The sequence below is a fragment of the Nocardia sp. NPDC055321 genome (assembly GCF_053645575.1).
The window spans coordinates 56,852-172,194 of sequence record NZ_JBSHMS010000002.1; the positions used below are offsets into that span (position 1 = coordinate 56,852).

Sequence of the window (115,343 nt, forward strand, 5' to 3'; positions counted from 1 at the left end):
AGCGCGCCAGCGTGATTCGCGGCGAACCCGAGTTGCTCGCGGAGGTGCAGCGGCTGGCCAACACCGCCTTCGATCAGGATCGGGTGCGCATCGGCGTGCAGCGCCAGGGCAGGCTGTACTTCGACGACGGCCTGCCGCCGAATCCGAACGCGTTCGTCTTCCCCTTGACGGTCAAGGGAATTCAGACCGGGGTACTCGAACTGGCGCGCGCGGGGAACGGCGTGCCCGGGCAGCTCGGGCCCGCCGAGCACGCGGTGGCGCGCTCGTTCGCCAGCCAGACCTCGGTGACCCTGGAGAACGCCAGGCTCTACCAACAGTTGGACGGGCTGTTCCGGTCCTACATGTCACCGCAGGTCGCCACCGCGCTGCTGGCCGATCCCGCCCAGGCCGGCCTGGGCGGGGAGGTGCACGAGGTGAGCGTGCTCATGGCGGATCTGCGCGGCTACACCCCGTTCGCCGAACAGGCGGGCCCGGTGCGGGTCATGCGGATGCTCAACACCTACTACGGCGCCATCGTGCCGGAGATCCTGGCCGAGGGCGGGACCGTCGTGCAGTTCGTGGGCGACGCGGTCATGGCCATCTTCAACGCGCCGGTGCGCCAGCACGATCACGCGCTGCGGGCCGCGCGGGCCGGGCTCGCCCTGCAGCGCGCGACCGCGGCGGTGCGCGATCGCACCGAGGGCGCCAACGGCCGCGGCCCGGCCGGCACGGGGGCCGCGTGGCCGATGTTCCGGGTGGGCGTGAACACCGGTCCCGCCATCGTCGGGAACGTGGGCGCGCGCGAGATGCGGAACTTCACCGCCATCGGCGACACCACCAATCTCGCTGCGCGCCTGGAGGGTCTGGCCGAACCGGGAACCGTGGTGGTGGGCCCGCTCACCCGCGAGCGGCTGGGCGATCGCGCGCGGGTGCACTGCCTGGGCGATTTCGACATCAAGGGCAAGAGTCTGCCGGTGACGGCGTATCGGCTGGAGGGACTGCTGTGAGACCCGAGGGATCCGGCGCGCGCGCGGGTAACCCGTCCGCGCGCGCGATCGCCGCCGCTCCGAGGAGGTGCCCGCGGTGCTGAATTTCCCCCTGCTGGACGGGCTTTCGGCGCTGGAACAGCGGGAGTTCATCGCCGCCTGCACCCCGCGCAGGTTCCGGCGGCGCGACATCGTCTGCCACGAGGGCGATCCCGGCGACTGCGTGCACCTGATCACCGCGGGCAGGCTCATCGTGCGGGTCACCACCCCGCTCGGGCACACCGCGACCCTGACCATCCTCGGCCCCGGCGACATGTTCGGCGAGCAGGCGCTGCTGAGCCCGGACGCCCGGCGCACGGCCACCATCGTGGCCGTCACCGACGCCGCCACCCTGACCCTGAACCGCTCCCAGCTCGAAGGTCTGCGCCTGCGGCATCCGCAGGTGGAGCGCTTTCTGACCACCTCCCTCGCCGCCCAGGTGCGGCGCCTGTCCGCGTCGGTGCTGGAGGCGCTGTACCTGCCCGTGGAAACGCGCGTGCTGCGCAGGCTCGCGCACCTCGCGCGGGTCTACGCCGACGTCCCGGGCCGGCCCCCGCTGATCAATCTCACCCAGGAGGACCTGGCGTCCATGGCGGGCACCACCCGGGCCACCGCGAACAAGGTGCTGCGCGAACTCGAGGATCAGGGCGTGGTGCGACTGAGCCGGGGCGCGGTGACCGTGCTGGACCCGGCGCTGCTGGACAAGCGGGCCCGCTAGGGCGCGGGCACACGCGCGGCTAAGAGCCGAAAGACTCTAGTGGAAAGTTTCATTCGGGAGGATCCTCGCAATGGAACGGCGCGCCCGGCGACCCATACTCGACCCCCACCAGCGCATTTCTCCCCGGTTCGCGCATTCGCCACACCAAAATAGTTAAACCGTATAGGGTTTCGGGTGGCCGATGCTCGTGGCCAAGCCTCTTCCACCCGGTATTCAGCTACCAAAGGGGGCCGCACGATGTCCGGTTTCAGAAACGGCAGCGATGGCGAACGGGAACTCCAGGAGCGCTACGGAACGCAGGATCGGGCGGCTCGTTTCTACGCCGACCAGATGCGACATCGGCTCAACGAGAACATGATCGAATTCATCGGCCGGATGGATATGGCCTTCATCGCGACGGCCGACAAACACGGCGAGTGCGACAACAGCTTTCGCGCCGGAAAACCCGGTTTCCTGCACGTCGTCGACGACGGCACCATCGCCTATCCCGAATATCGCGGCAACGGCGTGCTGGCCAGTCTCGGAAACATGCTGGAGAACCCGCACATCGGCATCCTCCTGATCGATTTCACGCACGACCTCATCGGCCTGCACATCAACGGGACGGCCCGCATCGTCGACGACGCCCTCATGCGCCGCTGCGTGCCCGGCCTGCCCCCGGACGAGCGCGGCCGCCGCCCCGAGCGCTGGGTCGTGGTCGACGTGCAGGAGTGCTACATCCACTGCCGCAAGCACATCCCGCACCTGGTTCCCGCGCAGCGCGAGTCCCGGCAGTGGGGCACCGACAACGTCCGGGCCAAGGGCGGCGACTACTTCCACGCCAAGGCCGACGCCGAGCGGGACGCGCTGGTGGATCACTGATCTCGCGGCCCGCCCGGGCCGCGCTCAGCTGATCTTGAAGATCACCGCGCGCTGCACGATGAAGTTGATCACGGTGGCGGTGCCCTGGGCGATGACGAAGGCCAGCAGCACGGTGATGTTCAGGTCGTTCCCGAACACGGACCACATCAGCTCGGGGAACTTCTCTTCGGCCAGGGCATTGATCCCGACCTGTGCGGCGAAGGTCACGCCGTAGAGCGCGATCACCGCGAGGAAGCGCTTGCGGCTCGGCGGCGCCTGGAAGGTCCAGCGGCGGTTGATCAGATAGGCCGTCGTCGTGCCCGCGATGAAACTCAGCCCCTTGGCGACATCGCGGTGCAGGCCGACGACATTCCAGAGCAGCAGGTACAGACCGAAGTCCACGATCGCGGAGAGCCCGCCCGTCACGCCGAAGCGGATGATCTGGGTCTTCAGATCGACGTCCGTGCCACCCGGCTCATCGACCAGGGGCAGCTCGGGCGGCAGGGGCAGGCGGGGTTCGGCGGTCACATCGCAGAGCGTAATGCGGCCGGGAGAGGACACGAGCCGCGAACTGGTTATACCTGTAGCCTCTATCCCGATGTCCACGAAAGCTCAGACCACCACCAAGGACGCCGCCGGCAGCAGCTCGGCGAGCGCGGGTGCGGACGCAGCGTCGAGCGGTTCGTTCGAACTGCCGACGCGCACCCGTCGCCTGACCGGTTGGGGTCGCACCGCAGCCACCACATCGGAAGTTCTCTCCACGAGCGACCCTGAGCTGATCGCCCAGGCGGTCGCCATGGTCGCGGAGGACAACGACTCCAAGCCGGCGCACCTGCGCCGCGGCGTCATCGCGCGCGGCCTCGGCCGCTCGTACGGCGACCACGCGCAGAACTCCGGCGGGCTCGTCATCGATATGCCGGCGCTGAACCGCATCCACCGCATCGACCGCGATTCGCGCCTGGTCGACGTGGACGGCGGTGTCAGCCTGGACCAGCTCATGAAGGCGGCGCTGCCGTTCGGGCTGTGGGTCCCGGTCCTACCCGGTACCCGCCAGGTCACCATCGGCGGCGCCATCGCCTCCGATATCCACGGCAAGAACCATCACAGCGAGGGTTCTTTCGGCAACCACGTCCGGTCCATCGACCTGCTGACCGCCGACGGCAAGGTCTCCACCATCGGCCCCAAGAAGAACGCCAAGCTCTTCTGGGCGACCGTGGGCGGCAACGGCCTGACCGGCATCATCCTGCGCGCCACCATCGAGATGGTGCCCACGGAGACGGCCTATTTCATCAACGACGGCGTGAAGACCACCACGCTGGACGAGACGATCGCCGCGCACAGCGACGGCAGCGAGGCCAACTACACCTATTCGAGCGCCTGGTTCGACGCGATGAACCCGGCGCCGAAACTGGGGCGCGCCTGCATCACTCGCGGCCGGCTGGCCAAGCTGGACGAACTGCCCGCGAAGAAGCAGCGCAATCCGCTCAAGTTCGACGCCCCGCAGCTGCTGACGGTGCCGAACATCTTCCCGAGTTTCACCGCGAACAAGCTGACCCTCGGTTCGGTCGGCGAGGCGTACTACGCCATGGGCGGCAACTACACCGGCAAGATCCAGAACCTGACGCAGTTCTACCACCCGCTCGACATGATCGCGGAGTGGAATCGGGCGTACGGTCCGGCGGGATTCCTGCAGTACCAGTTCGTGGTGCCGACCGAGGCGGTCGAGGAATTCAAGAAGATCATCATCGATATCCAGGCGTCCGGGCACTACACCGCCCTGAACGTTTTCAAGCTGTTCGGCCCGGGTAATCCGGCGCCGTTGAGCTTCCCGATGCCGGGCTGGAACATCTGCGTGGACTTCCCGATTCGGCCGGGCCTCAACGAGCTCGTCACCGATCTGGACCGTCGCGTCATGGAATTCGGCGGCCGGCTCTACACCGCGAAGGACTCGCGCACCACCGCCGAGACCTTCCACACGATGTACCCCCGGATCGACGAGTGGATCAAGATCCGCCGAAGCGTCGATCCCACAGGCGTTTTCATGTCCGATATGGCACGAAGGCTGGAGCTTCAGTGATCAACGCGGTAGGCAATCCGCAGTCCATTCTGCTTCTCGGCGGTACCTCGGAGATCGGTCTGGCGATCGTCTCGGAGTACCTGAAGAAGGGGCCCGCCCGCATCATCCTGGCGGCGCTGCCGGGCGACCCGCTGCGCGAGGACTCCGTGCGCCAGATGAAGGACGCCGGTGCGAGCGAGGTGCAGGTCATCGACTTCGACGCCCTCGACACCGACAGCCACCCGGCCGTGATCGACGCGGCCTGGGCGTCCGGTGACGTGGACGTGGCGATCGTCGCGTTCGGCATCGACGGCGACGGCGAGGTCTTCTGGCAGGACCAGCGCAAGGCCGTCACCATGGTCGAGATCAACTACACCGCGGCGGTGTCCGTCGGCGTGCTGCTCGGCGCGAAGATGAAGGCGCAGGGCTACGGCCGCATCCTGGCCATGTCCTCGGTCGCCGGTGAGCGCGTGCGCCGCTTCAACTTCGTCTACGGCTCCACCAAGGCCGGTCTCGACGGCTTCTACCTGGGCCTGGGCGAGGCGCTCGCGAAGTTCGGCCCGCGCGTGACGGTCATCCGCCCCGGCATGGTGCGCACCAAACTCTCCGCGCACGCCAAGGAGAACGGGCTCACGGTCAACAAGGAGGACGTCGCCGTCCTCGCGGTCGCGGCCTCGGAGAAGGGTAGGGAAATCGTCTGGGCCCCGGGCACTTTCCGGTACGTCATGATGATCCTGCGCCACATCCCGCGCCCGATCTTCCGCAAGCTGCCGATCTAGGCGCACGCGCACCGGCACGAACGGACAACCGCCGCACCTGCACTCGAAGGTGCGGCGGTGTCGTTTCACCGGGCGGGCACGCGAGCCCCGGTGACCATTAGGCTGACGCGCGGCGGCCGGTTGGGCGCCGGGCACGGTGACGAGGATCCGGAGGCGGAGTGCGAAACATCGAGCGACTGGCTGCTCACGGCACGCGGGTGCCCGACGCGAGTGGGGCGCGCCGATGAGCGCCGCCGAACCGGACGCCGCACCCGCCACGACCGCACCGGCAGCCCCCACGACCGCGCCGGCCCCCGGCCGCGGCACGGTCCTGACGCGGCTCGTCGGCAGCGCCCTCGGCGAGGCGATCCTGGCGATCGTCGTCGCGGGCGTCGTCGCCGGGATCGGCCTGTTCGCCTTCGGGCGGGTGCAGTGGCCCGCGTTCAACTCCTCCAACGTGACCCGGGCGCTGACCACCGTCGGGCAGGTGGCCGCGATAACCCTGCTGGTGATCGCGGTCGCGCTGATCCGCGCGCACCGCCGCCCACTGCTCGCGAAAGTGCTGTCCTGGACCGGGCTTTCGGCTTTCGTCACGGTCACCCTCGGCATGCCGCTGGCCGCGACCAAGCTGTACCTGTTCGGGCTCTCGGTCGATCAGGAGTTCCGCACCCAGTACCTGACGCGGCTGACCGACGCTGCGGCCCTGCGGGATATGAATTACGCCGACCTGCCGCCGTTCTATCCCGGCGGCTGGTTCTGGGTCGGCGGGCGCTTCGCGAACCTGACCGGCATGGACGGCTGGGCCGCGTTCAAGCCCTTCGCCATCATCGGGCTCGCTGTCGCGGCGGTGCTCGCACTCGTGCTGTGGTCCAAGCTGATTCGCGCGGACTGGGCGGTGCCGGTCGCGACCGCGGTCACCGCCATGACCCTGGCCTACGGCTCGCCCGAGGCCTACAGCGCGGTGCTCATCCTGCTGTTCGTGCCGGTGCTCGTGCTCGCGTGGGGCGCGCTGTACCGCCCGGCGGAACCGGCCGCGGCGACCGCGGGCGGCTGGGGCGCGGTCATCGGCACCGGGCTGTTCCTGGGGCTCGCGGCCACCTTCTACACCCTCTACCTGGGTGTGGCCGCCTTCGCCGTGACGCTGATGGCGCTGATCGCCATGGGCCTGGCCCTGCGCGAGCGCAAGGCCGGACTGCGGGCGGCGCGACGGCTGCCGCGGGAGAACCCGGTGCCCGGGGTGTGGCGGACGCTCACGCCGATCCTGGTCCGGCTGGTGACGATCGCCGTCATCGCGGGTCTGCTCGCGCTGACGGTATGGCTGCCGTTCCTGCTCGACTTCCTGACCGGCAAGGTCTCCAGCGCCGGCGGCAGCGCCCTGCACTATCTGCCCGAGTCCGGCGCGGAACTGCCGCTGCCCATGTTCGAACTGTCCCTGCGCGGCGGTTTCTGCCTGCTCGGCGTCGTCTGGCTGGTGCTGCGCGCCGGCAGTTCGCGCCGCGCCCAGGGCCTGGGCATCGGCGTGGTGGCCGTGTACCTGTGGTGCCTGCTGTCCATGGCGGCCACCGCCGCGGGCACCACCCTGCTGGCCTTCCGCCTCGAACCGATCCTGCTCGCCCTGCTGGCCGCGGCCGGATCCTTCGGTTTCGTCGAGGGCGTCCGGGCGCTCTACCAGGTGCTGAACGAGCCCGCCCGGCTGCGACCGGCCGCCGCCGCGGTCGCCGTGCTCGGCGCGGTGGCCTTCGCCCAGCAGATCCCGCACGTGCTGGACGTGGAGATCACCACCGCCTACACCGACACCGACGGCGACGGCGTGCGCGCGGACAAGCGGCCGCCGTCCGCGGTCTCGCACTACGCGGCGGTGGACGCGGCGCTGCGCGAGCAGACCGGCCGCGCCCGCGACGAGAGCGTGCTGCTCACCGCGGACACGAGTTTCCTGGCCATCTACCCGTACTGGGGCTTCCAGGCGCTCACCTCGCACTACGCGAATCCGCTCGCGGACTTCCCGGCGCGCGCGGCCGAGATCAAGCGCTGGAGCACGCTGGGCTCGGCGCCGGAGCTGATCGCCGCGCTGGAAGTTTGCCCGTGGCGCGCACCGGACGCGTTCCTGTTCCGGCGCGCGGGCGACGAGTACACCCTGCGCCTGTCCGAGGACGTCTATCCGAACGATCCGAACGTCAAGCGGTACACCGTCGCGTTCCCCCGGACGCTGTTCGCGGACCCGCACTTCCGGGTCACCGATATCGGGCCTTTCACCCTCGTGGTGCGCCAATCCTGAGCGAACGGCCGAAATGTGGTGTAGCTCACGGCGAATCTCGATAAGAGGACGAGACAAGGCTCACTTATCCACAAAACCATGTCCGAATCTGGGGATACCGCCTCGTTTCTGTGGATAACTCATCCACTTGCCAGCGCAATCTCAGCCGAGCCCGGTAGCGTGAGCCGCTGATTGTGAAGGCAAGAGGAGTTTGCGCGTGGCACAGGGGTGGGCGAAGAGCCGAGCATCCGACGAGGAATCCGCAGTGGCAGTTCTGGATCGGCCCGCGCCGCGGCCGGTTCACCCGGAACTAACCCGGCCGCAGCGGGTCCTTCGCCGAATCCGGCTGGCGCGCACCGATCTGGTCGTCGCCACCGGTTATCTGGCGCTGTCGATCTTCGTGCTCGCCGGGCAGTGGCAGCACCCCCACAACGGCTACCTGATCAAGAGTGGTCAGGACCAGACCATGTGGGAGTGGTTCTTCGCGGTCACCGCGCACAAGATCTCGAACTTCGAGAATCCGCTCAGCACGCTGCTGCAGAACTATCCCGACGGCGTGAACATGATGGCCAACACCGCCATGTTCGGCGTCGGCGTCCCGCTGACGCCCGTCACCCTGCTGTTCGGGCCGACCGTCACCTTCGTCCTGGTGCTCACGCTCGGCCTGTTCGGCACCGCCTTCGCTTGGTACTGGCTGTTCTCGCGCGAGCTGGTGAGCTCCAAAGCCGCTGCGGCCGTTGGCGGTTTGTTCTGCGGCTTCGCCCCCGCCATGATCTCGCACGCCAACGCGCACCCGAACTTCGTGGTGCTCGCGCTGCTGCCGCTCATCGCACTGCACATCATCAAAATGGCTCGCCGCGCGAACAATTCGCTCGAGGCCCGCAAGGCGCGACGCCTGCGCGACGCGTTCGTGCTCGGCCTGCTGGTCGCCCTGCAGATCGCGCTCGGCGAGGAGCCGCTGCTCATCTTCGCCTTGGCCTTCGGCGTTTTCGCGCTCGTGTACTACCTGCACACCCCGCGCGCGATGCTGCGCGTCCTGCGCTCGATCACCCCGACCGTGCTGCTGGCGGCCCTGATCACGGTGGCGCTCACCGAGATTCCGCTGTGGTGGCAGTTCTTCGGCCCGCAGTCGTATCGGATGATCGACCACGGTCCCATGGGCAACGACCTCAAGGCGCTGTTCCAGTTCCCGTCCGAATCCCTGGGCGGCATGGTCATGCCCGGGCAGAACGTGAGCATCAACCCCACCGAGGAGAACTCGTACTTCGGCTGGCCGCTGCTGCTGGTGATCACCGTGGCGGCCGTGCTGATGTGGCGCGAGCGCACGGTGCGGGCCGCGACCGCCGTCATCCTCGGATTCACCGCGCTCTCGCTGGGCTCGACCCTGATGTTCGGTAAGCACGACACCGGCTTCGCGCTGCCGTGGAAGTTCTTCGAGCGGGTCCCGCTGCTGAACTCGGTGCTGGAATCGCGTTTCACCATCGCCGCCGTGCCGGCGATCGCGCTGATCCTGACCTTCGCCACCCAGCGCGCCCTGGACTACTGGAAGATCTCGGTCACCGACTGGCGGCCGCTGGCCTGGTTCGGCGCGCTGGCGTTCGCGCTGGTGCCACTCGCCCCGACCATCCTCCCGGTGGTGGAGCGCTCCCCCACCCCCGGCTTCTTCGCCGACGGCACCGTGCGCCAGTACGTTTCGGACGGTTCGGTGGTCATCGCGCCGCCGCCCACCCCGCCGGACGCCCGCGCCCTGCGCTGGCAGGCCGACGCCGACTTCACCTTCCCGCTGGCGGGCGGCTATTTCGTCGGGCCGACCGGGGTGGACAAGAAGGGCCGCTACGGTCCGGACGACCGGCCCACCGCCAGCCTGCTGATGCAGGCCCAGAAGACCAACCGGGTACCGGTCATCGACCAGGCCGTGCGCGATCAGGCCCTGGCGGACCTGCGCTACTGGCAGGCCGACGTCGTGGTGCTGCCGCCCACCGAGAACAGCGACGCCCTGCGCTACACCGTCGATCAGCTGCTGGGCTTCCCGGCGCAGCGGGTGGACGGGGTCTGGCTGTGGGACGTGCGCGGACTCGTCTGACCTTCCTCCTCGCGTCGCGTCCGGGCGAGGCGCGCGGACCCCGGACAATCCGGGGCTCGCGCGGGCGATCGTTCGCGAAGACAATCACCACGACCGTGTATCACTCGCGCCCGGTACCGTGAGCGGCTGATCTCGAACGTGATTGTCAGAGGAGCTTGGACGCGTGGCACTGGGGTGGGCGACCGATCGGACCGTGAAAACCCGACCGGCGGTGGAGGATTCAACGCGCGACGCACCGGCGGATCCGCCCGGGCGAAGACGGCCGTCGCTCGCGCGGCGGCTGCGCGCCGCGCGCGCGGACGCCGCGATCGGGCTGGGATATCTGGCGCTGGCGGTGTTCGTGGTGGGCGACCTGTGGCGGAACACGGGCACCGGCTACCTGACCAAGAGTGATCAGGATCAGATCCTCTACGAGTGGTTCTACGCCCTCGGGGCGCACAACATCACCGACGGCGCGAGTCCGTTCTTCACGACGCTGCAGAACTATCCCGACGGCGTGAACCTCATGGCCAACACGCTCATGTACGGGTTCGGCGTGCCGTTCGCGCCGGTCACCCTGCTGTTCGGGCCGACGGTCACCTTCGTGCTCGCGCTCACCCTCGGCCTGTCCGGCACGGCGTTCGCCTGGTACTGGGTCTTCTCGCGCGAACTGGTGAGCTCCAAGGCCGCCGCGGCCATCGGCGGCGCGTTCTGCGGCTTCGGGCCCGCGATGATCTCGCACACCAACGGCCACCCGAATTTCGTGTTCCTGGTGCTGCTTCCGTTCATCGCGCAGCGCGTCATCAAGATGGCCCGGCCGGCACAGGACGCCCCGGAGGCGGGCAGCGAGCGACGGCCGCGCGACTCCATCGTGCTGGGATTGCTCGTCGCCCTGCAGCTTTCGCTCGGCGAGGAGCCGCTGCTCATCTTCGCGCTGACCTTCGCGGTCTTCGGCCTGGTCTACCTGCGCACCCGCGCGGCCATCGTCCGGACGGTGCGGGTCATCGCACCGCCGGTGGGGCTCGCCGCGCTGATCACGTTGACGCTCACCGCGATTCCGCTCGGCTGGCAGTTCTTCGGACCGCAGTCGTACCGGTTCGTGGGCCTGGGCCGCGTGGGCAACGACATCCTGGCGCCGTTCCAGTTCTCCGCGGAATCGGCCGGCGCCGCCCTGTCGATCGGCCCGGACGTGGAAATCAATCCGACCGAACACAATTCGTACTTCGGCTGGCCGCTGATCCTGGTGCTGCTCGTGGCCACGGCGCTGCTGTGGCGCGAACGGATCGTGCGGGCCTGCCTGGTCGTCGCCGTGGTGTTCAGCGCGCTGTCGATGGGCATCGTGCTGTCCTTCGCGGGCAACTACACGGTCATTCCCATGCCGTGGATCCTGTTCGGCTGGATTCCGCCGGTGAACGGGATCATCGAATCGCGTTTCGCCATGGCGGCCGTCCCCGCCATGGCCGTCGTCATGACCCTGGCCAGCCAGCGCGCGATCGACCACTGGCGCGCCGGCGGAACCCGGTGGCAGCCGATCGCCTGGTTCGCCGCGCTGGCGTGCGCGCTCGCGCCGATCGCGCCGACCATGCTGCCGGTGTCCGAGCGAACCCCGACGCCGGTCTTCTTCACCGACGGCACGGTGGACCGGTACCTGTCCGGCGGCGGCGTGATGTCGGTGCCGCCCGCCACCGCGATCGACACCCCCGCCCTGCAGTGGCAGGTCGACTCCGACTTCGCGTTCCCGCTCATCGGCGGCTACTTCGTCGGACCGGACGGCGCGGACGGGCGATCCCGGTACGGCGCCGACGAGCGGCCCACCTCGCGCCTGCTCACCCGCCTGGATCAACTCGAGAAGGTGCTGGGGTCGACGACCGTCCCGGTCATCGAGCAGGCCGATCGCGATCAGGCCGTCATCGACCTGCGGTACTGGGAAACCGATGTGCTGGTGATGGATCTGAACGAGGACAGCGCCACCCTGCGCGCCACCGTCGATCAGCTGCTCGGCTTCCCCGCCCGGCAGGTGGGCGGGGTCTGGCTCTGGGACGTGCGCCACCTCCGCTGATCCGCCCGCGCGGGCCGCGAAATCCGCACCGCCGGAGCGCGGGACGGCGGCCCGCGCACGGCGGGCGGACCGCCGGACCCCGTGATCGCTAGCATCGGGGATCGTGCGCGAAGACACCCGAGCGTTTCATCGCATCCGCCTCATCGCCGTGGTCTCCGGACTGCTGGGATTCCTGCTGGCGGTGCTGACCCCGATCCTGCCCGTGAAACAGGATCGGCCGACCCTGAATTGGCCACAGGGTGACGCGGTGAACGTGGCGGCGCCGCTGGTGTCGTACACCCCGCTCACGCTCGACGTGACCATCGGCTGCGAGGTGCTGCGCGAACGGCCCACCGGGACACTGTTCTCGACCGTCCCGGTGGAATCCGGGAAGGCCGTCGACAAGGGCCTGGTCGTACGCGTGGACGCTCCCGCGGCCACCGCCGAGGCGAACCCCGCGGTTCCGGCCGATCGCACGATTTCTGTTCTGCTGCGCAACATTCCGCTGCTGTCCGCCCCCGTCGACGAGATCCAGAACTGCGGGGCGCTGACCCTGCACTCGGACGCGACCGAGACCCGCGCCGAGTTCGCCGGCGCCGCGCGCGCGGACGGAACCCCGTTCGCGGGCAAGGTCACCGGAGACATCCGGCCGCAGGTGGTCGGCATGTTCACCGATCTGCCGAAGGACCGGCTCGGCGCGTCGACCGCGCACGCGGAGATCGACGCGCGCTTCAGCAGCAGCCCGAGCTGGGTCAAGCGCGTCGCCATCGCGGGCGCGGTCCTGTTCACGCTGATCGCCCTCGTCGCGCTGCACCTGCTCGACACCCGCGACGGCCGCAAGCCGCGCCGCTTCCTGCCCGCGCACTGGTGGCGTTTCCGGCTCGCGGACGGCGTGGTGCTGGGCACGCTGGTGCTCTGGCACATCATCGGGGCCAACACCTCCGACGACGGCTACATCCTGAACATGGCTCGGGCCTCGAAGGTTTCGGGCTACATGGCGAACTACTACCGCTGGTTCGGCGTCGCGGAGGCCCCCTTCGGCTGGCCGTACGAGGTACTGGTGTGGATGTCGCGCATCAGCGACTCCAGCCCGTGGATGCGACTGCCGTCGCTGCTCGCCGGAATCGTGTGCTGGCTGGTCATCAGTCGCGAGGTGCTGCCGCGTCTGGGCGCGCGGGTGCGCCGCGACAACGTCGCGGTGTGGACCGCCGGGCTGGTGTTCCTGGCCGCCTGGATGCCGTACGACAACGGCCTGCGCCCCGAACCGCTCATCGCCGCGGGCGCGCTGCTGACCTGGTGCTCCATGGAACGCGCCATCGCCACCGGCAGGCTGCTGCCCGCCGCGGTCGGCGTGCTCATCGCCGCGTTCTCGCTCGCCGCCGGGCCGACCGGACTGATCTGCCTGGCCGCGCTGGTCGCCGGATCGCGGCCGGTGCTGCAGATCATCATCAAGCAGGCCAAGGGCACGGGCCCCGCGCTGCTGCGCTACGCCGCCCTGCTCGCACCCGGCATCGCGGCCGGAACCCTGGTCCTGGTGGTCGTTTTCGCGGATCAGACGCTCGCCTCGGTCATGGAGGCCACCCGCGTCCGCACCGCCATCGGCCCCAACGTGGCGTGGTTCGACGAACGCACGCGCTGGGATTCGCTGCTCATGCTCTCCCCCGACGGCTCGCTGGCCCGGCGCTTCGGCATTCTCGCCATGCTGCTGAGCCTGGGCGTGTGCGTGATGGTCATGCTGCGCAAGAACGGCCGTATCCCGGGCACCTCGCGCGGGCCGTCCGCGCGCGTGCTCGGCATCGTGTTCATGTCGCTGTTCTTCATGATGTTCACCCCGACCAAGTGGACACACCACTTCGGCGTGTACGCCGGGCTGGCGGGTTCGGTGGCGGCGCTGGCCGCGGTCGCCGTCGGCGTCAACGGGATTCGCTCGCCGCGCAATCGCACGCTGTTCACCGCGGCGGTGTTCTTCCTGCTCGCCATGACCTTCACCGGGCCCAACGGCTGGTGGTACGTCTCGAGTTACGGCGTCCCGTGGTTCGACAAGGCCCCGCTCCTCGCGGGCAAGGGCTTCTCCACCCTGTTCCTGGGCCTGGCGATCCTGTGCCTGCTCATCGCCGCCTTCCAGCACTACCGCGAGCCGTACACGACGCCGAAACCGGTGCGCGGCTTCGACAAGTTCGCGAGCATGCCGCTCACCATCGCCGCGGCCGTCCTGGTGCTGTTCGAGGTCGCCTCGCTGGCCAAGGCCGCAGTCACCCAGTACCCGGCGTACTCGGTCGCCAAGTCCAATATCCGGGCCCTGGGCGGTGATTCGTGCGGGCTGGCCAACGACGTGCTGGTCGAGACGAACACGCGGGACTCACTGCTGCGCCCCTGGACCGGCTCGGTCGCGGACGGATTGACCGCGGGGAACACCGCGGACGCGGCGAACACCGGATTCACCCCCAACGGCGTGGCCACCGACCTCACCGCCGACGCCGAGGAGACCGTCACCGGCGGCGCCAACTCGGTGGACAAGGACTCGGACAACAAGACCACCAACACCACCGGCGCGGGCACCGGCGGCGGCACCAGCGCCGAGACCGGCGTCAACGGCAGCACCGTCACCCTGCCGTTCGACCTCGACCCCGCCACCACCCCCGTGCTCGGCAGCTACAGCGACGGCGACCAGGCCGTCGCCAAGCTGACCACCGGCTGGTACCGCCTGGACCTGTCCGGCGAGATGCGCGCGGACCCGGCCTACCGGGTGCTCGCGATCACCGCCGCCGGCCGCATCAGGTCCGTCAACAAGGACGGCGTGGAGACCTACGGCCAGGACCTGTTCCTGGAGTACGGCACCCGCGCCGCCGACGGCAGCGTGACCGACACCGGCCGCCTGCGGCCCATCGACATCGGCCCCGCCCCGTCGTGGCGCAACCTGCGCGTGCCGCTGGATCAGATTCCGGTGGGCGCCAACGCCGTTCGCCTGGTAGCCAACGACGTGGACATCACCGAGCGGCAGTGGCTGGCCGTCACCCCGCCCCGCCTGCCGAAGCTGGAGACGCTGAACTCCGTTGTCGGCGAACAGGCCCCGGTCCTGGAGGACTGGCACGTCGGCCTGGCCTTCCCCTGCCAGCGCCCCTTCGACCACCACGACGGCGTGGCCGAGGTACCCGAATGGCGCATCCTGCCCGACCGCACCGGCTCGGACGCCTCCAACGCCTGGCAGGACGACATCGGCGGCGGCCCCCTCGGCTGGACCGGCCTGCTGCTGCGCGCGGAGACGATCCCGTCCTACCTGAACGACGACTGGTCCCGCGACTGGGGCTCCCTGGAGCGGTTCACCCCCTACGTCCCGGACGCGGTCCCGGCCGAGCTGCAGGTGGTCGTCGAAACCCGCACGGGCTTCGCAAAAGACGCACCGATCCGAGCGAAGTAGCCACGACAGATACCACCGCCCTCACCCGCCGACCCGAGCGTCGGCGGGTGGGTACCATCAGCAACCGTGCCCGACGCCTCCGCTGTCCTGAGCAAACCCGCTACGCCGCCGACGCCCGCGGCTACGCCGCGCGACTATCGCACCGCGAAGCTGATCGCGATCGTCGCGGGCGTGCTGGGAGCGCTGTTCGCGCTCGCGACCCCGTTCCTGCCGGTGAAACAGACGGTCGCGACGGTGCAGTGGCCGCAGCGCGGAACACTGGAGAGCATCGACGCCGCGCTCATGTCGCAGGTGCCGCTGGAACTGACGGCCACCATTCCCTGTGCGGCGGTGAACCAGCTCGATCCGCGCGGCGGCATCCTGCTGGCAACCGCGCCGCCGCAGGGTAGCGGAGCGGACCTGCAGGGCTTGTTCGTCCGCGTGTCCGGCGAGAGCGTGGACGTGCTGGACCGCAACGCGGTCGTGGCAACCGCCCAGCGGTCGGAAATGGCGGACTGCACGCAGATCGTCATCACCTCCGACAACACCCGGACCTTCGCCGCGTTCGAGGGCCTGACCCGCACCGCGGAACGGGTCACCGCGAACGGCGGGCGCGAGAGCGTCACCGTCCCGGTCGAGGGCAGTCTGCTCGGCGACCTGCGCCCGCAGGTGGTCGGCGTCTTCACCGACATGAAGGGTGATGTGCCGCAGGGCCTTTCCTTCTCCATGACGGTGGACTCGCGGTTCTCCTCCACCCCGACCCTGCTCAAGCTGGCCGCCATCGTCGCGGCCGTGCTGCTGACCCTGCTGTCGCTGGGCGCGCTCGCCGCGCTGGACACCAGCGACGGCCGCGGGCACCGGCGCATCTTCCCCCGGCACTGGCTGAAGCCGACCTGGGCGGACGGCGGCATCATCGGCACGCTGCTGCTGTGGCATTTCGTGGGCGCCAACACCTCCGACGACGGCTACATCATGACCATGGTCCGGGCGGCCCCGCACGCCGGCTACATGGCCAACTACTTCCGCTGGTTCGGCGTCCCCGAGGCCCCGTTCGGCTGGTACTACTACGTCATCCAGGCCTTCTCCGAGATCTCCACGGCCAGCCCGGTCGTGCGCATCCCGGCGCTGCTGTGCGGCATCCTGTGCTGGCTGGTGATCAGCCGCGAGGTGGTCCCGCGCCTGGGCCGCGGCGTGGCGACCTCCAAGGTCGCGCTGTGGACCGGCGGCCTGGTCTTCCTGGCGTTCTGGCTGCCCTACTGCAACGGCCTGCGCTCGGAGCCGATCGTCGCGCTCGGCGCCCTGCTGACCTGGGTCTCCATCGAACGCGCCATCGCCACCGCGCGCCTGCTGCCCGCCGCGATCGCGGTGCTGGTCGCGGCGTTCACCCTGGCCGCCGCGCCGACCGGCCTCATGTGCGTGGCCGCGCTGCTCGCCGGCATCCGGCCGCTGGTCCGCATCGTGGTGCGCAGGCACGAGCAGTTCGGCACCACCGCGCTGCTGGCGCCCATCGCCGCCTCCGGATTACTGGTCCTGGTGGTCGTTTTCGGCGACCAGACCTTCTCCGGGATCATGGAGGCCAACCGCGTCCGGCAGGCGATCGGGCCGAATCTGGCCTGGTACGAAGACTATCTGCGCTACTACTACCTGTTCGTGGAGACCGTCGACGGCTCGCTCGCGCGCCGCTTCGCCTTCCTGCTCATGATCCTGTGCCTGATCACCACCATGCTGGTGCTGCTGCGCAGGCGGCAGGTGCCGGGCATCGCCTCCGCGCCGACCTGGCGGCTCATGGGCGTGGTCTTCGGAACCATCTTCTTCATGATGTTCAACCCGACCAAGTGGACGCACCACTTCGGCGCGTACGCGGGCATCGCGGGTTCGCTGGCGGCGGTGACGGCGGTCGCGGTGTCGGCCACCGCGCTGCGCTCGCGCAAGAACCGCTCGGTGTTCCTGGCCGGGTTGCTGTTCACCCTGGCCGTGGCGTTCTCCGGCATCAACGGCTACTGGTACGTCTCCAGCTACGGCGTGCCCTGGTACGACAAGCGGGTGTCGCTCAGCGGCTACCAGTCCAACACCCTCATGCTCATGCTGTTCGGCCTGGCCCTGGCCGTGGTGGCGTGGCAGTCGCTGCGCGAGGGCTACGCCAAGCCGATGGCGAACGGAAAGACCGCGCGCGGCAGGCGGATTCGGCGCTTCGCCGCGATCCCGCTGACCGTCATCGCGGCGCTCATGGTGGCGTTCGAGGTGCTGTCGCTGGTCAAGGGCGCGGTGTCGCAGTACCCCGCGTATTCGCTCGCGCGCTCGAACTTCGACGCGGTGGGCGGCAATTCGTGCGGCCTGGCCAACGACGTGCTGGTGGAGACCGACGTCAACGGCGGCAACCTGACCCCGATCATCGATCCGGCCAACCCGCCGGTGAACAACGACCCGCTCGCCGGGGCGAACCCGATCGGCTTCTCCCCCAACGGCATTCCGGAGAAGATCAGCGCGGACAACGTCGAGGTGAAGCCGGGCACCGGCAACACCGACACCCAGACCATCGGCCCCGCCTTCGAGGAGGGCGAGAGCGCGGGCACCGCCGGCGGCAAGGGCGCCGAGGGCGTCAACGGCAGCACCGCCGCGCTGCCGTTCGGCCTGGACCCCGCCACCACCCCGGTGATGGGCAGCTACCAGGACGGCGTGCAGCAGCCCGCCGAGATGAAGTCCAGCTGGTACCAGCTGCCCGCGCGCTCGGATGACACTCCGCTGGTGGTGATTTCGGCCGCCGGTCGCATCCTGTCCTTCGACGACACCGGCAACATGACCTACGGGCAGTCGCTGGTGGTCGAGTACGGCCATCGCGAGGCCGACGGCACCGTCACCGAACTCGGCTCCTACCTGCCGCGCGACATCGGGCCGGCCCCGTCGTGGCGCAACCTGCGGGTGCCGTTCTCGGCGCTGCCCGAGAACGCGGACGCCGTGCGCATCAACGCCAAGGACCCGATCCTGATCGGCGATCAGTGGCTGGCGTTCACCGCGCCGCGCGTGCCCAAGCTGCAGACGCTCAACAGCTACATCGGCTCCACCCAGCCGGTGCTGCTGGACTGGGCGGTGGGCCTGCAGTTCCCGTGCCAGCGCCCGTTCGATCACCGCTACGGCGTGGCCGAGATGCCGAACTTCCGCATCCTGCCCGACCGCCCGCTGGCCATCAGCTCCACCAACACCTGGCAGGCGGCCGAGAACGGCGGCCCGCTCGGCTTCACCGAGATGCTGGCCAAGTCCAAGACCATCCCGACCTATCTGAACGACGATTGGGATCGGGACTGGGGTTCGCTGGAACAGTACGACCAGTACTACCCGGCCCAGCCCGCCGAGATCGAGACCTCGACGGCGACCAGGTCCGGCTTCTGGTCCCCGGGACAGCTCCGGGTCTCCTGACCCGCCGCGCCGACCACCCGACCGGCGCGCCGACCCGGCGAACGGCCGCCCGCAGCACGCGGGCGGCCGTTCTCGTTTCACCCGTCCCGGCGCCCGTTTCACCCGTCCTCACCGGGGAAACCCACCCGTTGTGAGTAAGGGTGGAACCTACCGGGAAGATATAGCCATGGTGAATATTCAACTCGGCGATGTAGCGACCTGGTACGACGTACACGGTGACGGCGAACCGGTGGTCCTGCTGCACGGCGGGTTCGTGGATTCACGCATGTTCGCCCCCGCCATGCCCGCGCTGGTCGGCCGCTTCCGCGTGTACACCACCGACCGCCGCGGCCACGGCCACACCCCCGACGTCGACGGCCCGCTCACCTACGACGTGATGGCGGAGGATCTGGTCGCCTTCCTGGAGAAGGTGGTCGGCGAGCCCGCGCACCTGGTCGGGCACAGCGACGGCGCGATCGTCGCGCTGCTGGTCGCGCTGCGCCGCCCGGATCTGGTCCGCAAGCTGGTGCTGATCAGCGGCAACTTCCACCACATCGGCGTATTGCCCGGTGTCATGGACGGATTCGAGGATCCGGACACGCAGAAGTACCTGGCCGGACGCTACGGCGAGGTGTCACCGCACGGCGAAGGCCACTTCCCCGTCGTGGCCCGCAAGATGCTCGACATGGGCCGCACCGGGCCGACCCTGTCCCCCGAGGAGCTGCGCGACATCCCGCACCGCACCCTGGTCATGTCCGGCGACGACGACGCCGTCGCGCTGGAGCACACCATCGCCCTGTACCGGGCCATCCCCGATTCCGAACTCTCCATCACCCCCGCGACCTCGCACCTGCTGGTCATGGAGAAGCCGGCGCAGGTGTACGCGGAGATCGCCGAGTTCCTCGGCCAGGACCGGGCCCCGACGCGGCAGCCGATCCGCCGCGCGGAACCGGCGCATCGGTAGGTCTCACCCGCCGCGCGACGGCGCGGGCGCTGCTCTCGTCCGGGCGCGGTCTCGACCTCGGCCCGGCCCCATCCGGGTTCAGCCCGGGATGTGGGCCACCCATTCGTAGACCGGGAGGCTGCCCTCTGGGGTGTCCTCCCAGCGCGGGGTCACCTTGAACCGCTCGTAGCCGCCGCCGAACGCCACCCGCAACTCGATTCCCGGCGGCGTAATGGGGACGATGCGATGATCGAGCCCGTCAGGTCCGCCTTCGAGCAATGCCTTAGGTGAGCTACTCATAGCTGAAGGCTCTCACATGCGAGTCAACCGACCAATCGATTCGACGCAATCGGCGAGCCGCAAATCGGACACATCTCGCACCCCCGCGCGACCCGGATCCGCTCGGATCCGGGCGCCGCGGTCACCGCGTCAGAGCGGAAGAAGGTGGTGTTTGCGCGGGTTTCGAGCGATCTTCTTGTCGCGCAACAGCTGCAACGCCTTACGGATTTCCAGCCGGGTGGTGGCCGGGTCGATGACGGCGTCGATGTAGCCGCGCTCGGCCGCGACCCACGGCGTGGCGATGGTGGCGTTGTAGAAGGCGATCATCTGCCGGCGCATGGCGGCGCGCTGATCCTCGGGCGCGGCCTCCAGCGACTTGGCCCCGATCAGGCTGACCGCGCTCTCGGCGCCCATGACCGCGATGCGGGCGGTCGGCCAGGCCAGGTTCACGTCCGCTCCGAGCTGCTTGGAACCCATGACCGCGTACCCGCCGCCGTAGGACTTGCGGATCACCACCGTCACCTTCGGCACCGTCGCCTCGACGAACGCGAAGATGAAGCGGCCGCCGCGTTTGATGACGCCGATCTTCTCCTGCTCGACGCCGGGCAGGAAGCCCGGGGTGTCGACGACGAAGACCAGCGGGATCTCGTACGCGTCGCAGAGCCGGACGAAGTGCGCGGCCTTGTCCGAGGCCCGCGCGTCGAGGGCGCCGGCGTAGACCAGGGGCTGATTGGCGACGACGCCGATGCTGCGCCCGTCGACACGGGCGAAGCCGCAGATGACATTTCGGCCCGCGGAGTCGCCGAACTCGTGGAACTCACCGTCGTCGAAGATGCGGATCAGGACGTCGTACATGTCGTAGCCGGCGTTGTCGGCGTCCGGGACGATGCCGTTGAGTTCCCGATCGGAGTCCGTGATGTCCGGCTCCAGACCGGGATTCACGATCGGCGGCAACTCCTGGCAGCTCGACGGCAGATACCCCAGGTACTGGCGCACCCATTCGAACGCGGCCAGTTCGTCCTTGGCGACGTGGTGGATGTTGCCGTAGTCGGCCTGGCTGCGCGCGCCGCCCAGTTCCTCGAGGCTCACGTCCTCACCGGTGACCTCGCGAATCACCTTGGGGCCGGTGACGAACATGTAGGCGGCCTCGGTGGCGACCACGACATCGGTGTTGATCGGCGCGTAGACCGCGCCGCCGGCGCAACTGCCCAGGATCATGGAGATCTGCGGAACCAAGCCGGACAACGGTTCCTGCCGCCTGCCCAGTTCTGCGTACCAGGCCAGCGAGGTCACCGCCTCCTGCACGCGCGCGCCGCCGGAGTCGTTGATGCCGACCACCGGGCAACCCACCTTGGCGGCGAATTCCATGATGCCCGCGACCTTCCGGCCGAACATCTCCCCGACCGAACCGCCGTAGACGGTCTGGTCGTGGGAGAACACCGCCACCGGCCGGCCCTCGACGAGGCCGTGACCGGTGACGACGCCGTCGCCGTAGAGTGCGTCCTTTTCGCCCGGATTGCGAACCAGCGCACCGATTTCCACGAAGGTACCGGGATCCAGGAGCATGTTGATCCGGTCGCGAGCGGAAGGAATGTGCTTGCGCTCGCGCTTGGCGATTCCCGCTGCACCCGCCGGTTCCCTCGCGACTTCCAACTTCCGTCGCAGGTCAGCGAGTTTCTCGGCGGTAGTGCTCACAGGACTCCCTTCGGTAGAAACCTACTTTCGCAGAACCCGTTTCGCAGCGCGGCTATTTCGGCGTCGTGTCGACGGCCCCCAATTTCTTGGTCAGATCGGCGCCGATGGTCGCGATGCGCGGCTCGTCCACGATATCGATGTGGTCGCCGGGGATGTGAATGACCTCCAGATTCGGGATGTGCTCGTCCCAGCCGCCATTGGGCAGGCGCTCACCGAAACGTGGCTCCAGCTCGATGATTCCGTCGTGGTAGCGGTCCGCGAGGTAGAGCACCACGTGGCCGTCGTAGTGCTGCGGCGAGATCCGCTGCAGCTCACCGCCGTCGATGTACGAGCTGCGCTGGTGTTCGAGCACGCCGCCCGGAATGTCCACTCCGGCGAATTTGACCAGTTCCAGGACGATGTCGATCTGCTCGGCGTCCGAGGCCGCGGCCAATTCCTCGAGCTGCTCGTCGTCGAGTTCGCCCTCGAAGCCATAGGTCTTCTTGGCGAAGTTCTGGAAACGCCGGACCCGGTTCACCCGCTCCTCCGGGGTGTCCAGGTGCGGCTGCGACGGCAGCGCCACGTCGATCAGGCCGACCTCGCGCACATCCGCGCCCTCGGCGCGCATGAGCTCGGCGACCTTCAGCGCGAACACGCCGCCCAGCGACCAGCCGTAGAGGAAGTACGGACCCTCGGGCTGCCGCTTGCGGATCTCCGGAATGTACTGGCGCGCACGCTCTTCGATGGAACCCTCGACGCGTTCGAAACCGTACATCGGGGTGCCCGCCGGCAGGCGCTTGAGCAGCGGCTCGTACACGAGGGTGTTGCCACCCGAGGCGTGGAAGACGAAGACCGGGATCGCGGTGGAACCGGCCTCCTTCGCGCGCAGGGTGCGCACGAAGCCTTCGACGTCGTCACCGTGCTCCTGATAGGTGGCGACCAGGTCGGCCAGCTTCTCGATCGTCGTGCAGGCCCGCACCTCATCCGCGCTGACCTGCGCCTTGACCCGCTCCGAGAGCCGGGCCACCAGCTTGTCCATGGTGGCGTCGTCCAGCTCCGGCAGCGGGTTGAAGATGCCGCCCGCGGACTTGCCGGTCGCCAGCGCCCAGGTGCCGTACGCCAGGCGTTCGGCGCCGTTGCGCGGGGGCACGTTGTCCTTGTCGGTCTCCCCGACCGGCGGCGCGGCCTCGAAATCGGCTGCGGTGGTGGTGGATTCGGCCTCCGCCTCGGCCACGATCTCGGTCGCCTCGGCGATCACGTCCGACGCCTCGGCGTCGAGCCGGTCGGCCGCGGTCGGCAGCACCGCGAGCGGATCGGTGCCCGCCGCCATGGCCGCGCGCGCGGCGGCGACCAGATCGCCGTCGACCGAGATGTCCTCACCCGCGGCCTGCCGCGCGGCGATATCGGCCAGCTCCTCGCGATGCTCGATCGCGTAGCGCAGCACCTTGCCGACCTCGAGCAGGCTGGCATCGCGCACCGCCTGCAACTGCAGCTGCGGAATATCGAACTCGTACTCCACCCGGTTCTTGATGCGCATGGCCATGAGCGAGTCCAGGCCGAGCTCCATCAGCGGGATCTCCATCGGCAAATCCTCGACCGCGTACCCCATCGACTCCGCGACGATGAGCGCCAGGCGCTGCTCGATGGTCTGGCGGCCGTTGGGATCCCAGCGATCGCCGGCGGCCTCGACGACCTCCACCTCGGCGGCCGGAGCGGCGGCGAGGGCCGCGACCGGCTGTGCCACAACCGATTCCGGCAGCGGCGCGCCGGAGGCGACGACGGCGTCGAACAGCGCGGTGAAGGCGGCGCCCTGCTTGGCGTGCACCGCGACCGACGCGCCGCCCAGATGCGGAGTCAGCGTGGTGGTCAGGGTGCCCGCGGCGGGCAGCGCCGCGTGCGCGACGGACGCGCCCACGGTCACCTCCGAGAGCACCTGCGCCGCAGCGGCTTTCACCAGCTCGGTCAGGTCGGTGACGGCCGCGGCCTGCACCTCCCAGACGTGGCGGCCGTCCGGCAGCGCCACGTGCGCGCCCGGAATCCGGCTGCTGCCCGAATCGGCGGCCAGCCCGACCTTGGGCCAGTACTGCTTGCGCAGGAACGCCGTACGCGGCACGTCGGCGTAGTCACCCGCGGGCACCAGCGACGGCAGATCCACCGCGTGGCCCTGCACGTACAGCTGCGCCAGCGCCGAGATGACCGCGGCGGACTCGTCTTCCTTGCGCTTGAGCGTCGGAATGAGCGCGGCGTTGTGCACGCCGGCCGCGAACGTGGTGCCGAGCACCTGCATGAGCGCCACCGAGTTCGGCGCCAGCTCCAGGTAGGTCGTGATGCCCGAGTTCACCGCCTGCGCGATGGCATTGGTGAAGTACACCGAGCCGCGCATGTTGGTGACCCAGTAGTCCACGTCGTGCACCGGCGGGTTGCCCGCGCGGTAGACGGTCTCCTTGTGGACGGTGGAGTACAGATCGTGCTTCAGCACGGTCGGCTCCAGACCGGCCAGCTCGGCGGCCAATTCGCCGAGCAGCATGTCCATCTGCGAGGTATGGCCCGCGCCGCGGGTCTGCAGCACGCGCGCGAACTTGCCCTCGGCCTCGGCGCGCGCCACGATCGCGTGCACCTGATCCGGCGGACCGCCGATGACGGTGTTGGTCGGCGCGGCGTAGACCGCGACCTCGATGTCCGGGTAGTCCACCAGGATCTCGGCGATGGCCTCGGCCGAGTACTCGACCAGCGCCATGTTGCGCACCTGGTCGTCGGTGATCATGGCCTCGCCCTCGGCCATCAGCCGCGAACGGGCGCAGATGACGCGGACCGCGTCCTCCAGGGTCAGGCCGCCGGAGATGTACGCGCCCGCGACCTCGCCCTGCGAATGGCCCACGATGCCCGCGGGTTCCGCGCCGTGCGCGCGCAGCACCGCGTTCAGGCCGAGCTGGATGGTGAAGGTGCCGACCTGGCCGGTGCCGATGTCCCAATCCTGCTCGTCGTCCAGGATCATCTCGCGGACCGAGTAGCCGGCCTCGTCCAGCACGTACTCGTCGACCTCGTCGACGGTCTTACGGAAGATCGAGTTCTCGTTGTAGAGCTGCTTGCCCATCTTGCGGTGCTGGGCGCCGAAACCGGCCATGACCCACAGCGCGCCGCGGGCGGCGGGAGCGTCGGCGGTGTACACGCCGGTGCCCGGCTTGCCCTCGGCGATGGCGCGCAGGCCGGCGACGGCCTCCTCGTGCGTCTTGGCCACCACCACGCCGCGCGAGCGGCCGTGGTTGCGCTTGGCCAGCGACCGGGCCACGTCCGCCAGCGGAGTCGCCTGTCCGGCTTCGCTTTCCAGCCAGTCGGCCAGATCGGCGGCGGCGCGGCGGCGACGCGAGGGCAGATACGCCGAGACCGGCAGGATCAGCGGCAGCGGCTCGTCGCGGTCGGCCCATTCCGGCTCCGGCGCGGCGGCTTCGGCGACGATGTGCTCGGCCTCGGAGATCACGTCGGTGTTCTCGTTGTCGAGATCGACCGGCGCGGGCGCGGCGGCGTCGGGCGCGGGAACGACCGGGGTCTTCACGTACTCCTGCACGACGATGTGCGCGTTGGTGCCGCCGAAACCGAAGCCGGAGACGCCGACGGTGGCCCTACCGCTGTAGCGCGGGAACTCGGTCGGCTGCTCGACGACCTTGAGATGCGCGGTGTCCCACGGGATGTACGGGTTGGGTCCGGCGTACCCGAGGTTCGGCGGAATCACGTTGTGCTGCAGCGACATGATGACCTTGGCCAGCGCCGCGGCGCCCGCACCGGACTCCAGGTGCCCGAAGTTGGTCTTGGCCGAGCCCAGCAGCGCGGGCTTGTCGTCGTCGCGGCCGCGGCCGATCACCCGGCCGAGCGCGTCGGCCTCGATCGGATCGCCGATCAGCGTGCCGGTGCCGTGCGCCTCGATGTAATCGACGCTGGACGGGGCGATTCCGGCGTCGCGGTAGGCCCGGCGCAGTACCTCGGCCTGCGCGTCCGGGTTCGGCGCGAGCATGCCGTTGGAGCGGCCGTCGTTGTTGACCGCCGAGCCCTTGATGACCGCGTACACGGTGTCGCCGTCGCGTTCGGCGTCGGCCAGGCGCTTGAGCACCAGCAGCGCACCGCCCTCGGCGCGGACCATGCCGTCAGCGTCGGACGAGAACGCCTTGATGTGACCGTCCTTGGCCACACCGCCGTTGGCGTCGAAGCCCAGCGTCGCCATCGGCGCGACCAGGGCGTTCACGCCGCCGGCCAGCGCCAGATCGGCTTCGCCGCTGCGCAGCGCGCGCACCGCGTCGTGCACCGCGACCAGCGAGGACGAGCACGCGGTGTCGATGGCCACCGACGGTCCGCGGAAGTCGAAGAAGTACGAGGTGCGGTTGGCGATGATCGACGAAACCGAGCCCATGATCCCGTAGGCCTCGGCCGACAGCGGGGTCTTGTCCTGCTCGGTGTTGCCGACGCTCATCGCGGCGATGAGCATGAACTCGTTGCCCGAGGAGCCGACGTACACGCCGACCGGCTCGCCCTTGAGGGTGTTCGCCGGAATCCTGGCGTGCTCCAGCGCTTCCCAGGTGAGCTCCATGGTGAGCCGCTGCTGCGGATCCATGCGCTCCACCTCGACCGGCGAGGTGGCGAAGAATTCGGCGTCGAAGCCCTTGATGACCTCTTGGTCGAGGTAGCCGCCCTTGGTGTTCGCGTTCGCCACGGCCTCGGCCGCGCGCGGATCGGTCAGGAACTCCGACCAGCGACCCTCGGGTAGATCGCGGATGCCGTCACCGCGGTTGATGAGGAAATCCCAGGTGGATTCGGGCGTATCGCCCGCACCCGGCAGGCGGGTGGACAACCCGACGATGGCGATGTCGTGCGCCTCGTCCGGGGTGTACCCCGCGGTGTAGAACGAGTCGTCGGCCGACTCGGCCGGAAGATCCGGTTCCCCGTTGATGATTCGCTCGGCGAGCGAGGCGATCGTCGGGTGCTGATAGACGATGGTCGCGTTGAGGATGACGCCCGTCAGTTCCTCGATGTCACCGCCGAGCGCGAGCGCGTCCCGCGACGCCAGGCCGAACTCCTCCATGGGGCGGTCCACGGTGATCTGCTCGAGCGGCTGCCCGGTCGCGTCGGCGACCCATTTGCGCAGCCACTCCCGCAACTCCGCCACCGTCATATCGGCGCCGGTGGGAGCCGCTTTCGGGGCCGCGTCAGCGGGCACCGCCGGAGCGTTGTCGGTCGTCTGGGTGGGGGACGTGCCCTCGTTCTCAGCCATCAGTTCCTCAAGCTACCTGTCTGCTCACGGTGTGCGGCGGTGTATCGGCGGTGATTGTCCTTCGAGAACCTCACCGGGCGAAGCGGCGGGGCTCCAAGCATGAATGGCGCGGACCATATCGCGGTCCGCGCCACTTCACGTTAGTTGCTCCGACTCACTCCTCGTCTGGAGCATCGGGGAAAGCCTGCTGCGTGTAACCACCGCGCAGTGTGCCCTCCAGATAGGCGGCCTTGCACGCGGCGCGCGCGATCTTGCCGCTGGAGGTACGCGGAATCGAACCCGCGGGCACCAGCAGAATGTCCCGCGCCGTCACACCGTGCCGGGACGAGAGCGCACCGCGCACCGCGTCCGCGATCGGCTGCGGATCGGCCTTACCGGCGCCCGGGCCACGCTCGGCCACGATGACCAGTTGCTCGGAGCCGTTGTCCGGGTCGTAGGGCAGACCCGAATGGCTGTCCTGCGCAAAGACTTCGGCGGGCAGCTGATTGGCGGGCACCGAGAACGCGGCGATGAAGCCGGGGCGCAGCTGGGTGGAGGCCTCCTGCGCGGAGAACTCCAGGTCCTGCGGGTAGTGGTTGCGGCCGTCCACGATCACCAGGTCCTTGACGCGACCGGTGATGTAGAGCTCGCCGTCCACGTACACGCCGTAGTCGCCGGTGCGCAGCCAATTCCCGTCGGCCGGAACGCCCTCGGCGTGCGAGCCCGCGGCGACCCGGTTGACGATCCGGTTCCGGAAGGTCTTCTGGGTCTCCTCGGCGCGACCCCAGTAGCCGATGCCGACGTTGTTGCCGTGCAGCCAGATCTCACCGACCCGGCCCTCGGGCAGCTCGGTCGCGCCCTCGGGGGAATCGACCGAGGCCGGATCCACGATGGCGCCCCACTGCGAGACCGCCACGTACCCGCAGGAGACCTGCGCGATGGAGTTCGGCGTGCCCTGTTCGACCTTCACGATCCGGCCGGCGTTGAGCTCGGTGCGGTCCACGTAGATGACCTTGGCCTCGTCCTCGTGCCGGGTGGCCGAGACGAACAGCGTGGCCTCGGCCATGCCGTAGCAGGGCTTGATGGCCGTCTTGGGCAGGCCGTACGGGGCGAACGCCTCGTTGAACTTCTTCATCGACCCGGTGGTCACCGGCTCGGAGCCGTTGATCAGGCCGAGCACGTTGGACAGGTCCAGCGACTCGCCGGGCTTGGGCACCGCGCGCGCGGCGGCGTGCTCGAAGGCGAAGTTCGGTGCGGCGGCGAAGGTTCCGGCGCCGTCGGACACGGCGGCCAGCTCCTGGATCCAGCGCGAGGGACGGCGCACGAACGCCGACGGCGACATGATGGTGATGTACTTGCCGCCGACCGCGGGCAGGATCACCGTGAGCAGGCCCATGTCGTGGTACAGCGGCAGCCAGGTGACGCCGCGCGAATTCCAGTTCAGGTCCAGCGCGTTCACCATCTGCAGCACGTTGGTCCCGACACCACGATGGGTGATCTCCACACCCGCCGGGGTGCGTGTCGAACCGGAGGTGTACTGCAGGTACGCGATATCGTCTACCGCGATGTCGGGGCGGATCCAGGATTCGCCCACGCTGTCGGGGATCGCGTCCACGGCGATGATGCGGGGACGCTGGGCCGCGGGCAGCGCACGGAAGAACTGGCGGACACCGGCGGCCGAGGAGCTGGCCGTCAGGATCGCCGCGGGCGTGCAGTCGCCGAGCACCGCGTGCAGGCGATCGGTGTGGCCCGGCTCGTCCGGATCGAACAACGGCACCGAGATGGTGCCCGCGTAGATCGCCGCGAAGAAGGAGATGACGTAATCCAGCCCCTGCGGGGCCAGGATCGCGACCCGATCGCCGCGCTTGGTCACCTGCTGCAGTCTGGCGGCCACCGCGCGCAGCCGAGTGCCGAACTGACTCCAGGTGAGGTCCTGGTACACGCCGTCGCGCTCACGGGAGTAGTCGATGTAGCGGTAAGCCAGATCGTTCGCGTCATTCCCGGCTGTGTGCTTCTCGACGTAGTCGACGAGGGTGCGCCCCTCGGGAATCGTGATGTTCCCCGTTTCGTCGAGGTAATCGTCGAAAGTCTCGTCCATTCCTTCTTCTCCTCCGAGGCACACGCGACATGGGCGGCGACGATGCCGCTGTTGCCTGTGTGGGGCCCCGACTTTTCGCCCGCGGGGAGCTCTTGCGAGAGCCGACCTGCAGAATTCTGTTGCGGTCTGCGCGGTGACCGTCTATTGGCTAGATGTACTCAAACCAGGGTCATGTTACAGAGCGGCCACCCTGCCATGCTCCGGAGCGGCCAAACATATCCCAGCTCACTCGGCCTCCGCACACGGGATCACCGGCGCGAATGTCGATGTTTGGGTGGGCGATGTTCACACACGATGGCATGGATGTGAGTTGCCGCACCCGACGGACCCGGACGACGGTCCCGGCTGATGTGCCGACCGCCACAGCCGGCGAAGACAGAGGAGTTGCACACGCCAAGCACCTTCGGGCGAGTCCCGGCCTCGGCGTGTCCGCTGCTTTCTTCCAGCCCGGAGCGGTCGCCGTAGGCGGTACGGCGGCGACTGCTCTCATGAACACCTTGCTCCTGGCTGGCCGGATTCTGCTGCGGCGCCGCGCAAGCCAGGCACCGCAATCTGGTGCACTCTACAACGTGACCCCGAAACTAGGGGGTCGGCTGTATTTAATTTGCCTCCACCTCACTCCGGCTGCTCGCGGACCTCGTGACCCACCCCAATCACGGGGTTCGCGGCCCGCTCGGTTCGGGATCGACGACGCGGACCGGGGCGGAACCGGTTCTAGGAATGCGGCGGGTGCGGAGCGTTCTCGATCAGGCCGCTCGCCCAGTTCACCGTCCAGGTCGTCGCGGTGTTGCCCGCGTCGTCGACGACGAAGCCCGCGTAGAGGCTGTGCACCGGATTCCCGGCGGCCTTCACCAGGGTGCCGACGCTGGCCATGATGTTCAGCGGGTTCAGGGCCTGTTTGGGTGCATCGCAGATGAGGTCGCCCGGGGAGCACATGGTGAAGGACCGGTCGGCGAGCGCGCCGAAGCCCGCGCGCGGTCCGGTCATGGTGATGCCGGGGACGTTCAGGCCGCGCAGGGCGACCTCCGCGCCGACGCCGGGCGGCGAGACGCCGATCTCGGTCGGCTGTCCGGCCCCCTGATCACGGCGCCCGTCGGCGATGACGGTCACGCCGAGCACCCGGTCCGCCGGGACGGGCCCGTCGCCCGCGCCGATCTGGGCGGCGACATCGCCCGCGATGACCGCGCCCTGGGAGAAACCGACGATCACATAGCTGGTCAGCGGGCAGGCCGAATACGTCTCGGCCAGCTTCTCGGTGGCCTTGCGGGTGCCCTCGGACCGCGAGTTGTTGTAGGACTGCTGGCCGTCCGGCGGCAGCGCGACGGGATTGGAGAATTGCGCCACGTACGGGACGGTGTAGACCTCCAGCCGGTTGTCCGGGAACTTCTCCCGGACCGGGTTGGAGATGTTGAGCATGAGCGACGCCGGATTCGCGGACGGGTTGTACGGATCGTCGGTGCTACTGGACTCCCAGGTACCGGGCACCGACAGGAACAGCACGTCCGGGCAGCTCTCGGGCTGCGAGGTCGGCGGCGTCGGGCCGGGCGGCTTGGGTCCGGGCACCTTCAGCCGGCCCGCCAGCAGGTACCACAGCAGCAGCACCACGATGATCACCAGGACGATCGCGGCGATGAGCAGCAGGCACCCCTTCGGGGCGGACCGGCCTCCGGAACGGCGTCGCGACATCACTTGTCGCAGTAGCTGGCCGCGGCGACTTCGTAGTAGATCTTGCCCGCCTGCTCCACCGACATCTTCGACTCGTCGAAGCCGGGATCCGAGCCCGCGATCGCGGTCACGTAGGTGATGATCTGGTCCTCGGGCGCGCCCTGGGCCTTGCCCTGGCACACCAGGTTGCCCGCGGTGAGCGCGATGTCGGAGGCGGCCGGGTTGATGCCGCGCTTCTTCAGCTCGTCGAGGAAGGTCTTGTCGCGATCCCCGAGCGGCGCGGCATTGCTCGGGGTGGTGATGAACTCGCTCGGCACCGGCGCGGGCCGTTCGACCACCGTGCTGGAGGGGTCGCCCTCGGGCGCGGGCGCGGCCTCGGAGCCGGGGGTCTCGGCGCCGGGCGTGGTGGCCGCGGTGGTCTTGGCCGTGGTCGGGGTCAGAGTGGGCGTGCTCGTCGCCGTCGAATCGTTGTCACCACAGGCGGCGAGCAGCCCGGTGGCGGCGAAAGCGAGAACGACGCCGAGAACCTTGCCACGGGTCCGATGCATTTATTCGTTTCCTTGATCTGTCTGCGGGCACCAGGTCGGCCCCCACATTAGCGGCGACCTCTGCCGACGTCGCTGACTCGGAGCCGAACCTCATGCACTTCTAAGAGAAAATCCGCCCGCCGCACCCCGCCCCAACAGGTCAGTTGGGGCGCACCTCCGGGCCGAGGGCCGGAATCGGCAGCGGAAAGCCCTCTGCCGGTTCCAGACCGCGCGGCTCGGTCGTGGTGGGCGCCGCGGCGGGCCCGGGCTGCGCGTCCGCGGGCCGATCCGCGCGAGCCGGCTGCGCGCCGGGCGGTACCGCCGCGGGTGCGGCCGGATCCGGCGCGGCCACGACCGGCTTGGTGTCGACGGGACCGCCGACGGGCCTGCCGTCCAGCGAGTAGACCTGCGCGCGGTCACCCTGCACCAGGATCGAACCGCCCTGGAAGGCCTGCTGGGCGCCGGCGGCCGTGATGCCCTCGTCGCCGATCGGGAAGCCGAGCGGACCGTTCTCGAATCCCTGTGCGCCCCACGCGTGCATGATCGGGCCGTTGCGCACGCCCCACGCGCCGGACAGCGGACTCCAGTAGATGTTGCCGCCCTCGAAGGCGACGTACCGGCCGAGATCGCGCAGCGGTTGCTCGGCGCCCATCGGGAAGCCGAACGCGCTGTTCTCGAAACCGATCTGGGCGTACCTGCCCAGAATCAGCCCCTGCAGCAGATGCGCGCCGGTCTTCGGGCTGAAGTAGATGGGCCCGTGCTCGAAGCCCTGGACCACGCCGTCCCGGTTCGGGGTGCGCAGTTCCGGTCCGTTCGGGTAGCCGGCCGGACCGCCCTCGAAGCCCTGCCTGGCCCACTCGTCCAGGATCGCGCCGCGCACCATCTGCGCGCCGGTCTGCGGGGTCCAGTAGATGGATCCGTTCTGGAAGCGCTGCCAGCGGCCGCGGCCGTCGGGCAGCGCTTCCTCACCGCCGGTGGGGAATCCGAGCCCGCTGCCGGACCCGTTCAGACCGGCGAAGGTGCCGCTGATGGCGCCGCCGACGGCCTGGGCCCCGGTGGCCGGGGAGAAGTAGACCTGGCCGTTGCGGAAGTCCTGCGCCACGCCGTTGGCGACCGCGTACTCCGCGGTCAGGCAGTCGCCGAGCCAGTTGTTCGCCTGTGCCGCACCGGCTATCGCGCCGCCGAGCTTGCAGTCGGTGGCGGTGCCGTCCACGCCGAGCGCGGCGGCGGTCTGCGCCCAGGACTGCCGCATCTCGAAATCCCAGTAGGGCCAGGTGTGCGTGCCCGAGGGGCGGTAGCTCACCTGCACCGGGATGTTGAGCTTGTTCAGCTTGGACACGAAGTTCTGAGAGCTCAAGCGGGACAGCACTTCCAGACCCATACCGGCGTAATTGCTGGTGAGCCCGGGGATGTCGCCGGGCGGATCCGTGGCGCCCGCGGTGCCGCTGCCGCTGGAGATGTAGAGGCCGGTGCCCTTCAGCTGCTCGGCGAGCTCGTACGGGTCGTGGGCCTTCCACTCCGGGCTGCTCGGCGGGCCGAACATCGCGTTGGAGTCGAAGCCGCCGGAATCCTTCATCGCGAAATTGACCATCTGCGGCATGCCGAGGGTGGTCAGGGTGAGGAATCCGGAGTAGGAGGCGGCGTGCCGGACCCAGCCGGGATTGCGCGCGGCCAGCATCATGGCGGCGGTGCCGCCCATCGAGAGACCGGACACCGCACGCGAACTCGTGGCGCGCCACTGGCTTTCCAGCAGCGGCGGCAGTTCCTTGGTGAGGAAGGTCTCCCACTTGTAGTTGTGGCCGTTGTCGGGTTGCAGCCAGTCGGTGTAGAAGCTGGACTGGCCGCCGATCGGCAGCACCACGGTGACGTTCTTGTCGGCGAAGAAGCCCGCCGCGCCCGCCTCCTTGGTCCAGCCGTTCTCCTCGTTGGTGGCACGCAGGCCGTCCAGCATGAACATGACCGGGAATTTGGCGTCCGGGCGGGAGCGCCAATCACGGGCCAGCAACAGCTGAACCTGGACGGGCGTGCCGGAGGCGGGCGAATTCACCCACAACGCCACCCGGCGATCACCCAGCCACACGACTTTCTGGACCGTCGCCGGACCGGATTCCACGGGAGCCTCGGGTTCGGCCGCAGCCGGACCCAGCCCCGCGAAAGATCCCGCGACCATGGCGAAAACCAAGGTAGCGGCTCTTGTCACCCAGCGTCGGCGCGCTCGCTTCGTCCCACGAACAACTCCAGCCACACAATTGTTGTACCCCTGATTACCCGCGCGGCCGGGAAGACGCGCGGGTAATCAGGAGCATTCAGCTAACTATTGGTTTTGTTCGTCCGAATCTGCGGGTCGGCGGTCCGGTTAAACACCCAGGGCGCGCAGAATATCCGGCCGGGCGCTGGCGAGTTCGTCCTGCCAATAACCCCAGGAATGGGTGCCCTTGCCCGGGGTGCTGTAGTGCGCGTCGATGCCGAGCTGCTTCAGGCGGGACATGAACGCGACCGTGGACACCATCGACAGCGCCTCCAGGCCCACGGCATTGACGGTGTCGAAGGTGGTCCTGTCCTCCCGGTCGTCGTACGGACCGGGCAGGCCGGACGCCGCCGACACGTACATCGGCAGGCCGCGCAGCTGCGGCGCGAAGACGAAGGGGTCCATGCGCAGCCACGCCGGACTCCACGGCCACGCCATCGAGTCCACGTTGAAGCGCCCGGCGCTCAGCATCGCCAGGCGAATCGCCTCGCGCATACCGGGGGCGGAGATGTTGAGGTAGCCGGAGAACGAGGACGCATGCTTGAACTGGTCGCGGTGGTAGGCCGCGAGCGCGAGCGCCGCCGATCCGCCCATGGACAGCCCGGCCACCGCGTTGCGGGTGCGCGAGACGCCGTGTCCCTCCAGGAAAGCGGGCAGCTCCTCGGACAGGAACGTCTCCCACTTGTAGGTGAACTTCTGCCCGTTCGTGCCCGAGGGCGCACGCCAATCCGAGTAGAAGCTGGACTGTCCGCCGACCGGCATCACCAGCGTCACATCGTCGTCGATGAACTGCTTGAGCGCGTCGGTCTCGAAGGACCAGGCGTTGAAGTCGTCCCGCGCGCGCAGGCCGTCGAGCAGGTACAGCGCCGCGTCGCCGCCGCGCGCGGCCCACTGCACCTGCACCTTCACCGGGCCCATGCTCGAGGGCACCATGAATTCCTGGAAACGCGGGCGCGCCGGCGGTTCCGGGGGCGCGGGATCACCCGCGGCGGCCGGAGCGGGCGCGGCGGCGGGCGCCGCCGGGGCCGGGTCGGCGACGGGCTGCGGATCGGCCGCGGGCTTCGGGTCGGCGGCCGGCGCCGCGTCCGCACCGCCCTCGGGTGCGCGCAGCAGCGGCGCGGGGGCGGCCGCGGCCGAACCCGAGAAGCCAGGCAGCCCAGCGACTCCCGGTAAGACCGTCGCCCCGGGCAGTACCACCGCGGCGGCCGCGACCGTCAGCACGCGTCGCCAGTGACGCGTCCTGTCGTGACGAACCGAATCGAGCTCTGGAACCGAACGTGGGCATGACGGGCCCTGTGCTGCCATCAGAATTGTGCTCCTGAACCGCAAGGGGGAACGACACCAAACGTGACTGGCGTCACGGACATCGGAGCACATTACCGGTGCGCACCCGGTAGCTGGCAAGTATCTCGTTCAGCTGGCGTGTATTTCGGCCTTTCCCTCTCGGAAGACGATGTAGCCGCGCTGGAAATTCTGCCGCACGCCGCCCGGAATGGGAGTTTCGTCGCTTATTGGAAAACCAAGCGTTCCACCGGGTCCCGCCGCGCCCTGGTACGCGCCGCCGATCGATCCGCCCACCGCGTGCGCCCCGCCGGCTTCGGACCAGAACACCCGCCCGCCCCGGAAGTCCTGTGCCGCACCCCCGGCCAGTGCGAACTCCCGGGTCACGCAGTCACCGAGCCAGTTCTTCGACAGTGCCACGGGCGCGATCTCACCCGCGGTCGCACAGCCCGGCGCGTCCTGCACCCCGAGCGCGGCCGCGGCCTGCGGCCAGGACTGCCGCATCTCGAAATCCCAATACGGCCAGGAATGCGTTCCGGACGGTCGATAATTCACCTGAATCGGAATGCTCAATTTATTGAGCTTTGCTACGAATTGCCGGGCGGAGAAACGCGCGATAACTTCCAGCGCCATACCCGTCCAATCGGTGCTCACCCCGGGAATGCCGTGCGGTATGTCCCGCGCCCCGGCGAGCCCGCTGCCGGTCGAGACGTACAGGCTCACGCCCTTGAGCCGTTCGGCCAGCGCGTAGGGATCGTGCGCGGCCCATTCGAGGTCGGTGACCGGGCCCCACATGTTCTCCGAGTCGAAGCCGCCGGCCTCGCGCATGGTGTAGCGGATCGCCTGCGGCATACCGAGAGTGGTCGTGGTCAGCACGCCGGAGAAGGAACCGGCGAAGCGCACGAAGCCGGGATTGCGCGCGGCCAGGGTCATGGTGGCGCTGCCGCCGAGGGCGGCGCCGAGCATGCCGCGCACGCCGTTAGTCCGCCACGAGCGCTCCAGCAGCGGCGGCAGTTCCTTGGTGAGGAAGGTCTCCCACCGATAGGTCCTGCCGCGGTCGGGTCTTCGCCAGTTCGTGTACCAGCTCGACTGCCCGCCCACCGGCAACACGACCGTGATGTTCTTGTCCGCGTAGAACTTCTGCGCCCCGGCGTCCCTGGTCCACCCGCTCTCGTCGTCGCTCGCCCAGCGTCCGTCGAGCAGGAAAAGCGCTGGAAATCGACTGTCCGGCTGGATGTTCCAGTCTCGTGCGAGCAGCAGCTGCACCTGAATCCGAGCACCCATGGCCGGCGAGTCCACCCACAGCGCGACCCGTCTCTCGGTCAGCCACACCACATTCCGTATCTCGGGCGCGTTCGGCGCGGCGGCCACCGCGCCGCCCGTCACCAGGACCGACGCGGCCACCGCGAGCGCCATCAGTCCGCCGCGCCCGCGCCTCCCCCTACCACCACTTGCCACACGTGTCACAGAAGGTTTCTACCGCGCCACCGCCTTTCGCGGGAATTCACGACAAAAGAACCGGCCGTCCTCTCCGGGGAGAGGACGGCCGGTTCTCGGTGGTGCGAGGGCTCAGGAGTTCAGCGACTGCAGGATCAGCGGACGCGCCTTCCAGAGCTCGGCTTCCCAGTTCTTCCAGGTGTGCGTACCCGCCGCCGGGAAGTCGTAGGTCGCCTGGATACCCAGCGAGTTCAGCCGCTGCTGGAACAGGCGGGTGGTGACCATCGAGATCGCCTCGATGCCCATGGCGTTGGCGGTGTTGAACGCGCCGATCGCCGAGTTCGGCGCCTCGGTCGGGAGACCACTGGCGGCCGAGATGTACATCGGCAGACCCTTGAGCTGCGGCGCGAACACCGCGGGGTCCATGCGCAGCCACGCGGGGCTCCACGGGGCGGCGAGCGAGTCCACGTTGAAGCGGCCCGCGTCCAGCATCATGATGCGAATCGCTTCGCGCATGCCGGGAGCGTTCCAGTTCAGCGGACCGGAGAACGAGGACGCGTGCTTGAACTGACCGCGGTTGAACGCGGCCAGGCGCAGCGCGGCCGGGCCGGACATCGACAGACCGACAACCGCGTTGTTGGTCTTCGAAACGCCATATCCGGCAAGGAAGTTCGGGAGCTCCTTGGTGAGGAAGGTCTCCCACTTGTAGGTGTACTTCTGGCCGTTCGTGTTGCTCGCCGACGTCCAGTCCGCGTACCAGCTGGACTGACCGCCGACCGGCATCACCAGGGTCACATCGTCGTTCTCGAACTGCTGCATGGCGTTCGTCTCGAACGACCAGGCGTTCTTGTCGTCACGCGCGCGCAGACCGTCGAGAAGGTAGATGGCCGAGGAGCCACCGTTGCGAGCCCACTGCACCTGAACCTTGACCGGCCCCATGCTGGAGGGAACCATCAGTTCTTCGAAGCCGCCCGCGGGGGTGCGGTGCATGGGACCGAAAGCGGGGGCGGCCAGGGCGACAGCCGGAGTCGCCACTGCCGCGGCGGTCGGGATTGCCAGTGCCGCGGCGCCCGCAGCCAGAAGTCGTGCGCCCCAACCACGATGAGCACCACGTCCTGACCGGACTCCACCCGGCATGGCGGACCTGCCGAAACGCATGGATACTGCTCCTTCTCTACTGCTGTAGTTCAGTTGTTTCGCACACGCGCATGGCGAAGCCAAGTAGATGTGTACGATCAGCGCCCACTACGAATCCCGACGCTTCGAGTGGGCCCAGCGCTACCACGGTCCGGTAACTTGCGCTCGCTGGAGGGTATTCGACATTCCGAGCCCTTGGCAAGGTGATGCTAATTCCGGCCGTAATCGTGCGGTGACCTTATCGCGAATCGGACGTGATGTCGCGGCAACCGGGAAATCCCCTATGCCTCAGCCGATGTTCGCGCTCATGTCGGGCAGCATCTTGAAGACCTGGTCCTGCCAGTAGTGCCAGGAGTGCACGCCGTCCGGGGTGTAGTCGAACACCGCGTTGGTCGGGCCGAGGGACTCCATACGGGCTTGGAATGCACGGGTATTCGCCAGTGCGATGCTCTCCAGGCCGGCGGCATTGGTGACATTGAAGGCGTCCAGCGGCGAGCGCACCGCGTCGCGCGGGCCGGGCACGCCGTTGCCGCTGGAGATCCAGAGCCGGGTGCCATTGTCGCGCAGGCGCGAGGCGAAGACGAAAGGATCATGGCGCAGCCACAATTCGCTCCACGGCGGTCCCCACATGGAATCGATGTTGTAGCCGCCCGCGTCCAGCAGGGCCAGGCGCAGGGCTTCTCGCATACCGGGCGCGGAAATGTTCAGGTAACCGGAATACGATGCGGCGTACCGGAATTGCTCGGGATGGTAGGCGGCCAGCACGAGGGCGGCGCTGCCTCCCATGGAGAGGCCGAAGACCCCGTTGCCGCTCGGGTTGAAGCCCAGGCGGGCCGCGAGCGCGTTGCGCAGATCGCGGGTCAGGAAGGTCTCCCAGGCGTAGGGAGCGGACTGGCCGTTCGTATTGCTGGCCGAGATCCAGTCGGAGTAGAAACTGGACTGGCCGCCGATCGGCATCACCACGTTGATGTTCCAGGCGGGCAGCACCTTCGAGATGTCGGTGTCGATCTCCCAGCCGGAGAGGTCGTTTCTGGCTCTCAACCCGTCCAGCGCGTAGACCACGCGCTGGGTGTTGCCATCGTGCGCTCGGAAGATACGGGATTTGATCGGCCCCATGCTGGAGTCGACCCAGAAATCCTGCCCGGCGGGGTCGAAGGCGGCGGCCGCGGGTGCGGCTCCCCCGCTCAGCGCTGTCGCCCACGGTAGGACCAGGGCCACAGCGAGACCCGCCACCACATTGCGTATCCGAACAGACCGCATCCACTCGCCTTTCAGGCATCGATGACCATGACGAATTGCAGAAGCTCTGTGCCGCTCCGGCTTCTCTATAGGCGCATATTCGGAGCCGAGGACCGGGGAAACGCACCCGGATGCGGAATCGTGATCCGCCCGGGATCGAGTACGGCGAAGGCCCTCACCCTCCAGGGGCGGGGGCCTTCGCACACGTGCGATCGCTAACCGATATTCGCCGAGAGATCCGGAATCATCCGGTATGCCTCTTCCTGCCAATTCGTCCAGGCGTGCAGACCCTGGGGCGGGAAGGAATAGACGACATTTCGGGCGCCGAGGAAGTTCATCTGCGCCTGGAATGCCCGAGTATTCGCCAGCGCCAGCACTTCCAGGGGCGACCCCCGCACCAGCCGATCGGCGGCGGCCCCGAGTGGGATGGCCAGATCCGCGTCCATCGGCGTGCCACTGCCCGCTGCGATCCACAACCGGGTGTTGTTGGCGATGAGGGTGGGGGCGAAGACGAACGGGTCCATATGGAGCCACTGGGGGCCCCAGGGCGGTGCCATCGAGTCGACGTTGTACCCGCCGGCATCGATCATGGCGACGCGGATGAGTTCACGCATGGCCGGGGCCGAGATGTTGAGATAGCCGGAGAACGCGCCGGCGAAGCTGAATTGATCGGGGTGATAGGCCGCGAGCGTCAGGGCCGCGGAGCCACCCATGGAGAGTCCGAAAACACCGTTTCTATTGGGATTGAACCCGAGCCGATCCCGCAGCGCCCATCTCAGCTGATTGGTCAGGAAGGTTTCCCAGTCGTATCTGTAGCTCTTGCCCGGTCCCGCGCCCAGTGCCTCGGTCGCGCCCGATCCGGTATTCGCGGCCGAGGAGCCCGCGCCCGCCGGCACTCCGAAGAAGGAACTCGGGGCGGCCCAGTCCGCGTAGAAACTCGACTGCCCACCCACCGGCATCACGACATTGATGTTCCAACTGGTCAGCACCTGGGCGACATTGGTGTCGTTCTCCCAGCCGCTGATGGTCTCCGGGGCTCTCTGGCCGTCGAGCGCGTAGACCACCCTGTTGGTATTGCCGTCCGCCGCTCTGAAGATGCGCGACTTGATCGGTCCCATGACCGGCGAATCGACCCAGAAGTCGAATCCGGCGGGGTCGAAAGCCGCGGTGGCGGGCGCGGTTCCGATCACCGTCACCCCCAGTGGCAGGAGCAGCGCTGTCGCTATCCCCAGCACCAACCTTCTTACGCCCGTACTTCGCATCGACCTAGCCCTCTCGTTGGAGCAGAACCGAGCTTTCCACGACTGATCTTCTTCGATCCAAGGCACTTATCGGGCGATCGACTCGGCGTGTTAGATCGGAGTCGTGCGCTGGAATCGAACCGAGACCGGCGACCTGGGACAAATCCGAAACGGCGGGCGCGAAAAGACGGCGGGCGCAAAGAACGGCGGAGGCCCCCGCCGGAAAAGGGCGGGGGCCTCGAATGGCCGAGCGGGAACGAATCAGCCGATGTTGTTCGACAGGTCCGGAATCATCCGGTACACCTCGGCCGACCAGTTGTTCCAGTTGTGCACACCGGTGGCCGGGAAGTCGTAGGTGACGTTGCCCGCGCCGATGGACGCCATCCGGACCTGGAACGCGCGGGTGTTGGCCAGCGCGAGGGCCTCGAGGGGCATGCCCTGAATGACCGACATGACGCCGGAGACGTCACCCGGGCCCGGGATGGCGCTCGCCGCGGAGATCCACAGGCGGGTGTTGTTGTCCTTGAGGCGCGGCGCGAAGACGAAGGGGTCCATGCGCAGCCAGGCCGGGCTCCACGGCAGCGCCATGGAGTCGATGTTGTAGCCGCCCGCGTCGATCATGGCCAGGCGCAGGGCCTCGCGCATGCCGGGCGCGGAGACGTTCAGGTAGCCGGAGAACGAACCGGCGTAGCTGAACTGGTCCGGGTTGTAGGCGGCCAGGGTCAGCGCGGCCGAGCCGCCCATGGACAGGCCGAAGACGCCGTTGCGGGTGGTGCTGAACCCGAGGCGATCACGCAGCGCGTTGCGCAGATCGCGGGTCAGGAAGGTCTCCCAGGTGTAGCGGTAGCTCTTGCCGGGGCCGCCGGCCATGAGCTGGAACGCGCCCGAACCCGAGGAGGAGCCGGCGCCCGAGCCGGTGCCCGAACCCGAGGAGGACAGCGAGCCGGAGCCGGTGCCGGCCTCGACACCCAGGAAGGTGCTCGGCGCGACCCAGTCGGCGTAGAAGCTGGATTCGCCGCCGACCGGCATGACCACGTTGATGTTCGCGGCGGTCAGCGCCCGCGCCACATCGGTGTCGATCTCCCAGCCGTTGAGGTCGGTGCGGGCCCGCATGCCGTCCAGCGCGTAGACCACGCGGGAGGTGTTGCCGTCGGCCGCACGGAAGATGCGGGACTTGATCGGACCCATTCCGGTGGAGGAGTCCACCCAGAAGTCGAAGGCGGAGGGGTCGAAGGCCGCGTTGGCCGCGCCCGCTCCCACACCTGCCACCGACACCCCGAACGGCAGCAGCAGTGCCATCGACACCCCGAGTACCGACTTCTTCACCCAACCGCCGCTCGATCTCCGACGTCTATCCTGCTCGCCTCGCATATTCCGTACGGCCTTTCGCATCTGTTCGTGTCCACGGCGTGCTTGTGACCGCGGTGGGCGTCTCGGGCACCCTATCGTGCTGCGGCTAACTGAGCGTTATCAGAATGAGACAACTGTGATGGGGGCCACGAATTCACGCTGGTGTGGCCCGAAGCTGCTGGTCAATACAACGAAGAGAACAAAACCGTGATCTCGGAAACATGTTCACCACCGGCCACCGCCGCCACCGCACGCCCCGCGCACATCATCGGCAACCGGCCGGTTATGTGTGATGAGCATGGTGAAACCCCACGACCCGGAGGTCGTGGGCCGGTGTCGGTTTCGGCCGGGCAACCGACTCACCCGATATTCGCAGACAGGTCGGGAATCATGCGGGCGAGTTCGTTCTCCCAGTTCTTCCAGTTGTGCACGCCCACGGCCGGGTAGTCGTAGGTCGCGTTCTTGCCGCCCACACTGGCGAAGCGGCTCTGGAATGCCTTGGTGCCCATCAGCGCGACGGCTTCGATGCCCATGCCCTGGATGGTGGACATGTTGATCACGTCGGTCGAGGTGGGCAGCCCGCTGCCCGCCGAGATCCACAGGCGGGTGTTGTTGGCCTTGAGTTTCGAGGCGTTGGTGTACGGATCGAGCCGGGTCCAGGACGAGTCCTTGGCGCCGCCGAGCGCGTCGATGTTGTACCCGCCGCAATCGAGCATGGCCAGGCGCACCGCGTTGCGCATGATCGGCGTGGAGAGGTTCAGCGCGCCGGAAAGCGAACCGGCGTAGACGAACTGGTCCGGGTGGTGCGCGGCGATCGTGAGGGCCGCGCTGCCGCTCATCGACAATCCGAAGATTCCGTTGCGGGTCACGTTGAAGCCCAGCCTGTCCCGCAGCGCGTTGCGCAGGTCCTTGGTCAGGAACGTTTCCCACTTGTAGGTGTAGGACTTGCCCGGGCCGCCGGAAAGCACCTGGGAGGCACCGGAACCGCTGCCCGCGGCCGACCCAGCGGGAATCCCGAGGAAGGTGCTCGGCGACTTCCAGTCCGCGTAGAAGCTGGACATACCGCCGACGGGCATGACCACGTTGATGTTCGCGGCGGCCAGGGCGCGGGCGCCCTCGGTCTCGATTTCCCAGCCGTTCAGGTCGTCGCGGGCGCGCTGCCCGTCCAGGGCGTAGACGACGCGGTCCGTATTGCCGTCCAGCGCACGGAAGATGCGCGATTTGATGGGGCCCATGCTGGAGTCGACGTAGAAGTCGAGGCCGTCGGGGTTGTAGGCCGCGTGCGCGGTCGCGGGCTCGAAGCCGGGCGCCGCGACCGAGACCCCGAAGGGCAGGACCGCGGCCAGCGCGAGGCCGAAGGCCGATCTGCGCGCCCAGGTTCGCGGCCGCGCACCAGCTCGTGCCCGCTCGCGCTGATGCGCCCCATCCCCGTTGCAGCGTCGCATTGCCGCGCCCTTCATCCATGCGCGCGAGAGCCGTTCGGCGCCCCGCGCGGGTTATCACGACAACCGTTGCGGTGCATACGAGATGGTTCGGCCCGGTTGTTCTGTGGATGCTATCGCGGGAAGCCCCCCTCGGTGTTACCAAACCGAGATGCGAGTTTGTTAATCCTGTGCGAATCGGACAGAAACGGCGGCGGCCCATTCATAATGGACCGCCGCCGTGGGGTTTTCGAGAATTTTGCCGGGAGTTACCGGGGTGCGGGTTGTGTCGGGTCGACCAGCTTGCACCGCTCGATTTCGTACTTGGGCACCCGGTCGATGCGATAGCTCGCGAACTCCAGCGCCTGCTGGATATTGTGCCGGAAGCGATCCATGGTCAGCGGCGCCCGCGAGGAGGCCAGCAGATCCTGGGTCTGCGGGCAGGACAGGGCGGTCCGCGCCTGCGCCACCCACTTGTCGTCCATGAACCACGGCAGCCACGGCTTCTGATCCACCATGCCCGCGTCCACCACGACCCAGTCCGGGTAGAGGTTCTTGTCGTGCCCGATCCGGCCGTCGACGAGCCGTTCGGTATGCGCGGCAAGCGGATACGCCAGGCCCATCTGATCGATGACGCGCACGTCCAGCGGAACGTTCATGCTGGTCATACCGAGATTCAGGAAGAAGACGGTATGCCCGGACCCGCCCGCGGGAATCGGCTCCGGCGGCGGCGCGATGTACCAGAACATGAACGACGGCGAATTCAGCAGCAGGCCGCCGTTGGGCGTATCGGCGATGTCGCGCACCATGGCGCGCATGCGCGGATAGTCCAGGTAGTCCTCGGCCCGAATCGGATGATCGTGACCGGTGTTGAGCACGTAGTACACGCGCTCGTCCACGATGCCGGTCGAGCTGATCTTGGTTCCGCTGGTGATCGCGGTGGTGTTCGCCGCGAACAGCGCCCACCCCGCCGTGCCGAGGAACGCGCCGAGCACGACCACGAAAGCCCAGTCCAGACGGCGTGATCCGTGCGCGGAGCCGCCGAGGAAGCCCTCCGGGATCCGCAGCGGCAGCACCGCGACGGGCAGCATCAGGCAGAACAGCTGCGGCAGCAGCACCCGCCCGTGCATGAAGTCGCCGCCGACGCGAGTCTGGTAGACCGCCAGCAGCAGTCCGCTGCCGACCATCAGCAGCACCACCGCGGCGGGACTGTGCAACTTCGCGCTGAGCCGCTGAATTCGATTGCCCGGGGCGGTGTCCGATTCGATGTGCTCACCGGTCGGCGTCTCGGGCCGGCCGAGCAGCGCGGCGACTGTGCCGCCGACCGCGAGCAGTGCCAGCGGCACGAGCAGCCAGTAGGGGCCGACGAAGTTCCACAGGTAGACGAAACCCTGTTCCCACTTGGCGCCGCCCGCGTCCTTGGCGACCGCGGTGTTCGGGTAGGGCAGACCGTAGTAGCCCATGCGCCAGATCTGATACGCGATCGGCACCAGACCCGCCACCACGATGATCGCGACGCGGAAGAACAGCGGCCGCAACCGGGTGCGCGGCACCGGCGCGCAGAAGAGCAGCAGCAGCGCCAGCGCGCCGACCAGCGTCATCTCCGGGCGGATGAGCGGGGCCAGACCGGCGAAGAACACGAGCCCGAAATAGCCGGGCAGGCGCGGGTTCTCGGTCTGGGACCAGCGGATCAGCCACCACCACAGCACGGCGAGCCAGCAGATGACCAGGCTGGTCTCGAGGCCGGAGGTGACGTAGTCGCGAGCCGGGGGCACCGCGATGTAGACCAGGGCGCCCGCGGGCAGCAGCAGCGCGGAACTCGTTCCGCCCCACAGCCGCGCCGCGCCGAGCATGGCGAACACGATCGCCAGCACCGAGAGCACGAGCGCGATGCCGAGCACCACGTATTCGAGCCTGCCCTGGGTGAGCCAGCTGAAGAACCAGACGATGTAGGTCCAGGCGGTACTGGTGTTCGCCTCGACGCGTTCGCCCGCGTTGAAGACCGGGCCGTTGCCCGCGAGCAGATTGCGCACGGTGCGCAGCACGATCAGGCCGTCGTCGGCGATCCAGCGCCGCTGCCAGCCGCCGGCCGCGAACAGCGTCGCGGTCAGCGTGATCCCACCGATGAGGATGGCGCGGGACAGCAGCGAGTAACGACCGCCGGGCCCACCGGCACGGCGACGGGCGCCGCCGAGCGGCAACTGTGCCGTCGGGGCGCCTGTCTCCCGCTCGTGTCCCTCTACCACGTCAGGTGAGATAGACAGCGACACCTACCGCTCCGATCCAGGCTATTGCGAGGAACTGGAGGATACGGTCCCCCAGGGCGATCTCTTCGGGCTCACCGGCTTCGCCACCGTCGACGTCGACGGCGTAGCGCAGGATGGCGATGGTGAACGGGATCATCGAGATCGCGAACCAGTCGGTGTCCTTGACCCGGCCCTGTTCGAAGGCCCACAGGCCGTAGAACACCACGACCGCGGTGGCCGAGAGCATCCACACGAAACGCAGGTAGGTCGGCGTGTAGTACTGCAGGGACTTGCGGATCTTCGCGCCGGTGTCGAGCGCGATCTTCAACTCCGCGTAGCGCTTTCCGGCCGCCATGAACAGCGAGCCGAAGGCCATGATCAGCAGGAACCACTGCGACAGCTTGATGTCCGCGGCCGCGCCGCCGGCGATCGCGCGCAGCAGGAAGCCCGAGGACACGATGCAGATGTCGAGCACGGCCTGGTGCTTGAGGCCGAAGCAGTAGGCGAGCTGGATGCCGATGTAGACGGCCATCACCACGGCCAGGTGCCAGGACGCGACGAAGGACACCGCGATGGAACCCACCAGCAGCGCCACCGACAGCATGTAGGCCAGGTTCACCGGCACCACGCCGGCCGCGATGGGCCGGAAACGCTTGGTGGGGTGGGCCCGGTCGGCCTCGACGTCGAGGGCGTCGTTCACCAGGTAGATGCCCGAGGCCGCCATGCAGAACACCAGGAAGGCGATGCCGACATGTCCGATGACCGTCCAGTCGCCGACCACCAGATCACCGGCCGCGGTCTTGCCCGCGGCCAGCGGCGCGGCCAGCACCAGCACGTTCTTGACCCACTGGCGCGGGCGCATGGCCTTGATCAGGCCGCCGGCGAGGGTCTTGGGCGGGCCCTTGACGACCCCCTCGGCTAGGTCGGTCCCGGTCGGCTCTTCGCTCATGTCAACAAGCGCTCTTTCCTGTGCGGTCACTTGGCGAGTCTCTTTTCGGCGGCAAGCACAACGGCGGCTGATGCGGCGCCCAGCGCGGAACCGGCGAGTACGTCGGAGGGGTAGTGCACCCCGAGTACGACTCGGGACAGCAGCATCGGCGGGACGAGCACCGCAGGCAAGGGTAGCCCGGTGAGTCTGCCGAGCAACACAGCCGCTGCCGTGGTGGAGGTGGCGTGCGACGACGGGAAGCTGAGCTTGCTCGGCGTCGACACGTTGACCTGCACGGACGGGTGATTCGGGCGGGGGCGTCGCACGATTCGCTTGATCACCACGGACGCGGCGTGCGCGCCGAACGCGCCGACCGCGGCCCCGGCCCACTGCCGCCGGCGGGGCTTGTCGACCAGCGCGCCGACCGCGGCGAGGCCGATCCAGCCCAGCGAATGCTCACCGAAGTGGGACATGCCACGCGCGGCCTTGACCACGGCCGGGTTCTGCCCGATGGTCCCCTGCACCGCGTTGAGGATCTTCACCTCGAACGGCGAGTCCCCCGCGGCGGCGGGCGCGTCGGGAACGGCGTGCAACCCGCGGTCCGCCAGGGCGGCCGAATCTGCTGCTGTCATTTGCTCTCGTTCCCTGCGTCGATGCCGAAGATGTTCTCCCACGCCGCCTTGCTCGTGAGATGCGAATGCGCCGCACGATACTGCTCGCGCACCACGGGGAAGCGCTCGGCCAGTTCCTTGCGCAGGCGCATCGACTCCTTGAAGAGTTCCGCGGCCTGGCGCGGGTCGCGCTTGCGGTAGACCACGCCGCGCCCGTCGGCGGTGGTGACGGTGACGCCGTCCACCTGGGACAGCAGGAACCAGCGCGCGTCCAGCGTGGGCACGTTCAGCTGCGGGGTCTCGTGGTGGCGGGTGTCCGCCTTCCGGAAGTTGTGCAGCACGCCCTTGCCCAGGCGGGCGATCTTGGCGATCGGGTTGCCCGGTTCGCCGACCGCGCCGACCCCGGCCCGGCTGGCCATGGGCAGTTCGGTGGAGGACGGCACCACGACCGCGTCCGGGAATTGCTTGCGCATCGCGTGGATCTTGCCCAGTGCGCTGGGCAGCAGGTCGAACAGTTTGTCCGGACCGGCGAGGTAGTCGCGGATGGCCTCGTTCTGGATGGCCACCGTCGAATACTCCAGGCACAGCAGGTGTTTCAGCGTGGCCTTGACGGTGTTGACGACCATGGGGCGGCCGTCGTTGGGCAGGTGCAGCGAGGCCACGACGAGGCGGTTGCGCAGGTGGAAGTACGCCTGCCAGTCGATGGCGTCGTCCTTGTCGCTCCACGCCATGTGCCACACGGCCGCGCCCGGCAGGGTGACGGTCGGGTAGCCGTGTTCCCGTGCGCGCAAACCGTATTCGACGTCGTCCCACTTCAGGAACAGCGGGAGCGGCTGCCCGATCTCCTCGGCGACCTGACGCGGGATGACGCAGGTCCACCAGCCGTTGAAGTCGACGTCGATGCGCCGGTGCAGCAGCTTGGAGTTGTCGCGATCGCGCAGCGGGTACTTCGAGAAGTCGTGGTCGTACTCGACGTTCGGGGCCGCGGACCACATGAAGATGGAGCGGTCCACGACCTCGCCCATGGTGTGCAGGTGCGAACGCTCCTGCAGGTTGAGCATCTGGCCACCGGTCAGGATGGGCGACTTGGCGAAGCGGGAGAAGGCGAGCGCGCGCAGGATGCTGTCGGGCTCGATCTCGATGTCGTCGTCCATGTAGACGATGTACTCGGCATCGGTGGTCTTCAGTGCCTCGTACATGACCCGGCTGTAGCCGCCGGACCCACCCAGATTGGGCTGATCGTGAATGGCGAGCCGATCACCCAGCGGCAGTGCGGCTTCGGCGAATCCGGGCTCGTCCACGACCTTGCGAGTGCCCTGGTCCGGGATGATGACGGCCTTGATCTTCTCCAGCACCAGCGGGTCGTTGCCCAGCGCGGCAATGGTTTTCACCGCGTCGGTGGGCCGGTTGAAGGTGGGCATGCCGACGGCGATGCTGCCCTCACCCGGCGCCTCGACGGGCGCGTACCAGCCGCCGGTGCGCAGTTCGACCGCGCTGTCGGTGGTGATATCGAACCAGATCCAGCCGCCGTCCTCGAACGGGGCCAGGTCGACCTCGAATTCCACCGGGGCGGCGCCCTGCTGGCCGGCGTGCTCGCCGTCCGAGCCGAACTCGTTGCCCTGCACGTGGATTCGCGAGCCGTCCGCTTTGGAGCGGTAGACGTCGACGCGGCCGTGCCCGGACAGTTCCAGGCGCAGCACCACGGACTTCAGCACGCTCCAGCGCCGCCAGTAGCTGGCGGGGACCGCGTTGAAGTAGGTGCAGAACGACACCTCGGACTCCGCGCCGATGGACAGCGAGGTGCGCGTGGGTGCGTGCGCGCGGCGCGCGTTGGTCGCCGATTCCTCCAGGTAGAGGGTGCGCACGTCGAGCGGTTCACCCGGCCGGGGCAGGATGACGCGCTGCAGCAGTGAGATGGCCCGAGTCTGCGTGGTCATGGCTTCCAGGGTGGCTTGTGCGGTCATTCGGCGGTGTCCACCAGCGGGGCGTCCGACTCGAGGTGCGGGCGCAGCACGTTGTCGAACATGCTGAGCGCGGCGCCGATGGCCATGTGCATGTCGAGGTACTGGTAGGTGCCCAGGCGACCACCGAAGAGCACCTTGTTCTTCGCGGTTTCGGCCTTGGCGAGCTCGCGGTAGGCGAGCAGCTTGGCGCGGTCGTCGGGGGTGTTGATCGGGTAGTACGGTTCGTCGCCGGTCTGGGCGAAGCGCGAGAACTCGCGCATGATGACCGTCTTGTCGGTCGGGTAGTCGCGCTCGGGGTGGAAGTGGCGCGGCTCGATGATGCGGGTGTAGGGGACATCCGCGTCGTTGTAGTTCATGACCGAGGTGCCCTGGTAGTCACCGGTTTCTACGACCTCGGTCTCGAAATCGATGGTGCGCCAGCCGAGTTCGCCTTCGGCGTAGTCGAAGTAGGCGTCCAGCGGGCCGGTGTAGACGACGGGGGCGTCCGGGCTCGCGGCGCGGATCTCGTCGCGGACGTCGGCCCACTCGGTGTCCAGGCGGACCTCGATGAGGTCGTTCTCGGCCATCTTGGCCAGCCACGCGGTGTACCCGTTCTTGGGCAGGCCCTCGTAGGCGTCGTTGAAGTAGCGGTTGTCGAAGTTGTAGCGCACCGGCAGGCGGGTGATGTTTCCGGCGGGCAGTTCCTTGGGATCGGTCTGCCACTGCTTGGCGGTGTAATCGCGCACGAACGCCTCGTAGAGCGGGCGGCCGATCAGGGAGATGGCCTTCTCTTCGAGATTGGCCGCGTCCTTGGTGTCGATTTCGGCGGACTGCTCGGCGATGAGGGCGCGCGCTTCCTCGGGGGTGAAGTAGCGGCCGTAGAACTGCGAGATCAGGCCGAGTCCCATGGGGAATTGGTAGGACTGGCCCTTGTGCATCGCGAAGACGCGGTGCTGGTAGTTGGTGAATTCGGTGAACTGATTCACGTAGTCCCACACCCGCTTGTTGGAGGTGTGGAAAAGGTGGGCGCCGTACTTGTGGATTTCGATACCGGTTTCGGGGTCCGCCTCCGAATACGCGTTGCCACCCAGGTGATAGCGGCGTTCCACGACCAGTACCCGCTTACCCAGCAGGTTGGCGGTGCGTTCGGCGATGGTCAGCCCGAAGAAACCAGAGCCGACAACAATGAGATCGAAGGGGGGTGCGACGGTCACGAGGGCCCAGCGTAGTGGAAGACGGTACGGGCGCGCGTTGGCTCCGGCGGGCCGGGTTCCGACGCGCTCGGGGATGCGGTCGCGAGCTGCGCGCGTCATCCCGGCCATCGGGATCCGGCAGCGGGATGTTTGCCCGCTATTCACCAAAGTGGGCACGGGCGCTTCATGAGAGCTGTATTACATACGCACATGAGCTGAACATCCGTCCAGTTCGTTGCCGTGCGCAGTACGCGGCCGTGCCCCTCGCCCGACCGGAAGACATCCATCACCATGCGGTTCCCCCGTCTCGCCCCGCGCAGAACCCCCCGTCCCGCCCCCTCCCGCCGCGCCGCGCTCGCGGGCGCCCTCACCCTCGCGGCCCTGCTGAGCACCGTGGCCCTGGTCCCGAACGCCGCACCCGCCCGCGCCGCCGACGAGACCCTCGCGGGGGTCGCGGTCGCCGAGGCCGACGGCCTGTGCGGACGGGGCGCGGCCACGGTCGACGACGTCGTCACCGCCGCCGCCACCGCCGTGCGCACCGCGGTCCCGGCGCATCAGCTGTCCGACTACGACCGGCAGGTGAACGAGTTCCGGCACTCCATCGCGGCCCTGCGGGTGCACCGGGCGACGCTGCCCGTCCACTCCGGCGAGTTCGGCGGGCGGCTGGAGTACCTGGACGACCCGATCGTCACGCACCTGGTCAACAGCCTCGACGCGGCCCGGACCGGCCGGCTGCACCAGACCGTCGCGGTCTCGGCGCTGTCGGTGAACGACGTGGTCGAGGTGTTCATCCTGGCCACCCGGATCGTGAAGATCCCGGCGCAGTTCGGCGCGAGCCTGGTGCCGACCGTCGGCTTCGTGCTCAAGCCGATCGTCGGGGCCCTGTTCAACGGCGTGAAGTCGCTGGCCCGCTCGGTGCAGGCGCAACTCGCGCTGGGCTGCAACACCTCCGGGGCCTACGAGAAGCTGCACCTGGAGCTGTCGGAGTCGCGGGTGGAGGTCCCGCAGCCGCTGCTGGACCTGGCGAACCAGCTCACCCTCGCCGACGGCGCGTGCACCCCGCTGGCCGAATTGAAGACCTCGGACCTGGTCGAGCGCACGCGGACCTTCCTGGCCGCACATCCCGCCCCGGGCGTCGACGCGGCGACCGTGCACGCCAATGCCGATGCGCTGCAGGGTTTCCTGCGCGAGAACCGGGTGGCGGACGTGCTGACGCTGCGCCGCACCGAGGAACTGGGCCCCGCGGTCGCCGCCCTGGACTACGGCCCCCTGACGTTCCTGGCCAACCTCGGCTTCGACATCTACGAGGGCAAGGCCCTGAACACGGTGCCGCTGGGCGACGTGAGCGTGGAGAACGCCTTCGACCTGGTGACCTTGGCCCTGGACACCACGAGTCTGCTGCTGACACTGGGCAATACGGTGGCCGGCTGGACCGGCGTGGCCTCGACGGTCCTGACTCCCCTGTCGATGGCCCAGACCCTGGCGTTCGCCCCGACGACCTACGGCGCCCCGATCCTGAAGGGCGTCATGCAGTCGATGTGCGCGGGCTGATCCACCGCGTACCGACGACAGCGGCCCGGGCGAATATCGCCCGGGCCGTTCGGATTTCGGTGCGTGGAGAATCAGTAGTAGGGGTACGGGGCGTAGCCGGCGGGCGGGACCGGGCGTTTGCCCGCCGCGATCCAGCGGCCGGTGGCGGGCACCAGGCACAGGATGAGGATCAGGAGGCTGATGCCGAGGCCGAAGACCGGGCCGCTGTACTCGCCGAGGGTCAGCTGGCCGAGGCCGCCGAGGAGGCCGAGGCCCGAGGCGATGATCAGCATCACCCGGCCGGCTGTTTTCCGTGCGAACAGCAGGAGCGCGCCGATGAACCAGAACGCGCCGATGAGGATCACCAGCACGCCCATGCCGATCAGCAGCGATTCCAGATCGTTGGCACTGCTACGGCCGTACTTCTCGCGATCCGAACTCAGCGCCGCGGCGGCGCCGACCATCACGACGCCGCCGATTCCGGCGATGATGCCGACGATCAGGGCGATGACGCCCGCGGTGATCGCGGTGGCGCCGCTGGGCGGTAGCTGCGGGTACATCGGGTAGCCGGGCTGATATCCCGGCGGCGGATATGCGGGTTGCTGATACCCCGGTTGCTGATAGCCGTAGCCGCCCGGATAGGGCTGTCCATACGGATTACTCATGGGTGAGTCCCCCCTCCTCGTTCCGGGCGAACCTTACCGGCCGGGAACGACGTGGGCGACGGCGTATTTCGAGGCTGTGACCGGAACGGCAGCGGGTCCTTTCCGCGCATGAGCGCCGAAAGGACCCGCCGTTTCCCGCTATCGGATTACATCCGTTCGGCGAACACCCGCATGGCATCGCGCACGTAGACCGCGGTGCCCTCGCCGTGCTTGTCGTAGTTGACCGCGAAACGCGGGTCCGCGACATACATTTCGCCGAGATTGACGAAATACTCCGGGGCCGGGCACTTCCCCTGCCAGCCGGTGGTCACCCAGTCGTAGTGCCTGCGCACGATGGCCTGCACCCGATCGCTCTCGACCGGGACGCCGTCCGCGTGCGCGCGGCCGTAGTCCGCGGCGATATCGATGTGGGTCTGGAAGTGCGCCTTCTTGTCGGCCTCGCTCATGGCGCTCCACCAGCGATCACCGCTCTCCCAGGCGTCCTTTCCCCATCGGTCGATGACCTCGTCCTTGTACTTGGTGTTGTCGAATCCGTCGAATACTTCCTCGGCCATGAGTGGCTCACCCGCTTCCGTTTTGCGCAATGTGGTGGTCACCGAGGCGATTTGGCGCGCGATCCGATCCTGTTCCTGCCGCAGCAATTCCAGATGGGTGCGCAGGGCTCCGGCGGTGTCCCGCTCGCCCGCGAGTACCTCGGCTATGGCCGGCAGGCCGAGCCCGAGTTCGCGCAGCAGCAGAATCCGCTGGAGCCGGACGAGGGATTCCTGGTCGTAATAGCGATAACCGTTGGCGCCGATCCGGCTCGGCTCGAGCACCCCGATCTCACCGTAGTGCCGCAGCGTGCGGCTGGTGGTCCCGGCGGCCCTGGCCAGTTCCTGAATGGACCATTCGATTGCCACTTCTCGTCCTTTCCGCCCTCGTTCACCTCGACCGATTCAGGATGCAAGTTGACGTAACGTGAAGGTCAAGCCCGATTCAGTATGCGCGGGCCGCGATCGTGAATGGGGCAGGGAATCGGTCATCTCCCGAAGTGACTTGCCCCCGTGTCACAGCCCGTGAAACGATTCGACGGCGCGCTGGCGAAAACCGGTTTCCACGCGCCTCGTTCGTCTTCCGGGGATGGGGAAGTTCTCACAATGCTCTCTGCGGGCCGTGCCCGAATCCTGCGCTGGGCGGTTGTCGCCGCCACCGCGCTCAGTTCCACCCTGCTGATCACCGGCACCGCGGACGCGGCGCCGTTCGTGGTGCTCGGCGGCGGCTCCGGCGTGCACGTCGAACAGATCGACGAGACCGGCGGCACCGCCGACTGCACGCTGACCGCCGTCGGTTACGACAGCGCCGACCGCCTGGTCGCCCTGACCGCGGGCCACTGCGGACAGGTCGGCTCGCGCATCGCCGCCGAATACACCCGCAGCGGCGGCATCGGGGTCATCGCCGAGAAGAGCGAGGGCAACGACTGGGCCGTCATCCTGCTCGATCCCGAACGGGTGAGCCCCACCCGCCAGGTCGGGCCGACCTCGATCAACGGTCTGGGCGCCCCGCCGCGCCTGGGTGACATGGCCTGCAAGAACGGCCGCACCACCGGCTACACCTGCGGCCTGGTCTGGGAGACGCACAACTCGTACTTCCGCAGCCAGGTGTGCGCGAACCACGGTGATTCCGGCGCTCCGGTGCTGGTCGGCGATCGCCTGGTCGGGATGGTCGTGGCGGGCCAGGACTTCGAACTCGGGCCCATCACCGTCGATCTCGCGCCGTGCAAGGGCGCGGGCGACATCCTGCACCAGCCGGAGATCTCGACCACCATCGCGATGGTGCTGGCCGACATCGACCGCCGCGGCGGCGTCGGCGCGGGGTTCCGCGTCTTCTGACGGGTTCGATCGCCGAGGGCCCCGGGTGCGAATGCGCCCGGGGCCCTCGGTCTTTCACGCGCCGCGTCAGTACCCCACGGTGAACCGGACGCGGTGATGCTTGGGCCGCTCGGCCTCGTCGAGCAGTGCCACCGCGAGATCCTCCATCGAAATCGCGGAATTGCCTTCGGAATCGGAGATCAGGTCGTCCGCGCCGAGCCGGTAGGAGCCGGTGCGGACGCCGGGCTCCAGCAGCGCCGAAGGGCTCAGGTAGCTCCAGTCGACGGCGCCCGCGTGGTCCCGGAAGACCGCGAGCTGCCGATCGCAACCCTCGGCGATCGGCCGCAGGTCCGCCGGGAAGTCCGGCTGCTCGGCCAGGGTCCGCCCGGTACCCGGCACCGTGAGGCTGCCCGCGCCGCCGACCACCAGCAGCCGAGTCTCGGTGCCGCCCAAGCCTTCCAGCAGCGCGGCGGCGACCCGGGCGAGCTCGTGTTCGCGACCGGGAACCGGGCGGGTCGCGCTGATCACCACATCGCTGTCCGCACCGAGATCGGCGACCTGTTCGGGATCGGCGGCGTCGCCGGCCCGCAGTTCCACCGCCACCGGCAGGGCGCTCAGGCGCTGTGGATTCCGCGACACCGCGACGACCTCGTGGCCGCGGCTCAGGGCTTCGGCGACGACCCGGGCGCCGACTCCACCGGCGGCTCCGAAAACGGTGATACGCATGACTTCTCTCCTTGGACGAACGTTTGACGGTGGTTCGAATTCGCTGTGCCGGTATGTGATTCCGGCCTGTCAGGCCGCGACGCGCGCCGGCGCCTTCTCCTCGACGACGGCGACGACCGCCTTCGGCGCGGTGGCGAGCTGACCGAGCAGGGTGCCGCCCAGGGCGATCACGATGCCGAGGATCTGCAGCGGCGCGAGCGACTGGCCGAGCGCGACCCAGCCGATGACGGCGGCCGAGAGCGGGCTGAGGAGACCGAGGAAGGTGACCGAGGTGGCGTTGGCCTTGGCCAGCCCGCGGAACCAGATCGCGTAGGCCGCGGCGGTTCCCACCAGCCCGAGGAACAGGTAGCCCGCGATGTTGCGGCCGTCCAGGGCGGGCGGCGCGCCTTCGATCAGCAATGCCAGCGGCAGCAGCATGATGCCGCCCGCGGTGAGCTGCCATCCGGTCATCGCAAGGGGCCCAACGCCTTCGGGCCGTCCCCAGCGCTTGGTCATGATCATGCCGGTGGCCATGGACGCCGCGCCGGCGAGACCGGCGATCACACCCACGGTGTCGAGTGCGGCCGAGGAGCGCAGCACCACCATGCCGACGCCGGTCATGCCGATCACCGCCGCGAGAATCTTTCTGGTGGTGAGTCGTTCGTCGAGAACGACGGCCGCCAGGCCGAGCGCGAACAGCGGTGCGGCCGCGCCGAGTACGGCGGCGACACCGCCGGGCAGGCGGTAGGCGGCCAGGAACAGCAGCGGGAAGAACGCGCCGATGTTCAGCATGCCGAGCACGCCGGCCCGCCAGATCCAGCCGCCGTGCGGGAGCGTGCGGGTGATGGCGAGCAGCAGTAGACCGGCGGGCAGGGCCCGCATGAGACCGGTGAACAGCGGGCGGTCCGCGGGCAGGAACTCGGTGGTCAGCGCGTAGGTGGAGCCCCACACGAGCGGTGCGAGGCCGGTCAGGGCCAGGGTTCCGGCGTAGGAAGCGACTCCGGTGCGGTTGCTCGTCATCTTTAGCTCCTCATTGATAATCTCAACGTTGAGATAAAGGCACCCACATGCTTCAGCGTCAAGTATCTTAACGTTGAACTATTTGACCCGAGAGGAGCGGCCGTGCCCGACGCCGTGGATCTGATCACCGACTCGTGGCGGGAAGTGCGCCCCGACGTGGACGTTTCCCCGATGCAGGTGTTCGGCAGGCTGACCCGCCTGTCGCGCATCCTGGATCAGGAGTTCCGCACGTTCTTCGCCGCGCACGGGATGGAGTTCTGGGAGTTCGACGTGCTGGCGACCCTGCGCCGCGCGGGTTCGGACACCGGCCTGACGGCGGGCGCGCTCAACCGGGCGGCGATGGTCACCTCCGGCGCGATCACCAACCGGATCGACCGCATGGCGGCCAAGGGTCTGGTCGAGCGGCTCCCCGACGCGGTGGACCGGCGTGCGATCCGAGTTCACCTGACGCCCAAGGGCATTGCCCTGGTCGACGAGCTGCTCCCCTTGCACATGATCAACGAGGCCCGCCTGCTCGCCGAGCTCGTCCCCGCGGACCGCGATCACCTGGCGGCACTGCTGCGCACCCTCGCCGAATCCTGGGGCGACACCTCGCTGTCCTGAATTCGGGAATTCGGATTCATCCCCAGGGTTCACAGGCTCCCTCGGGAGAACTTCCCCGGAAACGAAAAGAGCCCGGATTCCACGGAATCCGGGCTGCAAAGCAATACGCACGGCACTCCCCGTCGGAAGTTCCGATACGTATTGCCCGTGAGCGCAACGCGCGTTCGCTCCTCGTCAGTCGCGGCCGCACGCGGTGCTCAGAAATTCGAACGGACCTCGTCAGATTCGTTCGAACCGACCGAACCCCGTCGGGTTCGTATCGTTCAGGGTGAAACTCTCGATGCCCGATGTATCAGGGCAGGACCTGGGGCACGACCTGCGGCGCGAGCGCGCCGACCAGCAGGCCGAGCAGTGCGCCGTTCAGCGCGCCACCGACCGCGCAGGCCGGAGCGGCAACGGAACCGGCGCCCGGAACCAGGAGGCAGAGCACGGCGTGAATGATCGCGCCACCGGCAGCGCCGGTCGCGACGGCATTCGCCAGCGGATCCGAATTCTGTGCATTCGGATCGGTGGCAATGGGCGCCGCGGCGGCGGGCGCGACGGGCGCGACCTCGACGGCGACCTGCTGAACAACGGCCGGCTGTTCGGCCGCGTTGATACCGGCATTCGCGGAAGCCACACCGGCTCCGGCGAGAACAGCCCCCGCGGCCAGCGCACCCACGAGCACCTTGCGGCCGGCATTCTTGAACGAACGAATCATGATGATTGAACCCCGATCTCCCCGACCCCGCCGCGCCGAATGCGCGGCCTGTCAACGATTAACTTCTATCGGATTCCACCGACAGAAATCAAGTGAATCACAACATCTCCACAACTCCCCGCATTACCCGTAAGTAGCTCTCCCCCACCACAACTCGACCCGACCTGCACCGACTCGGCCGCAAATACCCGATGACCCCGCGATATTCCGATAGCGACCTAGTCATCCCTATGGCGCACATCACGTTTGATCAGAGGCGGGTCGCCTCACCAGCGCCGAAACCCACCCACCCGACCTCTCCACACCACTCCCCAGCCCCCCGGAATCCCCAGCGCCACTTATCCCCAACCCATCCCCAGCCCTCTCCCCAATTCATCAACAACACAAATGCCAAAGAGCGGCACCCCCATTCGGGAGTGCCGCTCTCGTCAATCAAACCCATCCACTACTTCGCGAGTGCGGCGCAATACCGCTCCCGGACCTCGTTCCACCACAACTCCCACACACATCCCCCGCCGGCCCTCGAACACAGGGCAACAGCTCCACTACTCGCCTGTCCACCGCCGAGGCGACGAGGGCGAGTTCGTCGAGCCGGAACGAGGCGGGCGCTGCGAGCCGGGCGGCGAGGAGGTTCTCGGGAAGACCGGTCCGCGCGGCGAGCGTCCCACGCCCGACCCCCGCGGCGGCCATCGCCCACCCAACTCTGTCGCCAGTGCATTCGCCCATCCAGCCCACCGGACCGCCTCCCAATCGAGCCACGCCGGCAACCACGCCCTCACCACTGAAGACACGCTTACCGAATCGCTTATCGTTCGAACATATGTTCTAGTATTCAAGATCAGACGAGACGCGGTCAACGATCCCCGTCCACACAATCCGTGCGAGGACTCATAAACGAATAGCTCCCCATCCCCGGCAGACAGGTGAAAAACGTTGTCCGGCAACCCATTCGGTGCATTCATTCGCCACCAGCGAAGGGCGGCCGGCCTGACCCGCGAGCAACTCGCGAGCCGGGTGAACCTGTCGGTGTCGTTGATCGAGAAGATCGAACAGGGGACCCGGCCGACGACGCTGGCGAACCTGCGGATCCTGTTCGACGGGTTGAACGTGCCGCCACTGCAACGACGGCACATCCTGAACCTGAGCCTGCCGGGGATGCTGACCACGGACGCCGCGCCGACACCGGCGCCGACCCCCGCCGACCTGGACGACCTCGAAAGCCTGGGCCACCCGGCCGGCTTCTTCCTGATACCGGCGTTCACCGCCGTGGCGGTGAACCTGGCGTTCGAACACGCCTTCCCGGGCACCGGCGCGGGAACCAACCTGATCGAATGGATCCTGCTGAACCCGGCCGCGCCGGCGGTCGTCCCACAGTGGCGCCAGGAGGCCCACCGCCTGGTCTGTGCGTTCCGGACCCTGACACCGGATCCGTCCACAGACGTCCACACCCTCGAATTGATCGAGAATTGCGGGAAGTCCCCGGAGTGGGAACGGATGTGGACGACAAGCCTCCCGGTCGCAGACCAGTTCCGCGATCAGATCCTGGTCCGCGATCCAGCGAGCAATGAGGTCCGTCCGCTGCTGGCGCGCCTCTACAGCCCGGAGTTCCCGGACCGGCCGTGGTGGCTGCTGCGCCTAATTCCCGCTAGACATACGAAGTGATCCGAACACGAACTCGATGCGTCAACAACGACTGCCGCAGGCGATCAACTCGCCGTTGATACCCCGATGAAGCAAGCGCGACAGCCGACCATGAATTAATATTTCAGAGCGCTACCCAAGTTCTTGAATATGGACGATAAGCGCTGTGGGCACATAAAATGTACACTTCCGCCCATATTCGAGTCGACTACATTGAGGGAGGCCACGGCATGTTCGGTAGCCGACCCCTCGTTCGAGCAAACGAATCGACTGCATTTCTAAATTTCAACAAGTCTCCGAGCTTCTGGAGGCACCGGAAATACTGAGCGATTACAAGAAGAGCGTCTTCTCGAGTTATTTCCCTCAGTCCCAGGCTGTCATTGTACAGGTTATCCAGCCGCAATAACTGTCCATCAAAGCACGCGTGCCAGGCATTGCCGGTTACTTCCCACAAGCAACTACCCTCGCTTGAAGATTCACCTGACAAACAATCAATAATTCGAATAATCTCGTCGATGTCGCGTTGAATATCAGAAATAAGCCAGCTAGCCGTTAGCGAATCACTTTCCAGGTCGCCATACTTCAGACCCACACTCGCGTTGCGCACCAAGAAGAGGTCTCCACGAACCAACTTATTCAACTCCCTTGAAGATCGGGTATGCGGTTTTAACCAGGCCTGTGCCAGTGTCATAATACCCGTTTATCTCGATTCCGCGATACCATCCCTGCCACGATCCGTCCGCGTGGACTACCGCTTTTTGAACGGCCTCCTCAATCGCGATTTGCACTCGAGTAGTCGACCAACTGTCCGGAAAGAAAGAACTTCGCCGTGTTTTGATTGTAACCTCAGAACCATACCGGGCCGTCATGTTAACTGTACCCCTGTAGACTCCGTTTTCATCCTTTGCGGTCAAGTTGGTTGTCTTTATTCCGAAACGGTCTTTTCCATCCGGCCGTAGATGATATCCCTTGGCCTTTCCATCCTTGCTTATCTCACCTCGAATAACATGACTCCACGTATGTTCATTTGCGCTCAGAGGAGGAGGAGAAGAAGAAGGAGGAGGAGTCCCCCTCCGGGGAGTGGTTTCCGATTTCGCTTTTGTCCTATGACCCGACACCCATTTATAATCACCTTCCAGCCTTCCAGGGACACGAACTCCTCTAGGCGGACGCCATCGGCTATGAAATAGCGCTGCGCCTATTGGCTGGGCTGCATCGGCAAATCGTCCGGGCACTCCGACAGCAGCCACCGACGGCAGTGGCACTGATCGCCCTATGCGGCCGATAGCCTGGACAATCCCATTCAGCGTGTGGATGATACCTCCACTTACAAGCCCTGTAGGTCCTGCCGCAGGATTAGAAGCGATAGGTATCGGAGTCGTGATATGCGCCGCCCGCATGGCTGCCGCAGTCGTACTGACGGTGCTGCTTCTCTGCGCCGCTGCAACCTTTGCAGCCGAGTTCTCAAGCACCAGCCCCGAGTTCGCAGGAAGTGGGACATTCGGTTTTGGCGACGCAGGTAACTCGACAATTTTCGGAGTTCTTGAGATAGAAGGATTGACGCTGATACCGGGTCCCAGTTCAAACGGTTTCGAGGCTGGGTTCGGAGCACCGATATGGGAAGAGGGAATCCTTTGACGTTGCGCTGCGAATCGCGAAGCGTCGTCTATTAAATGCTGAACGCCGAATTGGCGGCCAATGCGTGCTGCGTCATAGGCGTTCCGCACAGAGCTCAGGGCCTCGACCAGGCGGGTCGCGCGTGCTGCCGAGCCGATCGCACCGATACCGATTCGTGCCGCGGCCCCGGCACCCGGGACCATGAAAACCATGGAGGCGTTGAAGCCGAATTCCGCAGCGGCCAGTGCGACTTCACCCGCGCTGTGATTTCCTTCGCCGTTCATCGCCTGCCAGAGCACGACCGCCGGGTCGACGAACACGTCGTAGAGGACGTCACCGAAGCTCGGCGTTTTCGGGCGCTCGGGTGGTGGTTGAGTATTGCGGGGTGGCTGGCTGGGATCGGTTAGGCGGTCGAGGGTTTCACGAGCGAGGACGTAGTCCTTGATCGAAGGATCCGCGTAGGGCTGGATTCCGATCTGGGCCAGTCGTTGAATCGCCTGGGCCTGCTGGACCTTCTGTTCATAGCTCGTAGTGTCGTAGAAGGCCCACAGAAGATCGTTTCGCTGCTCCTCGGTCGTGTACCTGGCCGACGCCAGGCGTGCGACTGCCAGGTCGTAGGGGTTGTCGGGCCCCACCCACGGCTGGGGTCCTTTGCCGATCGTTTCCAGATCCGCGGCCAGCTGCAAGCTGCTGTAGTCGAAGCCGTAGCCGTCTTTGCCGGTTCGGAAGGTGTTCTGGGGAGTTATGATCGAGGCGGGTAGTACTGAAGGGTCTATTTTGACCGGATCTGTACCCGGTTTGAAGGTGACATATCTGACGGGCTGGCCTTCGATATACGAACTTCCGTCAGGTCGTATGTATTTGGTCGACCCGTCGGTGTACGAAAGCCACCCCGCGCCATCTATCCCCGTGCGTCCGACCAGCCAGGGAGCGCTGAACTCAGGAGATCCGGGACGAATTGCATTCGTCGTCGTACCAACGCCAGGGACGAACTCTGTCACGTAGTAGGTGAGACCGTCCGGCTGCTTCTCGGTGATCGTGAGCGACGGCGTGCCATTAGGGTTCTGCCCCAATGTTTTCCAATTGCCCTTGCCGTCGCCGACGGTGTGCGAGGTCGCACCAGTGACGAGATCGCCGCCCGGCGGAACTCGATACGAGTCTTGAGTGCCGTCGGGTGCGATGTAGGTGACCGAATGGGAGCCGTCGGCGTGGGCCACCCACACCGTCGCGCCGCCTTCGCCATCCGAAACCGCCCGCACCTGCTCGACCGGATTCCCGTCCTTGTCGAAGGTCGTGGTATCGATCGTCTGGCCGCCGGTGCCCTCCACGACCATGCTCGACTGGTTGGGGCCCGATACCCACGGCTGCCCCTCCACTCGGGGGACAACGGGCGGCGCTTTCACAACCGGTTGCGGTACTTGATCCGGCCCGCCGGGAATGGGGCCGTCCGCGACCAGTTTTGTGTTCTGATCTGGTGCGGCATTCGGATTCTGTGGCGCGGGTTGGGAATTCGGCAGCTGTGGCTGTGGATTCGAGGGAACGGGCAGCGTCGTGCTCGGTGCCGCGGGGCCGCCCTGTGTTACCGGCAGTTGCTCGTTGTCCTGCCGCATCGGTACGTGGGGAACCGGCCCCGCCGGGCCGCCGACCGCATCCGGGCTCATGGTCAACCCGATCAACTGCGCGGTGACGGGCGGGTTTTGGGTCAGGGCCTCGACATTGCGGATTCGGGCGTATTGGCGGGCCGCCGCTACACCGTCTTTGACCGTGAGATCTATGGTTCTGCCGCTACCCGATACACCGGGAGCGGACTCTTGTTGGGCGAGGCCGCTGGCGGTCATCAGGTTCCACGCCGCGGAGCGCGGGGCTACCCAGGAAGGCGGACCAGCGTCCTGAATGAAGGGATTCGACATCGAGCTTGATCCGCCTTCCGAATCTGGGCATGAAAAATCCCCACTCCGCGAACGGAATGGGGATCTGGGATGAACCGGGCCTTGTCAGTTCGATCGGCGGCGGCTCAGCGTTGGAAGTGGTTGCCGCGCAGGCCTAGCGCTTTGCGGCCCGCTTGATCGCGACGCCCTTGTTGACGCGCTGCACGCGCTGGAAGGTGGCCTGTTCGGCCATGTTGTTGAAGTTGTAGACGTTTCCGACGCGGCGGGCGCTACCGGTTTGGGAGGGCGTTCGGGGTGCCCCGGGCGTCCATGCCGAGACGGAACGTGAGCTCGCGGGCATGAATCCTCCTACTTCTCCAGGTGTTCCAGGCGGGTCAGGATGTCGGCGACCGCGTCCACGAGGGTGCGGTTGCCGAGCTGGGGCCAGCCGTCGAACTCGCCTGCGTCGCGCTGGGACTCGCCGCAGAGCTGCTCGCGGATGTCCTTCACGTCGGCGCCGATCGGGCCGCAGTACGCGGTGATGAACTCTTGAATCTGACTGACTTCGGCTGCGCTCATCGGCGCGTCCTCTCCGTCGATGAAGGCCTGCACATCGCGGCGGAACGAATCCATCTCGATGCCGGCGGGGTCGATTTTTCCTTCGCGGCTGTACTCGCGGTGGGCCACGCAGTCGTCAGCGGTGCGGCCGATGCGGGACAGGATCGCGGCGCAGCCACGCTTGTAGGCGTCGAGTTGCGCCGGGGTCCAATCGGATCCGTCGCCCCGGGAGACCGCCTCGATGCCGATCACGTGGTAGTTGGCGTTGTCAGTCGGCCAGCCGGGCCAGGAACCACGGCCCGCGTGCCAGCAGACACCCGCCGCGATCACGCGGTAGGTACCGTCGCGTTCCAGAACCAACTGGGCCAGTGGGCCTTCCAGGTCCGGGCGGCCGTACTGGACGATGCGCCAGTCTTGGGTGCCGCCGCCCGCGGTGTGGTGGCACAGCACGCCGCGCAGGTCGCGGAAGTCTCCGTGACCGCGCTCGCGCCAGCCGTCGTGTTCGATGACCCGAAGTCCGGCCGCGCGGAGTACATCCGCGAGCCAGACGGGATCTCCGGTCCAGGACATGTCGTCCCCGATCTGTGTAGATGCCAGTGAGCACTGGATGACGTCGACGAGGCCTTCCATTACCCCGGTGGGTCAGGCCAACCTCACATAGGTGGTAGCACCGGCCGATACGCTGCCCGCCGCGCCGCCCATGGCGACCGTTGCGTTGGCTTCGACGGTCACGATGTCCCCCGACGCGATGTCGACCGTCGCACTGACGACCATGGTTCCGCTCGGGCCGTCCACCGGGTTGCTGGTCGCTACGGTCACATTGTTGACACGCAGTCGAGCCTGCAACGAAGTGACACCACCGAATCCGGTTGTCGCACCGCTGAATTTCACCGCGGCATTCAACGTCGCCGAGTCCTTCGCACCGATCGCTTTGAGCCCCTCGTTGCTCGTTCCAACAACGACGGAACCCGGGAATCCGGCGTCCGCGATCCATCCCGTGATGACCGCCCAGCCATCCGAAGGCATCGCTTGTGCGTTGTTCTTCGTCATGGCGGTTGGTACGAGATCGGCCCCTCCGGTGACCACGATGAGCGGCATCAGACCGTCACCCCCTTGAGACTCACCTGCAGGCCCTTACCCGCCGGGCTGTCGGCAGTGGTGATGAACACCGTCAGACGGTCGCCGGCCGCGAAAGCCCACGGCCCGCCAGCGGTGACCACGGTGTCGGCCGCATGCGTGGCGGCCGCGATCGTGGCCGCGGTGCCCGCGACGGCGGCGCCGTTCTTGCGCAGTTCTACGACAAGGTTGCCGGTTCCCGCGGTCTCGCCCCTGTAGGTGATCGCGCTGATACTGATCGGCCGTTCGATGCGCAGGCCCTCGGGCATGACATTGCCCGCACCCACGGCGCGGGTTCCGGTTTGCGGCTTGAACGCGATGTCGTAGATCTGGCCGGCGGCAGTCGGCACACGCGCGTCGGTCAGCCGGGTATCGGTGCTGGCGACGGCGGCGATCGCGGTACGAGCGGCGGCTGCATCCGCAGCGGTGACCACAGCCCGGCCGGTGGCGGTCGCGTCGGAGATCTGACTTGCCGGATGTGCGTGCGGCAGTGGCGTTCTCGCATCGTTCAGGCGAGCGTCGTCACCGGCTACCGCCGTAGTGGCGGTCGCGCCGATGGTCGGCGCGAATGTCGTGGGCTTGCCCGTGATGCCGGCCCACTCGGTGGTGCCCGCCGGGCCACGGATGACGATGCCCTGACCGTTCGGAGTCCACCCGCCCGCGGCCGCGTGGTACACGTACAGCAGCCCATCGGCGGTGACCACGTACTGCGTGCCCTCGGCCGGAGCGGCGGGCAGCTGGTTGTACGCGGCGACCTGACCGTCGATCTGCACCCCGGCGCCACGCTCACCGCGGACAACGGCATTGCCGGCGCTGGCGGGCACCGGAGCGGCCAGGGTCAGATCGACCAGACCCGAGGAGCCCTCATCCGGATTCTCCGGGTTCGACCCGGCCACATACTCGCCGACCTCGAAATTGAAAGCGTCCATGGGGATCTGACGGCCGTCGTAGTTCAGGTCGAACGAGACCCGCCACGTCCATTCCGTCGGATTGGTCGCCGCACCCGGCGCGACCAGGCGCACGCCGCGCTTGCCCCGCCAGGTGAGGTAGCCGAATTCGTCCAGCTGGCACACATAGTGTTCGGGCAGCTGCACGTAGGTGGCCGGTGCCGGCTGAGCGCCCGCGACGAGCACCTTCGGCGCGTCCGCGGTGAAGGTGACGCTGCCCGCCAGCGGCAGGAACTCCGGCAGATCGCCGAGATCGGGGCCGTCGGCGACATTGGCGAGGAAGCGTCCGATGACCTTGCCGTACTTCAGCGGAGGAAGATCAGCCATGAGATTGGTCCTTTCGAGAATGCGGGCACGCCGACGTCGGCGTGCCCGCGAAGCAAACGGAACGGCTCGTGGATGAACCGTGAGAGAAAGCGCTGTCGACGCGCCTCGCGCCGAGTTCGACGCCGGTGGCGCGTGATCGGGCCCGAACGGCCGCCGATCAGACAGGATCCGCGTAGACGATCAGCTGAGCCCCGGTGTTGTCGACCGCGAACGACCGATCGCCCTTGACCCGCTTCGCGATCACGTACAACGTGATGGTCTGATTCGGCTGGATGACACCGAATCCGTTCGCCTGCGTTGGTGGAAAGTCGAACCGCGGGCCGATCAGTGCCCAGTCCCAGTTCTGAATGTCGTAGCCGTAGCCGTAGCCCACGAGGGCGCCACTCGGGCCGCCGACTCGCACTTCGACGTCGGCGCGGGTACCGAACCCGCCGCCCTCCGGGCGGACCCGTACCGAACCCTGCACGCGCGGCCGCCACGCGGTCGGTTGTCCGGGAATCGTGATGGCCGCAAGGACTTTGGGGTCGTTGAGGTTCGTGCCGCCGGAGAACTGATTCTTCGCGACCGCCCACGGACCGCCCGGTCGCGGACTCGGGGTGGGGACGAACTTGCCGAGCGTGGTGTTCCACGCCAGCAGATAGTCCTGTCCGAGCGGGTGTTCCGCGTCGATGAGGACGTCGTCGGCGTCCTGGATACGGCCCGCGGCTCCCGGATCCCCGGCGTCGCCGCGCTCACCGCGCGGGAAGGTGATCGCGAGGTGCTGGCCGGGCGCGGAACCCGTGACCTGCGCCGCCGCGGTCGAACCGGGCGCACCGGCGACAGCGGAACCCGTCAGGACGTTCGCCGGGCCCGGCTTGCCCTGCTGCCCGAACGCATCGGCGAAGGCGATGAACTCCAAGCCGGTCCAGTAGTAGATGGCGTTCTCCGAGACGACCCGCCACGCGGAACGCGCGTCGGCCGTCGTGAGATTCAGGGCTTGCAGCGCAGCGGGATTCGCTGCGTCGCCGCGCCACTGCCAGGGCCGGGCGGGGTCGCCCTCGGGGCCGAGGCCGCCGGCGGGACCTTCGCGCAGCTCGATCAGAGCCTCCCGATCGACCAGTTCGAGCGGGTTCACGGTGTACGGGAGTCCGATCGAATCGGAGACACCGTGCATGGTGATCATGATGTTGTCGTCGTAGACGATGTGCTGTTCGTTGGTCATTGTGCTCTCCGGCTCACGAGGCCGTGACAGGTCGCGCCCAGCAGAGAATCTGGGCACTGTCCTGCCGGTAGGAGTAGGTGGAGCCGCCCAGATTCCGCGCCAGCACCACGTACAACGTGATGGCCCGGCCCGCCTGGATCAGCCCGACGGGACTGTCCGGGGTCATGGATTGGGTGCCGAAGTGCGGCTGGAAGTAGCAGTAGCTGTCGGCGCCGAAGGGGAAGCCCGCGCCGAGCGCGACGATCTGGCCGTTCGCGGCATCGATGCGCACTTCGGCGTCGATACGCGTGTTGAAGTTGCCGATGGCTTCGGAGGTGTAGACCAGGACGCCGCCGGTGATCACCGGACGCCAATCCACATCCTGCGCGGGAATTTTCAGCTGTGCGACGGTGATCGGGGTGGCATTGGTGGTGGTGATGGACGGGGCGAACCCCGCACCGCCGTCCCAGGCCTGGGTACCCATGATCGACCAGGGTCCGCGCAGACCGGGGTGCGGACGCGGCTTCCATTTCTGGCCCGCGCCGTCCCAGGCGGGAACCATGCGTGCGGCGTGCGTGCCGTTCGCGTAGTCCGGCGCCTGCCTGATCGGTCCGGGACCGCCCGGAACGCCCTTCTCACCCTTGACGCCCTGCGGCACGGTCAGATTCAGCACGAGGTTCGGCTTCGTCCCGGTGATCGTGACCGCCAGGTCCGAGCCGACGGGTCCGGTCTCGACCGTCCCGATGTCGAGCACACACGGCTGACCATCCGGGCCCGGCGCCCCGAACGCGTCCGCGAAGGAGTCGAAACTCGTTCCGTTCCAGTACATCAGGGTGTTGGTCGCCAGTACTCGCCAGGTCTTGCCGGCCTGCGCGGTCCCGAGCTTGGTCGCCAGCGCGGTCAGAGCGGCCTGATCGGCGATGTCGCCTTCCCAGCGGAAGGCCGCGCCGGGTTCGCCCTGCGGCCCGAGCGGCCCGGGTGTTCCCGTCATGAGTTCGAGGGCCCCGTCACGCGGGGTCCCGTGGAACGACTGCACGACCCCGGGGGAACCGATCCCCTCGTCGATGCCGCGCACCAGCGTCGAATCGAAATATTCACTTACGGTGGACATGTCACCTCCTTCAGAGGGGCTGAGCGTGGACGACCAGCGACGCTCCGCCGCGCGACCACCAGATTTTTCCGCTGCCGTTGGGGAGCCTGGTCAGCTGCACCACGAACTTCGCGGGCTGACCGGCCGGAACGGTGGCGAAGGTGGACGTGGGCGAGAGCGTCTTGACCGTCTGGTCCTCGCGATAGGTCGGGAGCAGGGGCAGATACAGGTACCCGCCCTGACTCGGGCGGGTTGCCGCCAGCACTTCACCCGTCGGATAGTTCAGGCGCACCGTCACCTCCGTCGGGCTGGCGCCGCCGTAGTAGACGTGTCCCTGAACGAGTGGACGCCACGCGAACGACTGCGCCGGCACGGTGAAGTTTCCGACCGTCAGTTCCGGGACGTCGGGTTCCTGATCACCGGCGAACTCGTTGCCGAACCAGGACCAGGGACCGGTGCCCAGCGGCGGCGGAGTCGGCCGGAACTGCTGCGACGCACGGTGATAGGCGAAGACGGACCCGGGTGCCGGACTGGTGGAATCGTCGTAGTCCGGCGAGCTGACGATGGCGCCTGATACCCCAGCCGGCCCCTTGGGGCCCTGAAGTCCCGCGGGCGCGGTCGCCTTCAGCTGCTGATCGGCGCCTTTGCCGACGAGTTCCACAGCGGGAACCGTGAGCTTGGGATTGTGCACCGTCGGTGCGACGTCGATCGTATTGCGCGCGGCGACCGGTCCCTGCGGGCCGACGGCGTGCGGCGAATGCTGCCAGTGGGTCCCGTCCCAGACGTCCATGCCGTCGTCGTCGGTCCGATGCCACCACCTACCGCGATCGTCCACGCCCAGACCGGTGGGCCGGGCCGCGGCGTTGGCGATCGCTCCCATCTTCCGGAATGTGGTGCGTGGACGCCCCTTCGGCCCTCGCGGGCCGGCGGGACCCGTGGGCAGCTCGAGCGCCGCCACCTCGTCCGAGACCGTGAATGTCGCGTTCAGAATCGGCAGCCCATCCACGTCCGGCTGACGATCCACGGTGAGATGGGCGGGAAAGCTGATGTCCGCCATGGTGTTTCCTCTCAGCGGGATTAGAAGATGAGCAGGTCGAGATCGGCGCCGACATCGGTGGACAGATCCTTGATGGCGGAGGCGAAGCGGCCCAGGCGCTGCCAGGCCTTGACCACCGAGTCCTCCTCGTCGGATCCGTCGCCGACCGTGATCTGCCAGACCGCCGCGGTTTCGCGGTTGTCGGTGAAGGTCAGCTCGGTGACATAGTCGGTGAACACGAGCTGACCCATGGCGAATCCGATCTGGTCGCCGAGGCCGAAGTCGCGGCCGAGCAGATAGGGTGCGTTGTCCTCGATGGTCACCTTGTGGCTGGTGTAGCCGCGGGTGAGGTGCAGGCCCTGACGTGCGGCGACCAGGCCGTCGAGGTTGAAGGCCTTGTCGCTGCCGGTGATGTACAGCTCGCGGAAGGCGTAGGGCCCGGCGCGCCGGACGCGTTCGGAGTCCCGGTACACCATCCAGGCGAGGAAGACGTCGTTGAGCTGGCCGCGATAGAGGAAGTCCAGACCGATCAGCGACAGCAGGCCCTTGATCACGACTTCGATGCCGGCGTTCACCCAGCCGGGGGAACGCCCGCCGATGATGATGTCCGTGGCCGTCGGCTTGTGCAGTGCTACTTCGGAAGCGCCGATGCCCGAGTATTCGCCTTCGAAGTACCAGACCCAGGGGAAGTTCTTGGTGGTGCCGAATTTGCCCGGCTGGCCGTAGACGGCCTCGTACTCGGTGGTCGAATCGAACTTCGGATAGCGCTTCGGCGTGGTGCCGTCATCGGCGAATTCCTCGATCCACGACTTGATCCCGTCCAGCAGGGTGCCGGTATCGCCCGTCACGCCGGACTTGTCGACGGTCTCCAGGACCACGGTCGGCTTGTCCAGGAAGAACCACTGCGGCGCCGGCTGTTCATCCTCGCCCGGCAGGAAGAACCGGGCCGTGAGCATGACGCCGGAATCCTCAAGCATCGGCTGGAACAGCTTGTCCGCCATATCGAATCGTGCCGACGCGGCGCTCCAGCGGCTGGTGTCGTGCAGCGGATCGACCGGAACGACGGCGATGGGGAACAGCGAATCGCCGACACCTTCCCACATCGGTTTGCCGTCGGCGTTCGTCGGCGCCCAGCCCGGGGCCTGCAGCCGCATCAGATTCATCGTCAGATACGTGGTGACCAGCGTGCGCACCGGGCCGAACAGAATGTGGTGCCGGGGGAACTGGGCCAGCACCGGCGCGAACGGCGAGGCCCAGCAGCAGATCGTCGCGATGTGATTCCAGGCGTGGATGGCTTCGATGTCGACCGTCTCGACGCCGTTGTCGTCACGGACGATGGAAGCCTTGGTGATATAGCCGTCCCACCGGAACCCCTTGGTGTTCACGGTGATCGGGATGGTCGCGTCTTCGCCGTCCTCGTTGTTGAACAGGTGATCGAAGTGCACCATGTCCCGGGGGCAGATCATCTTCAGGCCGCCCGCGGAATTGCGCGGGTAGGTGAATTCCAGGGAGAGGTAGCTGTGCTCCTCCCCCACCTCCTGCATGAATTTGTTCCAATAGCGCACCAGCACATCGGGATTGCGCGCCTGTTCCTGATCCGCCTGGAACGCCTCGTCCATCCGCCGCACTTCGGCGTGCGGATCCCAGGTGGCCGCGCTCATCAGAACGGCCTCGAGGATCGGGGCGTGACGGTCGCGACGATGCTGGAGGCGGTGGTACCGCCCTCCACCTTCACGGTGATGTCGGTGGTGCTCCACGGCTGCATGGGCTGCAGCCAGCGGCGGCCGGCGAGCTGGCCCCAGACATTGCGGCCCTTCGAGTTGCTACCGGTGTACACGAGCGCGGTCCGATGCCGCGGATGCGTGTCGATGCGCAGCGTCTCGCCGGCCTGCAGGGTCGGGGTCTGCACCATACGCAGCAGATCGCCCTCGTACGGGTCCAGAATCGACCAGCGCCCCGGGCCGTTCATCGTGTAGCGCGGCCACACAGGCTGATCGGCGGCGTTGCGCAGCCGCACGACGCCCTCGTCCAGACCCGACGTATTGGTCCACACCTGGTTCTCGTCGAAATGGCGCTCGAGCGGATCCATCGCCGTGGCCGACATCTTGTACCCGGCCGTCGCGTTGCGCGCCGGGTCGATATCACCGACCGGTTCGGGGGCGGAATCGAGCTGCGCCTGCTGGAAGCGCCAGCCCTGATGCCGCGTGTAATAACCGATCGTCACCGGCTTATCCGTGGACCACCCGCGGAACCAGGCATCGTGCACCGCGTGAAAGTCTCGAATCGGATCCGCCCCAGCGCCTTTCGCGTCGCCGGAGATGACGACCAGGAAGTCCCATTCCTTCTTCGCCCGCACGGACCGTACGAAGGTGGCGCCGTCCTGGCGCGCACCCTCCGAGATCAGCAGTTGCACCGGGGCGAACATGTATCCGGCCTGCTGTGACAGCCGCACACCCTCGCGCCCGGCGTTGGTGCCGGACAGATGCCACACCCGGCCGTTCACGTCCCACAGCACGACCTTCGTGCCGTGGCTTTCCAATAGTTGGTGGGTCATCGCCCCATACCTCCTCCGCGTTGCTGCGCCACAGCCCGGCGCCGGCGCACCCGCTCCACCGCGATCGACGCGCTTTTGGGGTCTGTTCCGTTGAAGTTGTAGATATCGCCGCGGACGGTGTGACCGCCCGGGCCGTCGGCCAGATCGGTGAGCCCGAAACCGGTTCCGACCAGCTCTTTGACCGCGTTTCCGGCCCATTCGATACGGCGGGTGAGCTGGCCGCCGAGCATGCCGCCGGCCATCGAGCCCAGGAACTGGCCGATGACGGGGCCGAGTGGGGCGGCCGGTCCGAGGAAGGGCGCGATGGCGGTGCCGATCGCGCCGCCGACCACGCTGCCCGCGGTGGAAGCCGCGCCGGAGATGGCTCCGGTCAGGCCGCCCAGCAGGCCGTGTTGCTGCAGGCCGGAGACAGCGGAAGTCAGTGCGTTGTAGCCGATCTGCTGTTCGTTGGTCATTTGGGTGGCGGTGCTCGAGCCGCCGGTGCCGGTCGGCTTCCACGGGACACCCGTCAGGTTGCTGATCCACTGGCCGAGCGTGTTCGTCCAGTTCTTGTCGGGATCGGCCGCGCTGTATGCCTCCCCGAGGGGCGTGAGCAGCGATTGCGCGAGATTGCCCAGGGCTTCCGGTGCTTGATCGCCCAAAATGGGCTTCAGCAGGTTGCCGACATTGGTTCCCCAGTCGTTGGCAGCCAGCTTGACCAGATCGGTGAAGTTTCCTTCGCTGGGGTTGTACCGGTGCCTTTCGTCTTTGAGCTCCTGGGCGTCTGAATTGCCGCCGAGAATCGAACTCAGGCTCTTGGTGCCACTCACCCAGCGAGTTGTGTCGGGCTGGTCCTCGATAAGTGCCGACAGCTGCATATCGCGGGGCAGACCGGTCCGGTCGACGTTCGGGATGGGGGTCAGGTACGCCCAACCGCCGTTGGTACTACCATCCGCGCTCGGCGGTATGTACTGCCAGCGAGCCGTGCTCGAATCCTCGGTTCCACCACCTGTCGTAGCGGACGGCCCGGCGCTGGTCACAACGGAATTGGGGTCGCCGCTGTCGCCGGAAGTGGGTTCCGGGGCAGAGCCCGTATCCACGGGTGTGCCGTCGGTGACCGACGGAATGCCTTCGCCGCCAGTGGTTCCGGCGCCGAGTCCGCTACTCGATCCGAGGCTGGTCCCAGGCTGTCCGCCGAGCTCCGCGCGCAGGGTCATAGAGGTATTCAGCTCACCGCCGAACCTCGAGCCGATCAGCTGGCCCAGCTGTTCGCCGATCTTAGGAGCCATCTCACCGGCGGGACCGAGCATCCGGCTGACGACCTCGCCGAGGGCCGCACCCACGCGACCACCGGCCACTGTCGCGGCGCTGGTGACGCCGGATCCGAGAGCTGCTCCGAGAGAGCCCAATTCGGTGGCATCGACACCGGTCGCGCCACCCGCTCCACCTGTCAAACCGGCGAGAGTACCGAGCATCCCGGAAGGCGTGGCCTGCATCGATGCCGTCAATGGCATCGGCGAATCGGTCGAGGACTGCGGGCTCTGCACCGACGGCGCGGAACCCGTGCCCGGCTGTGCGGCCAGCGGCCCACCGGGCGCGAACAGCGGCGACAGCGCCGAACCCACCGCGGATCCGGCCCACGCACCCGCGTCGATCGCGGCGTTGCCGAGGCTGCCCAGGGCGTCCGCGACCACGCCCTGGCCGAGCATGTCGCGCCACTGACCGGGATTCGCCGTGGCCGATGGATCGGCGGAGCCGACCCCGTTCAGCATTCCGGTCAGGAACTGCGCCGACGGCACCCAGCCGGAGTTCAGCAATTCCAGCAGCGGCAGCACGTTGTCCGCCGCCGCGGCATTGACCACGAACTCACCGGGTGACGCGGCCACCAGGACTTTGTCCTCGGTGGAGCCGCCCGGCCCGGTGATCATGCCGCCGGGCAGCAGGGCCTGCTCTTCGCGATGGATGGGGCCGCCGTAGGCCCTGCGAATGGGGATCGGCGCATCGCTCGCCGAATTCCCCTGCCCCAGAATCTCTTCGACGATGGTCTCGCCCGAGGCGGGCTTTCCACTCCGCTTCCCGGGATTGAGCAGCGTGGTCTTGGAACTGATTTTGAGAATCCGGGTTTCGGTCTCGGTGTTCGCAGGTTCCGTTACGCCGCGCAATAGGTTGAGGGCTTCGGAGGCCATCCGATTCGTGAAGAAGCTCGGCACATGTCCGAGCACCTCCTCGAAGGCTCGGGTCAGTGCGCCGAAGGGGCCGGTGCGGCCGACGATGGCGTTCGGCGCGATCCCGCCATCCTCGGAGACAAGAATCGGATCCTCGTCGGGCAGGGTGATGAGCGAGGTCCCCGGGGTGGGGCCGCCTTCCCATACCGCACCGCTGGGAAGTGCGATCTTCTTCCCCGACGGCGGCCGGCCGCTGGTTGTCATCGCAAGAATGTCCGGCAGGTTCATTGCCGGTGGGCGTTGCTTGTCCACAATTCACATCCACTTTCTGGGCTGACTGTTCGCGTGCCCGGCCACCGGCGATGGAGCCCATGGACTCTTCAGCCCCAGCCGAGGAACTCGTTCATCTGGTCGACGCCCATGGCGGTGCCGACCCGTTCGCGATTGGATTCGAGTCCCGGCCGCGCGATCTGCTCGGGCCGGTTGCGCCCGTTCCTGGCGTCATCGGTCTTGGACCACACCAGCCAGCGCAGGCAGTCGGCCATATCCGCGAGCAGATACTGGTCCAACTGCCAGCGATAGGCATCCGGGTGCGCCGAGCGCTGGAACGCGGAATCCGTTGGCGTGCACCTGACTATGGCCCGCAGGTCACCCCAGGTCAGCGTCTCCTGGCCGAGCGTGCGGAGCCGGAGGCCGAGGACGATCAGGTCGTATTCGATTGCCTCGGAATGCTCTTCGATCAGAGCATCGAGGCCTAGGATTCCCCCAGGCTGATACCCGAGTGCGCGCGCCAGGCCTCCAGCATCTCGTGGTAGGCGTCCGGATCCATATCGTCCAGGGCCGCAAGCGCTTCGGGGGTGACAGCCATTTCCAGCAGGGTGTACATCGCGTCGACGTCGCCCAGGCGGCGGATACGGCGCACCAGGCCCGGCTTCAGGTAGGACAGCGACGGCAGCTGAATCTCGACGCCGGCGACGCGGTAGAAGAAGTCGTCCTTCACCTTGGTCGGGGTGGCGATGGTGATGGGGGCTTTGGGGGAAGTCATTGTTACGCAGACCCTTTCGAGTTCGGAGAGTGAAAGTCGTGACGGTGTTCAGAGCAAAAGGTCCCAACGGCGGCGGGCGGGCCTGCGCATAGGTTTGATAACCGCCGCCGTTGGGGGATTTTGGACAGCTGAGTGCCGTCGGCGGACAGGGCTCGATCCACTCGGAATCGAGCCCTGTCAGGGAATGGCGGCTGATGCCGCCGGGATGGTGACGGTCGCGAGGACCGCCGGGATCAGACGGTCTTGACGCCGTCGTCCAGGTAGCGGTACGCCTTCACGCCGGCGTCGTTCTTGAACGCCTCGACGGTGATGGTGAAGCCGGCCAGTTCGGTGGAGACGAACTTCTTCTCGGTCACCGCGGTGATCTTGGCGTTCGGCAGCACGATGCGCAGCTTCTTGTCCTCGTTGACCATGTCGAACACCCAGGCGCGACGCGGCAGCGGGGTGCCGGTCTCCTTGACCGTGTACAGCGACCCGGTGGTGGCGGTGGCGGCGGTGGTGACGACGTTGTCCGGGTGGAAGACCTCGCCCAGAACGTCCTTGTCCCACACGGCGTACAGGGTCAGACCGAAACGCACCGAGTGCTCGGTCTGCAGCTGCGCGATGATGTCGGCGTTCCAGTCCTTGACGGACTCGATGCGACGCTCACCCAGCGATTCGATGCCGTCCTCGGACACGTAGCCCAGGGCCTTGAACGCGGGGTCGATGGTGCCGGCCGCGGTGGTCGGCAGCGCGGAAGCGAGCGGAGCGACCAGAACACCGCCGGTAACGGCGATGTTCGGGGTGCCGGCGCCGATGAACTTGCTGGAGGGCAGAGCCATTTTCTTATCTCCCTTGGGAATGTTGCGCAGGCCCTAGGGATGGGTATTCAGTTGTTACTCCCGCGTTTTCGGGGGAGTCACGCGAGGACTGTTCCCCGCACGATCAGGTCGGTGACGATTGTGTACCGCGGGGCGGCGGTCACCGGGTCGGTGTCGTTCTCCATGCCGGCGTCCTCGATGTGGTCGCACCACACGGGGCCGATGTAGCCGGGGGCTGCGGCGTTCACGATGCTGCGCACCAGCGCGGCCAGTTCGGCCGCGTTGCCGGCGTCGTCGGTGCATTCGAAGACGATTCGGGGGCGGTCGAGGATCAGGTGGGCGCCACGGCGGCCTTCCCTGTCCTCGATGTCTACCCGAGCCTTTCGATCATTGCGGGTGATCTGCACCATCCGAGCTGGTCGCGGTTCAAAAACTTTCGTCACCACCGCTGCCGGATCCGATAGCTCCAGCAATTGAGCACGCAGATGGACTGCCAGAATACCAACAACATCAGCGAAATAGATCTGCTCAGTCATAAGCTAGTCCTCACTGTACTCACATTCTCGATTGATCTTCGATTGCATCAGACATCCACTTAGGCGTGACATCACGAGGGTACCGCTCCAAATCGCCTGAAAAATCCAACCAGCGCAGTGCATCATCACTAGGCCGGTCGTAGTCAAACTCAGTTGTAACATCACCCGCACGGGTTATCGTCAGAACGAAAGTGAACCAGGTTCCCAACCCCGGAACTGCCATACTATCCCTCAACTCGGCTATCTCTAGAGGAATGTTAAACGGATCTTCTACACAAACCTCATTTTCATCCAGAGTATCCGTCTCAACTTCCAAACCATAAGATATTCCAGCACCAACAAAGACAGCTCGGATCTTTATACATTCAGCTGGAGCGCCAACCCAAAGGCGTTCGGCAATGGCTTTCACTAGCTCCTGCTGCCGGACAATATTTTCCACCCGACACCTCCGGTTCAGAAATTTGGGATAAATGCGTTACGAATCCACTGGATAGTACCCGGCACACGATACCTGATATAGTACGCGGAAGGTAAGCGCTCCGCATCGACAGCTCTCCAACCAACTGCAGCCGGCCGATGACTGTACTCAATCGAAGCATGGTACTCTACCCGGCTAGGGTTTCCCGGTTTCTTAAGAAATCTCGAAATCGCTCGTTCGATCATATACATCTGACCCGGACTCTGATTTACGGATCGCATTTGATGCGTATAGAAAATCCGTTCCGCAGGCGAACCGAATTCTGCACCAAAAACATGCCCAGCATCTACAGGACCGCGCGGAAGATTCGTTTGCCCCTTATTGAAGGTGTTCTGTTGACCCGAAACTCGAGTCCGCAACACATCGGTAGCAATTTTCAATCGCGAGTTATATCCCTCAACGACACGTCCATATTCGTCCATTCGTAGCATGAACTCGTCGATTCCTTCTGCAGACTTCTTCTCGACTCGATATACAACATTAGGCAGCGGATGATGAAGCAGCGGATTGAGATCGACGATTTCCGTGCCCGGTACACGCAGTTCACTCGCCCATGCTTGGACATAGGTAGGCATACCGTTCTGGTCTGTAACAATGATCGTACGTCGACCATGACTGTCTGTATGCACATATTTCGTTCGAGGTTCGAGGTTCAGATTTCTGAGTTGCCCTTTTCGAGCTCCCTGAGTTATGTAGGGATTTTTAAGGAGTCCGAATGCCTTGCTACTCAGAGCAATTTCTGGCCCAGACAATTCAGATGGATTTATATATGGAGGCAACCGCCAAGCTGGTAGGCCATTGTTAACCTGCGACAAAGTCGGTGGACGCAGTGGGCCTGCCGGTAGCCTTGCCATAGCGACATTGAAACGTCGCCACCTGGTCAAATCGGGGCCGATTGGTACCAAGCCGGGCAGTCGGATCTGATTTCCAAGAGACCGGATTACTATCGACGCGGAAGTCAGCGTGTTCGCCATACGCGTGGTCGAATCTGAAACCCACATCCTTGCCGATGCCAGGCCTCCTGCCAGCCCTTCCATCCCAATACCCACGTCTTGCCGAATTCGGGATGCAGCCGGACCAGCAATCTTTCGGAATGGTACGCTTGCTTCCAAAGCATTCTTGATCTGACGTTGACGCGGATAGAGATTGCCTTGCAACTTGATTGCCGGCGTTACACTCTTGAGCAATTTCGACAGAGAAGCTGCACCGGATCCAATACCTCCAAATATGGAACCTGCCATAGGCAGCAGCACGACGCCAGCACTAATCGCCGCGTCCATCGCACCTGGGGACGCATCCAGTATGTCGTCGGCAGTTCCAGCTAGATCCTGTTTTGTATCACCAGAAGCGAAGTACGAACTTCCATACAGACCCCCCGCCAAGATATGGCGACCTGCCCATTCGGAAACCGTCAGATATGGGTGGAGAACAATACTACCGGCGAACTTTACCGGATCCGCTATTCCTTCCGAGAAGGTTGCTATTCGCTCTAGCGTCGTTGGCGGATTGTAGTACGGATTGCCGATGTTGGCTGCAGAGTTCGCTAGTGCGTCCATACCGCTTGTCCTGGAAAACCAGGACATTACAGCCTGTTTGATACTTCCTGGAGCTGCCCCAATTCCGTCGATCGCCCTCTGTATTCCATCCCGACGATCCGGCACACCGGACAGCGAAACGATATTGAAATCACTATCAAATACGACAGCCGTACCGTCACTATATTTTCTCAGCAGCTTGGTATCGATATATCGATCGGTATACGCCGGCGACGTTCCGAGAGGTGTACGAATACCACGGAAAGAATCGAATAGGACATTGTTGTGGTCGATGAAATAGATGTGGGTGCCGGTGGGGGTTTCCACCGTCCTGCCCTTGGTTATCCTCCCCTGCAGGTCAGGGCCGACTTCCCAGAACTGGCCATCTTCGCCGAGCCGCCAACTGTTTCTGTCCCACTGTTGATAGAACTTGCTATCGACCCCACCGAAACCGTCGGGACGCGCGTGCGTAATCGTGAGATTCCCGAAGTTGTCGACGTGATAGTTGTCGTAGAGCCCAAAAGCGTTCAGCTTCCCGACGTCGGTTCCAACTTGGACCCCGTCGATGAAGGAGGGCGTTTGAATCGTCCTGAGATCCGGATCCGCCTGAAGCACGCTGCTGGGCGCGCCAGACGTGGACACTCCGGGAGCGAAACTTTGTATTTCCCAGTTGGATCCAGCGGTGACCTGTACGGCATACGAGGACTGGCCGTTCGCATCGTCGTGCCAGTGCTGCAGCCCTCCGGCTTCGTCGCGTGCTATACGCCAGCGATCGACAGTTCCGTCCGGGTTAGTGATCTCGAGATCAACGGAGTTCGTTCCGTTCCCCTCAGGGATGGTGTAGCGAACCGGCCGCTTGTCGAGCATCCCGTTCCAGGAATCACCGACGCCGTGACCTTCGAGGTTCGGCATGTCCAGCAGGCTGGTCGGCGGGACGCTCGCTTCGGGTTCGGCCTTCGCTCCCGGAACCGAGATTGGTGGCTCGTACAGCGGATTGCGGTTCGCGGCCGGATTGGACTGGGACTGTACCGGCCGCTCGACGCTCGGCTTCTGTGGTTCCGGGACGGGTTGGGGCTTCGGCTGTTCGCTCAGACCTGGAGTTGCGAGCTCGGCCAAGGTGGGGACCGGACCAATATCGCCGGTTGAGTTGGACGGATCGATCAGCGCATCCAATGGGTCGGCGATAGGTTTCACCTGATTGCCGGCAGATCCCGACAGCAACTCTTGGACGTTTCGGGTACGTGCGTATTCCAGTGCGGCCGCCACTCCATCCCTGACAGAGACGTTGTGAACCCTTCCCCCTGTGGTCGCGCCGTCGGCTGGGCTCGACTGCGCAATGCCGTCAGCGGTCAGCAGGTTCCAAGCCGCCGACCGCTGGCCGACCCAGGAGGGCGGGCTAGCCGGCCCGTAGAGAGTGCTCGTCATGATCACTCCTCACGAGCGCGCCGAGCCTGTTCGATCCGCTGTCGAAGCTGGTCGACCATCGCGGCGTAGGCATCGGTTTTGGTGGGGGCCTCGGCGGAGAGGCCGCGGGGATGGGTCGCGGACCAGATCCCTTCCTCGGTCTGTTTGACCTGGATCTCTTCGAGGTCGTAGAAGGACTCGGGATCGGGAAGGGGCCACTCGCCGTTCTCATCGCGGGTGATGTGCATGCCGGTGTCGAAGGCGCCGGGCGGGCCGAGGGGGGTGGGGGTCCAGCGAATCTCTTCGAGGTCGGGATGTACTCGGACACCGCGCTTTACGAGGTACTCCGCTACGCGGGTCGCCTGCTTGATGCTGGTCACCGTGGGGTCGGCCAGTTTTCGGCCCACCTCGCTGTACCACTCCGGCAGGTGGATGATCGAGAGTTCCTCGGCGAGCGCGCGAACCTGGGGATCCAGGGTCTCGTCGGGCTTGTGCTCGGCCAGTTTGCCGGTCAGGGTCTGCTGGAGGAAGGACAGGAACTCCGGTGTAACCAGTTGGCCGGTATCGGTTTCCACGTAGTCCGACTGCGGCGGGGGCTGGTGGCCGAAGCTGACTGAGGTGATTACTTCCTTGCCGGACATAGGGTTCGGTCCTTCCGATTCAGGGCATGACCGATTCCGCGCCCTTCCCCGGGCGCGGAATCGTGTGGATTGGGGGTCCCGCCCCCGAAGTGAGGGGATTACTCGGGGGCGGGACCGTGCGCCCCAGCGCCGCGTCCGTGTCTGCGACCGCGGACCACCTGCGGGAGACGGGCGCGCTGGGGAGCGGGCATGCGGCGAGGCTCTCAACCCGCTGTGTACCTACCGAGAGGCTTCGGGGGCCGGCCGCATGGGCTGGGCGACGGGGTGAACCGTCAGATCTCTTCTTCGAGCGTCGCTGGGATCTTGTAGCTCGCGGTCGGGGGCTCTTGGCCGGGGACGTGGAGTTTGAAGAAGGCCAGGAGCTCGTCGATGTGGCGTTGCAGGGCGCGGATCAGGCGGATCGCGTCGCGAAAGCGCCGCTGATCGCTGGCGGCTTGATCCTCCAGGGCGACAACGCGTTCGCGGAGTTTGGCGACCTCGCGGGCCTGCCAGGCGGTGACCGCGCCGATCACGGTGGCGATCGCCAGGCCGATCGCCTGGACGAAGTCGGGATTGAGCCAGGTCTGCATTCAGTCCTCACCGCCCGGTGATCGCACCGGCGTCACGGCCGGGCGGATGAGCGCTCCCGCGATGACGGGGGTGAGCAGGCCGTAGAGGGTGAGTGCGGATTCGATCCATTCGGTACCGACCTGCCTGCCGAGCAGGTAGGCCGCGACACCGGTGATGGCGACGAGTACGGATCGCACCAGAGCGGGTTCGGGAACCCTGTTGATACGCATGATGTTTCCTTCCGACAGCGCCGCGGACCCCGATTGCCGCTCTGGAAGCAGGGGCCGCGGGGCGGATTACACGAGTAGCGGGACGATGATCGCGATCAGCTGCGCGATGTACGAGCCGACGGTGATCCACTGATCGATGGTGAGACCGAAAAGCATTGCGATTGCTCCTGATTCGAAGGCGCGAGGCAGGCCTCAACGACCGAACCCCCGGTCCGGAAGCGGACCGGGGGTTCGGGGTGAAGAGCTTGGGAGGCCGACGAGGTTGGAACCTCTTGCCAGAGAGTGTGTTTCCCGTGAGTTCGGGATGAAGGCGCAACTGTGGCGCTGCACATAGCTTCACTTAAGCGGATTCAAAAGTCAACACCCATCTTGAAGATTCACCGAAATCGCAGGTGGGATGGTGTTCCCGAGCAGCACGGCGCGAGCACGAACCCTGGCTACACCTCCCGCCGCACCACGTTCGGCATCTCGGGACCTCTGCTCTCCGACAACGACGAAGTCCCAGTCCTCTTGGAGGACTGGGACTTCGGTGGATCACCACGGTGCCGGGCTCAGCCGGCGATCTTCTCCCGGATGTGCAGCAGCGGCCGGTGCGGCTCCGCCGCCTTGCTCCGGCGCTTACGCACGGGGTGCGCGAGGTGAGCTTCGAGCACCTCCCCCACCACGAACAGCTCGGGCCAGTCCGGCGCCCACGGCCCCGGCACCGGGCGAATCCTGCCGGCATCACGCAGAGTCTGAATCCTGCGAACGGTGATCGACTGGAATGCTTCGCCCATTTCCCTGGCGAGCGTCGCGATTCCATTGACGTTCAACCGGGCGCTGCGCGCGGCCTCGAGCTGCGCGGCATCCACCTCGATCCGCGAAGTCGGCGGGCAGATGACGTGCAGCGCCGCCTGGATCGCGGCGCGAATCTCACCGGGTGCGGTTTCCGCGCCCTCGGTCATGGCGAGGGCGATGACGTTGCGGTCCAGCCAGCGGGCCAGTCCGCCCGTCGACGTACCCCCGGAATAGTCGAGTCCGCGCTGCTCGCAGATCAGCCGCACCCAGGACACCAGCACACCGTGCAGGTGATCGCGGGCCCGGGACGCGGCAGGGCTGAACGGCAGCGGCTGATCACCGGAGCGAGAACTCAGCCGCAGGTTCGGGTCGCCGAGGCGAGAGCGCCGGGTAACCGCATCCTCGAGATCCACCGCAAGTTCCGGGATCTCCCGCAGCATGCGCACGAGATCGTGCAGGGCGGCGCGATCCAGGTACAGGTGATTCGGATCAATCTCGCTGTGCATCAGGCGATCTCCCGGTTGATGGTTTCGGCGAGGCGAGCGGCGTGGCCGTGCCGCACATAGTCGACGGTGTGCCGGCCGTCGGTGAGATAGCCGCGGGCATAGGCCAGCGCCCCGCTCCAGGCGCTCCAGTTCCGGGGCGCCCACCAGCGCTGGATTCGGCGGTGCACGATGGTGTCGACCAGACTTCGCCCCCAGGTCAGGGCGGCCTCGGGGCTGTTCATACAGAAGTACTGCGAGAGATCGGCGACCAGGCGCAGGGCATTGCCCGCGGGCAGAGCGGTGATGGGATCACCCGGCGCCGCGGCCCAGTACGTCGGTATATCCGTCACCCAGCGCTGACCGGCGATGCCGTAGCCGCCGGGATCCGTGCCGACGCATTCACCCGCCGGGCGCAAGGGGTCGGCGATGAGCGCGCACGCGGCGACGTCGAGCCCGGGCCACAGGCCGCGGCCGATCTCTGCGGCCACATCGCCCGCGATTGCGGCGCCCTGCGAATACCCGGCTACGACAACACGATTCCGCGACTTCTCGATCGCTTCGAGCAGTGCGGCCTTCCCCGCCGCACTGCTCTCCGCGTAGGACATGCTGCCGCCGTACTCGGCCGGATACGGGATCATGCGCGGTGCGAAGCGACTCAGATCCAGCGCGCGCGAGAAGGTGTCGGTCACGCTCTCGCCATACGGGGCCCAGGTGCCACCGACGATCAGGACGTCGATCACGCGGACACCTCCGCCCGGTCCCGAGCATGTCCGGCGGTAGGGAGCAGACCGATCGGATCGCAGCCCAGCGCACTCCCGACCAGCAGCAATTCGTCGAGCTTGAACGAGCCGGCGGCACGCAGTCGCAGCGCGAGCACCGGCTCCGCGAGGCCGGTTCGGGCCGCGAGGGTGTGCGAATCCATACCGATCGCATCCATCGCATAGCTGACACGATCGGCGATTTGTCTGTCCATCAAGTCCATACGGAACACTGTAAGGTCCGTTTGGACTCTTCACAAGTCCGTACGGACCTGTCGCTGTGAACTTCCAGACACTTAGGTTTAAGCCTTGAGTTTCCGGGTGGTGTTTGCAACTACGCCGTTCGGACCTCAGAATGGTCCGTATGGAATTGCGGGACCTCGACGACCTCAACCGCGCCGTCGGTGACGAGCTCCGTGCCGCGCGGGCCCGCCGCGGGCTCACGCGCCCTCAGCTCGCGGCGACCTCGGGAGTTGCGGTGAGTACGATTCAACGTTTCGAGAACGGTGAACGCTCGCCGGATCTCACACAGCTGTATCAGCTATGCAGTGCACTCGACGTCTCTCCGCAGGAGATCGTCGCCAGATCCGTTCAGAAGGTCGACGGTTCCGGGAAGTAGGTCGAGGACGTTCCGACCCAGCACATCTGCCACCAAGCACAGATCCGCGACGGTGGGTCGCCCCTGGGCGACTCGCTCGGACAATTCGACACCCAATCGACCGGCGACTACCGACATCTCTTCATGATCTACAACCTGGCTGAACCACGCCACCAAAGACGCTGCATGCACGGCTTGAAACCCCTATGACTCGATCCGTCGACACGGACACCCGACTTCCGGCCCGATTGGAGCCGAAAGAAACCGCCGACGAGTCGATACCGGCTCCCTCCAGCCGAACTCCCCACATCGGACAGCAGCACAAATCCGCCACCCGGGCCCCCGGACAATCAAGGCGGCACTCCCACTCTTAACTCATCTCAACCCACCGTCCGTAATGCCCTGCGACACAACGTCACCGGACAATGTTGACGAGGCGGAGTATACACATGCGTGATCGTAATTCGTCACGCGAACGAGCGCGAGGCGGGCCTCGAAATACGTTGCACCGAACCAACTCTGCAGTAACAAGCTATCGAGCGAGCGAGCACCGACAGAAGTGTCAGTTCGGAACATCATGGCTGTTCACATCGCAATTCAGCTCTGCGCCAAGGCTTCTCCACAGTCACATATGCTCTGGCATACCGATTCACTTAGGACGCAGCGACATCCGGCGATCATGGAATGCAGTATCCCGTTCACCGAGCCAATCGCCACCCCAACTCATGCGCGAATATCCATGGCAATTCCCTATTACTCGAGGTCGATTGCTATTCAGGGACACGGCGAACGATGTCGTACGCGAGTCCATTGCCGGCGCGAATGCCGATCGCAGCACACCACCCCGTGGAACAGAGGCGCCGAAGGACGACTTCGACCGCATCTTCTGCGGTTCAACTGGTTTAATCTCAAATGACCTCAGGATCCGCCCAACTGGGCTCACGGCCCCGAGCGACGACGCTATTCCGGCGCGACATGTCAATCGATCCCCGCCGGCGCGCCGATTCGCGTCCACCCACCCGAGGGCGACGCTCCCCCGGTCAACTCGATCTCCGGATCCCGAGGTTGTCTACGACTCCGAAACCAGAGGCCCGTAGTCCTCTTCGAGAAACGACAGATGTTCGGCCGCATCGGGATTGAGGGATGGCCTCGCAATCCTGGACAGGGCACCGAGTTCGGCGCGCCCGACAAGGTCCGCGGCCCACAACTCGACGAGTGCGTTGAACTGCGCCTCGCGCACGCAATCATCGCGCTCATCAACGGCGGCCTCGGCCAGTGCCCGGCCCGCGGCGGCTCCCTGTTCCGGGCTCAGCCCGGATCCAGTCGACGACGGTTTCGCAGGCTTCGAATCGCTCGCGCGGGTCGCAATGCCGGATCTGGTGGATGGCCGATTCGAACAAGGCCGGTTCAACTGCCATGACTTCGCTTCCCGGACTGCATGTTCCGATCATCGATCTCTGCGGGATCGACGATGTCGCCGACCCGGGAATTCGATCCCTCAGACCGTCGCGCCGAGTTGGGCTAATACGACCGTCCACCACGACGCCGGATCCTTGAACGCCGCCCCGTCGATGGCACGAAGATCCTCGAGGAGCGACGTCGCTCGCTGCGCGCGGCTGTCGATCCCGGTGTCCGCGTCGATGAACCGTCCGAAGTGGTACAGGAACACGGTCAAAGACCTGAAGGTCGAGTTCACCAACTCCAGGGTGCCGCTGTCGGCGCCGAGCAGAACCACGCGGCCGTCGTTGCCTTCGAAACAGAACAGCATCGAATCGGGTTCGGCCGGGATCGCGCCGACAATCACCAGGGGCATGTATTCGTCATCCTCGACCCGGAGATTGATGCGGTCGTAGAGGTGGAAACGACCGCCCTCCAGGTACGAGGTGAAAAACAACGACATATCCGTCGGGATGAAATCCACGTCCGGATACACCTCCGGCGGGGCCGAATACTCGCTGATCCACTCCGCGCGCGGGTACTCGAAGACCTTGTCGATGCCCCAGGCGTCGATGTAGTCCTGGTGATCGATCACTGTTGTTGCCCAATCCTATTCGGTATCCGAGGCAGCGATCGTACTGCGGCACAGGGCAAGAGGCGAAAGTGTGCGGGTGACTATTCGCCGGCGTAGCCACCCGTAGCAACGTGCGGTGGGACGGCGGTCAGGGGCTCGGGAGTCGCGGGGGCGGGGACCCGGGGTTGGTTCGGGCCGAGTTCCACCTCCTGGGTTACCGGGGGGAATATCTGGTTCAGGAGGCTCGGGAGATCAAGGGGGACCGTGTATTCGGAATCGGTCGGGAGGGTGGGATCCGAATACGTCGGATCCTGGTACGTGGGGCCGTAGGCCGGATCCTGATAGGCCGGATCCTGGTACGTGGGGACCGTGGGATCGACCATCGTCGGAGCGGAGGGGAACTCGCTGATCGCGGGGCCCACGGTCAGGTTCTCGATGCTGGGGATGCCGGAATCGGGGGCGGCGGAATACTCGGCGCGCAGGATATGGCCTTCGCGCACAAGCACTTTGCCCGCCGAGACCCGAACCGCCTCGGACGTGCGGGAATCCTCGCGCTCGGTGCCGGGGTACATCTGGCAATCCGTGCTGTCGCAGGTCTGGGCGTAGGTGTAGCGATCCTCGGCCAGCGCGTAGGAGCGGGCCGCGATCGCTTGCGCGCGCAGTGCTTCCGCGCCGCCCTTGTCGGCCCAGTTGGGGACCATCTCGGAGGGGACCACGCCCATCAGATAGTCCTCGATGTCGACCTCGTTCACGGTGCGATAGGCGCCGTCCTCGAGGGCAACGCCGAGCACGCCGCGATAGGCATTGCCGCCGCACAGGCGCAGGTGTTCCTCGGCGGGGCGATCGGAGCCGTCCTCGACGGGATAGATGTACGGATCGTCGGTCGAGCCCTCCCACAGCACCTCACCGTCGCAGCCGGTGGTGATGACCACGTCGGCGCCGGTTTCGGTGGGGGTCAGGTGCGCGGCCTGGCCGGGGATGACACGGCGGCCGGCGACGTACAGGCCGGACTCGGACTCCACGTCGAGAGTGCTGTCGTCCTGCTGCTGCAGACGCACCCGAATGGGCGTGGAGGCGATGGTGTGCAGCTCGGCGCCCGGGTAGTAGTGGGCGAGAATCGCTTCGGCGGTATTGCCGTCCATGGCGCGATCGAAGGCGCCGTTCTGGCTCAGCCCGCGCCCGTGTCCGGGACTCGCGGTTACCCGGAATTCCCCGTCGGGCCAGGCCCAGAGCAGGCCGGCGGACGTGCCCGCCATGGTCGTGGCGGCGAGCGATAGGGCCAAGAGACGTCGGCGGCGACGAAGTGCGTGTAAGTGTCCGTTCGGCATGTCATACCCGTTCTCTTGTAAGCCGAAGCTACATTCGAGTTACCGCAGCTAATCCTCAACAACAGGTTCAGACTATGGGACAGTTGTGACTAGTGTGATCGTTGAGCCGTCAGGACGCAACCAAGGCATCCCGGCAAAGTTCGACGGGTTTACCTGGAATGGGAGCTACTCGTGCCATATCGCAGACCGAAAAACGCCTATGTCCTCCCGGTCGTCACCATCCTGGCCATGACCGCACCCTTCGGCATGCTCGGACTGAGCGATTCGCCGAAGATTCGGTCTGTCGACGAGAGCAATCTGGCAGCAATACCGGCGAACATGGCCGAGGTCGCGCTGGCCTCCGCGCCGGATCTGGTGCTGCCGCTGCGCGAGCTGACCGGGCTCGACCTACCGGACCTGCGCCTGTCCGACCTGCGGAACATTCCGCTGCCCGCGTCCATCAAGATTCCGGCCGGGCTGGAGCTACCGGGCGGGGTGCAGCTACCGGACGAGATCAGACTTCCGCGACTGGACAAGCCCGCCGATCCGAACGCACCCCGCTTCATCGCCGCACCCGGACCGCAGGATCCGAACGCGGCCCCACCCACCGCCGATGGCGAGCCCGGCAGCGTTCCCGCGCCGGCGACTCCCGGCGCACCGGTCGATGAAAACCTCTCTGCCCCGGGCAATCCCGCTCCCGTCGAAGCTCCGGCTCCGGACGCGGCAACCCGCCCCGCCATCCCCGGCGATCTCAGCAGGCCCGCACTCGCGCCCGGCGCGGTGCCCGGTGATCTCGTGTCCAAGGTCGGCGCGCAGGTCAAGGAACTCACCCGCGACAAGCCGTTCAGCATGGTCGCGCTCACCGCGCAGGATATGGCCGGGATGACCGCCATGATTCGCGCCCAACTGCCCGATGGCGCCTGGGGGCCGTGGTATTCGGCCGAACCGGTCGACACGCCCGGGCGGACACGGTCGGGTACCGAACCGATCTACGTCGGCAGTACCAAGGCCGTGCAGATTCTGATGACGAAGAAGAATGTCGCCGCGCCGATCGATCCGGCGAGTGCGGGATCCGAGGATGCGGCCGGTGCAGCGCCGGTTGATCCGGCCGTCGCGGACGAAGTGCCCGTCGATCCCGCAGCGCCCGTCGAGGCCGCGGCCCCCGAGGGCGAGGCGGCCCCGCTCGCGCCCGCGGAGCCCGCGCCCTTCGCCGATCACGGCGATCCCGCGCAGATCGACCTGGAGAAACTCGCCGCGATCCTCATCGATCCAGGCCGCGGCGCGGCGGACGAGAACCTCAACGAGGTGGCGGCCGCGCTGCCCGGCGGTGGGCCGAAGGTGATCACCCGTTCGCAGTGGGGCGCGGACGAGGACCTGCGCTGCGAGGAACCGACCTACGACGACGGCCTGGCCGCGATCACGGTGCACCACACCGCGGGTCGCAACGACTACAGCCGATCGGAATCGGCGGGCATCGTGCGCGCCATCTACTCGTATCACGCGAAAACGCTGGGCTGGTGCGATATCGGCTACAACGCACTGGTCGACAAGTACGGGCAGATCTTCGAAGGCCGCTTCGGCGGACTGGATCGCCCGGTCGAGGGCGCGCATTCGGGCGGATTCAATATCAACACCGCCGGTGTGGCCCTGATGGGCAATTACGAGGAGGACACCCCGAGCGAGGTGTCCATGCAGGCGATGGGCAAATTCATCGGCTGGCGCGCCAGGGTCGCCGGAATCGATCCCGAGGGCACCACCACGATGTACTCCGAGGGCAGCGATTACACGCGCTACGCACTCGGCCAGGCCGTCAAGCTGCCGACGATCTTCGCACACCGCGATGTCGGCAACACCTCGTGCCCGGGTGACGCGGTCTACGACCGGATGGATCGAATTCGCGAGATCGCGGAGAAATTCGCCGGGCCGAGCCCGCTGGCGGACCCGCCGTCCACCACCAAACCCCCCACACCCCGATCTCCCGCGGAGCAGAACGCGAACTACCAGCCCCAGCCCGCGCCGAGCGCCGAGGACGACATCGCGACGCTGGCCGAGCTCACGACCACGCTGCTCGGATTGATCGACACGAACCCGGTGGCGAAGTACTGGAACGAACAGGGTGGGCCGAACAGCGCACTGGGACAGCCGAAGTCGGCGCCGCAGCCGACCATGGACGGCGGGCAGTACGCCAGGTTCGTCAACGGCTATGTGTACTCGACGCCCAAGGGTCAGGTGTACGCGCTCCTGGGCAAAATCCTGGAGCGATTCGTGCAATTGGGCGGGGCCACGGGCATTCTGGGCCTGCCGACCAGCAACGAATACGCCGTCAAGGACGGAGTGCGCACCGACTTCCAATTCGGCTCACTGATTTTCAACAGGCTGACCGGAATCGTCACCACGATTCTGCAGCACTGGGGTGCGGTGCAGGATCCGGCGCCGTCGGTGAACCCGGGGCGGGCGAGTGAGTTGCCTGCGGTCGCGCCTATTCCCGATGCGAGTGGGCAGCAGCCTGCTGTGGCGGCGATACCGGATACATCGGGGCAGCCGGCGGTGGCGGAGATTCCTCGGGTGATGCCGGGAATACCTGCCCAGCAATAGCTTTCGAAGGGTTCGGTGGGCCGGCTGCCGTGCCCCTTACCAGAGAACCGGGGGTGCGCCCCCGGTTCTCGTCCATTGTGGGGGCGGGTTGGGTGCCTCGGCTGGGGGTGAGAGCCCTACCGCAGGAAAGACAACTAGAAAACGGAGTACCGGCGGGGGCGGGTTGGGAGCCTCGGCTGCGGTTCGGAGCCCTGCCGCAGGAAAGAAGACAGGACAACGGAATACCAGCGGAGACACGTCGGGAGACTCGGCTGCGGTTGGGTGCCCTGCCGGGGGAAGGACGCCTGGATAACGGAGTACCAGCGGGGGCAGGTTGGGTGCCTCGACTGCGGTTCCAGCCCTCCCGGGCCGATCAACGGGATCGAAGCCCTCGGATGCGTGGCCGAGTTCCGAACCGGGAACCGGGCACGGCAATTACCGCCATAGACATCACCCCATTGCGCTGAAGACGAATCCTTTTCGGTAAGTCTCGAGAAGGTTCCCACGGCCAGTCGACCCGGCTGGAAGGGGCGAACGCGCTCCCAGCCGGGGAGCCATAGGTCGGGTACGGCAGGCGAGGTAACCAGCACTGCCGCATCTGCTTTGCCCGCTCTCCCGAACCCCGCTGGAAGATGCGGGGTGGGTGCGGGATCGGGCTACGTCGGCCACGGGCGTGAACACTGATGCGTGTGGTCGCACCAGCCGCACGGTGGGAAGGCCGGGCCAGGGCTCGAGCGCACGGTTAGCCCCTTCGGCGGCGAAGGCCGAAGAGGCAGCGTCGAAAGCTGTGAGCGGGGAGCCGCGACCGGGCGAGGTGGCTAACAGCGCCATCGCGCCGGGATACCAGGCACTTGGGGGTGGTGACGGAAGTTCACGCGTGGCCTGCGAGCGGGGTCGATGTGTGGTGGTGGGATCCATCCGGTCTTGCCCGGATTCTCCGAATCCTCACCCATCACAACCGTTCCCCACCCGTTCGGACCGGTGTTCACCTGGGCGTGGCAGGCATCGCACGCGAAAGTCAGGTTCTCGATGTCCGTTTCACCACCATCGGCCCATTCTTTGATGTGGTGGACGGCCGAGCGGCTCGCTGGCGCATCGCATCCTGGGCGCGTGCACCCGCGTTCGGTGGCGGTCAGCGCCAGACGTTGCGCCGGGTTGGCCAGGCGCTGCCCACGAGACAGATGCAGGGGACGGCCGTTGCGATCGAGCACCACCAGATACGGGGTGGAATTCCTGGCCACCTGGAGGGCTTGGATGATCGACATGGTGCCGCCGGTGGCGGTGGTCGCCACGCCCGCGCGGTTCTCCAGGTCCTCGATGCTCATGGTGATGATCGTCGAGACCGGAAGTCCGCGATGCGATCCCAGTCGCGTGGGACCCATATCCGGTCGGAAGAACACCATCAGCGCATCGTGATTGCGCTGAGCAGCGGTACGGCGATCGCGTTTGGCGGCCGCACGCACCTTCGCACGAACGACAGCACGAGCACGCTCGGCTGGAGTCAACGACGGGTCGTCCACATCGACATCGTCGGCAGTGTCACCGTCGCCGAGTTCGGTATCGACCCCGAGTTCAGCGGTGGTCCACGGGCTTTCGGGATCATCGGGATTGCACATACCGGGTCGTCCGAACTTCTCGAACATCGGGATCATGACCGCACCCAACTGCGGGGTCAGCAATCCCGAAATCGGGTACATGCCATCGATCCGCTGATTCCCGACCGTGACACCCCGCACCCGCTGCCGGTCCCGGTCCTCGATCAAACGCCCATCGGGATCGACATTCGCAAGAATCCTGACCCCAAGCGTGGTCACACCCTTCGGATCACCCTGACGGGCATACGCGGTCAGGTGCTGCTCGGCACGGTCTTTGACTTCGGGACCAGCGGCGTCGGGGATCTGTTTCAGTGCGTCGTTGATCGCTTTGATGTGGTCGGCGGAGATCTCCCCGGCCCGTTGCGCCTCGGCCACATGCGGCAACACCGGCGGCCGGGTCATCGAACCCTCGGACACCTCCGACAAAAGGTCGGCGTTACGAACCCGGGCAGCGGCCTCGGCGTAGGACAACCGCAGTGTCTGTTGCAGGAACAGGATCAGGCTCTTCACACCGTTCTGGGCGGGCAATCCCTGCGCCGCGCATTCGAGTGCGAACCGCTGCTTGACCGCCTCGAACTTACGCAGGCTCGTCTCGATGTCCTGCATCGCCTCGATGACACCGTCACCGGCCAACGGGAACATCGGCGCTTCGAGCAGGAAATCCACCGCGGCAGCGAGTGCTTGCACACCCTGCGCGATTGCGGTTTCCCGTCCCGAATTCATACCCCAATTCTACCCCTCGATAGCACATATGAATAGCCCAATTCTATTGCACCGCAACACTATTCAGACAATTCGGATTTCGATCTAGATTCAATACCGCCAATTCACCGAGCGAGCCAACAGACCAATTCTCGACGGCCCCTCGGACAAAGCCGATGGACGGCAAGCAAGGCCCAACCGGTCCTCGATCGAGACCATCGCGCGCAATCACCCTCGTTCGAAATCCCGGTGCACCCACCGAACAGCTCCGCCCCGACAAAGAGCGGGACCTCCATCACCGCCCGGTCAGTCGATGGTGATCGCGAGGGCGAAATCAGCCAGCGGCAACGGACTTCCGGACGTGGACAGGACAACCGCCGACTCGCGGCTGCCGGATTCGCCGGCCTTTCCCCCACTCGCCACCGGAATGCCCAGTCCGATGTGGTGCAGGCACACGACCGTGGCCGTCGCGGCGATGCGGAAGTAGTCGGATCCGGCGGGCCAGCGGCGCTCGGCGATCTCTCCACCAAGTTGGAATCCGTCGTGTGCGGTCAGGTAATCGCGGGTCGCGTCGGTGAGATCGACGGACAGACGGATGGCGTCCCGTGACAATTCGAGGCGGGCGGCGCCGGAACCATCCGCGACCGGAGCGAACTCCACCCGCAGGGGATCCGGGCCGGGCCCCAGGGCGCGCACGGCCAAGTGCACATCGCGCAGGGCGTCGGCGAGGACGCCGCGCAGGTGGCGCGGGGTGTAGATGCTCCAGATCTCGGCCGGGCCGCGCGCGGACCGCCGCCGCTCGTGGCCGGTCCAGGTGAAGGTCATCTCGTATTCGTCGGCCGAGGTCTCGGCCAGGTCGTTCTCGTCGAGGAGAACGCGGTCGTCGGGTCCGACGAAGTCGGGATAGTGGTGCCGGGTCTTCCACAGCCAGCGGTTCCGGTCCGCTTCGGCCTCGGCGAGATGCACGCGCAGGGTCAGGGCGCCGGCCGCGCTCAGCGCCAGCTGGCGGATGGTGTCGTCGCCGGTCGCCCAGCAGGCGAACAGCTCGCCGTAGCCGCTGTACCAGGACGGTTCGCCCCAGACCGCGGTCGCCAGGCCGAGGTGGTGGCGGAAGCGCTCGGGATCGATCGTGGCGACGGGAACGGACAGCGACAGCCAGCGGCCGTCGCCTTTGTCGTACGGATCATCTTCTTCGAAAAGCCGTCCACCCGAACTCGTTTCGGGGATATCGAGCTTCTGTCCGGTCACGGTCCAGCCGAGCTCGTGGCAGGCGGCGGGCACGCGGTCACGATCACAGAACGCGGGAGCGTGCCGGGCCACCTCGTCGAGCAGGGTGATGAACCGGCGGTCGGTCATGGCGCTCACGAGCGGGACGGTATCGGGCGGCACCGACAGCGCCCGGTGTGATCGGCGCGCGGACCGCCGACCCATACGATTGCTACATGTTTGCTCTCATGATCGGCATGGTGCTGCTCGGCTGGTTCGCGCTCCGGATGTACCGGGAGCCACGCCGCATCGGCAACGGCGTGGTGCTGGTGATCGCCGCCGCTTTCTGCGTGCTGGGGCTGGTCGAGCTCGACAGCGAGAGCCCGATTTCGATCATGGTCGTGCTACTGCTGGCGGCCTCACCGCTGCTGCTGATCATCCTCGCCGGATTGCTGATGGTGAACGGGCTGCAGATGTGGCGGCGCGAAGGGCGGCGGCTCGGCAACCTGCTCTCGTTCGGCCTCGGCCTGGCGATGCTGTTCCCGTACGTACTGTTCGCCGTGGCGCTCGGTGTGGATTCACGGTGGCTGACAGGGTTTTTCGGCTCGATTCTGCTGGTCGAGTGCTATCTGGGATTCGTCCTCCTCGCGTTCCTGGCCTATTCGTGGGTGTATCTGCGGCTGCCGTATCGGCGGGGTATGAGCGCGATCGTCGTCCACGGATCCGGGCTGATCGGGGCGCGGGTGCCGCCGCTGCTGGCGGCCCGGCTGGACCGGGCGCTGGAGGTGTACGCGGCCGAGACGGCGGCGGGCCGCGCCCCGGTCCTGGTAACCAGCGGCGGGAAGGGTTCCGACGAAGCCGTCGCCGAAGCGGATGCGATGGCCGACTACGTGATCACGGCCGGCCTCCCGCCCGCCGCGGTGCTCCGCGAGGACCGTTCCGCGACGACCCGCGAAAACCTGCTCTACACGGCAGGGCTCCTCGCCGCCCGCAACGTGGTGGGCCCGGTTGTGCTGGTAACCAGCAACTTCCACGCGCTGCGCACCGGAATCCTCGCCCGCCGACTGGGTGTGGACGCGACGGTGGTCGGCGCGAAGACCGCGTTCTACTACCTGCCCAGCGCGATACTCCGCGAGTACGTCGCAATCCTGGACGAGCACCGGTGGACGAACGCGCTGATCTGCGCGGCGCTGTTCGCGCTGCCGCTGCTGACGGTGGTCGCGGTTCGGTATTGAGGCTGATCCGGCATGCTCGATGATGGCGGGCAGCGTGCTACCGGCGGCGATCTCGGCAGTAGTGGGACCCACGAACTCGAACCCGCGGCGCTTCGCTCCGGGCCCGCGCCCACGGCCCCCGGCCCTCGCCGATGTGCCCGCCGGCACTCCCGAATCCGCTGCTCTCGCCACCAGCCATCCGGGCGGCGTTCTACCGGACAACCGGTTACCCGCTGCGGCAACGCGATGCACCGGTCCCCGAGCGGACCTAGCCTGGAGTGCGTGAGTGGGGATTTGGGGGATCGCCTCCAGTCTGTGCGCAAGCGGAAAGGACTGACGCAGCGGGAGCTCGCGGAGCGGTCCGGGGTCTCGCTGTCCTTCATTCGCAAGATCGAACAGGGCGAGCGGGACGACATCCGGCTGACGAAACTGCGGCGGCTCGCTGTGGCGCTGGACTGCCCGATGTCCGCGCTGATGGGGTCGAATCCACCACCGCCGCCGGGGCGCGACGAGGAGCTGTGGCACCCGACCAGGGACGCGATCACGACACCACGCGAAGCGGAGGCGCTCGATGCCGCCGAGGAGAGCGGGCTGGCGGAGGCGCTGTTCGCGGCCGTAAAGCTGTACCACCACAACGAATACGAGCGTCTCGCACGGGTTCTGCCGGAGCTGGTCGGCGAGGGGCAGGGCGCTTCGCCGCTGCTGCGATCCCGCATCCTGCAGTTGGCCGGATCGGTGATGGTGCAAACACGTCAGCTGGACCCCGCCCGGGTGGCGCTGGAACGCTCGCTCGCCGAGGCCGAGGCGACCGGCGAGGTGCTGGACGCGGCCTCGGCGGTGATCACGCTGTGCTGGTTGCTGCTGGTGGAGCGGCGGTTCGACCAGGTTCGGACGCTGGCGACACGGTGGGCCGACCGGGTCGAGCCGCGGCTTTCGATGGCCGGCGAGCAGGAGATCTCGACGTGGGGCTGGCTGCTGTTGCGCGGGTCGGCCGCCGCGATTCGGGACAATCGCCCGGACGAAGCCGATGACATGATGCGGCTGGCGCAGGCCGGTGCGACGGTGATCCGCCGTGAATCACTTGGCTACCAACGGTATTGGACGACGTTCGGGCCCGCCACAGTGGCCATGAAGCGAGTGGAGAACGCGGTCGTGGACGAGCGGCCCGAGGAGGCATTGCGACTCGCGCTGGATGTGCCGCCCGGCCTGCGCCCCACCTCGGACAACCGGAACCGCCACCTGCTCGATGTCGCTTCCGCCCACTTCGACCTGCGCCGATACGACGACGCGTTCGGGATTCTGCACCAACTCTCGCGCGAGGCCCGGCCGTGGCTGGCCGAACAAGCCTTCGCCCGCGACATTCTCGGCCGGATGATCGCCAAACGCCGAACCCTGACCGATGACATGCGCGAACTCGCGGACCTGATCAAACTCGAATACTGAACGCCCGAATGGCTTTCCCGCCATCCGGGGTTCGCCACGCCCTTTCGGTGGCACTTTCCGGCGACGCCTCCCGAAAGTGCCATTGAGGCGCATTCACCCTGCGTACAAGCTGTTCTCACGACGCGGAGCCGAGGACGGTTGTCGATTTCCAATCCCGGCACGCGGTCGCCTTCGGATGAATTCGTAGACGAATCGGGAGGAATCGCAATGGAACTCATCTTCTTGTTCATGGCCGCGACCGTGTTCGCGGGGTTGCTCGCTCCCCTGCGTCCCTGCCACGGCGCACATCACCGGCGGCCGCTGACGGTCGCCGACATCGAGGCTCGGCTGGCGGCGGAGTTCGAGGGCGGGCGGGCCACGTGGTGAACGAGCCGGCGGCTATCGGGTTCCTGCGCAGTGACATATCGGGTGCGCAGCGGCAGTGGGATGTGGTTCGGATCCGCTGTCTGGCACGGCGTTTGGGCTACGTCCTGAGCCGGACGGTGATGTTCGGGGCCTATACCGACGGGCCCGTGCGGCGGGTCATCGAGATCGCCCGGGCGCACCAGGCCGACGCGGTCATCGTGCCGGGGCTGGCACACCTGGGCGAGCGAGTACCCCCGGACCTCGTGGCGGTGGCCGACCTGATCACCGTGGCGCCCGAGGAAACCTATGCGCGGTGGCTTGTTTCGCCCGATGCCCCGCTCGACATGGGGCGGTGGTGACAAACGGCGGCGCGCGCCGTGCGCACCGGTGTACATGTCGCCGTGAACAGACGGGCCACCGAATCGGGGTGCGCCGCCGTGCTCGGCGATGTGAGAGCGGGCGGGCGGGTCCCGCACCGGGCTTCAACACCCGGACCCGAATGTAGCAAATAGCGAGCAATCTGAAGCTAGGCTTCGAAATCTGACCGGTTCTCCCGCTCGTGCACGTACTCCGCTCGATGGAACACGGCACAGTGCGGCCCGGGAACCGTATTCGTCAGGGTTAGCAACTGGATCGTCAATGCCGGAATCTCCACCCAATGGAGGCGCGCTGTGCCGAACGGTAAACCCAACATCCTGGTCATCTGGGGCGACGACATCGGAATCACCAACCTCAGCTGCTACAGCGACGGCGTGATGGGATATCGCACGCCGAACATCGACCGGCTCGCCAAGGAGGGCATGAAGTTCACCGACTCCTACGGTGAGCAGAGCTGCACCGCCGGGCGGGCGGCGTTCATCAGTGGCCAGAGCGTGTACCGGACCGGCATGAGCAAGGTCGGAGCGCCGGGGGCGGACGTCGGGTGGTCGGCGGACGATCCGACCATCGCCGAGCTGCTCAAACCGCACGGGTACGCGACGGGACAGTTCGGGAAGAACCACTTCGGCGACCTGAACAAGTACCTGCCGACCGTGCACGGCTTCGACGAGTTCTACGGCAACCTTTACCACCTGAACGCCGAGGAGGAGCCCGAACAGTTCGACTACCCGCACAAGGACCAGTTCCCCAGGCTCTACGATCTGGCCAAACCGCGCGGCGTGCTGGACTGCAAGGCGCTCGATCACGTCTCCGACGAGCCGGACGACCCCAAGTTCGGCCCGGTCGGCAAGCAGTCCATCGTCAACACCGGCCCGCTGAACATCGAGCGGATGAAGGTGATCGACTACGACATCGCCGACCGCACGGTCGATTTCATCAAGCGTAAGCACGCGGAAGACGAGCCGTTCTTCGTGTGGTGCAACTTCACCCACATGCATCTGTACACGCACGTCGAGGACGACAAGCGCGGACAGGCCGGCCTGTGGCAGTCGGAGTACCACGACACCATGATCGAGCACGACAAGAACGTCGGCACGGTCCTGAACGTGCTCGACGAACTCGGCATCGCCGAGGACACCATCGTGATCTACTCCACCGACAACGGCCCGCACCGCAACAGCTGGCCCGACGGCGGCACCACGCCGTTCCGCAGCGAGAAGGACACCAACTGGGAGGGTGCCTTCCGCGTGCCCGAACTCATCCGCTGGCCCGGGCACATCGAAGCGGGCTCGGTGTCCAACGACATCATCCAGCACCACGACTGGCTGCCGACGTTGCTGGCCGCCGCGGGCGACACCACCACGCCGGAGGAACTGAAAGCCGGAAAGACCATCGGCGACAAGACCTATCGTGTGCACATCGACGGCTACAACCTGCTGCCGTACCTCACCGGCGAGGTGGAGGCCAGCCCGCGGCGCGGGTTCTTCTACTTCTCCGACGACGGCGATCTGATGGCCATGCGGTTCGAGAACTGGAAAGCGGTGTTCATGGAGCAGCGCTGCCAGGGCACCCTGCGGGTCTGGGCCGAGCCGTTCACGAATCTGCGGGTACCGAAGCTGTTCAACCTGCGCACCGACCCGTTCGAGTACGCGGACATCACGTCGAACACCTATTACGACTGGTTCCTGCACCACGACTATCTCATCTTCTACATGACGGCGATGTCCACGGCGTTTCTCGAGACATTCAAGGAATTCCCGCCGCGGCACGCACCGGCCAGCTTCACCATCGACCAGGCGGTGGAAAAGCTGCACGCATTCCTCGCGAAGGACTGAGCTGTGAACGACACCGTCCTCGACGCGTGGCGGGACGCGCCCGCGAAGTCGGCCATCATCGACTTCGTCGGGCGCGTCACGGGTGCGGGCGCCGACCACGTGCCGCCCGCACAGCGGGTCGCCGTGTTCGACAACGACGGCACGCTGTGGTGCGAGAAGCCCGCGTACGTGCAATTGGATTTCATCGTGCGAGCCCTGGCCCAGGCCGCGACCGCGGATCCGGGACTGCTCGACCGGGCGCCGTTCCGGGCCGCGCACGACGGTGATCTCGCCTGGTTCGGCACCGCCGTCGAACAGCACTACCGGGGCGACGACACCATGCTGCACGAGTTCGCCGCGGCGGCGATGCATCTCGCCGCCGAGGAGTCGACGGAGGACTACACGGCGCGGGTCGGCGCGTTCTTCGACGCCGCTCGCCATCCCACGCTGGACCGGCCGTACCAGGCGTGCGGGTACGCGCCGATGGTCCAACTGCTGCGCTACCTCGAGGCGAACGGGTTCACCTGCTACATCGTGTCCGGCGGCGGGCGCGACTTCATGCGCGTGGTCACCGAGCAGATGTACGCGATTCCACCGGAGCGAGTGGTCGGCAGCTCACTGGGCATGAACTACGACTCGGGGCGAGTGGCCACCACGAACAAGCTCGACATCTTCGACGACGGCGCCGCGAAACCGGTCCGGGTGTGGTCCAGGGTCGGGCGGCGGCCGATCCTGGCGGCCGGAAACTCGAACGGGGACATCGAGATGCTCGAGTACGCGACCACCGGCGACGGGCCCGGGCTGGCGCTGCTGATCGACCACGACGACGCCGATCGGGAGTTCGCCTATCCCGCCGGTGCGGAGCGAGCCAAGGAGCTGGCGACGACGACCGACGGCTGGCAGCTCGTGAGCATGGCCGCCGATTGGTCACGGGTGTTCGATGACTGAGGTCGAGACACGTTCCGCCGTCGGCGAATTGGTGCGGATCCCGGCGCAGACCCTGCTCCAGGGCGACGCCGGCGATCCGGAGGAGGGTCCGGTCCGGGAGGTCACCGTCGAGTCCTTCCGGATCCAGGCGCACCAGGTGACCAACGCTCAATTCGCCGCGTTCGTCGCCGATACCGGCTACCGCACCGTCGCCGAGCGGGAGCTGGACCCCGCGCACTATCCGGACGCGCCGCCGGAGAATCTGCGGCCGGGTTCGATGGTGTTCCAGCGCACCACGGGTCCGGTGAATCTGCGCGACATGAGTCGGTGGTGGCGCTGGACTCCCGGCGCCGCCTGGAATCATCCGCGCGGGCCGCGCTCCAGCCTGCGCGGCCGGGACTCGCACCCGGTGGTGCACATCGCGTTCGCGGACGCGGCCGCCTACGCCGACTGGGCGGGCCTGCGGTTGCCGAGCGAGGAGCAGTGGGAGACGGCCGCTCGCGGTGGTCTGCCGCACGCGCGCTTCACCTGGGGCGACGAGCCGGAGCGTCCCGGTCAGCGGCTCGCCAATTACTGGCACGGCGAATTCCCCTACCTGCCCGATACGGGGTACGGACACACCGCGCCGGTGGGGAGCTTCGCCCCGAACGCCTACGGCCTGTTCGACATGGCGGGCAATGTCTGGGAGTGGACCACCGACCTGTACGCGCCGACCCGCGCCACCCGATCCTGTTGTTCCGCAGACACTTTCGATCCCAGGCAGCCCGGCGTTCCGATCGAACGACGAGTCCTCAAAGGCGGGTCCTTCCTCTGCGCCGACAGCTACTGTCTGCGCTACCGACCCGCCGCCCGCCGCCCGCACATGGTGGATACCGGTATGAGCCACATCGGCTTCCGCTGCGTCGCCGACGCCTGAGTGCCGGGTCAGTACTTCCGGGGTGGACGCATATCCACCGCCCGGTAGTGACCATTCGGGGGTCGATCAGTGCGAGTTCTTCGGCAACTACCTGCTCGGGCCGCGCGTCCAGGTGCGGCCCGCGCGATCCGGAAAGCTTGTCACCGCACAGTGGGATGTCCTGGGGTACAGCGGAAGTGGGACGGTTGCCTGTGCTCAGCGCTCGAGTCCGGCGGCGCGCAGATGCACACGCAGCTCGCGGTCGTTCAACGCGGCGAGAAAGGCGTTGTAGGCAGCCAGGTCCTCATCCTCCGAGTGAGCGGAGGTGGTGCGGTGAGGCAGCAGGCCCATGGGCAGTTCCCGGGATTCGGGCGTCCGCCGTCGCGCATCGGCGGTGTCGGTGGCCGGGCGTCCGAATCGCAGGTACGCCGCGACCAGGAACCCCGCGAACGCCGGCCAGAGCAGGGCGTATCCGAGGTTGTGGTCGATGCCCGCGGTGAGATCGACGCGCCGCCACTGCCATCCGCCGAGGCCGAGCAGGGCCAGCACGGTGACCGTGAGGAGAATTCGGCCCGGAATCGGGCTCGCGGCACGGAAGTTCGACACCCGACCGTTTTTACTACAGCCCGTAGGAGTTTTGGGGACCTACCCGGCCACGGGGCAGCCGGGCGCGACCGCTCAGAGCCACCAGCGTTCCAGTACCCGGGCCACACCGTCGTGGTGGTTGGTCGCTTCCGCGATCTCGTCGGCGGCGGACTTGGCCTCGTGGTGGGCGTTCGCCATCGCCACACCGTGGCCGGCGAGTTTGAGCATCGGGACGTCGTTCGGCATGTCGCCGAAGGCGATCAGGGACGAGTGCTGCACGCCCAGGCGCTGGGCGACCGTCGCCAGGCCGGTGGCCTTCGTGACGCCGGGGGCCGAGAGCTCGATCAGGCCGTTGTCGGTCGAATAGGTCAGATCGGCGCGGCCGGACAGGTGGGGTTCCAGGATCGCGCGCATGTCGGCGCTCTGGGCGCCGGGTAGGCGAATCAGCATCTTGATGGCGGGGGCCGCGATCACCTCGGCGCGGGAGACCGCGGTGTCGTCGGGGTTCAGCCAGGCGTGCTCGTACTCGGGGGAGCTGACGAATTGCGGGGTCGCGGCGTCGTGGGCGGAGGAGCCCACGCGCTCGGTCGCCAAACCGCAGCCGGGCAGCAGGGATTCGGACAGCTCGGCCAGCCAGGACAGCGTGTCCACGCCCAGGGTCTGGGTGGACAGGATCCGGTCGTTGGCGCTGTCGTAGATGACCGCGCCGTTCGCGCACACGCACAGCGGCGCGTAGCCGAGACCGTCGATCACCCGATCGATCCAGCGGGGCGGCCGCCCCGTCGCCAGCACGAACGGGACGCCGTCGGCGATCAGGGCATCGACCGCCGCCTTGGTGCGCGGACTCACCTGTTCGTCATCGTCGATGAGCGTGCCATCCACATCCGTGGCGACCATCTTGGGTTTGGGCAGGTGAGAGAGAGTCACCCAGTCCACTCTATCCGGTGGGCACCGCGTGTTCCTGCGGGTTTACGAGGCGCCGCGCGACGTTGCGGGTTCGTGGTCGGACCGATGTGGTTCTGTGCGGTTGCCGAGGGGTTTCCACGCACGCCCGACGACTCGTTACCCGCCACCGGAGCGCGTACCGCACGGTTATCCACGGCTATCCCTATGATTTGGGGCTAAGACTCGACCCGAGAGGGACTGATGGCCGGTTTTCTACTGCGACGTGCGCTGAACTATGTCGTATTGCTGATCCTGGCTTCGTTCCTCACCTTCGCCCTGGCGTCGTGGACCTTCCGGCCGCTGGACAGCCTGGAACAGCGCAATCCCCGGCCGCCGCAGTCGGTGATCGACGCGAAGCGCGCCGAGCTGCACCTGGACGATCCGGTGATACCGCGCTACGTGAACTGGGTCGGCGGCGCCGTGCGGGGCGACTTCGGAAACACTCTCGCCGGACAGCCGGTGAGCGAGGAGCTGCCACGCCGCATCGGGGTGAGCCTGCGCCTGTTGATCATCGGCGCGGTGCTCGGCACGCTGCTGGGCGTGCTGGTGGGCGCGGCGGGTGCGATCCGACAGTACAAATTCAGTGACTACTTCACCACGGTCCTGTCGCTACTGATACTGAGCACGCCCGTGTTCCTACTCGCCACGCTGCTGAAATACGGCGCACTACAGGTCAATACGATGACCGGCGAGCAGATCTTCCTCTATACCGGCGAAACGTCGGCGACGGCCGTGCACGGAGTGTGGAACCAGATCGTGGACCGGATCCAGCACATGATCGTCCCGACCGTCGGCCTGATACTCGGCGCGGCCGCGGGGTACAGCCGCTACCAGCGCAACGCGATGCTCGACGTACTGCAGAGCGACTTCATCCGCACCGCGCGAGCCAAGGGCCTCACGCGACGGCGAGCTCTCTACAAGCACGGACTGCGGACCGCGCTCATTCCCATGGCCACGCTGTTCGCGTACAGCTTCGGCGGACTCATCACCGGTGCGACCTTCACCGAGAAGATCTTCGGCTGGCACGGCGTCGGTGAATGGCTGATCCTGTCGATCGACGCCCAGGACCTGTACCCGGTGGTGACCATCACGGCCTTCATCGCCCTGGTGGTACTGCTGTCGGGCCTGCTGTCCGACATCGTGTACGCCATCCTCGATCCACGGGTGCGTGTGGGATGACCGATACCGAACTCATCGTTCAGGGTGCGCCCGAGCCCGCCGCGGCGGGCCGCCGCAAGCTGGTCGTGCGGCGCTTCCTGCGGAACAAGCCGGCCGTGGTGGCCGGGATCGTGCTGCTGCTGATGCTCGTCCTGAGCTTCGCGCTGCCGCCGCTGCTGAAGTACGACTACCAGCAACTCGACTACACGGCGCTGCTGAAACCCCCGAGCGCCGACCACCCGTTCGGGACCAATCAGATCGGGCAGGACGTGCTCGCGCAGACCCTGCGCGGATTGCAGAAGTCGCTGGTGATCGGGTTCAGCGTCGCGCTCATCTCGGTCATCATCGCCGCATTGGCCGGAGCGGTGGCCGGGCTGCTGGGCGGATGGCCCGATCGCGCGATCATGTGGCTGGTCGATCTGTTGCTCGTGGTGCCCAGCTTCATCATCATCGCGATCTTCGCGCCGCGCACCAAAGGCAGCGGATCGATCTTCCTACTGATCATCCTGCTCAGCGTGTTCGGCTGGATGATCAGCGCGCGCATCGTGCGCGGTATGACGCTCAGCCTCAAGGAACGTGAATTCGTCCGCGCCGCGCGCTATATGGGCGCGTCGAACTGGACCATCATCACCACGCACATCATTCCCAACATCGCCTCGATTCTGATCATCGACACCACGCTGGCGGTGGGCTCGGCGATCATGGCCGAAACCGGTTTGAGCTACCTGGGATTCGGCGTGCAGCGACCGGACGTCTCGCTGGGTTCGCTCATCGCCGACGGCACCAAATCCGCACTCACCTATCCGTGGCTGTTCCTGTTCGCGGGCGGTTTCCTGATCACCGTGGTGCTGTGCGCCAACCTGGTCGGCGACGGGCTCCGGGACGCGTTCGACCCGAGCGCACAACGAGCCCGCTCCCGCAAGAAGACCCGCGCCCAGAAGAAGGCTCAGGCATGAGGATGGACAAGGCGTCCGAGGCGGAACCGCCGCGCAAGGCAACCACCGCGCCCCTGCTCGAAGTATCGGACCTGCGGGTGTCGTTCCCCGGCGAAGAGGGCCGCATCGAGGCGGTGCGCGGCGTCGACTACACCGTGCACGACGGCGAGGTGCTGGCCATCGTCGGGGAATCGGGCTCCGGGAAGTCGGTGTCCTCGCTGGCGGTCATGGGGCTGCTGCCCGAGCAGGCCCGCGTCCAGGGTTCGATCCGCCTGCGCGGACGCGAATTGCTCGGCATGGGCGACAAACAGCTGTCGGAACTGCGCGGCAGCAAGATCTCGATGGTCTTCCAGGACCCGCTTTCGGCACTCACCCCGGTCTACCGCGTCGGCGAGCAGATCGCGGAAGCTCTGCTGGCACATGGGAAGATCGGCAAGTCCGAAGCGGCCGCGAAGGCGATCGACCTGCTGCGCCTGGTCGGCATTCCGGATCCGGAGACCCGGGCGCGAGCGTTCCCGCACGAGTTCTCCGGCGGTATGCGCCAGCGCGTCGTGATCGCCATGGCCATCGCGAACGATCCCGAACTCATCATCTGCGACGAACCGACCACGGCGCTGGACGTCACCGTGCAGGCGCAGATCCTGAACCTGCTGCGCAAGGCGCGCGATATCACCGGCGCGGGCGTCATCATGATCACGCACGACATGGGGATCGCCGCCACCCTCGCCGACCGGGTCGCCGTCATGTACGCCGGTCGGATCGTCGAAACCGCACCGGTCGCAGAGCTTTTCAGCGGACCACGCATGCCCTACACCGTCGGTCTGCTGGGCTCGATCCCCCGCATCGACGGGCCGCCGCGCACACCCCTCATTCCGATCGTCGGTGCACCACCGGCCATGCACGACCTACCGCCGGGCTGCAGTTTCGCACCGCGCTGCCCGGTCTCCATCGACGACTGCCTGGTCGCGGAACCACCACTGCAGGACACCCGGCCGGGACACCGGGCGGCGTGCATCCGCACCGCGGAGGTCGACACCACCGCGCTGTTCACCGCCTACCGGCACGAGATCTCCGAACCGGAACAGATCGCCGAGACCGATTCCCATGTGGTGCTCCGGGTCTCGGATTTGCGGAAGACCTTTCCCATTACCTCCGGGGTGGTGTTTCGCCGACGCAAAGGCGAGGTGCGCGCCGTCGACGGCATCGATTTCGAGATTCGGGCCGGGCGGACGCTGGCCCTGGTCGGGGAATCGGGTTCCGGGAAATCCACGACGCTGACCCAGATCATGGACCTGGTCCGGCCGGAGAGCGGCAGCATCGAAATACTCGGTCACGATGTCGCACAACTGGATCGGGGACAGCGACGCGATATCCGGCGCAAGATGCAGATCGTCTTCCAGGACCCGTCCGCCTCGCTCGATCCGCGCCTGCCCATCTCCGACGCCATCGCCGAACCGCTGCGGATCGACGGGCGCTCCCGCGACGAGATACGTAAACGCGTGCCCGAGTTGATGAAACAGGTGGGGTTGCGGCCCGAGCACGCGGACCGCTATCCGGCCGACTTCTCCGGCGGGCAGAAGCAGCGCATCAATATCGCACGTGCCCTTGCCCTGGAACCCGAGATCCTGGTGCTGGACGAACCGGTGTCCTCGCTGGACGTGTCCATTCAGGCCGGTGTGCTCAATCTGCTGCGGGACTTGCAGCTGGAGCGTGGGCTGTCATACCTGTTCGTCTCGCACGACCTGTCGGTGGTGCGCAATCTCGCACACGATATCGCCGTCATGTACCAGGGCAAGATCGTGGAATACGGGCCGGCGGAGCAGATCTTCGATTCACCACGGCACGAGTACACTCGCGCCCTCATCGACGCCGTGCCGGTGCCGGTCGTCGCCCGATAGGAGTAGTTCGGTGAGGATTCGTTCGCTCGCACCACGTTTGGCGATATCGCTGCTCGCGGTAGGGGTGATCCTGTCCGGTTGTTCGAGCACCGACGAAGACACCTCGCAGGGCGTGGCCGCCGAACTCGGCACCACCAGCGATATCAACCCGCGCGATGTGAGCGAACTGCGTGACGGCGGAAACCTGCGCCTCGCGCTGTCCGCGCTGCCGGAGAACTGGAACACACTGCACACCGACGCCAGTGGCGAGGTCGGGGCGGTCGAAAGGCCGATGATGCCGCGCGCGTACACCACGGACGCGTCCGGAAATCTCAGCGTCAATCCCGACTACTTCACGAGTGTCGAACTGACGAAGTCGGATCCACAGCAGGTCACCTACACCATCAATCCGAAAGCCGTCTGGTCCGACGGCTCACCCATCACCTGGGAGGACATCCGCTCCCAGGCACAGGCGATGAGCGGCGCCGACGAGGCGTATCTGATCAAGATGACCTTCGGGTTCGATCGGGTGGAGAAGGTCGAACGCGGCGTCGACGACCGGCAGGCCGTCATCACGTTCAAACAGCACTACGCCGACTGGAAGGGCCAATTCGCCGGGGAGGCATTCCTTTTCCCGAAATCGGTCACCGGAACACCGGAAGCCTTCAACAAGAGCCTGGTCGACGACATCAAGCTGACGGCCGGGCCCTTCACGCTGAAGTCGATCGATCGAGCACAGAATCGAATCGTGCTGGGGCGCAACCCACTGTGGTGGGGCAACACCCCCAAGCTCGATACCATCACCTTCAGTGTGCTGGACAGCGCCGCCGTCATTCCGGCGCTGCAGAACAACGAGATCGACGCGGTCGGCATCGGTTCGCGTGACGACATGAAGACCGCGCGCGGCACCGAAGGCGTCGCCATCCGCCGAGCGGCGGGCAGCAGCTGGACACACGTCACCTTCAACGGCGCACCGGGCTCGATACTCGCCGATGCCGAACTGCGCGTGGCGCTCTCGCAGGCGATCGACCGGCAGGGCATCGCCACCGCCATTCAGAACGGACTGGTCGAGAATCCCAAGCCGCTCAACAATCACGTGTTCGTGGCGGGGCAGACCGGATATCAGGACAACAGCCTGCCGTTCGACCCGGCCGCGGCGGCCGCAGCCCTGGACGGACTCGGATGGAAGCTCAACGGCGCCGTCCGCGAAAAGGACGGCCGCCAGCTCGTCATTCGCGATGTCATGTACAACGACGACACGTGGATTCAGATCGCCCAGATCATCCAGCAGAACTTCGCCGCCGTCGGCGCGAAGCTCGACATCGTGACCAAGCCCGGCAAGGGCTACTTCACCGACGTCATCAAGCCCGGCGACTTCGACATCGCGCACTGGGCCTGGTCGAGCGACGTCTTCGTCCTGAAGAACCTGCCGCAGGTCTACCGCCTCGACGCGGGCAGCATCGAGGGTAACTACGGCCGGGTCGGCAGCCCTGAGATCAACGACCTGATCGATCAGGCGCTGTCCGAACTCGACCCGGTGAAGGCCATCGAGCTGGCCAATCGAATCGACCGCAAGGTCTTCGAACTCGGTCATTCGCTGCCGCTGACCCAGTCGGCCGGCAACGTCGCGGTCCGGGCGAACCTGGCGAACTACGGTGCACCCGGGCTCGCGTCGTACGACTACACGAAGATCGGGTTCCTGAAGTAACCCAGCCAACTCCGAGGAAAGGGGCGACCGATGAGGAAGCGCTCGATAGGGATGCGACTCGCTGTCCCACTGGTCGCGGCGGCCATGCTGGCCGCAGGATGCGGCGGCGACGACGGCACCGCGCCGCAGGGCAACGCCACCATCGGCACCACCAACGACATCAACCCGCGTGATGTCGCCGACCTGCGCGATGGCGGGAATCTGCGACTGGCCCTGTCGGCGCTGCCGCAGAACTGGAACGCGCTGCACAACGACGGCAACGACGCGGAGACCGCCGGGGTGCTCCGGCCGACCATGCCGCGCTCGTTCCGGACCGACGCGGCGGGCAACCTGACGGTCAACACCGATTACTTCGTGAGCGCCGAACTGACCGCGACCGAACCGCAGCAGGTCACCTACACCATCAACCCCAAGGCCGTCTGGTCCGACGGATCACCGATCACGTGGGAGGACATCCGCTCCCAGGCCGATGCGCTGAGCGGAAAGAACAAGGAATACCTGATCGCCGTCAACAACGGCTTCGATCGGGTCGAGAAGGTTGAGCGCGGGACCGATGACCGGCAGGCCGTCATCACGTTCAACAAGCACTACGCCGACTGGCGCGGGCAGTTCGCCGGCAACTCCTTCCTGTTCCCCAAATCCGTGACGGCCACCCCGGACGCGTTCAACAAGAGCCTCATCGACGGCATCACACTGACCTCGGGGCCGTTCAAGGTCGCGTCGGTGGACCGGGCGCAGAACCGCGTCGTGCTGGACCACAATCCACTGTGGTGGGGTGACAAGCCCAAGCTCGACACCATCACCTTCAGCGTGCTGGACAACGCGGCGCTGATTCCCGCGCTGCAGAACAACGAGATCGACGCCGTCGGGCTCGCCTCGCGTGACGACCTCAAGACCGCTCAGGGCACCGCCGGGGTGGTTGTCCGTCGCGCGCCCGGTAACCAGTGGTCGCACATGACCTTCAACGGCGCGCCCGGGTCGATCATGTCCGATCCGAAGCTGCGGGCCGCCGTCATCAAGGCGATCGACCGGCAGGGCATCGCCACCGCCATTCAGAACGGGCTGGTCGAAGATCCCAAACCGCTGAACAACCACATCTTCCTGCAGGGCCAGGCCGGCTACCAGGACAACTCGATCGCGTTCGATCCCGCCGCCGCCGCCAAGGAACTCGACGATCTGGGCTGGAAGCTGGTCGGCGATGTACGCGAGAAGGACGGCCGCAAGCTCGAGATCCGCGATGTCATGTACACCGCCGACACCTGGGTGCAGATCGCGCAGATCATGCAGCAGAACCTCGCACAGGTCGGCGTCAAGCTCACCATCGACACCAAGCCGGGCAAGGGCTACTTCACCGATTACATCCAGCCGGGTGATTTCGATGTGGCGTACTGGAGCTGGGTCGGAGACCCGTTCCCGCTGGGCAGCCTGAACCAGATCTACGGCTACAACCCGGATGATCTGCAGGGCAACTACGGCCGGATCGGTTCGCCCGAACTCAACGCGCTGATCGAGCAGACCGTATCCGAACTCGATCCGGCGCGCGCCACCGAGCTCGCCAACCAGATCGACAAGGCGGTCTGGGCCGAAGGGCATTCGATCCCGCTCGTGCAGTCCGCCGGAAACGTCGCCGTGCGCGCCGATCTCGCCAACTACGGCGCGGCGGGCCTGGCGACCTACGACTACACCAAGATCGGTTTCCTGAAGTGAGTTCCCGGATGGGCCATCCCCTGGCCTATCCGGTGATCGTGACGATCGGCGCCCTCGCGATATGCCTCGCGTGGGCGCCGTTCGGCGATTCGGAGCAGGTCGCGATGCTGGGGGCGGTCGCGGTGTGTGTGCTGGGGTACAGCGGGTTTCGGCTCGGGACGGCGCTGGGTTATCTGCCCGCCGGGCTGCCTAGGAGCGCCGGGGCGGGGGTGAATACGGCGGCACGAGCCGCGAACTCGGCTTCGGGCGAGCAAGATTCGGATCGATCCAGCAGGGACAGTGCGAGCGGCGGAACAGACCACGTCGAGCCCGAGCGGGCTACGGCGGTCGGTACGCCGGGGTCCGACGACGCGGGTGCGGGCCTGGTTCGGACCGAAACGGCTGCCCGAGAGCTGGACTCGGCGGGTGCGGGCCGAGCGGCCGGCGGTGCACTCGTGGTGCGGCGGGTGCGGCAGCAGCATCGGCTGGTCAGCCGGTCGTGGCTGGAGATCACCGGGGGCGGGCGGACGTGGTGGCTGCCGGTGTATTTCGCGCCGGCGTTGCTGACCGTCACCCGGGGGCGGGGCGAAATCTCCGGCCGGGCACTGTATGTGGACGGGCAGCGGGTCTATCCCGCGGGCCGGGTGCGTGACGACGAACCGGTCGGGAAGCTGATCGACAATCCGACCCGCCCCGCGCCCGACGCCGCCCAACTCGCGGACCGGGCGACGGGTCCGGGGCGCAGGCTCCTGCTCGACGCCCAGTCCGCGATCGCCGCGCCCTTCGCGGGCCTGCTGTGGATCTACGTCGCCGGCGGCACCGTCAGCGCCTTCGCGGCCGCCACGGTGGTCGCGGGCGCGACCGCGACCTGGCTGGCCGCGATCCGGGGATCCGACCCGAGCTGACGTCGCGCACAACGTGATCGACGGAGGCCGCGACTGCTGTTCATGTCGTCCCTGACCGGACCGAAGCCGCAGCACCGTCGCCTCATCGGCCGCTGCCGCCGTGGCCGTGACCACGACCTGGCCGCAGCCATCCGCGGATCGGCACCGAGCTGATCTCGCGCACAACGTGATCGACGGAAGCCGCGGCTCCGGTTCGTGTCCTCCCCGACCGAACCGGAGCCGCGGCTCCGTCCACCCCCGCTCCCCGCCGCGGACCTCCAGTGTCCGCGTCTCCTCCAGTTATCTGCGCCGTGGTCCCCCGAACCACGCCCCCGGCTTCGCCGCACACTTCCCCAAGGTGCGGCGAACCCATTTCCCGCAGTCCCCCCGGCCCGCGATCCCGACTGACCTACGACCACCCGAGACCTCGCACCATTCCTCCTTGCTTCCGCAGTCCTCCCGGTCTGTGGTCCCCCCTGTCTCCAGGTCTGCGCACCCCCGGCCCGCAGTCCCAGTTCCCCTGTCTCCCAAGTCCCCCCGTCCCCAGGTCTACGACCCCCGGCTCGCAGTCCCAGTTCCCTTGTCCCCCAAGTTCCCCCGACTTACATTTCCCCCGTCCCACGGTTCCCCTGTTCCCCGGCCTACGGTTCCCCCCGAACCGCGACCATCTTCAGTTGGCACACCTCCCCCGAGGTGTCTCCCCCGCCTCGCAGCCCCGCCCGGCGGCGGCTCCCCCCGAGACCGCACACCCAACGTTCCCCTGCTTCCACGGTCCTCCCGGCCCGTGACCCCCTCTTGTCTCCAGGTCTGCGCACCCCCCGGCCCGCAGTCCCAGTTCCCTTGTCCCCCAAATCCCCCCGTCTTACCGTTCCCCCGGCCCCAGGTCTACGACCCCCCGGCCGCAGTCCTGGCCCCCTATCCTCGAGTCCCCCGGGCCCACGGTTCCCCCGAACCGCAGACCCCTCATCCGTCGGCACACCTCCCCTAAGGTGTCTCCCCCGCCGGTACTTCCGGTGCACGCGACCCCGATTCGTCTCCTCCCCGAAGCGAACCGGGGTCGCGGCACCATCCCCGCCCCCGCCGGCGCTCCTCCTTCGCCGACGCCCGTGGATGGCAGCCTGTTCCGGGTCGGCTCCTCCCCGAACCTGTCCGGAACCGCGGTTCCCATCCGTCCCACCCCCCGCCGTCCTTCCCCCGAAGGTCGACGCAAGCTGCTTCCCCCGCCGAAAGCAGCTGTCGTCCCAGTCGGTGTGACCCGGCTGGTCCGGCAGTCCCGGTCTCTCAACCGGACAAGAATGATTCTGCGGGGTGGGTGTTAACGAAACCTTGCGGATTTCTTATTGCGCTTTCCGGACAGAGGCGAGCGCAGCGGGTTTCGGGCGGGACGGCCTACAGAAGGCGTTCTGACCAGCGACAAAGCATTCCGGTTCGTTCGGAGCCGGTGCCCGGTGTGGTTGGTACGGCCCGAGACTGGCGCGGCACGTCGGAGCCGCGGCCTTGCGCCGCTCGGTGACGCGCCGCTCGGCGGCGGGTCCGGACAGCGTCCATCCTCGCCGCGAGCGCGGCACTGCGTGCGGCAGGGACCGCTGACTCACGCGCCGCAGGGTCTTCCGCTACACGGTCGCGCCGCGCTCGTCACCGACCTGACGAACACCGTCGGCGTGCCGGAGGACACGCAGCGGACTCCGCCCTCGGCAGCCGCCGCCGAGATCCGCCGATGTGGAACGGCTTTCGTCGACGGATCAGCGGAGCTCGGCGCTGATGATGTAGTACGAGGTGCCCGCCTGTGCCAGTTGGATTACGCGCCATTCGGTCGTCACCTGGCCCGAGTCGGCGGTCAGGATCAGGCGGTAGGTGACGCGCTGGGTGTCGGGATCGGCTGTCACCGCGTCGGTCTCGACGCTAGAGATCGTGTCCCAGAACGAGCGGTAGGCGTCGTAGCCGCCTATGCGGCGCTGGTAGTCGGGGGACAGGCGGTCGTACGCCGCGCGGGTGTTCGCGGGGAGCAGGGCGTAGTGCTCGCGGACGAAATCGGTCATCTTCGTGGCCGGCGGGGTCGTCGGTGCGGAGGTTGTCGGGCCGGACGAGGGCTGGGCGGTGGGTGGTTGGACCGACGTCCCGGGGAGGGGACCGGGGGTGACGGGGGCGGTGACGTCGGGTGAGTAGCTGCCCGGAGCCGCGTTGTGGTCGGCCGAATCCTTGCGGCTCGCGGACAGGACGCCGTAGACGACCGTGACGCCGAGGGCCACGACCAGCACGGACGCCATGGCCCAGACCAGGCGCGGATCCAGCCACGACTTGGACTTCGCGCTCGGAGGTTGCGAATCACCCTGGGCGCGGGCGTATCCCGGCTCGGGGTCCCGCGCGGGCGGGTACGCCGGTGGAACCGGACCCGCACCCGCGGCCGAATAGCCGCCCCACGCGGGGCTCTCGTGACCGGGCGAGCCCTGCTGCGCGGCACCGCCTTCCGGCGTGGTCGGGAACCGCTGACCGGCCGGATTCACCTGGGTGGCGGGCATCTCGGCATAGGCCGCGATGTCGGAGACCACGGTCGTGGGCTGGGGCGCGCTCGGGGGCGGCGGTGGCGGGAAGGCGGGCGTGGACGGCGCGGAGGCGGTGGGGACGTCGCGGGCGGCGGCCGCCAGGGCGCCGGCCGAGGGACAGCGCTGGGCCGGATCCTTCGCCATGCCCCAGGCGATGACCGCGTCGAAGCCGCTCGGGACGCCCGCGGCGGTGACCGAGGGCTTGGGCGGGGGCTCGGTCAGGTGGCCGGCGATCTGGCGTTCGGCGCTCGGACCCGGGAAAGGCTTCGCGCCGGTGAGGCATTCGTATAGGACGCAGGCCAGCGAGTAGACGTCCGAGCTCGCGTCGTAGACACCCTTGGAGAACCGTTCGGGCGCCATGTAGGCCAGCGTGCCGACCGTCGCGCCGGTGGTGGTCAGGCTGGTTTCGTCACTGCCCCGGGCGATTCCGAAGTCGATGAGATAGGCGAAATCCTCGGGGGTCACCAGGATGTTGGAGGGCTTCACGTCGCGGTGCACCAGGTTCACCCCGTGCGCGGCGTCCAGGGCCGCGGCGATCTGGCCGATGATCGAGACCGCCCGCGCGGGCGTGAGCGCACCGGACCGGTCCAGCAGGTGTGCCAGATCCGAGCCGTCCACCGAGCGCATGTCCAGGAACAGGCGGCCGTCGATCTCGCCGTAGTCGTGGATCGGCACCACGTGCGGCTCGCTCAGCCGCGCCGCCGCCTGCGCCTCCCGGCGGAAACGGGCGCGGTACTTCTCGTCGTGGGCGTAACCGGGCGGCAGCACCTTCAACGCCACCATGCGATCGGTCCCGGTGTCGTACGCCCGGTAGACCTGCCCCATCCCGCCCTCACCGAGCAGTTCGAGCAGTCGGTACCGGCCGAACGGTGTGCCCTGCACGTCTCCCTCGATTCCCCACGACAGCTGCCATCAGCAGAGTACTGATCCCCCGGGCCGCGTGTCTTCCCACCAATTCTCGCTGCGCGCACCGGAACCCGTGGAGAGAACCACGGCGCGCACGCGAACATTCCGGCTCGGTCGCCCGGAAGCACGGCGGGGTGACGCACCGGGATCACCCGGCCGCGTCACCCCGTCGGGTGGTGATCAGGCTGCGGATCGGCTGATCACTCGCGTCGTGCTCGCCGACGCCGGCTCACTCGGAGCGACGGGACGACTTCGCCTCGGCCTCGGCCCGATCGAGCGCGTTGGCCTCCTCGAGCGTCGGCGCGCCGCCGCCCAGGCGAGCGGGCACCCAGTAGGCGCCGGGCTCGTGCGCGTAGTCCCGCTGCAGGTCCAGCAGCATGGATCCCAGTGCGGCATGCACCTTCTCGGTGAGCTCCTGCGCCGGCTCGAAGGGCGCGATGGGCGCGCCGACCTCGATGGCGATCGGAGTATTGGTGCGGCCCAGGCGCTTCGGATGCCCCTTGGTCCACACCCGCTGCGCACCCCAGATGGCGACCGGGATGATCGGGACGTTCGCCTCGATCGCCATGCGCGCGGCGCCGGACTTGAACTCCTTCAGCTCGAAACTGCGGCTGATGGTCGCCTCCGGGTACACACCGACCAGTTCGCCCGCGCGCAGCCGATTCACGGCCTCCCGGTACGAGTCCGCCCCCGCGGAGCGGTCCACCGGAATATGCTTGAGCGCGCGCATGATCGGGCCGCTGACCGGATTGTCGAAGACCTCCTTCTTCGCCATGAACCGGATGTAGCGCTTGTGCGTGCGCGCGGGCAGTCCGGCATAGGTGAAATCGAGGTAGCCGGTGTGGTTGATGGCGATCACCGCGCCACCTTCCGCCGGGATGTTGGTGTCGCCTTTGACGGAGAACTTCAGGCCCTGCAGCGCGAACACGGTGCGGGCCAGCCCGATGATCGGGAAGTAGACGGGTTCCACAGTTCCGCTAGCGTAGTCGCTGCTCGCGCGGCAACCAGTGATCCAGGCAACACCCGCTCGGCCGGCGTGCGCAAAAACCCTTCGCGACAGTAGGAAAAGCCGCACCCGCCAAAATATCGACGCCGCTCGCCGGTGGGGAAACCCGGACGCGAGCACACGCGAGAAAGGTCGCACGCGTGCAGAACCGGACCCGGACCGCGGTCGGCGCTCGTGCGCTCGGCGGACCGCTTCGTGCGGCGGCCGGGCTCGCCGCGAGCTGCCTGCTGCTCACCGGTTGCGACTCGGCGGTGGGACTTCCGGGCGACCCGCCCGGGGCCGAACCGGCCACGGCGACCACCACGAGCGCGTCCGCCGCGGCCGTTCCCGAACCCGGCTCACCCGTGGCCGCCGGCGCCGCCGTCGCGCGCTGGGCCGCCGACCTGCGTGGCGCGGCCGGACCAGAACAGCTCGCGGCCGGGTGCTGGGCGATCGCGCCGGACCGCGTCGCGGCCATGTACGCCGAACCCGGGCCGATCCTGGACGCCCTCACCCGGGATCCCGAGGAGTACGGCGACACCACCCGGTGGACGACCGCGTCGGTCACGCTGGTGGTCACCGACTCCGACACCCTCGACGGCTACGCCTGCCCGTACGTGTTCCCCGCCGACGGCCCGGTCGAGTTCGCCGACGCCGATGCCGTGCACACGGTGCGGCGCTACCTCGCGCGAATGACCGGCGATCCCGTACATACCGACGACACCGAGAATGCTTATCCGCTGGTCTGTTCCACCGACACCGCGACCTGGGACCCCTACGGCAGCGGCAAGCCCGGCATCGCGCCCATGGCGGCCGCCGCGAGCAAACTCCCAGGCATCAGGAAGTTCGCGGATCAGTCGATTCGGACCGAATGGCCCCGTGACGGCTATCTCACCGTCACCGCGGGCGTCACCGGCACCACCGGTGTGGCGAAAAAACAGACATTCACCCTGAAGTCCGGCAACCAGGGTTACTGCATCGGCGACGTCTCCGGGTAGCCAGTACTCTGGGTGGCTGGTAACGGTCAGGGAGGCAGAGAGCTCGTGCAGATCACCAGCGTCGGACACGCCGGATTCCACATCCGTACCGCAGCCGGAACCATCCTGTGCGACCCCTGGGTCAACCCGGCGTACTTCGCATCATGGGTGCCGTTCCCGGACAACACCCAGCTGGACTGGGACGAGCTCGGCAACTGCGATTTCCTCTACGTCTCGCATCTGCACCGCGATCACTTCGACGCGCAGCACCTGCTGGACAAGGTGAACAAGGACGCGGTCGTGCTGCTGCCGGACTATCCGGTGCCGGACCTGCGGCGCGAACTCGAGCAGCTCGGGTTCCACAAATTCTTCGAGACCGAGGACTCGGTCAAGCACACCGTCACCGGGCGCGACGGCAACGAGATCGACATCATGATCATCGCCCTGCGCGCGCCCGCCGACGGGCCCATCGGCGACTCCGGCATCATCGTCTCCGACGGCGAGACGGTGTGCTTCAACATGAACGACGCGCGGCCGGTCGACATGGACGTGCTGCACGACGCGTTCGGGCACATCGACATTCACCTGCTGCAGTACTCCGGGGCCATCTGGTACCCGATGGTGTACGACATCCCCACCAAGACCAAGTCCAACTTCGGCAAGCAGAAGCGCCAGCGCGGCATGGACCGGGCGCGCTCCTACATCGAACAGGTCGGGGCCACCTGGGTCGTGCCCTCGGCCGGGCCGCCGGTCTTCCTCGACGACGAACTGCGCTACCTCAACGACGACCGGGGCGACGAGGGCAACATCTTCCCCGACCAGATCGTCTTCCTCGAGCAGATGCGCATCCACGGCAACGAGGGCGGGATCCTGATGATCCCGGGCTCGGTCGCCGACGTGCACGGCAAGGAACTCACCCTCACCCACGCGGTCGATCCCGACTCCGTATACGGCGACAAGGCCGCGTACATCGAGGACATGGCGCAGCGGTTCGCGCCCGTGCTCGCGGCCGAGAAGGCCACCTGGGCAAGCGAATCCGACGGGCCGCTGCTGCCGCGGCTGAAGGCGCTGTTCGAGCCGATCATGGCGCAGAGCGACCTCATCTGCGACGGCATCGGGTACCCGGTGGCGCTGGTCATGGGCGACGAGACGGTGGTGCTGGACTTCCCGCAGCGGCTGGTGCGGCCGGTGGTCGAGGGCGAAGGCAAGCAGCGCTACGGATTCCGCATCGACCCGACGCTGGTGCGCACCGTCCTGCGGGACAACGAACCCGACTGGGTGAACACCATTTTCCTGTCCACGCGCTTCACCACCTGGCGCATCGGCGGATACAACGAATTCCTCTACACCTTCTTCAAATGCCTGACCGACGAACGCATCGCGTATGCCGACGGCTGGTTCTCCGAGGCGCACGACGATTCGGCTTCCACCGAACTCGGCGGCTGGGAAGTACAGCGGCGCTGCCCGCACCTGAAAGCGGATCTCTCCAAATTCGGTGTCATCGAGGGCACTACGCTGACCTGCAATCTGCACGGGTGG

At 67.0% G+C, this 115,343-nt stretch carries 88 protein-coding genes (2 of these 88 running past the window's edge); 32 read left to right on the forward strand and 56 right to left on the reverse strand.

Translation table 11 applies throughout. From position 1 onward, the window contains the following. The 3 genes from ACWIGI_RS02900 to ACWIGI_RS02910 form a co-directional block, all read left to right on the forward strand. Nucleotides 1–986, forward strand: the final stretch of a protein-coding gene (locus tag ACWIGI_RS02900; protein WP_454200649.1) for an adenylate/guanylate cyclase domain-containing protein. 1,042 nt of this gene lie to the left of the window's left edge; 986 of the gene's 2,028 nt are visible here — the last part of the coding sequence; its start codon lies beyond the left edge, outside the window; the stop codon is at nucleotides 984–986. A 76-nt stretch (nucleotides 987–1,062) separates the two neighbouring features. Beyond that, a complete protein-coding gene (locus tag ACWIGI_RS02905) occupies nucleotides 1,063–1,722 on the forward strand; it encodes a Crp/Fnr family transcriptional regulator (RefSeq protein ID WP_454200650.1) in 660 nt (219 codons plus the stop codon). 237 nt (nucleotides 1,723–1,959) lie between these two features. Next, nucleotides 1,960–2,583 (forward strand): pyridoxamine 5'-phosphate oxidase family protein, encoded by a 624-nt coding sequence (locus tag ACWIGI_RS02910; RefSeq protein WP_454200651.1) that lies wholly within the window; start codon nucleotides 1,960–1,962, stop codon nucleotides 2,581–2,583. A gap of 24 nt (nucleotides 2,584–2,607) precedes the next feature. Here ACWIGI_RS02910 and ACWIGI_RS02915 read toward each other — a convergent pair whose 3' ends face one another. Continuing rightward, entirely contained in the window at nucleotides 2,608–3,090 is a 483-nt protein-coding gene (locus ACWIGI_RS02915; RefSeq protein ID WP_454200652.1) for a GtrA family protein, read from the reverse strand. A gap of 70 nt (nucleotides 3,091–3,160) precedes the next feature. Between ACWIGI_RS02915 and ACWIGI_RS02920 the strand changes: the two genes are divergently transcribed. The 8 genes from ACWIGI_RS02920 (at nucleotide 3,161) to ACWIGI_RS02955 (ending at nucleotide 19,484) form a co-directional block, all read left to right on the forward strand. Then, on the forward strand, nucleotides 3,161–4,639 hold the full coding sequence (locus ACWIGI_RS02920; RefSeq protein ID WP_454200653.1) for an FAD-binding protein: 1,479 nt from the start codon (nucleotides 3,161–3,163) through the stop codon (nucleotides 4,637–4,639). Next, nucleotides 4,636–5,397 (forward strand): decaprenylphospho-beta-D-erythro-pentofuranosid-2-ulose 2-reductase, encoded by a 762-nt coding sequence (locus ACWIGI_RS02925; RefSeq protein ID WP_454200654.1) that lies wholly within the window; start codon nucleotides 4,636–4,638, stop codon nucleotides 5,395–5,397. Before ACWIGI_RS02920 ends, ACWIGI_RS02925 begins: the two co-directional genes overlap by 4 nt. 223 nt (nucleotides 5,398–5,620) lie before the next feature. Next, entirely contained in the window at nucleotides 5,621–7,651 is a 2,031-nt protein-coding gene (locus ACWIGI_RS02930) for a galactan 5-O-arabinofuranosyltransferase (RefSeq protein WP_454200655.1), read from the forward strand. Nucleotides 7,652–7,895: 244 nt separating this feature from the next. Further along, entirely contained in the window at nucleotides 7,896–9,713 is a 1,818-nt protein-coding gene (locus tag ACWIGI_RS02935) for a glycosyl transferase (RefSeq protein ID WP_454200656.1), read from the forward strand. Between the two features lie 163 nt (nucleotides 9,714–9,876). Beyond that, a complete protein-coding gene (locus tag ACWIGI_RS02940; RefSeq protein ID WP_454200657.1) occupies nucleotides 9,877–11,751 on the forward strand; it encodes a glycosyl transferase in 1,875 nt (624 codons plus the stop codon). 103 nt (nucleotides 11,752–11,854) lie between these two features. Next, on the forward strand, nucleotides 11,855–15,148 hold the full coding sequence (locus tag ACWIGI_RS02945) for an arabinosyltransferase domain-containing protein (RefSeq protein ID WP_454200658.1): 3,294 nt from the start codon (nucleotides 11,855–11,857) through the stop codon (nucleotides 15,146–15,148). 66 nt (nucleotides 15,149–15,214) lie between these two features. Beyond that, nucleotides 15,215–18,541 carry an arabinosyltransferase domain-containing protein gene (locus ACWIGI_RS02950; RefSeq protein ID WP_454200659.1) on the forward strand — a complete coding sequence of 1,109 codons (3,327 nt, stop codon included), beginning with the start codon at nucleotides 15,215–15,217 and terminating at the stop codon, nucleotides 18,539–18,541. A 166-nt stretch (nucleotides 18,542–18,707) separates the two neighbouring features. Further along, nucleotides 18,708–19,484, forward strand: coding sequence for an alpha/beta fold hydrolase (locus ACWIGI_RS02955; RefSeq protein ID WP_454200660.1), 777 nt, complete (start codon nucleotides 18,708–18,710; stop codon nucleotides 19,482–19,484). Between the two features lie 78 nt (nucleotides 19,485–19,562). On the opposite strand, the gene ACWIGI_RS02960 is transcribed toward ACWIGI_RS02955, so the two are convergent. The 19 genes from ACWIGI_RS02960 to glf all read right to left on the reverse strand — a co-directional run bounded on the left by ACWIGI_RS02960 (nucleotide 19,563) and on the right by glf (nucleotide 49,241). Next, nucleotides 19,563–19,763 carry a DUF5988 family protein gene (locus ACWIGI_RS02960; RefSeq protein ID WP_354986489.1) on the reverse strand — a complete coding sequence of 67 codons (201 nt, stop codon included), beginning with the start codon at nucleotides 19,761–19,763 and terminating at the stop codon, nucleotides 19,563–19,565. A gap of 129 nt (nucleotides 19,764–19,892) precedes the next feature. Then, complete coding sequence (locus ACWIGI_RS02965; protein WP_454200661.1) at nucleotides 19,893–21,437, reverse strand: acyl-CoA carboxylase subunit beta; 1,545 nt, start codon at nucleotides 21,435–21,437, stop codon at nucleotides 19,893–19,895. A 52-nt stretch (nucleotides 21,438–21,489) separates the two neighbouring features. Beyond that, nucleotides 21,490–26,676: a polyketide synthase Pks13 gene (pks13, locus tag ACWIGI_RS02970; RefSeq protein WP_454200662.1), complete on the reverse strand. Its 5,187-nt coding sequence runs from the start codon at nucleotides 26,674–26,676 to the stop codon at nucleotides 21,490–21,492. A 154-nt stretch (nucleotides 26,677–26,830) separates the two neighbouring features. Continuing rightward, the gene (fadD32, locus tag ACWIGI_RS02975) at nucleotides 26,831–28,753 is read right to left on the reverse strand and encodes a long-chain-fatty-acid--AMP ligase FadD32 (protein ID WP_454200663.1); all 1,923 of its coding nucleotides are present in this window, start codon (nucleotides 28,751–28,753) and stop codon (nucleotides 26,831–26,833) included. A 714-nt stretch (nucleotides 28,754–29,467) separates the two neighbouring features. Continuing rightward, the gene (locus ACWIGI_RS02980) at nucleotides 29,468–30,439 is read right to left on the reverse strand and encodes a cutinase family protein (RefSeq protein ID WP_454200664.1); all 972 of its coding nucleotides are present in this window, start codon (nucleotides 30,437–30,439) and stop codon (nucleotides 29,468–29,470) included. Then, complete coding sequence (locus ACWIGI_RS02985) at nucleotides 30,439–30,966, reverse strand: DUF732 domain-containing protein (protein ID WP_454200665.1); 528 nt, start codon at nucleotides 30,964–30,966, stop codon at nucleotides 30,439–30,441. The genes ACWIGI_RS02980 and ACWIGI_RS02985 overlap by 1 nt, the downstream gene beginning before the upstream one ends. A 139-nt stretch (nucleotides 30,967–31,105) precedes the next feature. Next, nucleotides 31,106–33,115: an alpha/beta hydrolase-fold protein gene (locus tag ACWIGI_RS02990; protein ID WP_454200666.1), complete on the reverse strand. Its 2,010-nt coding sequence runs from the start codon at nucleotides 33,113–33,115 to the stop codon at nucleotides 31,106–31,108. A 186-nt stretch (nucleotides 33,116–33,301) separates the two neighbouring features. Further along, complete coding sequence (locus tag ACWIGI_RS02995; protein ID WP_454200667.1) at nucleotides 33,302–34,414, reverse strand: alpha/beta hydrolase; 1,113 nt, start codon at nucleotides 34,412–34,414, stop codon at nucleotides 33,302–33,304. Between the two features lie 192 nt (nucleotides 34,415–34,606). Next, entirely contained in the window at nucleotides 34,607–35,890 is a 1,284-nt protein-coding gene (locus ACWIGI_RS03000; protein WP_454200668.1) for an alpha/beta hydrolase-fold protein, read from the reverse strand. Nucleotides 35,891–36,043: 153 nt separating this feature from the next. After that, a complete protein-coding gene (locus tag ACWIGI_RS03005) occupies nucleotides 36,044–37,048 on the reverse strand; it encodes an alpha/beta hydrolase (protein WP_454201012.1) in 1,005 nt (334 codons plus the stop codon). Between the two features lie 288 nt (nucleotides 37,049–37,336). Beyond that, the gene (locus ACWIGI_RS03010) at nucleotides 37,337–38,308 is read right to left on the reverse strand and encodes an alpha/beta hydrolase (protein ID WP_454200669.1); all 972 of its coding nucleotides are present in this window, start codon (nucleotides 38,306–38,308) and stop codon (nucleotides 37,337–37,339) included. A 194-nt stretch (nucleotides 38,309–38,502) separates the two neighbouring features. Next, nucleotides 38,503–39,549: an alpha/beta hydrolase gene (locus ACWIGI_RS03015; protein WP_454200670.1), complete on the reverse strand. Its 1,047-nt coding sequence runs from the start codon at nucleotides 39,547–39,549 to the stop codon at nucleotides 38,503–38,505. A 240-nt stretch (nucleotides 39,550–39,789) separates the two neighbouring features. Then, a complete protein-coding gene (locus tag ACWIGI_RS03020; RefSeq protein WP_454200671.1) occupies nucleotides 39,790–40,920 on the reverse strand; it encodes an alpha/beta hydrolase in 1,131 nt (376 codons plus the stop codon). A 317-nt stretch (nucleotides 40,921–41,237) separates the two neighbouring features. Beyond that, nucleotides 41,238–42,323, reverse strand: coding sequence for an alpha/beta hydrolase (locus ACWIGI_RS03025; RefSeq protein WP_454200672.1), 1,086 nt, complete (start codon nucleotides 42,321–42,323; stop codon nucleotides 41,238–41,240). A gap of 245 nt (nucleotides 42,324–42,568) precedes the next feature. Further along, the gene (zomB, locus tag ACWIGI_RS03030; RefSeq protein ID WP_454201013.1) at nucleotides 42,569–44,500 is read right to left on the reverse strand and encodes a flagellar motor control protein ZomB; all 1,932 of its coding nucleotides are present in this window, start codon (nucleotides 44,498–44,500) and stop codon (nucleotides 42,569–42,571) included. Between the two features lie 46 nt (nucleotides 44,501–44,546). Further along, nucleotides 44,547–45,494 (reverse strand): decaprenyl-phosphate phosphoribosyltransferase, encoded by a 948-nt coding sequence (locus ACWIGI_RS03035; RefSeq protein ID WP_454200673.1) that lies wholly within the window; start codon nucleotides 45,492–45,494, stop codon nucleotides 44,547–44,549. A 26-nt stretch (nucleotides 45,495–45,520) separates the two neighbouring features. Continuing rightward, complete coding sequence (locus ACWIGI_RS03040) at nucleotides 45,521–46,105, reverse strand: phosphatase PAP2 family protein (protein WP_454200674.1); 585 nt, start codon at nucleotides 46,103–46,105, stop codon at nucleotides 45,521–45,523. Then, a complete protein-coding gene (locus ACWIGI_RS03045; RefSeq protein WP_454200675.1) occupies nucleotides 46,102–48,048 on the reverse strand; it encodes a glycosyltransferase in 1,947 nt (648 codons plus the stop codon). Before ACWIGI_RS03045 ends, ACWIGI_RS03040 begins: the two co-directional genes overlap by 4 nt. Continuing rightward, the gene (gene glf / locus ACWIGI_RS03050) at nucleotides 48,045–49,241 is read right to left on the reverse strand and encodes a UDP-galactopyranose mutase (RefSeq protein ID WP_454200676.1); all 1,197 of its coding nucleotides are present in this window, start codon (nucleotides 49,239–49,241) and stop codon (nucleotides 48,045–48,047) included. Before glf ends, ACWIGI_RS03045 begins: the two co-directional genes overlap by 4 nt. Before the next feature lie 270 nt (nucleotides 49,242–49,511). Between glf and ACWIGI_RS03055 the strand changes: the two genes are divergently transcribed. Continuing rightward, nucleotides 49,512–50,771, forward strand: coding sequence for a hypothetical protein (locus tag ACWIGI_RS03055; RefSeq protein WP_454200677.1), 1,260 nt, complete (start codon nucleotides 49,512–49,514; stop codon nucleotides 50,769–50,771). Nucleotides 50,772–50,842: 71 nt separating this feature from the next. Here the strand turns inward: ACWIGI_RS03055 and ACWIGI_RS03060 are convergent, their stop codons facing one another. Beyond that, the gene (locus ACWIGI_RS03060; RefSeq protein ID WP_454200678.1) at nucleotides 50,843–51,415 is read right to left on the reverse strand and encodes a hypothetical protein; all 573 of its coding nucleotides are present in this window, start codon (nucleotides 51,413–51,415) and stop codon (nucleotides 50,843–50,845) included. A gap of 146 nt (nucleotides 51,416–51,561) precedes the next feature. Further along, nucleotides 51,562–52,314 (reverse strand): MerR family transcriptional regulator, encoded by a 753-nt coding sequence (locus ACWIGI_RS03065; RefSeq protein ID WP_454200679.1) that lies wholly within the window; start codon nucleotides 52,312–52,314, stop codon nucleotides 51,562–51,564. A 237-nt stretch (nucleotides 52,315–52,551) separates the two neighbouring features. Here ACWIGI_RS03065 and ACWIGI_RS03070 point away from each other — a divergent pair, with 237 nt between their 5' ends. After that, the gene (locus ACWIGI_RS03070; protein ID WP_454200680.1) at nucleotides 52,552–53,283 is read left to right on the forward strand and encodes a S1 family peptidase; all 732 of its coding nucleotides are present in this window, start codon (nucleotides 52,552–52,554) and stop codon (nucleotides 53,281–53,283) included. A gap of 66 nt (nucleotides 53,284–53,349) precedes the next feature. On the opposite strand, the gene ACWIGI_RS03075 is transcribed toward ACWIGI_RS03070, so the two are convergent. Beyond that, nucleotides 53,350–53,988 (reverse strand): NAD(P)-dependent oxidoreductase, encoded by a 639-nt coding sequence (locus tag ACWIGI_RS03075; RefSeq protein WP_454200681.1) that lies wholly within the window; start codon nucleotides 53,986–53,988, stop codon nucleotides 53,350–53,352. A gap of 69 nt (nucleotides 53,989–54,057) precedes the next feature. Further along, entirely contained in the window at nucleotides 54,058–54,987 is a 930-nt protein-coding gene (locus tag ACWIGI_RS03080; RefSeq protein ID WP_454200682.1) for an EamA family transporter, read from the reverse strand. A gap of 102 nt (nucleotides 54,988–55,089) precedes the next feature. Here ACWIGI_RS03080 and ACWIGI_RS03085 point away from each other — a divergent pair, with 102 nt between their 5' ends. Next, the gene (locus ACWIGI_RS03085) at nucleotides 55,090–55,590 is read left to right on the forward strand and encodes a MarR family winged helix-turn-helix transcriptional regulator (RefSeq protein ID WP_454200683.1); all 501 of its coding nucleotides are present in this window, start codon (nucleotides 55,090–55,092) and stop codon (nucleotides 55,588–55,590) included. A gap of 292 nt (nucleotides 55,591–55,882) precedes the next feature. Here ACWIGI_RS03085 and ACWIGI_RS03090 read toward each other — a convergent pair whose 3' ends face one another. After that, on the reverse strand, nucleotides 55,883–56,290 hold the full coding sequence (locus tag ACWIGI_RS03090; protein ID WP_379007949.1) for a hypothetical protein: 408 nt from the start codon (nucleotides 56,288–56,290) through the stop codon (nucleotides 55,883–55,885). A 933-nt stretch (nucleotides 56,291–57,223) separates the two neighbouring features. Between ACWIGI_RS03090 and ACWIGI_RS03095 the strand changes: the two genes are divergently transcribed. Beyond that, nucleotides 57,224–57,952, forward strand: coding sequence for a helix-turn-helix domain-containing protein (locus ACWIGI_RS03095; protein WP_454200684.1), 729 nt, complete (start codon nucleotides 57,224–57,226; stop codon nucleotides 57,950–57,952). Between the two features lie 611 nt (nucleotides 57,953–58,563). Here the strand turns inward: ACWIGI_RS03095 and ACWIGI_RS03100 are convergent. The 23 genes from ACWIGI_RS03100 to ACWIGI_RS03210 all read right to left on the reverse strand — a co-directional run bounded on the left by ACWIGI_RS03100 (nucleotide 58,564) and on the right by ACWIGI_RS03210 (nucleotide 81,830). Then, a complete protein-coding gene (locus ACWIGI_RS03100; protein WP_454200685.1) occupies nucleotides 58,564–61,458 on the reverse strand; it encodes an EndoU domain-containing protein in 2,895 nt (964 codons plus the stop codon). A gap of 133 nt (nucleotides 61,459–61,591) precedes the next feature. Continuing rightward, nucleotides 61,592–61,777: a hypothetical protein gene (locus ACWIGI_RS03105; protein WP_454200686.1), complete on the reverse strand. Its 186-nt coding sequence runs from the start codon at nucleotides 61,775–61,777 to the stop codon at nucleotides 61,592–61,594. 8 nt (nucleotides 61,778–61,785) lie between these two features. Then, complete coding sequence (locus tag ACWIGI_RS03110) at nucleotides 61,786–62,604, reverse strand: peptidoglycan recognition protein family protein (protein WP_454200687.1); 819 nt, start codon at nucleotides 62,602–62,604, stop codon at nucleotides 61,786–61,788. A 12-nt stretch (nucleotides 62,605–62,616) separates the two neighbouring features. Further along, on the reverse strand, nucleotides 62,617–63,072 hold the full coding sequence (locus ACWIGI_RS03115) for a hypothetical protein (protein ID WP_454200688.1): 456 nt from the start codon (nucleotides 63,070–63,072) through the stop codon (nucleotides 62,617–62,619). Then, nucleotides 63,072–64,364: a hypothetical protein gene (locus tag ACWIGI_RS03120; RefSeq protein WP_454200689.1), complete on the reverse strand. Its 1,293-nt coding sequence runs from the start codon at nucleotides 64,362–64,364 to the stop codon at nucleotides 63,072–63,074. Before ACWIGI_RS03120 ends, ACWIGI_RS03115 begins: the two co-directional genes overlap by 1 nt. Before the next feature lie 157 nt (nucleotides 64,365–64,521). Continuing rightward, nucleotides 64,522–65,565: a hypothetical protein gene (locus ACWIGI_RS03125; protein WP_454200690.1), complete on the reverse strand. Its 1,044-nt coding sequence runs from the start codon at nucleotides 65,563–65,565 to the stop codon at nucleotides 64,522–64,524. A 13-nt stretch (nucleotides 65,566–65,578) separates the two neighbouring features. Next, a complete protein-coding gene (locus ACWIGI_RS03130; protein ID WP_454200691.1) occupies nucleotides 65,579–66,655 on the reverse strand; it encodes a hypothetical protein in 1,077 nt (358 codons plus the stop codon). Nucleotides 66,656–66,665: 10 nt separating this feature from the next. Continuing rightward, nucleotides 66,666–67,691: a hypothetical protein gene (locus ACWIGI_RS03135; protein WP_454200692.1), complete on the reverse strand. Its 1,026-nt coding sequence runs from the start codon at nucleotides 67,689–67,691 to the stop codon at nucleotides 66,666–66,668. Between the two features lie 20 nt (nucleotides 67,692–67,711). Continuing rightward, a complete protein-coding gene (locus tag ACWIGI_RS03140; protein WP_454200693.1) occupies nucleotides 67,712–69,331 on the reverse strand; it encodes a Gp37-like protein in 1,620 nt (539 codons plus the stop codon). Continuing rightward, nucleotides 69,331–70,224 carry a phage tail protein gene (locus ACWIGI_RS03145; protein WP_454200694.1) on the reverse strand — a complete coding sequence of 298 codons (894 nt, stop codon included), beginning with the start codon at nucleotides 70,222–70,224 and terminating at the stop codon, nucleotides 69,331–69,333. Before ACWIGI_RS03145 ends, ACWIGI_RS03140 begins: the two co-directional genes overlap by 1 nt. Then, nucleotides 70,221–72,632, reverse strand: coding sequence for a hypothetical protein (locus ACWIGI_RS03150; protein WP_454200695.1), 2,412 nt, complete (start codon nucleotides 72,630–72,632; stop codon nucleotides 70,221–70,223). Before ACWIGI_RS03150 ends, ACWIGI_RS03145 begins: the two co-directional genes overlap by 4 nt. 116 nt (nucleotides 72,633–72,748) lie before the next feature. Then, nucleotides 72,749–72,937, reverse strand: coding sequence for a DUF5361 domain-containing protein (locus ACWIGI_RS03155; protein WP_454200696.1), 189 nt, complete (start codon nucleotides 72,935–72,937; stop codon nucleotides 72,749–72,751). A 185-nt stretch (nucleotides 72,938–73,122) separates the two neighbouring features. Continuing rightward, on the reverse strand, nucleotides 73,123–73,413 hold the full coding sequence (locus ACWIGI_RS03160; protein WP_354986451.1) for a hypothetical protein: 291 nt from the start codon (nucleotides 73,411–73,413) through the stop codon (nucleotides 73,123–73,125). Nucleotides 73,414–73,646: 233 nt separating this feature from the next. Continuing rightward, nucleotides 73,647–74,234 (reverse strand): phage tail tube protein, encoded by a 588-nt coding sequence (locus ACWIGI_RS03165; protein WP_454200697.1) that lies wholly within the window; start codon nucleotides 74,232–74,234, stop codon nucleotides 73,647–73,649. 77 nt (nucleotides 74,235–74,311) lie between these two features. Then, the gene (locus tag ACWIGI_RS03170) at nucleotides 74,312–74,749 is read right to left on the reverse strand and encodes a hypothetical protein (protein ID WP_454200698.1); all 438 of its coding nucleotides are present in this window, start codon (nucleotides 74,747–74,749) and stop codon (nucleotides 74,312–74,314) included. Between the two features lie 19 nt (nucleotides 74,750–74,768). After that, the gene (locus ACWIGI_RS03175; RefSeq protein ID WP_454200699.1) at nucleotides 74,769–75,188 is read right to left on the reverse strand and encodes a hypothetical protein; all 420 of its coding nucleotides are present in this window, start codon (nucleotides 75,186–75,188) and stop codon (nucleotides 74,769–74,771) included. A 14-nt stretch (nucleotides 75,189–75,202) separates the two neighbouring features. Continuing rightward, entirely contained in the window at nucleotides 75,203–78,187 is a 2,985-nt protein-coding gene (locus ACWIGI_RS03180; protein WP_454200700.1) for a hypothetical protein, read from the reverse strand. Nucleotides 78,188–78,189: 2 nt separating this feature from the next. Then, nucleotides 78,190–78,807 (reverse strand): hypothetical protein, encoded by a 618-nt coding sequence (locus ACWIGI_RS03185; RefSeq protein WP_454200701.1) that lies wholly within the window; start codon nucleotides 78,805–78,807, stop codon nucleotides 78,190–78,192. Between the two features lie 272 nt (nucleotides 78,808–79,079). After that, complete coding sequence (locus ACWIGI_RS03190) at nucleotides 79,080–79,376, reverse strand: hypothetical protein (RefSeq protein WP_454200702.1); 297 nt, start codon at nucleotides 79,374–79,376, stop codon at nucleotides 79,080–79,082. Then, on the reverse strand, nucleotides 79,377–79,586 hold the full coding sequence (locus tag ACWIGI_RS03195) for a hypothetical protein (protein ID WP_354986444.1): 210 nt from the start codon (nucleotides 79,584–79,586) through the stop codon (nucleotides 79,377–79,379). Between the two features lie 551 nt (nucleotides 79,587–80,137). After that, nucleotides 80,138–80,869 carry a hypothetical protein gene (locus ACWIGI_RS03200; protein ID WP_454200703.1) on the reverse strand — a complete coding sequence of 244 codons (732 nt, stop codon included), beginning with the start codon at nucleotides 80,867–80,869 and terminating at the stop codon, nucleotides 80,138–80,140. Beyond that, entirely contained in the window at nucleotides 80,869–81,588 is a 720-nt protein-coding gene (locus ACWIGI_RS03205; protein WP_454200704.1) for a PE-PPE domain-containing protein, read from the reverse strand. The genes ACWIGI_RS03200 and ACWIGI_RS03205 overlap by 1 nt, the downstream gene beginning before the upstream one ends. Next, on the reverse strand, nucleotides 81,585–81,830 hold the full coding sequence (locus ACWIGI_RS03210; RefSeq protein WP_454200705.1) for a hypothetical protein: 246 nt from the start codon (nucleotides 81,828–81,830) through the stop codon (nucleotides 81,585–81,587). The genes ACWIGI_RS03205 and ACWIGI_RS03210 overlap by 4 nt, the downstream gene beginning before the upstream one ends. Before the next feature lie 140 nt (nucleotides 81,831–81,970). Between ACWIGI_RS03210 and ACWIGI_RS03215 the strand changes: the two genes are divergently transcribed. After that, complete coding sequence (locus ACWIGI_RS03215) at nucleotides 81,971–82,225, forward strand: helix-turn-helix domain-containing protein (RefSeq protein ID WP_454200706.1); 255 nt, start codon at nucleotides 81,971–81,973, stop codon at nucleotides 82,223–82,225. A gap of 1,477 nt (nucleotides 82,226–83,702) precedes the next feature. On the opposite strand, the gene ACWIGI_RS03220 is transcribed toward ACWIGI_RS03215, so the two are convergent. Then, nucleotides 83,703–84,236, reverse strand: a complete 534-nt coding sequence (locus tag ACWIGI_RS03220; RefSeq protein WP_454200707.1) for an SUKH-4 family immunity protein — start codon at nucleotides 84,234–84,236, stop codon at nucleotides 83,703–83,705. An 80-nt stretch (nucleotides 84,237–84,316) separates the two neighbouring features. Continuing rightward, nucleotides 84,317–85,498 carry a SpoIID/LytB domain-containing protein gene (locus ACWIGI_RS03225; RefSeq protein WP_454200708.1) on the reverse strand — a complete coding sequence of 394 codons (1,182 nt, stop codon included), beginning with the start codon at nucleotides 85,496–85,498 and terminating at the stop codon, nucleotides 84,317–84,319. A gap of 216 nt (nucleotides 85,499–85,714) precedes the next feature. Here ACWIGI_RS03225 and ACWIGI_RS03230 point away from each other — a divergent pair, with 216 nt between their 5' ends. Continuing rightward, a complete protein-coding gene (locus ACWIGI_RS03230; protein ID WP_454200709.1) occupies nucleotides 85,715–88,117 on the forward strand; it encodes an N-acetylmuramoyl-L-alanine amidase in 2,403 nt (800 codons plus the stop codon). A gap of 797 nt (nucleotides 88,118–88,914) precedes the next feature. On the opposite strand, the gene ACWIGI_RS03235 is transcribed toward ACWIGI_RS03230, so the two are convergent. Further along, on the reverse strand, nucleotides 88,915–90,414 hold the full coding sequence (locus tag ACWIGI_RS03235) for a DUF222 domain-containing protein (protein WP_454200710.1): 1,500 nt from the start codon (nucleotides 90,412–90,414) through the stop codon (nucleotides 88,915–88,917). A 285-nt stretch (nucleotides 90,415–90,699) separates the two neighbouring features. After that, complete coding sequence (locus tag ACWIGI_RS03240; RefSeq protein WP_454200711.1) at nucleotides 90,700–91,758, reverse strand: hypothetical protein; 1,059 nt, start codon at nucleotides 91,756–91,758, stop codon at nucleotides 90,700–90,702. Nucleotides 91,759–91,835: 77 nt separating this feature from the next. On the opposite strand from ACWIGI_RS03240, the gene ACWIGI_RS03245 reads away from it, so the two are divergent. The 7 genes from ACWIGI_RS03245 (at nucleotide 91,836) to ACWIGI_RS03275 (ending at nucleotide 98,636) form a co-directional block, all read left to right on the forward strand. Beyond that, the gene (locus ACWIGI_RS03245; RefSeq protein WP_454200712.1) at nucleotides 91,836–92,834 is read left to right on the forward strand and encodes a YdcF family protein; all 999 of its coding nucleotides are present in this window, start codon (nucleotides 91,836–91,838) and stop codon (nucleotides 92,832–92,834) included. A 225-nt stretch (nucleotides 92,835–93,059) separates the two neighbouring features. After that, a complete protein-coding gene (locus ACWIGI_RS03250) occupies nucleotides 93,060–94,256 on the forward strand; it encodes a helix-turn-helix domain-containing protein (RefSeq protein ID WP_454200713.1) in 1,197 nt (398 codons plus the stop codon). A 207-nt stretch (nucleotides 94,257–94,463) separates the two neighbouring features. Beyond that, nucleotides 94,464–94,622 (forward strand): hypothetical protein, encoded by a 159-nt coding sequence (locus ACWIGI_RS03255; protein WP_454200714.1) that lies wholly within the window; start codon nucleotides 94,464–94,466, stop codon nucleotides 94,620–94,622. Next, entirely contained in the window at nucleotides 94,616–94,960 is a 345-nt protein-coding gene (locus ACWIGI_RS03260; protein ID WP_454200715.1) for a hypothetical protein, read from the forward strand. The genes ACWIGI_RS03255 and ACWIGI_RS03260 overlap by 7 nt, the downstream gene beginning before the upstream one ends. 312 nt (nucleotides 94,961–95,272) lie before the next feature. Continuing rightward, the gene (locus tag ACWIGI_RS03265) at nucleotides 95,273–96,814 is read left to right on the forward strand and encodes an arylsulfatase (protein ID WP_454200716.1); all 1,542 of its coding nucleotides are present in this window, start codon (nucleotides 95,273–95,275) and stop codon (nucleotides 96,812–96,814) included. 3 nt (nucleotides 96,815–96,817) lie between these two features. Then, nucleotides 96,818–97,741 carry an HAD family hydrolase gene (locus ACWIGI_RS03270; RefSeq protein ID WP_454200717.1) on the forward strand — a complete coding sequence of 308 codons (924 nt, stop codon included), beginning with the start codon at nucleotides 96,818–96,820 and terminating at the stop codon, nucleotides 97,739–97,741. After that, the gene (locus ACWIGI_RS03275; protein WP_454200718.1) at nucleotides 97,734–98,636 is read left to right on the forward strand and encodes a formylglycine-generating enzyme family protein; all 903 of its coding nucleotides are present in this window, start codon (nucleotides 97,734–97,736) and stop codon (nucleotides 98,634–98,636) included. Before ACWIGI_RS03270 ends, ACWIGI_RS03275 begins: the two co-directional genes overlap by 8 nt. Before the next feature lie 195 nt (nucleotides 98,637–98,831). Here the strand turns inward: ACWIGI_RS03275 and ACWIGI_RS03280 are convergent, their stop codons facing one another. Next, nucleotides 98,832–99,221, reverse strand: a complete 390-nt coding sequence (locus ACWIGI_RS03280) for a transcriptional regulator (RefSeq protein WP_454200719.1) — start codon at nucleotides 99,219–99,221, stop codon at nucleotides 98,832–98,834. A gap of 72 nt (nucleotides 99,222–99,293) precedes the next feature. Beyond that, nucleotides 99,294–100,097: an HAD family hydrolase gene (locus ACWIGI_RS03285; RefSeq protein ID WP_454201014.1), complete on the reverse strand. Its 804-nt coding sequence runs from the start codon at nucleotides 100,095–100,097 to the stop codon at nucleotides 99,294–99,296. A 249-nt stretch (nucleotides 100,098–100,346) separates the two neighbouring features. Between ACWIGI_RS03285 and ACWIGI_RS03290 the strand changes: the two genes are divergently transcribed. From ACWIGI_RS03290 to ACWIGI_RS03315, 6 genes are read left to right on the forward strand one after another with little or no spacing between them, the layout of a single operon-like run. After that, a complete protein-coding gene (locus tag ACWIGI_RS03290) occupies nucleotides 100,347–101,324 on the forward strand; it encodes an ABC transporter permease (protein WP_454200720.1) in 978 nt (325 codons plus the stop codon). Continuing rightward, on the forward strand, nucleotides 101,321–102,259 hold the full coding sequence (locus tag ACWIGI_RS03295) for an ABC transporter permease (RefSeq protein ID WP_454200721.1): 939 nt from the start codon (nucleotides 101,321–101,323) through the stop codon (nucleotides 102,257–102,259). The genes ACWIGI_RS03290 and ACWIGI_RS03295 overlap by 4 nt, the downstream gene beginning before the upstream one ends. Beyond that, the gene (locus ACWIGI_RS03300) at nucleotides 102,256–104,136 is read left to right on the forward strand and encodes an ABC transporter ATP-binding protein (protein ID WP_454200722.1); all 1,881 of its coding nucleotides are present in this window, start codon (nucleotides 102,256–102,258) and stop codon (nucleotides 104,134–104,136) included. The genes ACWIGI_RS03295 and ACWIGI_RS03300 overlap by 4 nt, the downstream gene beginning before the upstream one ends. Before the next feature lie 10 nt (nucleotides 104,137–104,146). After that, nucleotides 104,147–105,823 carry an ABC transporter family substrate-binding protein gene (locus ACWIGI_RS03305; RefSeq protein ID WP_454200723.1) on the forward strand — a complete coding sequence of 559 codons (1,677 nt, stop codon included), beginning with the start codon at nucleotides 104,147–104,149 and terminating at the stop codon, nucleotides 105,821–105,823. Nucleotides 105,824–105,853: 30 nt separating this feature from the next. Beyond that, nucleotides 105,854–107,530: an ABC transporter family substrate-binding protein gene (locus ACWIGI_RS03310; protein ID WP_454200724.1), complete on the forward strand. Its 1,677-nt coding sequence runs from the start codon at nucleotides 105,854–105,856 to the stop codon at nucleotides 107,528–107,530. Beyond that, nucleotides 107,527–108,414, forward strand: a complete 888-nt coding sequence (locus ACWIGI_RS03315; protein ID WP_454200725.1) for a hypothetical protein — start codon at nucleotides 107,527–107,529, stop codon at nucleotides 108,412–108,414. Before ACWIGI_RS03310 ends, ACWIGI_RS03315 begins: the two co-directional genes overlap by 4 nt. 1,721 nt (nucleotides 108,415–110,135) lie before the next feature. Here the strand turns inward: ACWIGI_RS03315 and ACWIGI_RS03320 are convergent. Further along, nucleotides 110,136–111,818, reverse strand: a complete 1,683-nt coding sequence (locus tag ACWIGI_RS03320) for a serine/threonine-protein kinase (RefSeq protein WP_454200726.1) — start codon at nucleotides 111,816–111,818, stop codon at nucleotides 110,136–110,138. A 253-nt stretch (nucleotides 111,819–112,071) separates the two neighbouring features. Further along, nucleotides 112,072–112,812, reverse strand: a complete 741-nt coding sequence (locus ACWIGI_RS03325) for a lysophospholipid acyltransferase family protein (protein WP_454200727.1) — start codon at nucleotides 112,810–112,812, stop codon at nucleotides 112,072–112,074. A gap of 176 nt (nucleotides 112,813–112,988) precedes the next feature. On the opposite strand from ACWIGI_RS03325, the gene ACWIGI_RS03330 reads away from it, so the two are divergent. Further along, nucleotides 112,989–113,825, forward strand: a complete 837-nt coding sequence (locus tag ACWIGI_RS03330; protein ID WP_454200728.1) for a hypothetical protein — start codon at nucleotides 112,989–112,991, stop codon at nucleotides 113,823–113,825. A gap of 45 nt (nucleotides 113,826–113,870) precedes the next feature. After that, nucleotides 113,871–115,343, forward strand: partial view of a Rieske 2Fe-2S domain-containing protein gene (locus tag ACWIGI_RS03335; protein WP_454200729.1) — the 5' portion only. It continues 87 nt past the right edge of the window; only the first 1,473 of its 1,560 coding nucleotides appear in the window; it begins with the start codon at nucleotides 113,871–113,873; its stop codon lies beyond the right edge, outside the window.

Bases quoted from the DNA above. Each gene is read 5' to 3' on its own strand.
- ACWIGI_RS02910 (WP_454200651.1), top strand. From the start codon at position 1,960: ATGTCCGGTTTCAGAAACGGCAGCGATGGCGAACGGGAACTCCAGGAG.
- ACWIGI_RS02920 (WP_454200653.1), top strand. From the start codon at position 3,161: ATGTCCACGAAAGCTCAGACCACCACCAAGGACGCCGCCGGCAGCAGC.
- ACWIGI_RS02930 (WP_454200655.1), top strand. From the start codon at position 5,621: ATGAGCGCCGCCGAACCGGACGCCGCACCCGCCACGACCGCACCGGCA.
- ACWIGI_RS02955 (WP_454200660.1), top strand. From the start codon at position 18,708: ATGGTGAATATTCAACTCGGCGATGTAGCGACCTGGTACGACGTACAC.
- ACWIGI_RS02960 (WP_354986489.1), bottom strand. From the start codon at position 19,763: ATGAGTAGCTCACCTAAGGCATTGCTCGAAGGCGGACCTGACGGGCTC.
- pks13 (WP_454200662.1), bottom strand. From the start codon at position 26,676: ATGGCTGAGAACGAGGGCACGTCCCCCACCCAGACGACCGACAACGCT.
- fadD32 (WP_454200663.1), bottom strand. From the start codon at position 28,753: ATGGACGAGACTTTCGACGATTACCTCGACGAAACGGGGAACATCACG.
- ACWIGI_RS02980 (WP_454200664.1), bottom strand. From the start codon at position 30,439: ATGTCGCGACGCCGTTCCGGAGGCCGGTCCGCCCCGAAGGGGTGCCTG.
- ACWIGI_RS02985 (WP_454200665.1), bottom strand. From the start codon at position 30,966: ATGCATCGGACCCGTGGCAAGGTTCTCGGCGTCGTTCTCGCTTTCGCC.
- ACWIGI_RS02990 (WP_454200666.1), bottom strand. From the start codon at position 33,115: ATGGTCGCGGGATCTTTCGCGGGGCTGGGTCCGGCTGCGGCCGAACCC.
- ACWIGI_RS03000 (WP_454200668.1), bottom strand. From the start codon at position 35,890: ATGGCGCTCGCGGTGGCCGCGTCGGTCCTGGTGACGGGCGGCGCGGTG.
- ACWIGI_RS03005 (WP_454201012.1), bottom strand. From the start codon at position 37,048: ATGCCGGGTGGAGTCCGGTCAGGACGTGGTGCTCATCGTGGTTGGGGC.
- ACWIGI_RS03010 (WP_454200669.1), bottom strand. From the start codon at position 38,308: ATGCGGTCTGTTCGGATACGCAATGTGGTGGCGGGTCTCGCTGTGGCC.
- ACWIGI_RS03015 (WP_454200670.1), bottom strand. From the start codon at position 39,549: ATGCGAAGTACGGGCGTAAGAAGGTTGGTGCTGGGGATAGCGACAGCG.
- ACWIGI_RS03020 (WP_454200671.1), bottom strand. From the start codon at position 40,920: ATGCGAAAGGCCGTACGGAATATGCGAGGCGAGCAGGATAGACGTCGG.
- ACWIGI_RS03025 (WP_454200672.1), bottom strand. From the start codon at position 42,323: ATGCGACGCTGCAACGGGGATGGGGCGCATCAGCGCGAGCGGGCACGA.
- ACWIGI_RS03035 (WP_454200673.1), bottom strand. From the start codon at position 45,494: ATGAGCGAAGAGCCGACCGGGACCGACCTAGCCGAGGGGGTCGTCAAG.
- ACWIGI_RS03040 (WP_454200674.1), bottom strand. From the start codon at position 46,105: ATGACAGCAGCAGATTCGGCCGCCCTGGCGGACCGCGGGTTGCACGCC.
- ACWIGI_RS03045 (WP_454200675.1), bottom strand. From the start codon at position 48,048: ATGACCGCACAAGCCACCCTGGAAGCCATGACCACGCAGACTCGGGCC.
- ACWIGI_RS03055 (WP_454200677.1), top strand. From the start codon at position 49,512: ATGCGGTTCCCCCGTCTCGCCCCGCGCAGAACCCCCCGTCCCGCCCCC.
- ACWIGI_RS03060 (WP_454200678.1), bottom strand. From the start codon at position 51,415: ATGAGTAATCCGTATGGACAGCCCTATCCGGGCGGCTACGGCTATCAG.
- ACWIGI_RS03070 (WP_454200680.1), top strand. From the start codon at position 52,552: ATGCTCTCTGCGGGCCGTGCCCGAATCCTGCGCTGGGCGGTTGTCGCC.
- ACWIGI_RS03075 (WP_454200681.1), bottom strand. From the start codon at position 53,988: ATGCGTATCACCGTTTTCGGAGCCGCCGGTGGAGTCGGCGCCCGGGTC.
- ACWIGI_RS03080 (WP_454200682.1), bottom strand. From the start codon at position 54,987: ATGACGAGCAACCGCACCGGAGTCGCTTCCTACGCCGGAACCCTGGCC.
- ACWIGI_RS03090 (WP_379007949.1), bottom strand. From the start codon at position 56,290: ATGATTCGTTCGTTCAAGAATGCCGGCCGCAAGGTGCTCGTGGGTGCG.
- ACWIGI_RS03100 (WP_454200685.1), bottom strand. From the start codon at position 61,458: ATGTCGAATCCCTTCATTCAGGACGCTGGTCCGCCTTCCTGGGTAGCC.
- ACWIGI_RS03105 (WP_454200686.1), bottom strand. From the start codon at position 61,777: ATGCCCGCGAGCTCACGTTCCGTCTCGGCATGGACGCCCGGGGCACCC.
- ACWIGI_RS03110 (WP_454200687.1), bottom strand. From the start codon at position 62,604: ATGGAAGGCCTCGTCGACGTCATCCAGTGCTCACTGGCATCTACACAG.
- ACWIGI_RS03115 (WP_454200688.1), bottom strand. From the start codon at position 63,072: ATGCCGCTCATCGTGGTCACCGGAGGGGCCGATCTCGTACCAACCGCC.
- ACWIGI_RS03120 (WP_454200689.1), bottom strand. From the start codon at position 64,364: ATGGCTGATCTTCCTCCGCTGAAGTACGGCAAGGTCATCGGACGCTTC.
- ACWIGI_RS03125 (WP_454200690.1), bottom strand. From the start codon at position 65,565: ATGACCAACGAACAGCACATCGTCTACGACGACAACATCATGATCACC.
- ACWIGI_RS03130 (WP_454200691.1), bottom strand. From the start codon at position 66,655: ATGTCCACCGTAAGTGAATATTTCGATTCGACGCTGGTGCGCGGCATC.
- ACWIGI_RS03135 (WP_454200692.1), bottom strand. From the start codon at position 67,691: ATGGCGGACATCAGCTTTCCCGCCCATCTCACCGTGGATCGTCAGCCG.
- ACWIGI_RS03140 (WP_454200693.1), bottom strand. From the start codon at position 69,331: ATGAGCGCGGCCACCTGGGATCCGCACGCCGAAGTGCGGCGGATGGAC.
- ACWIGI_RS03145 (WP_454200694.1), bottom strand. From the start codon at position 70,224: ATGACCCACCAACTATTGGAAAGCCACGGCACGAAGGTCGTGCTGTGG.
- ACWIGI_RS03150 (WP_454200695.1), bottom strand. From the start codon at position 72,632: ATGACAACCAGCGGCCGGCCGCCGTCGGGGAAGAAGATCGCACTTCCC.
- ACWIGI_RS03160 (WP_354986451.1), bottom strand. From the start codon at position 73,413: ATGACTTCCCCCAAAGCCCCCATCACCATCGCCACCCCGACCAAGGTG.
- ACWIGI_RS03165 (WP_454200697.1), bottom strand. From the start codon at position 74,234: ATGGCTCTGCCCTCCAGCAAGTTCATCGGCGCCGGCACCCCGAACATC.
- ACWIGI_RS03170 (WP_454200698.1), bottom strand. From the start codon at position 74,749: ATGACTGAGCAGATCTATTTCGCTGATGTTGTTGGTATTCTGGCAGTC.
- ACWIGI_RS03180 (WP_454200700.1), bottom strand. From the start codon at position 78,187: ATGACGAGCACTCTCTACGGGCCGGCTAGCCCGCCCTCCTGGGTCGGC.
- ACWIGI_RS03185 (WP_454200701.1), bottom strand. From the start codon at position 78,807: ATGTCCGGCAAGGAAGTAATCACCTCAGTCAGCTTCGGCCACCAGCCC.
- ACWIGI_RS03190 (WP_454200702.1), bottom strand. From the start codon at position 79,376: ATGCAGACCTGGCTCAATCCCGACTTCGTCCAGGCGATCGGCCTGGCG.
- ACWIGI_RS03195 (WP_354986444.1), bottom strand. From the start codon at position 79,586: ATGCGTATCAACAGGGTTCCCGAACCCGCTCTGGTGCGATCCGTACTC.
- ACWIGI_RS03200 (WP_454200703.1), bottom strand. From the start codon at position 80,869: ATGCACAGCGAGATTGATCCGAATCACCTGTACCTGGATCGCGCCGCC.
- ACWIGI_RS03210 (WP_454200705.1), bottom strand. From the start codon at position 81,830: ATGGACTTGATGGACAGACAAATCGCCGATCGTGTCAGCTATGCGATG.
- ACWIGI_RS03215 (WP_454200706.1), top strand. From the start codon at position 81,971: ATGGAATTGCGGGACCTCGACGACCTCAACCGCGCCGTCGGTGACGAG.
- ACWIGI_RS03235 (WP_454200710.1), bottom strand. From the start codon at position 90,414: ATGAATTCGGGACGGGAAACCGCAATCGCGCAGGGTGTGCAAGCACTC.
- ACWIGI_RS03245 (WP_454200712.1), top strand. From the start codon at position 91,836: ATGTTTGCTCTCATGATCGGCATGGTGCTGCTCGGCTGGTTCGCGCTC.
- ACWIGI_RS03250 (WP_454200713.1), top strand. From the start codon at position 93,060: ATGCACCGGTCCCCGAGCGGACCTAGCCTGGAGTGCGTGAGTGGGGAT.
- ACWIGI_RS03255 (WP_454200714.1), top strand. From the start codon at position 94,464: ATGGAACTCATCTTCTTGTTCATGGCCGCGACCGTGTTCGCGGGGTTG.
- ACWIGI_RS03275 (WP_454200718.1), top strand. From the start codon at position 97,734: ATGACTGAGGTCGAGACACGTTCCGCCGTCGGCGAATTGGTGCGGATC.
- ACWIGI_RS03285 (WP_454201014.1), bottom strand. From the start codon at position 100,097: ATGGTCGCCACGGATGTGGATGGCACGCTCATCGACGATGACGAACAG.
- ACWIGI_RS03290 (WP_454200720.1), top strand. From the start codon at position 100,347: ATGGCCGGTTTTCTACTGCGACGTGCGCTGAACTATGTCGTATTGCTG.
- ACWIGI_RS03295 (WP_454200721.1), top strand. From the start codon at position 101,321: ATGACCGATACCGAACTCATCGTTCAGGGTGCGCCCGAGCCCGCCGCG.
- ACWIGI_RS03300 (WP_454200722.1), top strand. From the start codon at position 102,256: ATGAGGATGGACAAGGCGTCCGAGGCGGAACCGCCGCGCAAGGCAACC.
- ACWIGI_RS03310 (WP_454200724.1), top strand. From the start codon at position 105,854: ATGAGGAAGCGCTCGATAGGGATGCGACTCGCTGTCCCACTGGTCGCG.